Here is a 112,698-nt window from a genome sequence, read left to right as displayed (position 1 = left end):
TCCGACAAGGGCGACCGCACGGTCACCGTCGGCGTCCGCCCGGAGCACTTCGACGTGGTGGAGCTGAACGGCGGCGCCGCCAAGACCCTGTCGAAGGACGCCGAGGACGCCCCGGCGGGCATGGCGGTCTCCGTCAACGTCGTGGAGGAGACCGGCGCCGACGGCTACATCTACGGCACGGTCGAGGTCGGCGGCGAGAACAAGGACCTCGTGGTCCGCGTCAGCAGCCGCGCGGTGCCGGAGAAGGGCTCGACCGTGCACGTCGTGCCGCGCCCGGGCGAGGCCCACGTCTTCTCGTCCTCCACCGGCGAGCGCCTCACCGACTGAGCACCCGGGCGCCGGGAAACCGGGCGCCGGGAAACCACGCGCCCGGGTGAATTCACCCGCGTTGACGAAAAGAGCCCCGCGGCCTGCTGCGGGGCTCTTTTCGTTGTCGACGAATACCCCGACACAACGGACGTTTCGAGCAGTGCGCGTCAATGCTCTACCCATTTCCCACCCCTTCTTCATCCCCCGAACGGGTGACTCAATGTCGCCACATCATTACCGGGCGCTACCCTCACTCGCGTGAAGCACTCCGTGAAGCACTCCACCACCCGACAGACGCGACGCGGCCGGGGCCCCGCCCGCCGGATCGGCCGCTCTCTCGCCTTCGTCCTGCCCGTCGTCCTGGTGCTCTCCGGGACACTCGCCGTCACCCGGGTCAACTGGTCGGGCGATCCGGCGGACTCGGTGCTCGCCGCGTCGGAGGCATCCTCCTCCACGGCATCCTCCAAGGCCGCCGCCCGCGCGCCGCACGAGGTGCTGCGCGACCAACTGCTGACCGAGTTGCAGGAGGAGGACCCGGGGGTGGCCCTGACCCACCTCCAACAGGCCGTGAACGAGCGCCCGTCGCTGGCCGGGCACTGCGCGTCCATCGCCCGCGCACTCGGCCGCGCCGCGGTCAAGGTGTACGGCCCGACCCGCGCCCAGTCGTACGCGCGCCCCGTCTGCGACACCGCCTTCGCCTCGGGCGTGCTGGCCGCGCACGGCTGAGGATCCTGCTCAGGCCGGTGGGCCGCCGCGTACAGTTCGGGCATGACCGATCCGAACGCCGCGTCCCGCCGCCCCGTTCAAGCCGTCGTCCTGGCCGGCGGACAGGGTTCCCGGCTGCGTCCCTACACCGACGACCGGCCCAAGCCGATGGTCGAGATCCCGGGCACGGGAACTCCGATCATCGGCCATCAGCTCGCCTGGCTCGCCGAGGAGGGCGTGACGGACGTCGTGGTCTCCTGCGGTCATCTGGCCGAGGTGCTGCAGAAGTGGCTGGAGACCGCCGACCTGCCGCTCTCCGTCACCACCGTCGTCGAGACGGAGCCCCTCGGCCGCGGCGGCGGCCTCAAGTACGCCGCCGCCCACCTCCCGCACCCGGACCGGCCCTGGTACGCCACCAACGGCGACATCTGGACCCGCTTCTCGCTGCGCGACATGGCCGACTTCCACGCCGAGCGGGACGCCGTCGCGACCCTCGCCCTGGCCCGCCCGCGGCTGCCGTGGGGCGCCGTGCAGACGGACGGCTTCGGCCACATCACCGACTTCATCGAGGCACCGCCGTCGACCTTCGAGATCAACGCCGGTGTGTACGTCTTCTCGCCCGCCTTCGCCGCGATGCTCCCGGAGCGCGGCGACCACGAGCGGACGACGTTCCCGAGGCTGGCCCGTGAGCGCCGGCTGGCCGGTTTCCCGATCCCGCAGGGCTCCTACTGGCGTGCGATCGACACCGCGAAGGACCTGACGGAGGCGGCACGGGAACTGGCGGCCCTGGGCGGCCGCTGAGCCCCCTGGCACGCCAATATGCCGAAGGGGCCCCACCCATGCGGGGCCCCTTCGGCGTACCTACGGCCGCGTGGCCGCCGGGTGGCGGCTAGCCGAGCAGCCCGCCCACGAGGCGGCCGCCCGGCTCTCCGGTCGAGGAGGAGCCGCCGCCGTCGTCGCCGCTCCCGGTGCCGCCGGTCGAGCCGTTGCCGCCGGTCGCGGTGCCGCCGGAGGTGGGTCCCGCCGTGGTGCTCGGTGCCTGGCCGGCCGGGGAGGACCGCTGCGGCGGGGCCTGGCCCGTGGTGCCCTGGGTCTGGCTGGGGGCGCCGCCGGTGGCGGTGCCGCTGTCGCGGGTCGCGCCCGGGGTGGTCGCGGCGTCCTCGGAGGGGCTGGCCGCGCCGCTGGTGGCGCCCTGGGTGGGCGACGGGGAGGCCGAGGGGGTGTTCGGCTTCGAGCTGCCGGGCTCCTGCGGGAGCGGGGAGCCGGGCAGTTCGTTGCGCGGAGCCTCGCCGGGCCCGGGGACGACCACGCGGTCGGCGTCCCGGACGGCGCCGCCGAGCAGCGAGCCGACGAGCAGGGTGATGCCGGCGACGAGGAAGGTGACGAGGGCGCCGCGGCGCAGGACGTAGCGGCGCAGGTCCCAGATGTCGGCGCGGGGGCCGAGCCGCCGCCAGGCACTGCCGGCGAGCCTGCCGTCCACGGAGTAGACGGGGGCGCCGGCGATGATCAGCGGGGACCAGGCGGCGAGGTAGATGATGTCGGGCGCGTCGTAGACGGGGACGCTCTTCCAGCTCACGGTGACGAGGAGCGCGGCGGACAGACCCGCCCCGATGACGGCACCGACCCGCTGCCAGCAGCCCAGGACGGTCAGCACGCCCACGATCACCTGGAGGAAGGCGATGACGAGCCCGGAGCCGACGGGGTGGGCGAGGGCGAACTGACGCAGCGGCTCGGCGATGTCCCACGGGTGCAGGGTGTTGAGCCACTTGACCATGGAACCGCGTTCGCCGCCGTCGAAGTAGACGGGGTCGCAGAGCTTGCCCATGCCGGCGTAGACGGAGATGGAACCGAGGAAGACGCGCAGCGGGAGCAGCACGACGCCGAGGTTCATGCGGCGGCCGGGGAAGTAGGCGTGCCGCGCCGGGTCGTCGGCGTGGCGCCTGGTGCGCGGCTCGGCCGGCTCCGTGTCGTCGTCGTAGCCGTAGGGGCCGGCGCCGAAGTCCTCACCGGCGTGGGCCGGTTCGTCGTAGGCGCTGCCGACGGTGCGCATGGCGGGCAGCAGCCGGGCGCCGTCGGGGACGGGGCCGCGCTGCGCGCCGACGAGCGGGGTCTCGAGGGTCTGGGTGGCGGGCCCGTCGTCGTAGCCGTCGTAGCCCGGGGCACCCCCGTCGAAGCCGACGCGGGGGATGACCTGGGTGGCTCCGGCGTCGGCGAGGGCGTCCGCGGCCGGGTCCTCGGCGTGGCGGCCGGCTCCGGCCCGCACCGCCTGGAGCAGCCGGTGCGCGCCGGTGTCGTCCGGGTCGGACCGCCCGCTCCACACGAGGGCGCGGCGGCGGGCGGCGGCCGGGACGGCGGGGCCCTGGGCGCCTGCGACGGGCATGCGGGCGGTGTCCTGGGGGGCGCTCAAGTGCCGCGCGATCCGCGGGGACTGGGTCCGCCGCGCGGAGGCACCGAACTGCACGCGGAAGCTCGCGTGATTGACGATGACCTGGGCCGGATCGCTCGGCACCTTCACCATGCTCAGCGCGGGAGCGTCGTCGATGCCCGACGAGCGGTCCTCCGTGGGTGTGCGGGGTGTTCTGGTGTCCACACTCATCTAACCGAGTGACGTGTCGTTAGGACACTGCCTTGACCGCCCGGATCTGTCCGGACCGCGTCAAGCTTGTCCGGACCGCCCGGAACACCCCGTGTGGGGGACCGTGCCGAACACTCGCTCCCCTTCGCCCTCACACCCGCCGACGCGCCACCTCGTACAGCACGACCCCCGCCGCCGCACCGGCGGCCCCGTCTCTCTGCCGCACTCGCACGCCGCGCGGCTTCGCGCGGCCGCGCCGGCCTCCGGCCGGCGGGAACCGCGCCCCGCGCCCGCGTCAGCTCCTCCGGCGCGCCGCCTCGTACAGCACGATTCCCGCGGCCACGCCGGCGTTCAGGGACTCCGCACCGCCGGGCATCGGAATCCGTACCCGGAAGTCGCACGTCTCGCCGACCAGCCGCGACAGGCCCTTGCCCTCGCTGCCGACCACGACGACCACCGGGCCGTCGAGGGCCTCCAGGTCGCCGAGTTCGACCTCGCCGTCGGCGGCGAGGCCCACGACCGCGATCCCGGCCTTCTGGTACGACTCCAGCGCCCGCGTGAGGTTGGTGGCGCGGGCCACCGGCGTGCGGGCGGCCGTACCGGCGGACGTCTTCCACGCGCCCGCCGTCATGCCGGCCGCGCGCCGCTCGGGCACGACGACGCCGTGGCCGCCGAACGCGGAGACGGAGCGCACGACGGCACCGAGGTTGCGCGGGTCGGTCACGCCGTCGAGGGCGACGATCAGCGGGTCCGCGCCCTCGTCGTGGGCGGCGGCGACCAGGTCCTCGGGGTGCGCGTACTCGTAGGGCGGCACCTGGAGGACGAGCCCCTGGTGGTTCAGCCCGTTGGTCATCCGGTCCAGCTCGGGACGCGGCGCCTCCATCAGGTTGATGCCGCCGCGCTCGGCCGCGAGCTGGAGCGCCTCGCGCACCCGCTCGTCGTTGTCGATGAACTGCTGGACGTAGAGCGTCGAGGCGGGCACGCCCTCGCGCAGCGCCTCGTAGACGGGGTTGCGGCCCACGACGAGCTCGGACGTCGACCGTCCGCCGCCGCGCCGCTGCTGGGTGCGTCCCGTGGATCGGCGTGCCTTCGCGTTGGCGACACGCTGCTTGGCGTGCCCCTTGCGCATCTCGGCGGGAGGCGTCGGCCCCTTGCCTTCCAGGCCCCGGCGTCGCTTGCCGCCGCTGCCGACCTGCGCGCCCTTCTTGCCGGACATGCGGCGGTTGTTCGCGGCCATGAGTTACCTGTCTCCGCTCTCTACGGGAATGTGCGTGATGCTTGCGTCTCATGCAGTGTGCCGCCCGGAGGGCCGGGCGGCACAATCGATCTACGGGACCGGACTCCGCTGCCGGGCGGATCAGCGGGAGCCGAGGCTCCAGCGGGGCCCCTGCGGGCCGTCCTCGATGACCAGACCGGACTGTCCGAGCTGGTCGCGGATGGCGTCCGCGGTGGACCAGTCCTTACGGGCCCGCGCGGCCTCGCGCTGGTCGAGGACGAGGCGTACGAGGCTGTCGACGACGTGCCTGAGGTCCTCGCCCTGCTCCTGCTCCCCGGCCCAGTGCGGGGCCAGCGGGTCGAGGCCGAGCACCCCGAGCATGGCCCGCACCTCGGCGAGCCGCCCGACGGCCGCGTCCTTGTCGCCGGCGGCCAGCGCGCTGTTGCCCTGCCGGACGGTGGTGTGCACGATGGCCAGCGCCTGCGGCACGCCCAGGTCGTCGTCCATCGCCTCGGCGAAGGCGGGCGGCACCTCGGCGGCGGGCTCGACGCTCTGCCCGGCCAGCTCGGTGACGCGCTGCACGAAGCCCTCGATCCGCCCGAAGGCCGACTCGGCCTCGCGCAGGGACTCCTCGCTGTACTCGATGGTCGAGCGGTAGTGCGGGGTGCCCAGGTAGTACCGGAGCACGACCGGCCGCCACTGCTTGACCATCTCGCTCACGAGCACGCTGTTGCCGAGCGACTTCGACATCTTCTCGCCGCTCATGGTGACCCAGGCGTTGTGCACCCAGTACCGCGCGAAGGCGTCGCCGAACCCCTTGGCCTGGGCGATCTCGTTCTCGTGGTGGGGGAAGATCAGGTCGATCCCGCCCCCGTGGACGTCGAACTCCTCGCCCAGGTACTTGTGCGCCATGGCCGAGCACTCCAGGTGCCAGCCGGGCCGCCCCCGTCCCCACGGCGTCTCCCAGCTCGGCTCGCCGGGCTTGGCCGCCTTCCACATGGCGAAGTCCCGCGGGTCCCGCTTGCCGCTCTCGCCCTCGCCCGCGGGCTGGCGCAGCTCGTCGAGGTCCTGGTTGGACAGCGACAGGTACCCGGGCAGGGACCGCACGTCGAAGTAGACGTTGCCGTCCGCCTCGTAGGCGTGCCCGCGCTCGATGAGGCCGCGCATCATCTCGACCATCTCGGTGATGTGGCCGGTGGCGCGGGGCTCGTAGGTGGGCGGCAGGCAGCCGAGGGCGTCGTAGGCGTCGTTGAACGCCCGCTCGTTCTCGTACCCGATGGACCACCAGGGGCGGTTCTGGTCCGCCGCCTTTTTGATGATCTTGTCGTCGATGTCGGTGACGTTGCGGATGAACGTGACGTCGTAGCCGCGGTACGCGAACCAGCGGCGCATGATGTCGAAGTTCAGCCCCGACCGGATGTGCCCGATGTGCGGGGCGGCCTGCACGGTGGCACCGCACAGGTAGATCGAGACGCAGCCCGGCGTGAGGGGGGCGAAGTCACGGATCTGCCGGGCGCTGGTGTCGTACAGGCGAATAGTCACGACTCCAGGGTAGTAGGCGACGGAGAGTGCCACGGGCCCACGGCCCGCTTGTCGCCGCCCGCCACTCGCCCGGACCACGAGACGAGGCCGGCCTGTCGCCCGGCCGAGGCTGTGGGGTGGGGCCGGCCTCTTGTCCGACCGAGCCGGCCGGTGGGTGGGCATACGCCGGGGTCCAAGGCGGAGGCCGTGGCGGGGGTGCGGGGCGAAGCCCGCAGCGCGGGCACGGAGCGAAGCCCGTAGCGGGGGTGCGGGCGGAGCCCGTAGCGCAGGCACGGAGCGAAGCCCGTAGCGCGGGCACGGAGCGAAGCCCGTAGCGCGGGCACGGAGCGAAGCCCGTAGCGGGGGTGCTGGCGGAGCCCGTAGCGCGGGCACGGAGCGAAGCCCGTAGCGGGGGTGCTGGCGGAGCCCGTAGCGCGGGCACGGAGCGAAGCCCGTGGCGGGGGTGCTGGGCGGAGACCCGCGCGGCACGACCGGCGTCGCGCCGGCGCCACCACACCCCCGGTCCAGGACACACCCGCCCCGTCGTTCTCAGCGCACCCCGCTCACCCCACCCGCACCACCAACGCCGTGGCCACCGCCATCAGCCCTTCCCCCCGCCCGGGGAACCCCAGCCCGTCCGTCGTCGCCCCGGACACCGACACCGGCGCCCCCACCGCCTGTGACAGCACCTTCTGCGCCTCGTCCCGCCGCTTGCCGATCTTCGGCCTCGGCCCGACCACCTGCACCGCGACGTTCCCGATCCGGAACCCCGCCGCCCGCACGATCCGCGCCGCCTCCGTCAGCAGCGTCACCCCGGACGCCCCGGACCACTCCGGGCGCCCGGTGCCGAAGTGCTGCCCGAGGTCCCCGACCCCCGCCGCGGAGAACAACGCGTTGCACGCGGCGTGCGCGACGACATCCGCGTCGGAGTGCCCGGCCAGCCCGGCACCCTCGCCCTCCCACTTCAGCCCGGCACACCACAGCTCCCGCCCGTCCTCGAAGGCGTGGACGTCCGTACCGATCCCGACCTGCGGCAGCGCCGGCAGCCCCTCCGGCTCAGAAGCCATCGTTCAGCCTCCTGCGCGCCAGCACGGCCTCCGCCAGCACCAGGTCGAGCGGCCGCGTCACCTTGAACGCCTCCGCGTGCCCCGGCACGGCCACCACCGTCAGCCCGAGCTGCTCGACCATGCTCGCGTCGTCGGTGACGTCGCCGGTCACCGTCTCGTGGGCGCGCACCAGCGTTCCCCGGTCGAAACCCTGCGGCGTCTGCACCGCGCGCAGCCGCGCCCGCTCCGGCGTGGCCACCACCGGCTCCGGCTCACCCGGCACGCCGGCGGGCTCGACCTGCTTGACCGTGTCGGCGAGCGGCAGCGCCGGCACCACGGCGGAGGCGCCGTCCCGTACGGCCTCGATCACGGCGTCCACCGTGTCGACCGGCACCAGCGGCCGGGCCGCGTCGTGCACGAGGACGATGTCGTACTCGGGCGGCAGGGCCTCCAGACCGAGCCGTACGGACTCCTGCCGCGACTCGCCGCCCGGCACGACGAGGAAGTCCGTCCGCTCCGGCAGCGCGTGCGCGTCGAGCAGGCTCTTGACCTCGGCGGCCCCGTCGGGCGGCGCGACGACCACGACGAGCGAGACCCCCCGGGAGGCGGCCATCGCCCGGACCGCGTGGATGAGCATGGGTGTGCCGCCCAGCGCACGGAGGGCCTTCGGGGCGCCCGGTCCGAGCCGTACGCCCCGGCCGGCGGCCGGAATCACGGCGGCGGTCCGGGTGTTCACACGGGTGCCGGGGGGCATCTCGGCGGGCGAGGGACGCGATTCGTCAGACATCGGTTCCTGTCAGGTTTGTGTGCTCGACCTAGTTGGGTATGGCCTCACCGTGCCGGGCGCGACGCCTTGACCGGACCCTTCCGTGACCCTGGTCGAGCCAGCAGCCCGGGCCCGGCACGCCAGGACCGGGGGAGAGTCTCCCGGATGATCGTACGAGGACCCGGTCCGTGACGACCCGGCCCGGGTACGAACATGCCGCAGCGCCCGGCGACAGCAAGGATGTCATCGGGCACCGCGGCATTTCAGTGCGCTGAACCGAGCGGGCAGCGGGTCTGCGCCTCGCCTCAGGAGGCGAGCACCTCGTCGAGCAGGGCCTCCGCCTTGTCCTCGTTGGTGTTCTCCGCGAGAGCGAGCTCGCTCACCAGGATCTGGCGAGCCTTGGCGAGCATGCGCTTCTCACCGGCGGAGAGTCCGCGCTCGCGCTCACGCCGCCACAGATCGCGTACGACTTCCGCGACCTTGATGACGTCGCCGGAGGCGAGCTTCTCCAGGTTTGCCTTGTAACGACGCGACCAGTTCGTGGGCTCCTCGGCGTACGGCGCGCGCAGCACCTCGAAGACCCGGTCCAGTCCGTCCTGACCGACCACATCACGCACGCCGACGAACTCCGCATTGTCCGCTGGCACACGCACCGTCAGGTCGCCCTGGGCGACCTTCAGCACCAAGTAGGTCTTGTCCACGCCTTTGATCTGGCGAGTTTCGATAGCCTCGATCAGCGCGGCCCCGTGATGGGGATAGACCACGGTGTCGCCAACCTTGAACGTCATGTGACAGGTACCCCTTCCGTGGCTATCCAGGGTAACACGGATACGGCGTCTTCTGAATGGCGTTTTCGCAGGTCAGGGCATATCTCGGGGCTTGACAACAGCAACAGGAACGTGCTGCGCCGGGCGAGCGGAAGAAAGTATTCGCAGGTCGGAGCAGTTCTCCAGGCAGGTCCAAACAGGCACGTCGCACACATCCGGAAGCCCGTCGACCTGCCCGAATAGCCCTGTATGTCCGCTTCCAGGAGTGCGACTTCCGCTACTCCGTTCGGTGACCGGGGCAGGCTTCCGGACGATTCCGGAATTGATCACCCGGTGCCCCGACCGACCCACCGATGATCCATTTCCTGGCCGTCCGCGCATTCCTTCACCCACATTTCGCGCACCGGCCGACGGCCGGTATGACAACCGGCTTCTTATGGGAATGACGGACGAGTACAAGCCACAATGCGACGCCCCGGGGCGGTCCCGCGAGCGGGCCGGGAACGCGCGCCCCGCACCCCCCGTCCGCGCGCCGGTCCTGCCGCCTGCCGGGCGAAGCCTGGCGTCTTGGGGAGGGTCGGGTGCGGCGGCCCGTGAACGGCTCGGTAGCCTGAAGCCGCTGACAGACACTTAGGGCGGCTTTATCCGTTGCCGCCACCTCGCTCGAGTCCAAGGAGTTGCCGCCGCCGTGAGCAGCAGCCTTCGACGCGGTGCCCTCGCCGCCGCCGCCATCGCGTTCTCGATCGCCTCGCTCGCCGCGTGCGGTGCCGGTCACAACGCCCAGACTCTGGACATCAAGCCGGACAACGCCGCGACGACCGTCGGTGACCTGCAGATCCAGAACGCGATCGTCATCACGCAGCCCGATCTGGAGTCGACCGGCCCGGCCGTGGTCTCCGCCACCGTGTTCAACAACGGCAGGACGGACCAGACCCTGGAGTCCATCACCGTGGCCGGCACCGGCAAGTCCGCCGAGCTGAAGCCCGCCGAGGGCGAGGAGGGCGGCAACGGCGGCCTGACCGTCCCGGCCGGCGGTTCCCTGGTCCTCGGCGGCGAGGGCAACGCCTCCGCCGTCCTGCCCAGCAGCCGCGAGGCCATCCAGGACGGCAACGCGCAGAAGATCACCTTCACCTTCAGCAAGACCGGTGAGGTGAGCCTGCGCGCCTTCGTCGTCCCCGCCGAGAGCTACTTCTCCAAGTGGGGCCCGAGCGACGTTCCGGCGGCCCCCGGCGCGTCGGCCAAGCCGTCCGAGGAGGCCTCCGGCGAGCCGTCCGACGGCCAGACCTCCGGCACCCCGGCCGACGGCGCGTCGGCCCCCGGTGCCGACGAGTCCTCGCAGGCCGGAACCGAGGCCGAGAACGGGACCGAGGACGGGAGCGCCACCGGTACGGCGACGGACGGCACCTCGCAGGAGACCGGCACCGGCACCGGCACCGGCCACTGAGCGCCGTATGACGGCACGACGAGCCGTATGACGGTACGACGGTCATGACGAAGGGCGGGACCTCTCCGTGAGGTCCCGCCCTTCGCCGTACCGCCGTACCGCCTGCGGTCGGGGCGCGGCCGCTGTGCCTGGCGCGCCCGGTCGCTCTACGGCTCGAACTTGTACCCGAGCCCTCGAACCGTCACCAGGTACCGCGGCGCGCCCGGGTCGGGCTCGATCTTGGCGCGCAGCCGCTTGACGTGGACGTCGAGGGTCTTGGTGTCACCGACGTAGTCGGCGCCCCAGACCCGGTCGATGAGCTGCATGCGGGTCAGCACGCGGCCGGCGTTGCGCAGCAGCATCTCCAGCAGGTCGAACTCCTTCAGCGGCAGGTCGACCTTGGTGCCGCCCACGGTCACGACGTGCCGGTCGACGTCCATCCGGACGGGGCCGGCCTCCAGCGCTGCCGGGGCGACCTCCTCCGGCTCGCCGCGGCGGCGCAGTACGGCACGGATGCGGGCGACCAGCTCGCGGGAGGAGAAGGGCTTGGTGACGTAGTCGTCGGCCCCTATCTCCAGTCCGACGACCTTGTCGATCTCGCTGTCCTTGGCGGTGACCATGATCACGGGAACGTTGGAGCGGCCGCGCAACTGGCGGCAGACCTCGGTGCCCGGCAGGCCGGGCAGCATCAGGTCGAGGAGAACGAGGTCGGCGCCGTTGCGCTCGAACTCGTCGAGTCCGTCGGGGCCGGTGGTCGCCACGGCGACCTCGAAACCCTCCTTGCGGAGCATGTACGACAGGACGTCGGAGAAGGACTCCTCGTCCTCGACGACGAGCACACGGGTCACGGAAGGACCTCCGGGGCGGGAAGCGTTTCGTACGGGGAAGTATGGGGGGATGAGGGGGACCGCTCGGTCTCGGCGCTGAGTCCGGCGCGGTCGGACCGCTGCTGTGCGCGGCCGCGGGACTGGCCCGACTCCGGCAGTCGCAGCGTAAAGGTGGAGCCCTGGCCTTCGGCACTCCACACCGTGACCTCCCCGCCGTGCGAGGCGACCACGTGCTTGACGATCGCGAGACCCAGACCGGTGCCTCCGGTGGCCCGGGAACGGGCCGGGTCGACGCGGTAGAAGCGCTCGAACACGCGCTCCTTGTCCTTCTCGGAGATGCCGATGCCCTGGTCGGTCACGGCGATCTCGATCAGGTCGCCGCCGGGGGCGCTCACGCGGCGGGCGGCTATGCCGACGCGGGTGCGGGCGGGCGAGTAGTTGACCGCGTTCTCGACGAGGTTGCCGAGGGCGGCGGCGAGCTGGCCGCGGTTGCCGCGTACGTGCAGATCCGCCGTTCCTCCGGCGGCCATGGTGATCTGCTTGGTGCCGGCCGCGTGCCGGCAGCGGTCGATCGCCTCGGCGACCAGCTCGTCCACCCGGACGGGCTCGGCGTCGTCTAGGGGGTCGTCGTTCTGGACCCGGGACAGGTCGATGAGCTCCTGCACCAGGTTGGTCAGCCGGGTCGCCTCGATCTGCATCCGCCCGGCGAACCGCTCCACGGCCTCCGGATCGTCCGAGGCGTCCATCACGGCCTCGGACAGCAGCGAGAGCGCGCCCACCGGCGTCTTCAGCTCATGACTCACGTTGGCGACGAAGTCGCGCCGTACGGCCTCGATGCGGCGGGCCTCGGTGAGGTCCTCGACCAGCAGCAGCACCAGCCGTGACCCGAGCGGCGCGACCCGGGCGGAGACGGCGAGCGCCTCACCCCGCCCGTTGCCGCGCCTGGGCAGATCCAGCTCGACCTGCCGTATCTCCCCGTCCCTCCTGGTGTCCCGGGCCATCTGGAGCATCGGCTCCACGGCGAGCTTGCCGCCCCGGACCAGGCCGAGGGCGTACGCCGCCGAGCTGGCCTTGACGACCGCGTCCGCCTCGTCGAGGACGACCGCGGAGGACCGGAGCACCGACAGGACGGTGTCCACGCCGGGTGGAAGGACGGGGTCCATGTGGAGCGAGGTGCGCGTGGGGCGCTTCTGCTCGCGCTCGCTCCAGCGGAACGCCAGCATGGCGATGACGCCGGTGAGTACTCCGGCGATCGCTGCCGCTGCGGCGACCGCCGCGTTCACGTCCATGCGTCCAGGTTAGGCATGGCGAACCGCCCCGCCCCAGCCATCGGACTGCGACCTCGAACACTCGTCGCCCAGAGTTCACCTTGGAGCCAGGGATGGTTCATTTGTGGTGCCGGAAACGGACGCGTACAGGCCGGAACGTGTAAGCGTGGGGGCACGGCAAGGGGCGCGAGCCGGTGCAAGCAGGTGCGAGCCCCCTAAACGGACGTACGAGAGGGAACCCTGATGCGGGACGCGTACCACGAGGAACTGGATTCGATCGGCGACGGTCTGGTGGAGATGGCCCGGCTGGTCGGGTCGGCGATCGGACGCGCCACGACCGCGATCCTCGACTCCGACCTGAAGCTGGCCGAGAACGTGATCGAGGGCGACCAGAAGGTCGACGAGCTGCACCACGCGCTGGAGGCCCGGGCCATAGCCCTGCTGGCCCGGCAGCAGCCGGTGGCGACGGACCTGCGCATCGTCGTCACCTCGCTGCGGATGTCGGCCGACCTGGAGCGCTCGGGAGACCTGGCCCAGCACGTGGCCAAACTGGCCCGGCTGCGCTACCCGGAGCGCGCGGTGCCGCACGACCTGCACGCGACCATCCTGGAGATGGGCCAGCTCGCCCAGCGCCTGATGGCGAAGGCCGCCGAGGTGATCATCACCAAGGACGTCGACCTGGCCCTCCAGCTCGAGCAGGACGACGACGCGATGGACCTGCTCCACCGCACCCTCTTCCAGCACCTGATGGACGACCGCTGGAAGCACGGCATCGAGACGGCCGTCGACGTCACCCTCCTCGGCCGCTACTACGAGCGCTACGCCGACCACGCCGTCTCGGTCGCCAAGCGCGTGGTCTACCTGGTCACCGGCGAGCACGTGGGCGACCTCCAGGCGGACATCCAGCCGGCGACGCAGGTCGAGGGGGCCTGACGCGGACCTGGGCGGCCAGGGGCGGCCGGGGACGGGAGCGGGCCGGGGGCGCGCGCGGTCACCTCAATGCGCCGTTGCTGCGACGGCCACCGAGGGCGTGCAATGGGCCCAGGCACCAGCCTCTAGGAGGAACCATGGCCGATTCCCCCACCAGCCCCGACCCCACCCGGGAACACCGCACCGAGCAGCCCCCCGAGATCCGCAGCCTGCCCCTGATCGCCGCGTGCGGCTGCGGATCGGGCTGCGGCTGCGGCTGCCAGTCGGGCAACCCCTGCCAGTGCGGCTGACGCGGCACCGGCAGCGCGCGGTAGCAGTGGAAGTACCAGTAGCCAGCAGTACGGCGGCCGGTTGGTCCCGGCCGCCGTACGGGCACGGGGTCTCGCTGACCGTACGGCCGCCCTCCCCCGCCCTTCCCTGGGTACCGCGTCGTCCGACCTGAGTACGGGTACTCAAGCCCGGGACACCGCCCCCGGCCGACCCTGAGACACAGGACGACGACCAAGGGGAGACGCCACCCGATGAACACCGGCCGGACCAGCCCGATACGCACCCTCGCCCGCCTGACCCTCGCCAACCGCGCCTCGGCGGCGTACCTCGCCCTGGTGGGCGGCGCGATGGCGGTCGCCTCGCTGGAGCCCCTCTTCACGACCGCTCCGGACGCGTCCCTCATCTGGGTCTGGCCTGCCCTGTTCACCTTCCCGGCCTTCGGCTTCGTGGCCTGGCTCGGCGAGTCGGTCTGGGGCGGCGACGCCCCGGCATGGTTCCTCATCGGCGGCATCGTGCTGTCGGCCCTGGTCCAGTCACTGGCCCTGGGCACGGCCTGGCGAACCCTGCGGGGCCACCGGGAGCGCCGGGGGCGTCTGACGACGGCGAGCTGAGACGACGCCGGCCCGGGCAGGCCGGTTGTCGGTGCCCGCGGTTAGAGTCTCGAACGCGCGGCCGGCTTCCGGGGGTTCCAGCTCCGCAGGGAATGGTTGCATCCCCGTCCTGTCCGGGGGCGGCCCGGAGATCCCGTCCGGGACCCAACCGACGGTCGGGCTCAGTCGATGACCAGGGAGAGACCTGTCAGCGCCGGCCGCGCGGCCCTTAGAGGATGTCTCACGTGGTGAGCTCGGTAAGCTTCTCGATCACGAACGATGGCTGCCCTGGCACGACCAGCCGAGGCTGATCACGCCCAGGAAATGAGTATGCGGCTGCGCGGCATCAGCCGATCATGTGAGCATGACCGATCAGCTGACGATCAGCACGTTGACTTTGCGGCACAGGATCCCGGACGACTGGGCGGCGGACCCCTGGGCCGAGGTGCGGCCTCTGATCGACGGCGTGGACGCCCTGGGAGAAGTCCACCCGGAAGGGCTGGCACCCAGCTGCCGGCACTGGACAGGCCCGGCCGAAAACTGGCCGCTGGCGGTCACGCGGGAACCGCGCAGGATCATGATCACCGAACCGACCTGCACCGCCGGCTGCTGCGGCGCCCTGTATGTCACCATGCGCCGCGAGGGCGACCGGGTGATCTGGGACGCCTGGGAGAACACCAGCGACATCACCGCCCTGCCCGCGGACATCACCTTCGACGCCGACCAGTACGAAGCCGAACTCGCGCGGGCTGCGGCGGACCGCGGCTGGGAAGAGCCGGTAGACACCGTTGCCCGGCTACTCGGACAGACCCTTGCGGACAGCGGCTGGTTCGAGCGGTGGGGCTGCGTTCTCACGGGCGTCTGGCCACGACGCGAAGAGCCCGACGTCCCCAAAGAACTCACCAGTCCCGAGGGGGTCGATGTCGAGTTCCACCACGTCCAGGCACCGGGAGAGCGTGCATGTTCCTACGCGTACGAATTGTTCATCACCAGCGATCAGCCCCTGGAGGAGCAGGTACAGCAGCTTGCGGCCAGCATTCTGGCGGACGATCCGCGGAAGACCGCTGAGCTTCGAGAACGCTGAAGGACCTCAAGGTCACGCTGGTGTTCTGGCACGGGCGACTGACAGCCGCGTCCGCTTCCGGAGGGGCCGGTCCGCTTACTTCGGGTAAAGCAGTCCGCTTCGCCGCCGCCCACCCACGACAATGGTGGGGCGTAGACACTGCGGGAGGGGAGGACCCGATTCAATCGGTGCTTGAGAACATCGCCATCGGCCTGGTGACAAGCCTGCTCGGTGGCGGGCTCGTGTGGCTGTGGGAGCGGGCCAAGCGAACCCGGGAGGTGAACAAGAGGGCGGGGTTCTTCGGTGTTCGGCCTGGGCAGACGTGCCTGGTGGTGCTGGGAAACAAGTACAACTCCCCCGGGACCGCGACCTATCGGGACATCCGGGCCGCGATGGGCCTGGCCCTGCTCGCGGGCGAGCTCGGCTGTGATGTCCTCATCGAGTCAGGGGACTTCCGTGGCAGCAACGGCGATCGCACCGAGTTCTGCGTGGGCGGCCCGGCGGGAGGCTCCAACCTACGCACAGGCGGGCACCTGGCCGCTCATCTTCCCGGTGTCACGGTTCATCCGTACGACGCCACGAACCCGTACTCGGTCGCCATCGAAGTCGGGGGCGAGAAGTACCTGTTCGACCGGGGTAACCAGGAGTACGTGCTCGTCGCGAAGTTCGTCCCTGAGGAGTCGGGCAATCCGGTGTTCCTCGTCTGCGGGCAGAGCTCCACGGCGAATCTCGCCGCCATCCACTTCCTACGGCGTGAGTTCACGCGGGTGGCCGAACAGATATCCTCCGTCCAACGGTTCTGCATACTCATCAAGGTCTCCGGCATCGGCACCTACGACCACCATCGCGCGGCACTGGAACGGGACGTGTCCGCCGCCGCGTTCGCGCAGTGAGGCGACCTACTGCGGCGAGATCTCGCCGAGGACCGCGGCAGCGGCGTGCTCCCAGCGCACCCGCCGGGCGAGATCGTCGCGGAGCTGGGCCGCCTGCTGGAACGCACCGATCCGGTCGCGCAGCTTGCGTTCGATGTCACGGGCCCAGGTCTCCGCATCCGTCTCGGTGTCACCCGACACCTCGACGACGAACGAACTGGCCTGTTCGTCCCCCAGCTCCTCACGCAGCAACTCGCCCAACCCGCTCGTAGAGCTGACCAGCACTGGGATCCCGCGGATGATCGCTTCGAGGCCGGTCAGCCCGAATCCCTCCCTGCGGGACGGCATGATCACCAGCCACGCGGTGTTCAGGTCGTCCTCGATGCGATCTCGCTCTGAGGTGTAGACCCGTACCACGACGTCAAGTCGCGGATTCGCGGCCTGCTTCACCAGCTCGTCGCGGGCCGCGTTCACGTCGGTCACGGGCGCACCGCGCACCAGTAGCCGTACACCGCGCCGGATGCCGGCGTCACGCAACCGCGCCTCGACCTTGCCACAGGCCACGGCGGCGAGGTCGAGACCCTTGAGCTGGGCGTCTTCGACCCGGCCCAGCAGCAGTACCCGAGCAGGGCCTCCCTCAGGCGGCACACGGTCGCCATCGGGCACCGCGCTGTCGAACCCGGGATCCAGCCGCAGTGGTGGCAGCCCGTGCGCGGTCCTGAAGTCGCTGAGGAACTCCTGGTGCAGCCGAGGGCCCACCGCCACCACGCGATGAGCGGTCCTGCCCAGGGTCCGCTCGATTGCCGTGCGGTTCTCGGCCCGAAGCCCGGCGTCGTGAGACCGGTCGAGCTTGTACCACTCGATCTCGTCCGGAGACATGTGGAGGAAGTGCAGGCGCCGGGCTTCGGGGAAGAAGTCCTCGGCCAGTTTCTGTGCCGCGGGACCGGTGATCCGGCCGTGCCCCAGGACCAGGTCGGGCGCCACACCGTCGGGTAGCTCAGGCCGACTGGTCAGTCGCATGTCCTCGGAAGCCCCGGGCCGGTCAGGCGCCGGAAGCAGCGAAACGCCGTTCGCTCCGGCGGCTTCCGCCTCCGCGGTGCTCGCCTCCAGTACGACGCAGAAGACCCGGGCGCCGGCCGCGGCCAGCGCCTGGCACAGGTCACGGTTGAACGTACTCAGACCGCCCTGCGAAGACGCCCATTCGGTGGCCACGGAGAGGACGACCGGGCCTTCCTCCGAGTGCTCCGCCCCGTCACGATCGGCACGCTTCTGTGCGACCTCCTCCTCCGGCCCGGCCTTCCCCCGGCCGTCCTCGCCCGTGTCGGCCGCGCCGTCCTGTCGGCTCGACGACGCCTGAGCAGGGATGCGAAGTACGGCGCTCGCCCGCGCCACCGCGTCGACCAGGTCGACCTGAGTCTCCTCATGCAGGATCACCGCACCGTCGGGGTCGGGAAGCAGCAAGAAGTCGATCAGGTCGTTCTGCAGCGATATGGAAGCCAACTCGTCCCTGGCCACCGAGAGTTCCTCGGCGGCCTGCTCTCGGTCGCCGCCGATGAAGTGGGCCATGGCGGCGTTGTAGTGGCACAGCGCGCGACCATACGGATCCTCGGTGAGCCCGAGCGCGCGTCGCGACCAGGCGAGCGCGTCATCCTCACGGCCCGTGGCCAGGTTCAGGTACATGAGACAATTCGCTGCCGACCAGTCCGGGTCCAGCTCGAAGGACGACTGGAAGCGGGCACGTGCGCGGGCCATGTCGCCGGCCACGTACGCGGCGAACGCGGCCGTTCGATGGTTGGCCGCGAGTTTGCTGCGCAGTCGTCCTGTGGCCTTCGAAAACCAGTTCTCGGCCGGCCAGGTCCGCAGTGGTACGCGCACCCGCTCGGCGGTGAGCCGACCGCCGAGGGCCTCGATGCGCCCGGCGGCCGCCCTGAAGTCCGCGGAGTCGGACAGGCGCACGTCGTCCGTGTCCGCCGCGAACAACCACCGCTCGACTTCGTGATCGCGGTATGCGCAGGTGACAGTGGTGATATCGAGCGCTCGGGGTTCGCCCGCGTTGAGGACCGCGTAGTGGAGGTAGTCAACATGCAGAGCGGCGGCCGGGCCGGCCTCGGGCAGCTTGTCCATAGCGTCGAAGCTGGATTCCAAATGCTTCGCGTCCATGTGGTGGCAACACGTCGGATAGATCCGCAGCGGCCCATCCGCGAACTCGTGCAGCACACAGAAGAGCCGGTTGATCAGCATGGCCCGGACACTGGTCCGGCTGATGGCTTGCGCGTGGGGCATCGACCCGAGGGTGCGCGCAGACCACAGCCGGCAGTAGACCTCGTCGAAGAGGTCCGCGTCGCCGGCCAGACGCACGGGCACGTCGTCGGCGAGGAGGCCATCCGCTACGAGCGATTCCCTGCACCGGTCGTACTGCTCGCGTGTGATCTCCGGCTGCCCGCCCATGCAGTAGGCGAACCAGGTCTCATCCGGCGTCGCGTGGTCAAGTGCCGAGGTCAGGACGTTGAAGGCGATGAGCTCACTCCGGTTCATCGCACGTACGGCACGGATCAGTGGCCGGTCGAGGACATTGCGGTCGCCCATCTCCATGCGTGACCTGATGCCTTCGAGCACCTCGGGACTGAGGTCCATGTAGTCCGCGAGACCGTTCTTCACGCGGGCGAACATCTCGTGGCAGTAGAGCTGGATCGCGTAGGGGTTGCCGTCAGTGATCCGTCTCAGGGAGGGCACCAGGTTCTCGGAGATCAAGCCGCCGTAGATCCCGGCGCTGCCCAGCGGACGCGTCACGCAGTCTTCGATGTCGACGTCCTCGACGAAACTCCTGACCTCGATCTCCCTGAACTGCCGGAGGATCGGCGCCTGCACGTCCTTGATCCGCTCGATCAGCTCAGAGGTGCCGGCGAACACCAGCACGAGCCCGTCGACACGGGTGGTGAGGAAACGGAGGATCGCCAGTGCGCGCTCGTCGTCTGCGATCAACTGAGCCTCGTCGACGAACAGCGCGATGGGATGTCCGAGGAGCCGCACGAAGAAGGACAGATCCTCACGAAGGGCGGCTTCCGGCACGCGGGAATCGGCTCCGGTGAGGGCCAGCGCCTCCGGGAACTGCAGTGGGGCCACGGTCGAGGCCTCAGCGGCTCCGGCCATCACGCGGCGCACGGCCGCCGCGTCGAAGGCGATGTCCCTGCCGCTCTGGGCGACTGCCTTCAGGACCGCCGGTACCAACTCGTCGTAAACCTTGCGAAAGAAGGCGATCGGCTCGCCCTCACCCTTGATCAGTTCTACTCGGACCGTGGTCAGTCCGCGTTCGGCGGCCATCCGCTCGGCGGCGTAGAGCAGGCTCGTCTTCCCGCTGGCCCGCTGGCCGTGCAGCACGACACAGACCGATGGCTCACCGACGGCCGCCTGGTCCAGCTCGCCCTCGATGACCTTCGCTTCTCCGCCCCGTCCGGCGAAGAGTGCGGCATCGCGTACTGGGTGCCGATAGTCGTACGGATTGCGTACCTGCGAGATGTCCACGGGCCCCCTCACCTCGTGACAATCGTACGATCTCCGGCGTGCGCCAGGGCCTGTCCGCGGCATTTTCCAGGCACCGCGGGACCGGCCGGGGCAGCCCGCCGCGCCCACCGCACGCATGCGCCGCACACACGCGGGACCGGTGGAGCGGCAGGAGGCGGCGGCCGTGCGCCGCGCTGCACGGCACGGACCTCGCGAAGGAGGCCGCGCACAACTCGGATGACGGAGACCTCAGATCGGCGCTAGCGTGCGGCTGTGATCAACAGTGAGGGAACCCGCCTGGGTACGGAGGCCGCGCGTCGCCTGGCGCGGTCAGGTCTGTACGAGTTCGAACCGGGGCTGACGGACGCCGAGTTCACGCGCATCGAGCGCGAGTACGGCTTCGAGTTCGCGGACGATCACCGGGCGTTCCTCGCGGCCGGCCTACCGGTCAACACCCCTCCCGAGGACGGCCAGACCTGGTCGAGGCCGTGGCCGGAGTGGCGCGACGGTGACCGGGACAGTTGGCGGCGACAGCTCGACTGGCCGGTCGAGGGCGTCCTGCTCGACGTCGAGCACAACGGGTTCTGGTACGAGGGCTGGGGCGAGCGTCCGGCCGACGCGGCGACCGCGCTGGGCACGGCACGGCATCACCTTGCGGAGGCACCGGTACTCGTCCCCGTGTATGCCCACCGGTACCTGCCCGCCGGCCGGGGACACTTCGGGCATCCGGTGCTCTCGATGTGGCAGACCGACATCATCTATTACGGGCTGGACCTGGTCGACTACCTGCACAAGGAGTTCGACGAGGTGCGGGGCGAGGTCGACGCCCACTGGAAGCCGCGAGCGACGGCCCCTTTCTGGCGAGACCTCCTCTGACACACCCGCGTCCAGTGGAGCGGCTTCGGGCCGGAGCCGCTCCGGGGCGAGTGATCACGGCCCGCAACCATCCGGCGGGCCGGGGGCAGTCTGTGGACCTGCCCGTCGAAGCACGACCCTGGCGGCCATGGTCATACAGATTCGCTCCGAAGTGAACCGCATGAACCGCCCGTGGAGCCCATCGCCCCCCACGTGTTCTGGACTCACGCGTCGAAGTCGTACTCCAGGATGTACGAGGCGGCGTCCAGCGTCATCTCGTTGAACTCGACGGGGCGGCCTTCGTCCGTAAACGCGGTGCGGCAGATGAGGATGACCGGGGTGCCCGCGGAGATGCTCAACTGTGTGGCCTCGTCCTTCGACGGCATACGTGAGCGGATCTCTTCGCGGAAGTGCACCGGTTTGCAGCCGAGTTCGGCGAGCCTGGCGTACGTGCCACCCGGTCCGGTGTCCTCCCGGACGATCGGGGACCCGGCGACCAGTGACACGGGCAGGTAACTCGTCGCGAGCAGGACTGGCTTGCCGTCCAGTACGAAGCGTCGGCGCCGCACGCACACCGTCTCCTCGCCGGCCAGCTCCAGAACCCCGCTGACGTGGTCGGACGCGGCTTCCTCGGACACCGTGACGTGGTCCACCTCGAGTGAGCGGTCCTCGACGTCCGCCGCCCAGACGGAACGGCCGTTACCCCACTGCTGTCGGGCCAGGCGCTGGATGCCTCGGCGCCGTAGCGGACGGAACTCCCGGACGAACACGCCGGCGCCCTTGCGTGCTTCGACGACACCTTCGTCCCGCAGGACGCTCAAGGCCTGGCGTGCCGTCATGCGGGCCACGCCGTACGTGGCCATGAGGTCGTTCTCCCCCGGCAGCCGATCACCAGGACCGTACTCGCCCGACTGGATCGCCTCGCGCAGGGCTTCCGCGATCCGCTGGTACTTGGGCCGACGGTCGTCTTCGGTGTGGGCCATCCCGTAGCTCCCCTTCCTTCTCTAGACACCTTAGGCCACAGGTCGGGTGTTCGCTCGCTGCATGTAGTCGCGATGCCGGGGGTCCGCTCACCCACCTTGACATCTCTAGAGACAACCCGGGAACCTAGATGTCTAGAGAGGCTGAGTCGTGGCCTTCGGCCTGAGGGTGAGGGGTGCTGTATGGCGTCGTCCGGGATGGGGCCTTCTCCTGCTGTGGTTTCCGTGGTGAGACCGTCGAGGCCGGCGCTGGTCAGCGCAGACAAAGGCAAGTGCCGTGGTCGAATGCGGCGTTGTCTCCACTGCGACGACAGCGGCGGGGAGTGAGTTCAGGGTGGCCTACACCATCGACCGCTACCCCTGCGAGGACGCACCGCGCCTCGGCGCGATGACCTTGCACCCTGTCGCGGAGTCCGTTCCTCGGGCACGGCGCTGGTTCCGGAAGCTCATCACTCCCTACTATCCGGCCTGCTCGGTCGACGACTGCCTCCTGATGCTCTCGGAGTTGATCACGAACGCCGTCGTCCATGGCAAGTCGGACGAGCCCTGGGTCGTCCGGGTGGAGTGGTTCCGCGAGGGGACTTCCCTCCGGGTCGAAGTGCACAACCCGGGGCTCCCGGGGAGCGTCCGGCTGAGGCACCCCGACGCCGACGACGCGCACGGGCGCGGGCTGCTCCTGGTCGATTCCATCGCTCACTCGTGGCACGCCGGGCCCAGCCACCTCGGAGGAACGGCCGTCTCCTTCGAAATGGCCGATGCCTGGCCGTCCTGAGCACGGCCTGATCGTCCAGCCACCGGCCCAGGAGGCTGCCCGGGCCCACCAGTAAGCCCCCGCGCTGCGAGGTAGCCACGGCGCGGGGGCTCGATGCTGTGGGCTTACTTCTTCTTGCCCTGGGTGTTGTCGGGGATCTTGGGGAGCTGGGTTCTCGCTGGTCAGGACGGTGCTCGTGGGCGGCCCAGCGGTCGCATTGGTCGTTGTCGGCCACTGCTGAGTGACCTCGGACGACCCAGGGACGGCCCAGGCAATGGCCCGACGACTCGTTCGGTGACCTACGAGCTGATAGGCAACTCCCGCGCCCGTTGGCGCGCTTGGGCCCGTAACTCCTTCAGGCGACTGTGGAACGCATTGTGGCGGTTCTGGTCGAGGTTCAGCGGAAGGTCGAGTTGGGAGATGAGCTGTGACTCCAGGTCCCACGGTTCGCTCTGCTCGATCCAGCACGCCCGCGCATTGTCCGCCATCCACTGACTCAGGGTGGCTTCACCAGCCTTGCCGAAGGTCATCCGCTTGCCGCTGCCCACGCGGCGCAACTCAAGTCCGAGCAGACAGCCGAGGGTGAGCCGCAAGGTCGAGCCGGCCGCGTTGCCCCGGTAGTGGTAGCGCACCCGCTTGCGCAGGTTCTGGGTGCTGGTCCGGTTCGCCATGTACCGCGGAGCTATACCGACGTACAGCAGGCGCCCGGCCTTCAGGTCGGGGTGGGGCGGCTGCTCGAAGTGCCACCCGTAGACCCCTGCCGCCGCCGGGACAGGGCTCGAACGAACCAGGACCTCCTGCGCCGACCACAAGTGGTCGGGACTGACGAGAGCAGTAGCTTCCACGGCACCTCCAGGCGCGCGACGGCTGATCGTCGCAGGCTACTGGTCGCCGCGCTACGCCTGCGCCCACCGCTTCATCGTCAGTCCACACACCTCACGGTGATCACCGGTGGCCGCAGCCGTCTCCGCACCAGGTCCCACCCACTCGATCACAATCCGTGTTCGGACCGGGTCTCTTGCGAACCCCGCTGGTCGCCGAGATTTGCTGGCAATCTCCTGAGCGCGGCGGCGGCAACGTGTGATCATGCCGATATGGCATTTGGTCGGATCATCTTCCTCAACGGCACCTCCAGTTCAGGGAAGTCGAGCATCGCCAGTGAGCTTCTGGGCATCCTGGACGATGGTGTCTTCTTCCACATGGCGGTCGACGGCTTCAACGCGATGCGCAGCAAGCGGGAGCTCGGGGCGGAGGAGCTCGATGCCGCGCTGCGGCGGACCAGGCTGGGTTTCCACAGCTCGATCGCGGCCATGGCGGAGTCGGGCAACGACATCGTGGTTGACCATGTGCTGAGCGAGCCGTGGCGGCTGCTCGACTGCCTGGCCGTGCTGCGGCCCGAGGACGTGCTATTCGTCGGTGTTCACTGCCCGTTGGACGAGCTGGCCCGCCGCGAACTGGCCCGAGGCGATCGCCCGCCGGGCCTTGCGGCGCACCAGTACGACCTGGTCCACGGTCACGGTGACTACGACCTGGAGTGCGACACCAACACGGCTAGCCCACGTGAATGTGCGCAGCGGATCAAAAGGTTTCTCCCGCACCGCCCCAGACCCACCGCCTTCACCCGCCTCCGCCAACGCCACCTGACTCACGGCCGGGAAACCGCTGCCGGCGTGAGCCATGCCTACTCGGCCGTTGGTTCACTCGTAATGCGCCTGAGTACCTGGACTGATCCTTGGCAACGGCGCGAAAGGCCCGCGCGTCTACGACTGGGCCGCGGCCCAACTGCCCGCCATCGACGACTTCGACGGCGATCAGCCCACCCATCAGCGCTGGGTCCTGGCCCGCCGCAGCCTGGCCCGCCCGGGAGAGATCGCCTACTACCTCGCCTACGCGCCCAACGGCACCGCCGTTGCCGAACTCGTGCGCGTCGCCGGGACTCGCTGGGCGATCGAGGAAGCCTTCCAGGCCGCGAAGAACGAGTGCGGCCTCGACCAGTACGAGGTCCGCCGGTATCCGGGGTGGTACCGGCACATCACCCTGGCCATGCTCGCTCACGCCTTTCTCGCCGCCATAGCGTCAGCGGCGGCCGAAAAGGGGGGCTCAAGTCATACCGAGGCCGAAGGCCGGGAGCCTCCTTGCGAGGCCACGAAAACGGTAACGGGGCGGCAGAAACGGTTCCGGCGTTCTCGAACCGCTCACCGTGGCAGAAATCCGGCGACTCCTGGCAGTTGGCCGCTCATCGCCGACACACTGCTGGCGCACCGGCCACGCGATGAGCTGGTCCCACTGGCGCAGGCGCCACCAGGCCATCGCCAGACGCTGCCACTACCGCCGCCGCACCCGAGGTCACGAGCTCCCGCAAGCTGACGGAGCATCAGCCGAGTACACTCAGAAAATCGGCTCTGACCAGCGGCGATAGCGAACTGCGACTGGAGTACTAGGGCCTTCGTCGCGGACGTGAGCACTTGGCGGCCGAGTGTCCTCCGTACGCTCAGATGAGCGCCGCGAGGACACTTGGCGCCGGAATGCTCACGCTTTTCGGACCGGGTGTCCTCCCCGCGCCGGAACCGCCCGGCCCTCCGGCTAGGCCGGTACGCGGCGGTCGACCCACCTCCACAGAAGTTCCAGCACGGTCGCCGCCACCGCCGCGATGCCGACGGCGGTCCACGGCATCGTCACGCCCACCAGCTTCAGCGCGAAGAAGTCCTGGAGCCACGGCACCACCAGCACCACCAGGAAGGCCGCGCCCATCGCCGCCACCAGCACCACCCGCCACCAGGTGTAGGGGCGGGCGACGATCGCCAGCACCCACATCGAGATCAGGAACAGCGTCAGCGTCGCCGCGCTCGTCTCCGCGTCCAGCGCCCCCGGACCCACGTAGTGCTGCCGGGCGAGGAGGTACGTCGCGAAGGTCGCCACCCCGGCCACCGCCCCGCCCGGGACCGCGTACCGCATCACGCGCCGTACGAAGTGCGGCTTGGCCCGCTCCTTGTTCGGGGCGAGGGCGAGGAAGAAGGCCGGGACGCCGATGGTGAGCGTGGAGAGCAGCGTGAGGTGCCGGGGCAGGAACGGGTACTCGACCTGCGAGCAGACCACCAGGATCGCCAGCAGCACCGAGTACACGGTCTTCACCAGGAACAGGGTCGCGACCCGGGTGATGTTGCCGATGACCCGGCGGCCCTCGGCCACCACCGACGGCGGGTGCCGACCGACCAGGCGAGCGTGTGCCTCGCTGGACCCCCACCGGCCTTCACCACGCTGCCGGTTCCGTCGACCAGAGGTAAGCGGAAAGTCTGGTTGAGCCCGTACGGAAGCGTCCTTCCGTAGCGACTTGAATGAAGTGGCTCTGGGCTGCGGAACCTTGGGATTTGCCATAGTTGCGGACTGTATGACGGAGGAGGCACGCTGCTTTCCGGGCGCAATACCGCATACCACTCCACAGGGGGGTTCCGTGTCTGAGGTAGTCGCGGCTGTGATCGGCGCAGTGGGGGCCGTCATGGCCGCCTGGATCATGCGGCCGATCCGAGCAAAGCAGGTAGCCAGCGTCGACCACTCCAGCGGTCCAGATCAGGTTTCCGTCGGTCATCAATCAAGGAGGTGACATAGGAGGGCACCAAGGCGTCAGCCTGCTGTTTAGCGAGCGGACGTACCATCGACGGCCCCACGACGGCCCCGGTGCACCGAAAAGCCCCCTCCCGGCGGAGAAACCGCAGGTAGGGGGCTCATTCGTGGACGCCTACTTCTTCTTGCCCTGGTTTTTCACGGCCTCGATCGCCGCCGCGGCCGCGTCCGGGTCCAGGTAGGTTCCGCCCGGGTTCTGCGGCTTGAACTCGGCGTCCAGTTCGTAGGAGAGCGGGATGCCGGTCGGGATGTTCAGGCCCGCGATGTCGGCGTCGGAGACGCCGTCGAGGTGCTTGACCAGGGCGCGGAGCGAGTTGCCGTGCGCCGCGACCAGGACCGTGCGGCCGGTGAGGAGGTCGGGGACGATCGCGTCGAACCAGTACGGGAGCATCCGGACGACGACGTCCTTGAGGCACTCCGTCTGGGGGCGCAGCTCCGGCGGGAGCATCGCGTAACGCGGGTCGGAGAACTGGGAGTACTCGGCGTCGCGGTCCAGCGCGGGGGGCGGGGTGTCGTAGGAGCGGCGCCACAGCATGAACTGCTCCTCGCCGAACTCGGCGAGGGTCTGGGCCTTGTCCTTGCCCTGGAGGGCGCCGTAGTGGCGCTCGTTCAGCCGCCAGTGGCGGTGGACGGGGATCCAGTGGCGGTCGGCGGCCTCCAGCGCGAGCTGGGCCGTGCGGATCGCGCGCTTCTGGACGGACGTGTGGACCACGTCGGGCAGCAGGCCGGCGTCCTTGAGCAGCTCGCCGCCGCGCGTCGCCTCCTTCTCGCCCTTCGGGGTGAGGTTGACGTCCACCCAGCCGGTGAACAGGTTCTTCTCGTTCCACTCGCTCTCGCCGTGGCGGAGGAGGATCAGCTTGTACGGTGCGTCGGCCATGGCTCCGAGCGTAATCGAACCGCCCGACCGCCCGCGCGCCGCGCCCGCCGGTCGGACAGTTGACGAGAAGTGTTAATCGAGTGGCCTCCCGCAGCTCTCTGCTCGTAAGTTGTGCTCACCGCCAGAGCCACTTACAGCCGCATTTCGTCCACGGGGGTCCCATGACAGTCGCCGGAGTGAGACGTGCCGCGCGGGAGTCCGTCTCCGGGCTCCCCCGCGAGTTCTGGTGGCTGTGGACCAGCACCCTGGTCAACCGGCTCGGGGCCTTCGTCGCCACCTTCATGGCGCTGTACCTGACCATCGACCGCGGGTACTCCGCCTCGTACGCCGGACTGGTGGCGGCTCTGCACGGGCTGGGCGGGGTCGTGTCCTCGCTGGGCGCCGGGGTGATGACCGACCGGCTCGGGCGGCGGCCCACGCTGCTGGTCGCGCAGGCCTCCACCGCGCTGTCCGTCGCCCTGCTCGGCTTCATGCGGGACCCGGTCGCCATCGCGGCCGTCGCCTTCCTGGTCGGCATGGCGAGCAACGCCTCCCGGCCCGCCGTGCAGGCGATGATGGCGGACATCGTGCGGCCCGAGGACCGTATCCGGGCCTTCTCGCTCAACTACTGGGCCATCAACCTCGGCTTCGCGGTCTCCTCCATGGCGGCCGGGTTCATCGCCGAGGTCAGTTACCTCGCCGGGTTCCTGATCGAGGCGGGCATGACCATGGCCTGCGCCGTCCTGATCTTCGTGAAGCTGCCCGAGTCCCGGCCGCGGAAGGGCACCGAGGAGGAACGGGCCGCTGCCGAGAGCACGCCCGTCTCCCTCGTGACCGTCCTGCGCGACGGGCGCTACATGAGCGTCGTCGGGCTGTCCTTCCTCATCGCCCTGATCTTCCAGCAGGCCTACGTGGGGCTGCCGGTGGCCATGGGCGAGGCAGGGTTCACGCCGGCCGACTTCGGCATGGCGATCGCCGTCAACGGTGTCCTGATCGTCGTACTTCAGATTCCCGTCACCCGGTTCATCGAGCACCGGGATCCGCGGCTGCTGCTCGTCGCCTCGTCCCTGCTGGCCGGGTACGGGTTCGGGCTCACCGCCTTCGCCGGGTCGGTCGGCGTCTTCGCGCTCACCGTGTGCGTGTGGACGCTGGCCGAGATCGTCAACGCGCCGACCCAGACCGGGCTCGTCGTCCGTCTCTCCCCCGTGCACGGGCGCGGGCGCTACCAGGGGATGTACACCATGTCCTGGGCGGTCGCCGCCCTCGTCGCCCCGCTGATGTCCGGTTTCGTCATCGACCGCTGGGGCGCCGAGTGGCTGTGGGGCGTCTGCGCGGTCGTCGGCACGGTGGCGGCGGTGGGGTACTGGGCGCTCATGCGGGGGCTGCCGGAGGAGGAGACGTTCGCCTCCGAGGTTCCGGAAGCCACCGGGCCCACCGGTGCCGGGCCCACCGATGCCGGGCCCACCGGTGCCCCCGCGCCCGCCAAGACCGAGGTCGGTGCGGCCTGACGGCAGCCTGCGCACGCCCGCGTCCTCACGGGTGCATCCGTGCCCCCTTCAGCACCTTGTCCACCGCGTTCTTCGGCCCGTACACCGCGAGGCCCACCAGGTCCAGCTCCGCCGTGGGCACGGCCCGCACCGCCGCCCGGTTGTCGCGGTCGTTGCCCGTGCCGAAGAGGTCGGACGTGAACAGCGCGCGGGGCAGGGCGCGGGACAGCACGCGCGCGTGGGCGTTCGTCAGCGTCTCCTTGGTGCCCTCGAACACCAGGACCGGCTGGCGGAACATCGGCAGGTAGCCGACCGCGTCGGCGTCCTCGTACGGCTCCCCGATCACCTCGGGGAACTGGCTGCCCAGCCCGCTGACCAGGAAGGCGGTGACGTTGAGGCGCTGCCAGGTCTCCAGGTCCTCGCGGAGCAGGACGGCGATCTTGGTGTCGAAGCGGATGGGGTCGTCTGCGGCGTGCGTGCTCATGGGGTGAGACTGCCGGTCGGTGTACGGCCGGGTCTTGTACGTTTTTTGCATGGCCGACCAGGACCAGCGGAACGTCTCCGCCTGGCGACCCCGCGTCCCGGGTGTCGTGGAGGTCTTCCACGCCCACTACACCGAGTACGCCTATCCGATGCACGTCCACGACGCGTGGACGCTGCTCATCGTCGACGACGGGGCCGTACGGTACGACCTGGACCGGCACGAGCACGGCACCCCGCACGACACGGTGTCGCTGCTGCCGCCGCACGTGCCGCACAACGGCTCCCCCGCCACCCCGGACGGCTTCCGCAAGCGCGTCCTGTACCTGGACGCCTCCCGGCTGTGCGACGACCTGATCGGGCCGGCCGTGGACGGCCCCGACCTGCGTGACCCGGTACTGCGGCGACGGGTCGGGCAACTGCACTCCGTGCTCACCCTGCCCGGCGACGAACTGGAGGCGGAGAGCCGGCTGACCCTGATCGGCGAGCGGCTGCACGAGCATCTGCGGCTCCGCCACCGGGAGAGCCCGGAGCGCCGGGATCCGGTCCTCGCCCGCCACCTGCGCGAACTGCTCGACGAGCGGGTCGTCCTGGGGATCGGGCTGGAGGAGGCGGCCGCACTCGTGGCCGCCCATCCGGCCCATCTCGTACGGGCGTTCAGCGGCGCGTACGGCATCGCGCCGCACCAGTACCTGATGTCCCGGCGGGTCGACCGGGCCCGGCGGCTGCTGCTCGCGGGGCGGGCCCCGGCCGACGTGGCCGCCCTGACCGGTTTCTACGACCAGGCCCATCTGACCCGGCACTTCAAGCGGCTCGTGGGGGTCACGCCCGGCCGCTACCGCACCAGCGGCCGGGACGGGGGCGGAGGTGGGTCCTGAGGCCCGGCCCCGAAGCTCCTATAGATCGTCAAGCGGCTTGGGCGAGTTGTTCAGTGGTGATCTGAGGACGGGGCAGGTGACGGTAGACCTCGCGAGCGACGAACCGTTTCAGGCAGCGGACGATGTCCTTCTTCGTCATGCCTTCGGTGGTGCGTCTGGCGACGTAGTCGCGGGTGCGTTGGTCGTAGCGCATACGGACCAGCACGATGGTGTGGAGAGCCCGGTTGGCCTGCCGGTCGCCTCCGCGGTTGAGCCGGTGCCGGTGTGTCCGGCCCGATGATGCCGGGATTGGAGAGGCTGCGCATAGGTGCGCGAAGGAGGCTTCCGAGCGGAGGCGGTCGGGGTTGTCGCCCGCGGTGGTCAGCAACTGGCCCGCAGTCTCGGGGCCGACGCCAGGCAGGGCGACCAGCCGGGGTGCGGCCCGGGTGACCAGCGGGCCCAAATCGGCGTCGGCGTCGGCGATCTCCTCGCAGAGCCGCTGGTAGCGGCGGGCGAGCCTGCGCAGTGTGACCCTGGCCGCGTGCTCCGGATCGGAGAGGTCACCGACGGGACGGGACCGGGCGAGAGTGCCGATCAGCTCGCTGGTGGTCAGAGCCCGCAGCTTCTCCCGGACCACCGCGGGTGCCGTCACGATGAGATTGCGGATCTGATTGATGGTCTGGGTGCGGGCCTTGACCGCCGAGCTGCGGGCCACGCGCAGGGTACGGATGGCCTCCACGATCCCGTTGCGGGTCTTCGGCGTGCCCGAGGCCCGGCCGGACAGCACGGCGGTCGCAGCGGCGTAGGCGTCGACCGGGTCGGACTTGCCGTTGTCCCGACGGACCTTGCGGTCAGGGCGGTCGACCTCCACGACGGTGATGCCGTTGGCGGTCAGGAAACGGGCGATCTCGGCGCCGTAGGCGCCCGTGCCCTCCAGGCCCACCGCCAGCAGTTCGCCATGCGGGCGCAGCCAGTCCAGCAACTGCTGGTAGCCGTCCGGGGTGGTGGGAAACGCCTCGGTGGCCAGGTGCCGGCCGACCGTGTCGATCACTGCGGCCTGGTGGACGTCGGTGTGGGTATCGATGCCGCCGATGACCGCTATCTCGTCTGCTGCCATGCTGGAGCCTGGTGTCCTTCCGTACGACGCGTACACGAGGGCACGTGCCGGTCGGGCAGACGGACAAGACAGTGATGGGACCTTTGGCCGGGCTCCTATGAAGTCACAGATGCCTGACCGGCCACGCGCGCTGTGGTCCCGCCCGGACGGCCGACAAATCGAGAGAAGGACAGCCGTAGCGCCAGTCAGTCCTTGAGTCAGACCCCCGGGCGGAGCCACAGCAATCATCACTGTCAGTCCTCGCCGCGCTCGATCAGGTGCCGGAACGCCTCCAGGTTCCGCGTCGGCTCCCCGCGCTTGGTGCGCCACTCGTGCTCCTTGCGGATGGCGGACGCGAAGCCCAGCTCCAGCAGGGTGTTGAAGGCACCGTCGGCGGCCTCCAGGACCTGGCCGAGGAGCCGGTCGATCTCGTCGGGGGTGACGGCGGCGAGGGGCAGCTTCGCGGTGACGTAGATGTCGCCGAGGCGGTCGACGGCGTAGCCGACGCCGTACAGCTTGAGGTTGCGCTCCAGCAGCCAGCGGTGGACGGCCGGTTCGTTCTCGTCGGGGTGGCGGATGACGAACGCGTTGAGCGAGAGGGAATGCCGGCCCAGGAGGAGGGAGACGGTCGTCGACAGTTTGCGGGTGCCCGGGAGCTTGACGACGTAGTTGCCGGGCTCGGGGCTCTCCCACTCCAGCTCGGCGTCCCGCAGTGCTTCCTCGACGACCTGTGCCGTCTTCTGTGCTGCCTCAGCCATGGTGGGAGCGTACGCGACGGCGGTGGGAGTGGATCGCGGCCGTGTAGGCGTCGGCCGTCGCGGCGGCGGCGCTGTCCCAGCCGAAGGACTGGGCGTGCCGGGCGGCGGCGTCGCCCATCCGGGACGTCAGCTCGGGGTGGTCGGCGAAATCGCGCAGCACGCGCGCGTACGCCGCGGGGTCGTGGCCCTCGACGAGCCGGCCGGTGTGCCCGTCGCGCACGGCGACCGGGAGGCCGCCGACCGCGGCGGCGAGCACCGGCGTACCGGCCGCCTGGGCCTCTATGGCGACCAGGCCGAAGGACTCGCTGTAGGACGGCATCACCAGCACGGACGCGGCCCGGAACCAGTCGGCGAGCTGCTCCTGCCCGACCGGCGGGCGGAACCATACGACGTCGGCGATGCCGAGCCGCGCGGCGAGCTTCTGCAGGCCCTCCGGTTTGGCGAGGCCGCTGCCGCTGGGGCCGCCGACGACCGGGACGACGATACGGGAGCGCAGGTCCGGGCGCTCGTCGAGCAGTACGGCCACGGCGCGCAGCAGCACGTCCGGCGCCTTGAGGGGCTGTATGCGGCCGGCGAAGAGCGGGATCAGCGCGTCCTGCGGCAGGCCCAGGCGGGCACGGGCGGCGGCGCGGGCGTTCGCCGTCTCCCCCGGGGCGGGCTCGGAGCCCTTGGGGAAGGGGCGGAAGCGGTCGAGGTTCACGCCGGGGTGGACGACGGCGACCTTGGCCGGGTCGGCGGCGTAGTGCCGGACCAGCTCGTCGGCCTCCTCGGCGGTGTTGGCGATGAGGCGGTCGGAGGCGGAGACGATCTGCGTCTCGCCGATGACCCGGGCGGCCGGCTCGGGGGTGTCGCCGTCGGCCAGGTTGGCGTTCTTGACCTTGGCCATGGTGTGCATGGCGTGCACCAGGGGGGAGCCCCAGCGCTGGGCGGCGAGCCAGCCGACGTGGCCGGAGAGCCAGTAGTGGGAGTGGACCAGGTCGTAGTAGCCGGGGCGGTGGCCGGCCCAGGCCTGCATGACGCCGTGCGTGAAGGCGCAGAGCTGGGCCGGCAGCTCCTCCTTGGCCAGGCCCTCGTACGGTCCGGCGTCGACGTGGCGGACGAGGACGCCGGGGGCGAGCTGGACGGACGGCGGGAGTCCCCCGGCCGTCGCCCGCGTGAAGATCTCGACCTCGATGTTGATCGCGGCGAGGCGCTGCGCGAGCTCGACGATGTAGACGTTCATGCCGCCCGCGTCGCCGGTGCCGGGCTGGTGGAGCGGTGAGGTGTGCACGGAGAGCATGGCGACGCGACGGGGCCTGCGCAGCAGCCGGAGCCGCGGGGTGGCCGCCGGTGAGCGACGCCCGAGCCTGCTGACGTACTGGCTCACGAGCCGTTCCTCCTCGCTGCGGGCATGCCGGTCGGAGGACACGCACCGCCCTCCAAGAGGTGGGAACACCGGGTGGCTGTGCTCCATTTCCGGTTTCCCGGCCTTTGCCGAATCATTACCGCCTTTCGCTCAACCGTTCGAGGCGTGGCTGCGTCAACGCCATCACGGGGAGGACGCGCCGGACGTGCGGGCCCGGCCGCATACCCTCGTACGCATGCCCAGCCGCGCCACCGCCCGCACCGCCCCCGTGGGCGCGGTCACGCGCGGGACGACGAATCCGAACCGGCTGCGCCGCATGGACCGCTGGATCGCGGCCACGCACGGCGCCGAGCTGCGCCGCGCCACCGATCCCGTCGCCGTCGACCTCGGCTACGGCGCGGCCCCCTGGACGGCCGTCGAGCTGCTGCACCGCCTGCGCACGGTCGCGCCGCACGCGCGCGTGGTGGGCGTCGAGATCGACCCGGCGCGAGTGGCGGCGGCCGAGCCGTACGCGCGCGAGGGGCTCACCTTCCGGCACGGCGGCTTCGAGATCCCCCTCTCGCCCCACTCCCGCCGCCCCCTCCTCGTCCGCGCGGCGAACGTGCTGCGCCAGTACGGGGAGGACGAGGTGGCCGCCGTCTGGCAGCGGCTGTGCGCGCGGCTCGCGCCGGTGTCGGGGCGTTCACGCGGCGGGCTCCTGGTCGAGGGGACCTGCGACGAGATCGGGCGCCGGCACGTGTGGGTGGCGCTCGGACCCGAGGGGCCGCGCACGGTCACCTTCGCGACCCGGCTGGGCTCCCTCGACCGCCCCTCCGACCTGGCCGAACGGCTGCCCAAGGCGCTGATCCACCGCAACGTCCCCGGCGAGCCCGTGCACGCCTTCCTGCGCGACTTCGACCGCGCCTGGGCCGCCGCCGCTCCCTACGCCTCCTACGGCGCCCGCCAGCGCTGGTTGCGGGCCGTACGGGACCTGACGGCCGACTGGCCGGTGACGGACGGGCCGGTGCGGTGGCGCCAGGGCGAAGTGACGGTGCGGTGGGAGGCGTTGGCGCCGGCCGCCTGAACCGGCGGGCGGGACCGCACCTGGATTGGCGGGCGAGGAGCGCACCTGGACCGGCGGGCGAGGTGCGCGCCCGGACCAGCGGGCACGGCACGAGTGACCGGCGGGCAGGGCGCGCATGGTCGGCGGGCGGGAACGATCCCCGTGCGGCGTTCGTCACACAGCGGGGCCCCTCGCACCCGGAGGCGGATGTGAGGCAGAAGGGGCAAGGGACAGGTAAGGGAGGGGAAGCGGAAGGAAAGCACGACCTCTGTCGCTTTCCACGCCGGCATGGCACGATCCCCCAGGCGACCTATGTTACTGACGGTTAACCAGTTGGGGGGCGAGGTATGCGTACGGGGAAGCATGGCTGGATGACCGCTGCCGTGACCGTGGTCTGCGCGGTCACCGTGTTCGCGGCACCGGGCACGGCGTTCGCGGATCCCGGGCCCACACCCTCACCCGGCACGCCCAGCGCCTCCCCCGCCCCGTCCGCCACTCCCGGCAAGGACCTGGAAGCCGTACGCAAGAAGCTCGACAAGCTCTACCGCGCGGCGGCCTCCGCCACGGACGAGTACAACGCCGCCGAGGAGAAGGCGGACAAGCAGTCCGCCGAGCTCGTCGAACTGGCCAAGAAGATCGTCAAGGGCCAGGAGAAGCTGGACGGGCTCAAGGAGCGCGCCGGCGCCGCCGCCCGCGCCCAGTACCGCACCGGCGGCCTGCCCGACGAGGCCAGGCTGATGCTGAGCGACGACCCCGAGGACTTCCTCGACGGCACCGACCGGGTGGACCGCGGCCGGCGCGCGACCAAGGGCCTGCTCGGCGAGCTGACGCGCACCCAGGAGGACCTGAAAACCTACGCGGCCGACGCCTCCGCCCAGTTGAAAAAGCTGGAGGCGAACCGCAAGGCCAAGGCCACCGCCCAGAAGAAGATCGAGAAGCAGGTCGCGGCGGCCGAGAAGCTGGAGTCCGAGCTGGAGCAGGAGGAGAAGGAGCGCCTCGCCCGGCTGGAGCGGGAGGCGCAGGCCAAGGCGCAGACCGCCTGGCTCGACTCCGGCATCCTCGAGGACCTCGACACCGAGGCGACCGAGCGGGGCAGGAAGGCCGTCGAGTACGCCACCGCGCAGATCGGCAAGCCGTACCAGTGGGGCGCCGAGGGCCCGAAGGCCTACGACTGCTCCGGTCTGACCTCGCAGGCCTGGGTGTCGGCCGGGCAGTCGATACCGCGCACCTCGCAGCAGCAGTGGAAGCAGCTCGAGCGCGTCGACATCGAGGACATGCGCCCCGGCGACCTGATCATCTACTTCGACGACGCCAGCCACGTCGGCATGTACGTCGGCGACGGCTCCGTCGTGCACGCCCCGCGTCCGGGACGCTCGATCACGATCGCGGGCGCGGGCTCGATGCCGATCCTCGGGGTGGTACGACCGGACACGGGCACGGCACCGTCACAGTGACTCGGGCACGGCGTCCTCGGAGTGACTCGGGCACGGCACCCCCGCAGTGACACGGGCACGGCACCCCGCAGTGACACGGGGCGTGTCCGCCGCCGGGTAGCCGAGTGACACGGGCCACGGGCCACGGGCCGGGACGTGAAACGGGCCACGTGACCCAGTCCACGCCCGGTGTCCCGCCCCGCGTGACGTTCGTCATCCCCGACCCCGGGTCGACGTGTCCAACTGCGGTACGGAACGCGGCATATGACAGTGGCCGATGGCCGCCCGGCGTGTTCTGGACCATTCCGCAGCGGCGCCGTCACCCGCTATGGTCCCCGTCGGTGGGTCGAGGTCCCTCGCCCCGCCATGCCCTCGGGGGGAGGGAAGGAAACCAAGACGATGCCCGTACCCGTACCGCGGCAGAGGGCGATCCCGGCCGCGGAGTGTGGTCAGGCGCCCGCCGCGTCCCCGGATGGCGGCCCTTCCATGGAACAGGCCCCGCCCGGGACGAACCCGGCCGAGAACCCCGCCACCCGGCGGGAGAACCCCACGGAGAAGCGCGAGAAGACCACGGACGAGACCGAGGACCAGCGCGAGAGCGCCGCCCCCACCAACCTGACGCTGCTGCTGATCGAGGACGATCCGGGCGGCTCGCCGATCGTGCCCGACCTGCTCGACCAGTCCGGCAAGCCGGTCCGCGTGCGCAGGGCCCGCAACCTCACCGAGGCCGAGCGGCTGCTGACCGACGACGTCCACTGCATCCTGCTGGACCTCGCCCTGTCGGCCCCCGCCCCGGCCCGCGCGAACGCCGACGGCTACGGCGGCAACGGCGGCAACGGAGAATCCGACGGGAGCGGGGACGACGAGCTGGCGGTGCTCCGGCACGTGCTGGAGCTCGCGCCCCGGCACGCCGTACTCGCGCTGACGTCCTCCAGCGACGCCGAGCGCGGCGCGGAGGCCGTGGCGGTCGGCGCCCAGGACTACCTGTTCCGCGACGAGCTCGACGGCCGGCTGCTGAGCCGGGCGATCCGCTACGCCGTCGAGCGCAAGCGGTCCGACTCGGCGGAGCGGCGCCTGGCCGAGGGCCGGCTGCGAGCGCAGGAGAACGCGCGTCTGGAGCGCGGCCTGCTGCCGACCCCGCTGCTGGAGGGCTCCCCGCTGCGCTTCGCCGCCCGCTACCGGCCGGGGCGCTCGCGTGCCCTGCTCGGCGGCGACTTCTACGACGTCGTGCGCACTCCGGACGGCACCGTGCACGCCATGATCGGCGACGTCTGCGGGCACGGTCCGGACGAGGCGGCGCTCGGCGTGGAGCTGCGGATCGCCTGGCGCGCACTGACCCTGGCCGGTCTCTGCGGCGACGAGCTGCTCGGCACGTTGCAGCAGGTGCTGGAGCACGAGCGCTCGGACGACGAGATCTTCGCGACCCTGTGCGCCGTGGACATAGCCCCGGACGGCCGCCGCGCCGGCCTGTGCCTGGCCGGGCACCCGGCCCCCCTGGTCGCCGGCCCGGGCACGCCCGCACGGCTGCTGCCCTACGACAACAACGGGCCGGCGCTGGGGCTGCTGCCGGGCGCCCGCTGGCCGCGGACGCAGGTGGAGCTGGGCGCCGAGTGGAGCCTGATGCTCTACACCGACGGCCTGATCGAGGGCCACGTCGGCGAGGGCCGGGAGCGGCTCGGCCAGGACGGCATGGTGGAGATGGTCCGCCGCCAGTTCGCCGAGGGTCTGCAGGGCGAGCAGTTGCTGCGGGCGACCGTCAACGAGGTCCGCGAGCTCAACGGCGGCGAACTGGCGGACGACCTGGCGGTGGTTCTGCTGGACCGGACGGCCTGAGCGGCCCTATCGCCGCGGCCCCCGGGATGGCCGGGACCACCGGGAGACCACCGGACCGCCAGGACCTCGGAAGACGGCCGGACCGCCAGGACCGCCGGAAGACAGCCGGACCGCCAGGACCGCCGGAAGACAGCCGGACCGCCAGGACCTCGGAAGACGGCCGGACCCTCAAGGCCCCGGAAGACGGTGGGACCTCAGGACCCCGGAAGACGGCCGAACCTCAGGACCCCGGAAGACGGCCGGACCGCCAGGACCGCTGGGCGGCCCGACCGCCGCAACCACCGGGACGCCGCAACCACCCGACCGCCGCAACCACCGGGACGCCAGAGGCCCGGCCCCGTGAGGCCGGAGCCCCGGCCCCCGAGACGCCAGAGCCCCGCCCCCGAGAGGCACAGCCGTGCGTACCTCAGCGGCCGCCGTTGTACGGGCCGTAGGGGCCGTCGCTGCTGGAGCCGCGGCGGGTGCTGCGGCCGCCGCCCGGCAGGCCGCGCAGCGCGGGCCGTACGTCGACCATGTACACGATCGTCGCGATGAGCCCGATGATCGGCAGGAACGACAGGATGTTGAAGACCAGGTTCACCACGAAGGCGAGCCCGAGGATGACCAGCCAGAACGGCTTGGTCTTCTTGTCCGCCGCGCGGTAGGCGTCCTCACGGCGCGTGGCGGCGTCGATCAAAGCGAAGCCGCTGAAAAGGATCAGGGCGATGCTCAGCAGCCACATGAAGCCTGCGAACCCCTGCATCAGCACAACGTCCACCACCAGACTCGGATCGTTTCCACGCGGTCACCGTACCCGGAGAACGGGCCGGACACCCCAAGGGTGCCCGGCCCGTTCTCCGTACGCGCGGTACCCGTCGCCGGTTACTTGGCGGGCGGCGTCGTCTTCTTCGCGGTGCCGTTGGTGCTCTTCCTGGCCGGGGCCTTGCGCGGGGCGGGGGCCTTCTTCGCCGCGGGCTTCTCGCCGGTGACCTCGACCGGCTCGGACTTGGCCGGCTTGCCCGGCTCGACCGCCACGGCGAGCTCCTCCACCTCCTCGGCGATGTCCTCGATGCCGTCGGCGGCCTCGCCGCGCCAGGTGCGCACCGCCTGCTCGCCGCGCTCGGCGACCTTCTCGTAGGTCTCCCGGGCCTTGACGGCGTACTCGGCGGCGACGCCGACCGAGCGCAGCGCGAGGTCCTGGGCGGTCTCGCCGAGCTTCTTGAAGTCGGCGTCGAGGGAGCCGAAGAGCTCGTTGGCCCTGGCCTGGAGCGTGCCCTGGGTCTCCCTGACGCGGGCCGTCGCCTTCTCCTGGACGGCCTTCGGGTCGGTGTTGCGCACGGCCTCGATGCGGGAGGGCGCCTCGGCGCGGAGCTGCTCCACCAGCACCGGCACCTTCTTGGCCTGCTGGAAGGCCAGGTCGGCGGTGCCCGCGGCGAAGTAGAGCGGGGTGGGGTCGCTGAGGGTCTTGCGCAGGTCGTCGGTGATGGCCATGGTGATGGTCCTCCGGTATTGCGTTCGGCTGAGGGTTTCGTGGTGGTCCCGCACCCGGTCGGCCGGTCGGTCGTTCCCGCTCATCCGGCCGTCTGCTGCGGGCCGGCGTCACTGCCGCCGGTCGTACGGGGGCGGTGCCCGGGTATGGAGGCACCGCCGTCCGGCAGCACGTCGTCCGGCAGCACGTCGTCCGGCACGGTGTCCGCCGGTCTGTCCCGGGCCGTCGCCCCGTCCGCGTCGGCCGCGTCGGCCCCGAACCCGTTCTCCTTGCGGAACGACTCGTAGATCTGGAGCAGCACCTGCTTCTGCCGCTCGTTGAGCGAGGGATCGGCGAGGACGACCGCACGCGTCTCCACGTCGTCCCGGTCCCGCTCGGCGTCGAGGATCCCGGCGCGCACGTACAACGTCTCGGCGGAGATCCGCAGTGCCTTGGCGACCTGCTGGAGCACCTCCGCGCTCGGCTTGCGCAGCCCGCGCTCGATCTGGCTCAGGTACGGATTGGACACGCCCGCGGCGTCGGCGAGCTGCCGCAGCGAAAGCTGCGCACTGCGCCGCTGCTCGCGCAGGTACTCACCGAGATTGCCGACGTTGAGCGATGCCATGCCTCCACGATGCCCCACCGCGCTAACTATTGCAAGCATCCGCTTGCAATAGTGCGCCGTCCGGTCACCTACCCACTTTTTTGTGCGTACTTGGCAGCACCCGCTCCCCGGCCGAAGCTGAAGGGGCAGGCGGGCGTCAGGAGGCCGCGCGGGTGGCGGACTTCGGACCGGCCAGCCGGTCCAGGCGGCGGTGGCCCCAGTCGGAGAGGGGGGAGAGGGCCTCGGCGAGGTCGCGGCCGAACGCGGTCAGGGAGTACTCGGTCTTCAGCGGAAGCACGTCGTACACCCGCCGGTCCACCAGCCCGTCTGCCTCCATCTCGCGCAACGCCTGGGTCAGCACCTTCTCGGTGAGGCCGGGCACCCGCCGGCGCAGTTCGGCCGGCCGGTGCGGGCCGGACTCCAGCAGCCACAGCAGCGTGGTCTTCCACTTGCCCTCGATCACGGCGATCGCGGCGGTCACCCCACAGACGTCCGGATCCTGGCGTCGGTGTGCCATGCCGTGCCCCTCTCATCAGCGATCGCCCCACAACCATTCAGTAAGTTACGGGAGTTGAAGCATGTCCGTGCACACCGACCAGTCTGCCGCCGCCGTCACCGTCCTCGGGCTCGGTCCCATGGGCCGGGCGCTGGCCACCGCGTTCCTGGACGCCGGGCTGCGCACCGCCGTCTGGAACCGCACCCCGGGCCGGGACGGCGACCTCGTCGCCCGGGGCGCCATCGCGGCGGCGTCGGCCGAGGAGGCGGTCGCCGCCGCGCCGCTGACCGTCGTCTGCGTCGTGAACTACGACGCCTCGGACGCCGTACTGCGCCAGGACGCCGTCACCGCCGCGCTCAAGGGCCGTACGGTCGTGAACCTGAGCGCCGACACCCCCGCGCGCGCCCGGGACACCGCCGGGTGGGCCGAGCGCCACGGCGTCCGCTACCTGGACGGCGCCATCATGACCCCGACCCCGACCATCGGCACGGACGACGCGGTGTTCCTGTACAGCGGCCCCGGGGGGCTGTACCGGGAGCACCAGGGCGTGCTGGCGGCGCTCGGCGGCAGCCACACCCACCTGGGTGAGGACGCCGGCCGGGCCGCGGCCTACGACATCGCGCTGCTCGACATCTTCTGGACGTCGATGGCGGGTTACGCGCACGCCCTGGCCGTGGCCCGCGCGGAGGGTGTCACCGGCGCGGAACTGGCCCCCTTCGCCCAGGGCATCGCCGCGATCCTGCCGCCGCTGTTCACCGAGTTCGCCGCCGACACCGACGCCGGCACGTACTCGGGCGAGCTGAACCCGATCACCTCGGCCGCCTCGACCATGGCCCACGTCGTCCACGCCTCCGAGGCGCACGGCATCGACGCGAGCGTGATGCGCGTGATCGAGGGGCAGGCCCGGCGGGTCATCGCGCGCGGGCACGGCACCGACGGGTTCACCCGCGTCGCCGAGGTGATCACCGTGCGCTGACCCGGCCCGGGCGGGTCAGAACGGCAGGGGCCGCCCGTGCACCACGTCCAGCCGGGACACCGCGCGGGTGAGCACCACGTACAGCCGGTGCAGGCCCCGGCCCCCGGGGCCCTCCGCCTCCGCGATCGCCGCCGGTTCGACGGCGACGACGTGGTCGTACTCCAGCCCCTTGACGACGCTCGCGGGCACCACGGCCACCCGGGCGCCCGGCACCTGCGGCCCCGCCGCCTCGATCCCGGCCGCGCCGAGGGCGCCCCGCAGCCGGGGCACGTCCGCGTCGGCGGCGATCACCGCGACGGAGCCCTCCCCGGCGAGAGCGCCGCGTACGGCGTCGACGACCGCGTCCCCGACCTTCCCGGGAGCGGCGGGGCGCATCGTCAACTCGCCGTCCCCGCGCAGGGAACGGGCCGGCGGCACGTCCACGTCCAGCCGTTCCAGCAGCCGGTTGGCGAGGCCGACGACCGCTCGCGGCACCCGGAACCCGGTGGTCAGCGACGTCACGGCCGCGTCCGGCCGGCCCAGGTGCGTGAGGGCCGTCCGCCACGACCGCGCCGCCCACGGGGTGGTCCCCTGGGCCAGGTCGCCGAGGACGGTGAGCGAACCGAAGGCGGCCCGGCGGGCGATGGCCCGGCACTCCATCGGGGAGAGGTCCTGCGCCTCGTCGACGACGATGTGCCCGTAGCCCCGGGGGTGTTCGAGGAGCCCGGCGATCTCGTCGAGGAGGACCAGGTCGGCGGCGGACCAGCGAGCCGACCTCCACGACCGCGGGGTGCGGGCCGTCCACGGCAACGCCTTCCGCTCGTCGTCGTCCAGCAGCCCGTCGGCCGCCCGCGCCAGCACGTCGGGGTCGCCGAGCAGTTGCGCGAGGACCTCCTCGGGCCGCACCCGGGGCCAGACGGAGTCGAGGTACGCGCCGACCGGCCGTGCCCGCTCCATCCGGCGCACCCAGGCGCCCGTCCGCGGCCCGCTCCGTCGCTCGGCCTGGTCCTGGAGGTGCCGCACGATCCGGGCCCGTACCCGCTCGCGCCCCACGGTGTACGGCGCCTCCTCGTCCCGCACGTCCGCCACGATCCGGGCCAGCTCGTCGGCCGGGACCCGCCAGCGGTAGGAGCCGTCCGGCACGGCGAGGCAGTCCGCGGCGTCGGCGGCCACGCGCGCGTACAGGGCGCGGCGCAGCACCTCGGCCATCCGGGCGTCGTGCTTGACGGCGGCGGCCCGCTCGTCGTCGGCGCCGGTGACGGGGTGCCGGGCGATCTCCTGGGGGAGCGTGGACTGCCGTACGCCGGTCTCGCCGAGGGAGGGCAGTACTTCGGCGATGTAGGAGAGGAAGGTGGGGTTGGGTCCGAGGATCAGCAGTCCGCCGCGCCGGATGCGCTGCGGGTGGGTGTAGAGGAGGTACGCGGCCCGGTGCAGGCCGACGGCGGTCTTGCCGGTGCCCGGGGCGCCCTGGACGCAGACCGTGGCGGTGAGGCCGGCGCGCACGAGGTCGTCCTGCTCGGGCTGGATGGTGGCGGCGATGTCCCGCATGGGTCCGACGCGGGGCCGTTCGATCTCGCGGGCGACGATGTCGCTCGTGCGGGACTCGCCCCGGCCGAGGTGCTCGTCCTCCAGGCCGGTGAGGTCGGCCGAGTCCCCGCGGCTGCCGGGCGCCCACCCGAAGCGGCGGCGGACGGCCACGCCGCGCGGGTCGGCGGCGGTGGCCTGGTAGAAGGCGCGGGAGACGGGGGCGCGCCAGTCGACGACGAGGGGCGGGGCGGCGGGGTCCTCGGTGATCCGCAGCCGCCCGATGCACAGTGCCTGTCCGGCGGCCGCCGGGCGCGGTCCCCGCCCCGGACGGTCACCGGCGGTGTCCGGGCCGGCGAAGTCCAGCCGCCCGAAGAACAGCGGCCCCTCGGGCAGTTCGCGCAGTTCCTTGGCCCGGCTGCGCAGCCGGTGTCCGAGCACCTCGGCGTCGGCACCGGAGGCGGAGACGTCCTCGCCGGTGCCGACGTGTTCCCGGGCGCCGTCGACCATGGCGGCGAGGGCGGTACGGCAGTGGTCGTGGTGGGCCCGTTCCCGGGCCAGGGCGTGCTGCAGGGCGGAGTCGGGTGACGTCATTCCAGCGAGCGTACCCGAAAAGCATTACCGAGTTACATTTTTTACTTTGCCTCAAGAGCCGTTTCCGGCCGGGCCGGCCCCGGCAGCCCCTGTGCCAACACCGCGAACGCCCGCTCCGCCGCCGCCACGGCATCCCGCCGGACGACCGCCAAACGCTCCCCGGCCGCGATCCGCCGCCAGTTCTCCTGCGCGAGGATCCGCTGCACGGCGATGATCTGTCCGGCGGCCAGCCTGGCCTCGAGGTCACCGCCGAGGGCCTCGGCGAGCGCGGCCTCCGACCGCTCCAGGTGCCGGTGCAGCCGGGCGACGAGGGCGGGAGTGCCGTAGAGCAGCGCGTGGAAGGCCAGTACCTCGGGACGGTCGTTGAGCCCGGTCACCGGGTCGGACCGCTCCAGCCCCGCCAGGAAGTGCCGGCGCAGCGCCTCGAGCGGCGCCGGCCCCTCCCCCGCGACCCGGGCCGCCTCGCCCTCGTGGTCGGCGATGCGGTGCAGGACGAGGTCCTCCTTCGCCGGGAAGTACCGGAAGAGCGTCGGCTTGGACACCTCGGCCGCGGCGGCCACCTCCGCGACGGACACCGCGTCGAACCCCTTCTCCACGAAGAGCCCGATGGCGATGTCCGAGAGCGACTGGATCGTCCGCTGCTTCTTGCGCTCACGCAGGCCGGTCTCCACCATGCGACGACCCTACGCCGGGTCCGCCGGCCGACGGCTCACGCGGCGGGCGCCGTACGCCAGGGAGGCGTCGGCGCCAGCCCCCACAAGCTGTCGAAGTGCCTGTTCCAGGTGGCCAGGACGGCCTTGGCGCTGTCGTCCCCCTCCCGGGACCAGACCGTGAGGTCGGTGCGGTAGCCCTTGGGGTCGTAGAACTCCGGGTCGGAGCTGCGCAGGACGGTGCGGGCGGTGACGTCGTAGAGCCCGTGCAGGACGAGTTCACGGTTGAAGACGCAGACCTTGTCCGTCGGTATGCCGGGATACAGGCGGTACTCGCACCGGGCCGTCACCCTGCCGAGCCGGGTCAGCCGCTCGGCGAGGCCGGAAAGCGTCTGGTCGTACTCCCGGCACTTCTCCTCCAGCCGCTTGCGGAAGTCGGGATCGTCCTGTGGCCTGCCGTCCTCGCCCACCCTCGACGGCACGGTCATGGGCCGGCCGAAGTCGGGGATGAGGAAGCGCACGTTCACGTGACGGGTGGGTCCGGGGTCCTCCTGCAGGCCTTCCAGCCTGTGGTGCAGTTCGTTGTACAGCGTCTCGCCGGTGTAGCCGAGGAAACTGATCTCCACCGTGCGGGCACGGAACGCCTCGCTCACGAACGTCCCGAGTTCCCTGGACTCGACCTGCGCCCGGGCGGGCAGACGCAACGACGCCGCCAGGTCCTTCACCGACTCGTACAGTACGTAGCCCACGAGGCTGAGCAGCGCGCCGCCGAGGAACGCCTTGTCCTCGAGGGCGTCACCGATCGGCTTCACCAGTTGGGCGCTGACTCCGACGACGAAGAGGCCCAGGAGCAGGGTGCGGGTCACCACCGGTTCGTATCGGGCCTGCAGCCGCCGGAAACGCTGCGCCATTCCATCGCTGCCCGGACTACCCGACATGCCCAGCCCCCCGCCCGCTGCCGCCCGGCGGTGCCTCAGGCGTCCGCCGCCGCCCGAGCCCCCCGTGGCCCCCCATGGTCCCCCTGCGGCAGCGCGCGGGCAAGGTAGGGATTGGCCATGGACTTGTCCGGCAGCCCCAGCGCCGCCGTGGCCTCGGCCAGGGTCATCGCGTAGGTCTGGACGGCGCGCTTGACGTTGGGTGCGTCCAGGCCGGCGCCGCTCACCAGGCGGTCGAGGTCGACGTAGGCGGAGCGGACGGTCTCGATCCACCGGTACACACGCCAGTCGTCGCGCCAGTCGTGGGTGCACTCGGGCGGCAACCGGCGCTCCCACCGCCGGAACATGCGGTCGCGGATCTCCGGCCGCGTCGGTGTCAGGTGCATGTGCCGGACCAGGTCGTACAGGGGGTCGCCCACCATGGCCATCTCCCAGTCGATCAGTGTCAGGCCTCCGTCCGGTCGGCGCACCAGGTTCCACGGGTTCAGATCGCCGTGCAGCAGGACGGGACGGCGCCGGCTCAGCGTGTGCCGGGTGAGGATCTCGGCCAGCCGCACGTTGTCCGGCAACCCCAGTTCGCGGGCGAGTGCCATCGTGGCCTTGGGCAGCTCGCTCACCAGGCGGACCAGCTCGCCCCGCAGCCAGGGGTAGAAGGCGGCCCCGTTCAGCGGGTCCAGCTCCCCGCACTCGACCTCGGTCAGTTCGCCCAACTGGTCCACGAGGTCGTCCGCCTCGGGCGGGCGCAGCCCGTGTTCGGGATGTTCCGGGGGACGGAAGCCGTCGGCCGGCCCTTCGTAGGAGTGGATGGTGAACTGCTCGCGCAGTCCGCTGGTGCCCAGGGCCAGCACCCGCGGGGCCCGTACGCGTGCCCCGGAGCGTTCGATCGCCGTCAGCACGGCGTGCTCGCTGAGGAACCGTCGCTCCCGGGACTCGGCGGTGCCCACCTTCCGGCGGACCATGACGGGGAAGCCGACACCCTCGACGTGCACGGCCGTGTTCAAGTGCGCGGTCCCCTTGAACACCCGGTCGGCGGCGGCCGCGCCCTCCTCCAGCAGGGCCCGGCTGACCGCCCAGGCGGGGAAGTCACCTCGGATGCGGACCCTGCGGTCCCGCTCCCACACGATCTGGAAGAGGGTCCGCTCCCGGCTGGGCCGGACTCCGTGCGACTCGTTCCACCGGAAGAGGATCCGCTCGATGGCCGGCTCGTCCGGCACGCTCTTCAGCCGCAACGGTTCCTCGGCGGCCACCAGCGCCCGGCGCACCGCCCGGGTCGCGGCGTCCAGGTCCCGCTGCTCGAAGGAGTCGCCCAGCGACTTCGCGGCCCGCATGACGTCCGGATACACCGACTGTGCCCGCTCGAAGGCGACGTAGTGCTTCAGGTCGCGGTCCAGGCCGTTGACGGCCTTGCTGCGCCGCTCCCCCATCACCTTGCGCCACGCCTCGATGACCTCCGGCCACTGGTAGTCGGGGTAGCGCATGCGCACCAGATGGGTGGCGAGGTCGTGCAGCGGGTCGCCGTAACTGGCCAGTTCCCAGTCGACGCAGATCAGCGGGGGGCTCCCGCCGTAGGACACGATGACGTTGTCGCGGTGCAGGTCCGTGTGCAGCAGGCTGAACGGGCGGCTGATGAGCGTGGGCACCCGTTCGGCGAACCGGACCATGGCGTTCTCCGGAATGCCCAGCATGGCGAAGAGGCCCCCGAACTCCGTCCGGTTGCGCTGCCGGATCTGTTCGTCCGCCGCGAAGGCCAGCGCTCTGAGGAACGCGCTGCCGTCCCGGCTGGACCGGGGCCAGGAAACCGGCAGCGGGGGCAGGTGGTGCCGGCGCACCTGGGTCATGTCGGCGAGCAGCCCCGTGAGCGCGACGATCAGGTCGTAGTCGACGGGCGTGTCGTTGGGACAGATGGTCGACAGGGGCACGCCCTCGACGTAACTGAGGACGACGACGTCGCGGTGCTTGGCCAGGCACCGCGGCACGTTGTGCAGCACGCCCCAGATCCGGTTCAGCAGGTCGGACTCGTCCTGCCAGGTCCGGATGACCACCGGCAGCGCGGAGGGGATGCGCTTGCGGACGGTGACCGGCGCGCCGTACTCGGCGGCGACCAGCCTCGAGTCCTCGGCGGACAGGGGCCGCACCATGTAGTTCAGGTTGTGGTGCCCCCGGCCGAACTGTCCCAGCGCCGTCGCGTAGGCCAGGAACCGGTCGAACGCCTCGTCCGCCGCCCGCTCCAGCGCGGGTTTGCCAAGCGGGGAGGGACGACTCACTGAGTGCTCCAGAAGGGACGTGCGACGCGCCAGTTCTTCGTGCTGTGACCGCTGTGACGAAGAAAGTGGGCACACAGTACAGCCACGGCCCGTGGCCCGCTGGAAGTACTCCAGTATCCGGAAGGCGCGGGAGCAACTCGGGTGACCGGTTCGGGCGAATCGATACCGCCGCCCCGCCGGCCCCTGGTCACCCGGGGTCGGCCAGCAGCCCCCAGCAGGAGTCGAACCAGCCCTGCATGCTCTGCACGAAGACGGAGCCCGCCGAGCTGGGGTCGCCCTCGTCGTTGACGTGCCGGGTCAGTGTCGAGCCCAGCCCCAGCACGTCCAGCGCCTCGACCTCCGTGCCGTCGTCCAGCAGGATCGTCCGCTCGACCACTTCGTACGGCCCGAAGAGTGCCTCGGCCTCCGGCCGCAGATACAGCTTGAACGCCGGCACCAACGGCACGTGCCGCACCTGCACGCTCACGGACGGCACGAGCCCCTCGGTCCGCAGATCACGCACGGCCGTGCGCAGCGAGGTCGTGTGCCGCCGGGTGATGCCACGCAGCCGCTCCTGCAACTGCGCGCCCACCGGGTCCCCCTTCGCGTCGCGGCGCGCGGTGTCCCGTCCGCCCGGCCGCGGATACGGCAGCTCGCTCTCCTCGGAGGGCAGCAGCATCCGGATCTCGATACCGGCGGGCGCGATCTCCCCCATCCGGATGCGCTCAGCCTGCAGCCGGATGTGCGCGTCCAGGCTCTCGGAGGTCAAGGTGAACACGTCCAGCCGGACGTCCGACTGCCCGAAGGCGCGGGCGATGAAGGGCCCCAGGGCGGCCCGCACCGGCACCGGCTCCGTCCTGGGGCGGGTGGCGGCCTGCAGGGGGAGTTTGATCACCCGTGTCCCGCTGCCCTGCCGGGACTCGACCCAGCCCTCCGACTTCAGCTCGTGCAGCACCCGCTGGACGGTGTCGCGCGAGACCCCGAACTCCGCGGCGAGCTCCCGCTGCGCCGGGAGGGACGCGTGCAATCCGTAGGTGCCGTCGGCCAGTTGCTCACGCAGCGCCTCCAGAACGCGCTCGAACTCCTTGCCGCCCCCCTCACCACGTTCCCCGCTCATGCAGCGACCGTACCGCCGGTCGCCGGGGCGCAAACCACTTTCCGTCACATCGGACAACGACCGACCGACTACCGGCCACCCGCCGGTCAAGTACCGGCCAGTTATGGGCCAGTTGGACTGGCCGACTGTTCGGTTCCGTTAGTCGATCAGCCAACAAGGGGACAACCTGGGGGAGCTTCGCCGTCCAATTGGGCGGCACCGCAGGCGAGTTGACCGTCTGCGCCGAACGACGGGGGTGGCGCACATGCTGTTCAACCAACTGACCTCGGCCGCGGTGCAATGGGCGGTGGCCGAGGTCGTCCGCACGCGGCTCGGAGCCTTCGGTACCGTCGGTACCCTGCTCCTGGTCCTGGTCATGGCGGGGGTGCGGGCCCGCAGTCTGTCGCTGGCGGGGCCGGCGGCGGTCCTCTTCGTCCTGCTGATGACTCAGGCGTGACCGCGCCCCCCGCCGCCCTCCCACAGCAGCCTCAGCACCGGCTCCAGTGAGTGCACGACGGTTTCCGCACCGGCCCGCCTCAGCAGCTTCGCCTTCTCCTCGTTGCGCGCGTACCCCAGGAACGGCACACCGGCCCGCCGGGCGGCGGTCAGGTCGGAGGTGGTGTCACCGACCATCAGGGCCTGACCGGGGGCGGCGCCCAGCGCGCTCAGGGCCCGGTTCAGGCAGTACGGGTCGGGTTTGAGCAGGCGCAGGTCCCGGGTGCGGCCGTAGACGTGCGGGGCGAAGCAGTCCAGCAGGCCCCGCGTGCCGAGGTACTCGTCCACCACGCGCGGCGAGTTGTTGGTCGTGATCGCCAGCCCGACGCCCAGCGCGCTCCAGGTGCGGATCAGGGGGTCCGCGTACGCCGTCGGCCGCGCGGTGGGCACGGCACGCAGTTCCTCGCGGGTCAGCCGCTCCTCGAATTCCGCCACGAGGTCACTGCGGTGACGCCTGCGGTCGACCGCTCCCAGCAGGACGTGCGGATCCGGGTGGACCTGCTCCTCCTCGGTCAGCAGCTCCTTGAGGCCCAGCCGTTCCAGCCAGTCCACCAGTTCACCCGCGACCCGGTCCGCGGTGTAGCCCGCGAACAGCCTGCAGATGGGGCCGTCGAAGTCCCAGAGGACGAATCGGGCGCCCGCGAGCAGGTCCCTGAGGCCGTCGGCCCGCTCGGCCACCGGTTCCGTCTGATCCGTATCGGAAGTCACTAGGAGAGTGTCATGTCCGAGGTGATGGTTTCCCAGAGGGCGTCGAACCACTTCTGTGATTCCTCCACGAACACCGCGTCCCGGTGACCCGCGCGCTTCAGGAAGGAGAACAGCAGCGACTGGGAGCCGAGGGCGTCGTACATCTCCAGCGTCCGGCTCTCGTACTCCTCCTCGCGCCGGGTGAGCAGGTAGTAGCCGAGGAGCGCCTCGTCGCCGTTGAGCAGGTAGAGCTTCATCGGCGGGGTGAAGGGCAGTGCGCGGAAGGCGATGTGCACGTCGACGCGGTGGGTGGAGCGCACGGCGTGCAGGTTGTGCTGGAGCACCCGGGCCTGGGCGTTGCGCATCTGGAGCCAGCGCTGGTGGACCGGGTCGTCGTCCTCGTCCTCGACCAGGACGGGGAAGGCCAGCTCGATGTCCCGGGACGGCATCAGGACGCGGAAGTCGATGGACTCCGGGTGGATGCGGCCCTCGTGGATCTGGCGGAGCGGCTCGCTGAGGGCCAGCATCAGCGTCTCCGAGGTGTGGCACACGACGTCGACCCGCACCCGCGGTGCCGAGAACGCCTCCGACAGCCGCGGCCCGAGCGCCACCATGGTGGGCTGCGGCTCGCCCCGGGGCGTGGCGGGCTCGGCGATGCGGGGCGGGCTGCCCTTGCTGACGTTGGTGAGCAGGCCGTCCTCCTGGAGGGCCCGCAGGGCCTGGCGGACGGTGCCGCGCTCCACCTGGAACTCGTCGGCCAGCTCGGCCTGGGTGGGCAGGCGGTCGCCCGCCTTCAGGTCTCCCCCGCGGATCCGCTCCCGCAGGATGTCGGCGATCTCCTGGGCCGAAAGCCTTCTGCTGCCGTTCACGGACGCGTTCTCCTGAGTCACGACCAAACGCTACAACTTCGACCTACCTACAGGGAGTTGTTTGAAACTTGTTTATAGGTAGCAGCCAAGTGGGGACAACATAGGTAAAGTTGGTTGCCAACTTGGTCTAGTTGGCGGAAGTTCCTTCCCAGACTTCCGAAGGGGGAAAGACCATGCCCGTCCTGGCCCTCGTCTCCGCGGTCCTCGTCATCGCCTTCGAGCAGATCGTCCAGTGGAAGTACGGCGCCTCCGGCATCGTGGGCCTGCTCCTGCTCACCATAGGCGTCAAGACCAGGAGTCCGTCCGTCAGTTCCGCCGGTGCGGTGGTGCTGGCCCTGCTGGTCGCGGGTCCGGCGCTGTGACCGGGGGATGATCAGGTGGTGAGCAGCAGCTCCGAACTGATCGTCTCCCACAGCGCGTCGAACCACAGCCGCGACTGCTTCACGAACACCCCGTCGCGCAGGCCACCGCCCTGCCCGAAGGCGAACAGCGTGGTACGGATACCCTCCGCGTCGTACATCTGCATCGGCTCGTGGTCGATCTCCTGCTCACGCAGGCTGAGGGTGTAGTACGCGAAGAGGGCCTCCGTGCCGTTGAGCACGTACAGCTTCACCGGCGGCGTGAAGGGCAGCGCGCGGAAGGTGACCCGCACGTCGATCCCGTGCGTGGCCCGCAGGCCCAGCAGGTTGTGCCGGAGCACCTGGCCCTGGGCGTTGCGCATCGCCAGCCACCGGTCGTGCACCGGGCCGCCGCCGGCCCCGCCGCCGGACACCGCCACCGGGAAGGCCAGGTCGATGTTCCGGCTCGGCAGCAGGATCCGTACGTCGATCTTGGCCGGTTTCAGCCGCCCCGCGTGGATCTGGCGCAGTGGTTCGCCGAGGGCGAGGGTGAGGGAGACCGAGGTCAGGCACAGGGCCTCGATCTCGACGTGCGGGGCGGCGAAGGCCTCCGCGATCCGGGGCGCGAGGGCGACCGTGGTGGGCATCGGCGGCGCCGCGGGCCCGGTGAGGGCGCCGTGCAGGTCGGGCGCGACGGTCGCGGGGCTCCCTTTGGACACGTTGGTGAGCAGGCGCTCCGACTGCAGGATGCGCAGGGCCTGGCGGACGGCGCCGCGTTCCACGCCGAACTCGTCGGCCAACTGGGCCTGGGTGGGCATGCGCTGGCCCGGCTGCAACCGACCGGACCTGATCCGGGCGCGCAGTTCGTCGGCCACGTCGCGGTGCGTTCTCTGTGGCGGCTGCGGTCTCTTCCGCCCGTTGACGGGGGCATGTTCCGGCTCCACGACCAAACACTACAACTTCTCGCCATCTTTCGGCAGTTCGCGGAAAGGTGGTTATGAGACGCACCCAAGCGGAGATAAGTACAGTGAAGTTGGCAGCCAACTTGGGCAACGTGGTCGGACCTTACGGGGGTTGGCCACCACGGTGACAGGGGGTCCACCATGCCGCTCATCGCCATCGTCCTCGCCGCTCTGGCCATCGGGTTCGAGCAGCTCGTGCAATGGAAGTACGGGCCCATGGGCATCATCGCGTTCGTCGCGCTGTCCATCGGCATCAAGGCGAAGAACACCATGATCGGCGGTGTGGGCGCGGTGATCCTCGTGATGCTGCTCGCCCAGTCCGGCTGAACCGACGTACTGCTGACCGGGCCCCCTTCCGGAGGGGAGCCGGGAGCCCGGACAGTCAGTCGGCACCACGCACGACAACCACAACTGAACAACGGCACAACGGCACAACGGCACAACGGCACAACAACCACAACCGAAGAGCACGCGCTACGGATGCGCACACCCACCCGTCACCGGCAGAAGGGAGCCGTCTCAGAACATGTCCGGGCACCAAGGCCGCCTGGACGTACGCAGCAGGGCGTCGGCCACACGGGCGGCGCCCGCTCGTTCTTCCCGGACCCGGCCGAGCGCGGCCAGCCGCACCGCCGACTCGTCACCCAGCCACAGCGCCGCCAGCTCGCCCACGTCGAGCACGAGGTGGGCGCTCTCGGTGGTCGGCGCGCAGGACGCCCCGTCCGCTCCCGCCTCCAGCCGCCACCGCCCGCCGGTCAGCCCTCCCCGGTCCGCGACCTCCAGCACCAGCGAGCCCTGCCCCTCGTACGTCCGCGCCTCCAGCGCCCGTACGACGTCCAGGATCCGCACCCACAGCCAGTCCGCCTGCGTGGTGATTCTGGCCGCGCGCGGGTCCGGCAGGAGGTGCGGGAGCAGGTCGTCGGGGGCCCGCCAGCCGCTCTTCACCGTCGTGATCCAGTCGATCGAGCACAGGTAGTGCCACAGGTCGCGCTCGGCGTCCGGCGTCACGGCCAGCAGCCAGTCGACGGTCGCCGTGTTCAGCGGCTGCTTGGCGTCGCCCCAGTGGTCGTCGGACCGGTACGCGGCCATGCCCTCGACCTCGCCGTCCGCCGAGCGGTACACGGCGTAGTAGGGCTCGGTCCACGGGGAGCCGTTCGCGTTCACGACCCCGGTCCGGATCTGCCACCACAGCTCGGTCCGGCTGACCGCGCCCGGCTGGGCCCGGCGCAGCCGCTCGTGCAGTTCGGGACCGAGCTTGCGGACGTCCTCGCCGTCCACGAGGTCGATCCGGCCGCCGTCCTCCGGGGCCGCCCGGCGCGCGTCGAGACCGGCGCGCGGCACGTCGACCGTCCACTCGGTCATCGTGGTGGCGGGGCCGAAGCCGTACCGGCCGTAGATCGGGTACTCGGCCGCGATCAGCGTCGCGACGACGTCCCCGCGCTCCTTCGCCGCCGCCAGGTCCTGCGCCATCATGCGGGTGAGCAGGCCGCGGCGGCGGTGGGTCGCGGTGACGGTGACGCTGGAGACCGCGTCGGCCTGGACGAGGGCGCCGCCCACGGCGGTGACCTGCTGGTCGAAGGACCGGAAGGTCGCCACACAGCGGTCGCCGTCGAAGGCGCCGAGCAGCCGGCCGGGCCCGAACTGTTTGCGCCGGGCCTCCAACTGCTCCGCGCCGACGGCGGGCGGCTGCAGGAACCCGGTGTTCAGGGCACGGTTCCAGTCGGGGAACTCGGCCTCGGTGATGGGGCGTACGTCGGTGTCGGTGCGGCTGGTCATGCGCTCACGGTAGGTCGACGACCGCGCCGACGTCGCGCGGATTTGCCCCGGCTCGAGCCCGGGCGACCGCCCGCCCCCGGCGGCGGGTGACCGCCCGCCCCCGGCGGCCGGGAACGCCGCGGAGGAGCTCCGGGGGAGCCCCGGAGCGCCGCCCCGGTGGCTCAGAAGGCCGCCCGGATCTCCCCCACCTCGCGCCCGCCGCCCAGCAGCGGCGCACGGCCGATGCGGTCGACGACCGGCCCCTCCACGCCGAGCAGCGTCAGCGCGCGGGCCAGTACGGGGCCCAGGGCCCGCGTCGCGCCGTCCTCGGCCTTGAAGGCGAGGGCGCGGCCGTCCGGCAGGGCCACCGCCTGCACGGCCTCCGCGCCCATCTTGGAGAGCGTGCCGGGCACCTCGCGCATCAGCCAGGTGTCGGCGCGGCGGCTGCCGGCGACGTACTCGGGGTGGGCGCGCATCGCGTCGGCGACCCGGCGCTCCGCCGTCCCGGGCTCGGCGCGGACGAAGGCGCGGAAGGCGCGGGCCAGCCCGACCAGGGTGATCGCCATCAGCGGCGCCCCGCACCCGTCCGTGCCGACCGCGGCGACCGGCTCGCCCGCCGCGTCCTCCACAACCCTGTGGATGATCCGCTGCAGCGGGTGCTCCGGTTCGAGGTACGACTCCAGTGGCCACCCCCGCTGCGCGCAGACGGCCAGCATCGCGGTGTGCTTGCCGGAGCAGTTCATGGTGAGCCGGTCGGGCACGGCGCCCGACGCGAGGTACGTCTCCCGCTCCTCGGTGTCCAGCGGCAGGTCGGGCGGGCACTGGAGCAGGGCCGGGTCCAGGCCGTGCTCGTCCAGCATCTTGCGGACCAGGTCGCGGTGGAAGGGCTCCCCGGAGTGGCTCGCGGCGGCCAGCGCCAGCCGCTCCCCCGCGAGGTCGAGGCCGGCCCGCAGGGCCCCCGCCGCCTGCATCGGCTTGTTCGAGGAGCGCGGGAAGACCGGCGCCGTCACCTCCCCCAGCGCCAGCTCCACGGCCCCGTCGGCGCCCAGCACGACCAGACTGCCCCGGTGCCGCCCCTCGACGAAGCCGGACCGGACGACCTCGGCGAGGACGGGCGGTGCGACGGGCGAGAGGGCGGACGTGGGCGCGGGCCTGGACGGCTGGGACGACCCGGACGGCTGGGGCGCGGACATCGGCGGTGGCCTTCCGGACGGGGCGACCCGCCGCCGCGACGGCCCGGGATCGCCGGGCCCGGGAGAGCGGCCGGGAAGCCGCCTTCGTGTCACACGAGCAGGTCGTCGACTTGTGCTTCCCCCTCACGGTACCGGCGTGCGATCTCCGCGCTGCTGTCGTCGGCGGTGCGCTGGAGCCGCTGCCGCCGACGGGAGATCTGCTGCTCGTAGCGCACGAGCCGGCCCATCCCGGCGGTCAGCTCGGCGTCGGTGCGGGCCGTCAGGTCGGACAGCTCGACCTCGCCGAGCATCTCCGCGGCCAGCCGCCGGCACTCCTCGCTCCGCGGAGTGCCGAGCGTCACGTGCCGGGCGGAGGAACGCTGCCGGGCCGGTGCGTCGGTCAGGATCTCCGACAGCCGCTCGACCACGGACCCCTTCGCCGCGGTGGTCACCACGGACGCCGGCCGGCGGCGCGCCAGCTCCGCGCGCAGGATGTCGATACGGCCCTGCAGCAGCCGCCGTACGTAACTCAGGTCGGCCTCCTCGCGCTGCGCGTCCCGGCGCATGGTGCGCAGCTCCGGCAGGCTGAGCGCGGTCAGGTCGTGCCCCGGGGGGTCCGCGGGCAGCTCCGGACTGTCCGTGCGCTGCACGGGCGGCCGGGGCGCCTCCAGGCCACCCGGATATGTCAACGCGACAGTCCCAAGCGGCTGCCCCGTACTCGGTGTGCTCATGTGCCTCTACCGTCCCCTCGACCGGCCTCTGGAAGCATCGTGCCACCCCAGGTGGCCGCTATGTGACCGAGTGCCCACGATCAGCCCCGATCAGCCCCAGATGGGGGGTTAGGGAGAGAAAAAACCCCGGTACGGACCCGTGTGCCCACACCCTAGGGGCGCACGGCATCATGACGGGATGCGTGCGGTAGTGCAGAGGGTGGACGGCGCGAACGTCGTCGTGAACGGCGAGACCGTGGGAGCGATCGACGGCGAGGGCCTGTGCGTCCTGGTCGGCGTCACCCACGACGACACCAAGGAGAAGGCGGCGCAGTTGGCCCGCAAGCTCTGGTCGGTGCGGATCCTGCCCGACGAGAAGTCGTGCAGCGACGTCGACGCACCGCTGCTGGTGATCAGTCAGTTCACCCTTTACGGGGACGCGCGCAAGGGCCGCCGCCCCACCTGGAACGCCGCCGCGCCCGGCGACGTGGCCGGACCCCTCGTCGACGAGGTCGTCGCGCGACTGCGCTCGCTGGGAGCGACCGTGGCGACGGGCCGCTTCGGCGCCCAGATGCGGGTGACGCTGACGAACGACGGCCCGTTCACGGTGATCGTCGAGGTCTGAGACCCCGGGCTCCCCGAGGTCCGAGACCCCCGGGCTGCCCTCAGGGCCTGTCAGGGCTCTACGACCGTCTCCTGGGCCGCCGCCGTCTCCTCGGCCAGCAGCCGGGCGTCCACCGGAACGTTCCGCTTCACCAGGGCGAGGGCGACCGGGCCCAGCTCGTGGTGGCGTACGGACGTGGTGACGAAACCGACCCTGCGGCCGTCGGGGCCGTCGTCCGCGAGGCGGATCTCCGTGCCGGGCCCCGGCAGGTGGACCTCGCTGCCGTCCAGGTGCAGGAAGACCAGGCGGCGCGGCGGCTTGCCGAGGTTCTGCACGCGGGCGACGGTCTCCTGCCCCCGGTAGCAGCCCTTCTGGAGGTGGACCGCCGTCCCGATCCAGCCCAGCTCGTGCGGGATGGTCCGGTGGTCGGTCTCGAAGCCGATGCGGGGACGGTGCTGCTCGACCCGCAGCGCCTCGTGGGCGAGGATCCCGGCGGGCGGACCGGTCCGCCCGGCGAACGCCTCCAGCTCGTCGCGCGGCAGGAAGAGATCACGGCCGTACGGCGTCTCCCGGACGGCGACGCCCTCGGGGATCTCGGTGATCGACCCTGCCGGCAGGTGCACGACCGCGATGTCGGCGGTGCGGTCGGCGACCTCGACCCGGTAGAAGAACTTCATCGACTCCAGGTAGGCGATCAGCGCCTCCTGGCTGCCGGGTTCCACGTGGGCCCAGACGGTCGCGCCGTCGTCGACGAGGTAGAGGGCGTGTTCGATGTGGCCGTTCGCGGAGAGGATCAGGGCCTCGGTGGCCTGGCCGGTCGGCAGATCGCTGACGTGCTGGGTGAGCAGCAGGTGCAGCCAGCTCAGCCGGTCGTCGCCGGTGACGGTGACGACGCCGCGGTGGGAGAGGTCGACGAAACCGGTGCCGTCGGCGAGGGCACGCTGCTCGCGGAACAGGTCGCCGTAGTGGGCGGCGACGCCTTCGTCCACGCCCTCGGCTGGGACGGCGCCGGGCAGGGACAGCAGGGGGCTCTTCATACGCCCTAGCCTACGACTCGGCAGTTGAGCCCTTCAGGGAGCAGTCCTCGCACCGGCCGAAGATCGCGAAGTGCTTCATGTCGGTGTCGAAGCCGAACTGCTCCCGCAGCTTGGCGGTGAACTCGGCGGCCACCGACAGGTCGGCCTCGATCACGTTGGTGCAGTCCCGGCACACCAGGTGGATGTGGTGGTGCCGGTCGGCCAGGTGGTAGGTGGGCGCCCCGTGCCCGAGGTGGGCGTGCGAGACGAGGCCCAGCTCCTCCAGCAGCTCCAGCGTGCGGTACACGGTGGAAATGTTGACCCCCGACGCCGTCTTCCTCACTTCGCCGAGGATGTCGTCGGGGGTCGCGTGCTCAAGGGTGTCCACGGCTTCGAGCACAAGCTGCCGCTGCGGGGTCAGCCGGTACCCGCGCTGCCTGAGGTCGCTCTTCCAGTCGGTGCTCACCACACCACGAGTCTAGGACCTCCCGGGCGGGGGCCTACTTGAAGAAGGCGATCCCGTCGTCGGGCATGTCGTCGGGCAGGGCCTTGGCCCAGCGCTCGACGTCCTCGGGGGTGACGACCTTCTTCAGGTGCGCCGACATGTAGGGGCGCAGCTCGACCTCGGGGGTCTGCTTCTCGCCGACCCACATCAGGTCGCTCTTGACGTAGCCGTAGAGCCGCTTGCCGCCGGTGTAGGGCTGAGAAGCCGCCGTGCGGGCCACCGCGTCCGTCACCAGGTCGATCTGGGGCTTCTGGTCGGCCATCTCGCCGTACCAGATCTCGATGACGCCGTCGTCGCGGACCATCGTCACCTCGACCTTGCGGTTCGCGTCGATGCGCCAGAAGCCGTGCTCGGACTCCAGCGGACGGACCTTGTCGCCGTCGTTGTCCAGCACCCAGGTGTGCGACTGGTACTCCAGGAAGTCCCGGCCGTCGTGGGTGAAGGAGACCTCCTGGCCGAAGTTGCACTTCTCGGCACCGGGGAAGTCGTGCACGCCCGCGCCCGCCCAGTTCCCGAGGAGGAAGGCGAGGGGGACGAGGTCCTTGTGGAGGTCGGACGGGATCTCGATCATGAGGGGTACTTCCTGGCGTCGGTGATCAGCGCTGGCCCTGGTACAGCTTCTTCACGGTCAGACCGGCGAAGGCGAGGACGCCGACGCAGACCAGGACCAGCAGGGCTTCGAAGAAGATCTCCACGGGGTGCTCCTTGAGCGGGGGGCATACGACAGGGCCGCCCCCAGCTTACGCGGCCCCTCCCGCCGCTTCCCGTCGGACTCCGTCCACGAAGGCGGCCCACGCGGGCGCGGCGAACAGGAGTGCTCCGCGAGCGGGGTCCTTGCTGTCCCGGACGGGGACGAGGGAGGGGAGGTTGTGGGCGACCTCGACGCACTGGCCGCCGTCCTGGTTGCTGTAGCTGCTCCGGTGCCATTCGGCGGCGCGGAGGAGGTCGTCGGAGACCTCGACGCACTCGCCGCCGCTCGTGTTGCTGTAGCTGCTCTTACGCCAAGAGACGGCGCTCAGATCGATGGCTCGCACGGCGCTTCCTCCAACGTCCGCAGAATGAAATCGCGCGACTCGGCCGGTGACAGTGCCGAGTCCCGCATCGCATCGTACCTACGTTGCAGCAGCTCAACTGAGGCGTTTTCCTCCACGAGTTCACCGCGCAGGTCGTTCTCTGTGTAAGCGACGACTCGGCCATTCGGCAGCCGCAGAAACATCACCGCGGTGTTCATCAGGCCGTGCGGGCCCACACGGAACGGCAGTACCTGGAGGGTGATGCTGGGGCGCTCGGCCATCTCGACCAAGTGGGCCAGCTGCTCCCGCCACGCCCCCACGTCACGGAGCGACGTGCGCAGCACCGCCTCGGAGAGAATGACGCGAAACGGCGGTGGAGCCCCACCGTCCAGCAGTTGCCGACGGCCGAGACGTGCCTCGACCTGCTGCTCCAGTTCAGGTCCCTTGAGCCAGCCCACGGCAAGCGCCTCGCGCGCGTACCCGGCGGTCTGCAACAGGCCCGGCGGTGCACTCACCGCGTAGTGCCACAGGCTGATCGCCTCGGCCTCCAGGATCATGTACCGCCGGTATTGCTCCCGGAACTGCGTCGGGTCCGCCACCGCCAGCTCCCACAGCGTGAGGAGCATTCCGGTCGTGCCGTAGTACTGGTCCAGCGCCTCGACGATCTCCGGGCCGCCCAGCGTGTGGCCGTTCTCCATCTTCCCGAACTGGGACGCGTCCCACCCCACCGCCTCCGCCACGCCCCGCAGGGACACGCCCCGCCCCTGCCGGAGCAGCCGCAGTTCCTCCGCGAACCGTGCCCTCGGTTCCTGACTGCGACCCGTGATCGCCCTCCGCTGCGGCACCGCACCCCTCCCGGCTGTGGAATTTGTGGAATTTGGAGCGCCCGTTGTGGCACTAGCGGCCGTTTTGGGCTTGGCGACCCCCGGCGTGGGTCATGCTCGTACTGCCCAGCACTACGCAGAGTAGGGCAACTGTCGCATTCCGTAAAGAAGTTGACGTAAGGGAGCGGAACCGTGAGAACAGAACCGGCCACCTTCGAGCCCGGCACCGTGCTCTACGACCCCGCCACCGCCAAGGTCGGTGAGTACCGGGGCCGCAGCGGGCCCCGCGCGATGCTCCGGCCCCTCGGCGGCGGCCGGGAGTGGGAGGCGGAGCCGGCCGGGCTGCGCCGGGCGACCGACCGCGAGCGCATCGGGGCGGGCCTCCGCGCCGCGAACGAGCGCACCCTCGCCACGCCCCCGGCCCCCGGCGACCCGGGCAGGCCGCCCGCGCCGGTCCCCGACTGCGACGCCTGCGCCCGCCTGGCCGACCGGCGGGAAGTCGCGCGGGCGGCGTTCGACCACAGCGCGGTGACGGACGCGAACGTCCTGCTGCGCCAGCACCAGCGCAAGGAGCACGAGGGATGACGTACGACGGCGGACTGCCCTACGAGGAGTGCAAGCGGGCGCAGCGGCTCGCCCCCCGGCACGACCGGGCGCCCCTCTCCCCCGGCTTCGGGATGCCGGCGTTCCACCCGGCCCACCCGCCGAAGCCGGTACCGGCGCCATCGCCCGTGCCCTCGCCCGCGCCCTCACCCTCGCCCTCACCCTCGCCCGAACCCTCGCCCTCGCCCTCGCCCTCGCCCGAACCCTCGCCCTCGCCCTCACTCTCGCCCTCACTCGCACCCGCGCCCGCACCCCGGCGGAAGTCGCGGCCACGGCCGTACGTCACGCCGGACGGCGCGGCCGTCAGCGGCCTGCTCACCGTCGTCTGCGTCGCGACGCTGCTGGTGACGGTTACCGTCGCCGCCTGGCCCCGCCCGTGAGGGCTACGCTTCGGCCATGGCGAAGAAGCTCGTGATCAAGGTGACGGCGGGGGCGGACGCGCCCGAGCGGTGTTCTCAGGCGTTCACGGTGGCGGCGGTGGCCGTGGCCAGCGGCGTCGACGTGTCGCTGTGGCTGACCGGGGAGTCCGCCTGGTTCGCGGTGCCGGGACGCGCCGCCGAGTTCGAGCTGCCGCACGCCGCGCCGCTGCCCGACCTGCTCGACTCCCTGCTGGCCGGCGGCCGGGTGACGCTGTGCACGCAGTGCGCGGCCCGCCGCGACCTCACCGAGAAGGACGTCATCGAGGGCGTACGGATCGCGGGCGCGCAGGTCTTCGTGCAGGAGGCGCTGGCCGACGACACGCAGGCCCTCGTCTACTGAGTGCTACTGAAAAGCGTGAGCAGATGACGGAGAAGTGTCCTCGGGTCGCTCAATTGAGCGCCCCGAGGACAATGAAGGGCGAAGTGCTCACGCTTTTGAGGTGGAGGGGCCCCGCCCCGGCCTCGCCGGGAGGCCCGCCCGGGGGCGGTCAGAGGAGCAGCCGCGTTTGCAGGGCCACGGTCTGCTGGAAGGGCACCGCCGCTGCACCGCCCGAGCGGCTCTGCAGCACCACCGCCAGAACGTCGCCGGCACCGAGGTACGCCTCGCGGACCTGTTCGCCGCCGTAGGGCTCGGACTCGGTGTAGACGGAGGTGAGCACGTCGTCGGACTCGGCGGCCTCCGGGAAGTCCTCGTCGGGTTCCACCGTCTCCGTGCCCCGCACGGCGTAGGCCGGCCTGTCGTACGGCGCGAGCTGCATGGTGTGCAGATCGTCCACGACGGCCGCCGTCCCGAACTGGAGCAGGTAGATCCGCGTGTGCGTCCCGTCGTGAGTGGTCCAGCCACGGGCGGCGATGTGGCGCAGTCCCGCATCGACGACCTTCTGCCGCAGCTCGTCACGGTCGGCCTCCGCGCCGTACTCCGCGAGAAAGGTCTCCGTCGCCAGCCAACCGTCCGTACCACGCAGCGCCCGGTCCGCCGTCGCTCCCTCGGGCGCCGGCAGGAGCAGGGCCCGCAGATCGGCGTAGTGTGCACCGGCCGCGTTCTCCTCGGCGAACGGCCCCGGGCTGCCGGCAGGCAGCGGCGCCGCGGTCAACGTCGGGTACGCCCAGCGCCCGTCCGACGCGGTCGCGAGCCCGGGCACGTCCGTCCGGTCCATACGCGTGATGCCGTACGCCGCGGCCGACCCGACCACCGCGAAGACGGCGACGGCCGCGGTCCAGCGCAGCACGGCGCGCAGGACGCGGCGGTCCTTGCCCGACGGGGCCGGGGCGCCGGGCGGCGGGGCGTCCGGCATGGGCGGCAGAACGGAAGTGTGCGGGAGGGATGCCGACGGGGCGATCTGCTCGGTCACACGGACTCCCCGGGTTCGACGATGCGGTCTAGCTGGTCCTTCAACAGCGCGGCGACGCCCTCGGCGTCGAATGGCTGCAGTCCCTCGGCTGTGGCGGTGACCGCGATGTCCGCCACGGAGGCGTAGCAGTACATCGAGTCGAGCTTCCGGTCACCGCCGGAACCGGAGGGCGTGCGGAAACACTCGGCGTCCTCGAAGCCCTCGATCTCGGGGCCGTCGCGGAAGAGGCCCAGGGCGCCCAGGAACGCGTTCTGGCCTTTCGTCACGGCGCGGGCGGCGGCCGGGTCCTCCAGTCGGGACAGAACGAGGGTCATGGTGGCGGCGCCCGCCGCGCGGTCGGCGTTGTCTCCCGTGGTGAAGGCATAGCTGCGCATCGCCATCTCCTTGACCGGTCTGCGGTCGATCTCCTTCTCCATTTGCTTGCGCTCGGATCGAGGCAGTCCAGCCAGCGACTCCTTGAACAGGGCGGTCGTCCGGTCGCCGTTCAGCACGGCGTCCGAGCCGAACTTCCCCAGATCGGGGCCGCGCGACCAGTTGTCGGGCCGGTACGGCACGAGGGTCCAGGCCAGGCTGCCCGGCTTCGCCTCCGCCGCCGGCCGGCCGGCGGCGGGCTCGGCGCGCGCCCAGGAAGAGGCGCCCGGATCCCGGTCGGCGTCCGCGACGGCCACGGCGGTGCACGCAACGGCTCCGACCACGGCGACGGCCGGCAGGAGTGCCCCGGTGACGGCGGCGATCCGGCGACCGCCGCGCCGTCCGGGGGCGGAGGAGAGCGGTTCGGTGGTGGGTTCGTTGGCCTGCACGTCCACCGCATCCGCTGGCTCCTCCACTACGCCCGCGGGGTCCACTACGTCCACGGTGTCAATTGCGCCCACGGGGGCGGATGCGGCCACCGGCGCAGACGCCTCCACCGGCGCAGATGCAGCCACCGGCGCGGACGCGGTCACGGGGGCGGATGCGGCCACAAGGGCTGACGCGGCCACCGGCGCAGATGCGGCCACAGGGGCTGACGCGGCCACCGGCGCGGACGCCTCCACGGGGACGGATGCGGCCACAAGGGCTGACGCGGCCACCGGCGCAGATGCGGCCACAGGGGCTGACGCGGCCACCGGCGCGGACGCCTCCACGGGGACGGATGCGGCCACCGGCGCGGACGCGGCCACCGGCGCAGATGCGGCCACAGGGGCTGACGCGGCCACCGGCGCGGACGCCTCCACGGGGACGGATGCGGCCACCGGCGCGGACGCCTCCACGGGGACGGATGCGGCCACCGGCGCGGACGCCTCCACGGGGGCGGATGGGGCAGCGTCCGTGTCGGGGACGACCGCGGTCGTCGGCGGGGCGTCGTCGCGGTTCTCGTTCACAGCCGCTCCATCTGCCGCTCGGCCACATCCGTGATCATCTTCTTGTCGACCCGCTCGGCCCCGCTCACCCAGATCTCCACGGCGATGTCACCCCGCCGGGCGTGCGCTTGTGCCCGGTAGGGGAACGCCGAGGCGTCGAGGCCGGGGAGGGGGGTGCCGGGCGACGTACACCCGGCCGTCCCCCGTGCCCGGGATTCCCCAGTCGTCGACGCCTTCCCGGCCCGCGAAGTACTGGCCGCTCTCATTGGCCGCGGCTGCGCCGAGAACCTCCTCCTGCCGGTACTGGATCAGCCGGATCTCCACGGAGTACGCGCCGTCGACCTCCCAGCCCGTGACGGCGGCCCGGCGGAACTCCCTTCGGAGCAGGTTCTCGAACCCATACTCCGGGTTCCCGAAGGTCCCGGCGTAGCCCGCCAGGTCCATCCAGCCGTCGGAGCCCTTCAGCCAGTCGACCTCCTCCACCCCGCGCGGCTTCTTCAGCAGCAGGTCACGCAGGTCGCCCTCGGTGCGCACCTGGCGGTCCTGGGCGGCGGGCAGTGGCTTCGGCGGCTTCCCCTCGCCGTGCGCGAGCGCGGCCTGCGACAGGGGCGGCAGCTTCGTCGGTTCCCGGCCCGCCTGCACGAGGACTCCGGCGCAGACGCCGGCGACCAGGCCCAACACGGCGGCGGCAGCGATGAGCAGGGCCGGACGCCCGCGCCGCCGGGGCCGTCCGGCCCCCTCGGTGAGCCCGGACGCATCGCCGGACGACGACGCGGGTCTGGCTGGTTCCTCTTGAATGACGTCTCCCACAGAACGTGAAGCGCGCGTTCCGTAAGCGCGCACCCAGGAGACCCACAGCCGACGCCCGGGGTTGCGGCGGCCTTGATCACGATTCGGTCATGGCGGCGAAACTCGTGATCGAGGTGACGGCCCTAGCGGCGTCCCTTCCTGCCGTCCAGCTCGTCCCACCACTCGTCGGACTTCGGGTCGCCGGAGGGGTCGTCCCACCAGCGGTCGTCGGGGCCACGGCGGTTGGCGACCATCGCGGCGACCGGGGGGATGACCATGGCGACCAGGCACATGCCGACGGCCGCGGGGACCGACCAGAGGCGGACGACTCCCCAGGCCAGGACGAACAGCGCGATGCAGATACCCATCATCACGAAGTAGCGATGCCGCCGCCGCGCGTACATACGTCCAGGGTAGGTCCGGATGTGCGTCCGGACCTGACGGGTATGCCGGAGGGCCGCACCCCGGGCGTCCAACCCGTGGGGTGCGGCCCTCCGGCCGTCGCCTGCCGCTACCGTGCCGCTCGCCGTCAGACGGCGATCGCGACCTCCGCCAGCCCGCCCTGCTGGGCGACGACCCTGCGGTCGGCGCTGGCGCCCGGGACGAGCGCCCGCACGGTCCAGGTGCCCTCGGCCGCGTAGAAGCGGAACTGGCCCGTCGCGGAGGTCGGGACCTCCGCCGTGAACTCTCCGGTGGAGTCCAGCAGCCGGACGTAGCCCGTCACCGGCTCGCCGTCGCGGGTCACCTGACCCTGGATCGTGGTCTCACCGGGCTTGATCGTCGAGGCGTCGGGGCCACCGGCCTTCGCACCGCACATGTCGTACTCCTGAGGGGTTCGGAAGAGGTCGGTCGGGTTGCTTACTTCGCGGCGCCGAGCTCGATCGGCACGCCGACGAGGGAGCCGTACTCGGTCCAGGAGCCGTCGTAGTTCTTGACGTTCTCCACGCCCAGCAGCTCGTGCAGGACGAACCAGGTCAGGGCCGAGCGCTCACCGATGCGGCAGTAGGCGATGGTGTCCTTGGCCAGGTCGACCTGCTCGTCGGTGTAGAGCTGCTTGAGCTCGTCGTCCGACTTGAAGGTGCCGTCGTCGTTGGCGTTCTTCGACCACGGGATGTTGCGGGCGGACGGGACGTGGCCCGGGCGCTGCGACTGCTCCTGCGGGAGGTGGGCCGGGGCGAGCAGCTTGCCGGAGAACTCGTCGGGCGAGCGGACGTCGACCAGGTTCTGCGCGCCGATGGCGGCGACCACGTCGTCGCGGAACGCGCGGATCGCGGTGTTCTGCGGCTTCGCCTTGTAGTCGGTGGCGGCGCGCTGGGGCACCTCGTCACCGGCGACCAGCTCGCGGGCGTCCAGCTCCCACTTCTTGCGGCCGCCGTCGAGGAGCTTGACGTTCTCGTGGCCGTACAGCTTGAAGTACCAGTAGGCGTAGGACGCGAACCAGTTGTTGTTGCCGCCGTAGAGGACCACGGTGTGGTCGTTGGAGATGCCCTTCTCCGACAGGAGCTTCTCGAAGCCCTCCTGGTCGACGAAGTCGCGGCGGACCGGGTCCTGGAGGTCCTGGGTCCAGTCGATCCGGATCGCGTTCTTGATGTGGTTCTTGTCGTACGCGGACGTGTCCTCGTCCACCTCGACGATCGCGATGGACGGGTCGTCCAGGTGGTCCTGCAGCCAGTCGGCGTCGACCAGTACGTCGCTGCGGCTCATGTTTCTCCTCCGGGGCAGTTGGCGGCGGGGCGTGCGGTGAGAGGGTGTGCGCGCTCATGCCGGGGCGGCGCGCGGGTGCCCTGGGCAGGGCGGTGAGGGGGGCACGGACGGCGGCGTCGCCGGCCGGCTCAGAAGGTGCGACAGAGCATGGCGGCAACGCGGCACAGGTCCACTGCCCGCCGCTTGGTGAGATCCGCCTGTCGCTTCATGGGTCCGATCGTAGGGACGGACAGCGGGGCGTGTCACCGCCGTGTCGCATCCTGAGACGGGATCGTCCGCGATACGGGATCGATGCTCTTCCCGGCGCATGACGGAGCGCGACCCGGACCGGGCCGCCGACCACCGTATCTACGGTACGGACGACGCCGTCTCGCCTGTCGGACGCCGGAGGTCGGGGGTCGGGTCCGAGGGTCGGGGGCCGGGGGCGGAGGCCAGAGCTCGGGGACCGGGAGGGCGGAGGTCGGGGGCCGAGGGGCGAAGGCCGGGCGCCGGGGGTCGGAGATCGGGGGCCGAGGGGCGGAGATCGGGGGCCGAGGGGCGGAGATCGGGGGCCGAGGGGCGGAGGCCAGAGGTCGGGGCCGAGTGCTTGGGGGCCGGGCGCCGGGGGCCTGCCGTCGGCACCGGTTCGCCGGTCACCGGGACACCGGTCGCCGGTTCACCGATCGCTGGGTCGTCGGTCGCCGGTCGTCGTCGATCGCCGGGGCACCGGTCACCGCCTTTCCGGTGGCCGACCGTCGTCCTACCCGGCCAGCTCGACGTTCGAACCCTTCACCGTGATCTCGACGCCGTCCTTCGCCGCCTCGACCCTGTCCAGCTCGATGCCGCCCGGCAGCTCGTCGATGGTCTGCTGGAAGTCGGTGATGGCCCGGATCCGGGACTCGGCGAACTGCTTGCCGCCGATCTCCGGCAGTCCGTCCGCGACGACCTCGACGTCGTTGTCCTTGACCGTGACGGAGCTCAGCACCTCGACCGGCTCGGGCACCTCGACGCCGAACACCGTGGCCTGGAGCGACACCTTGATCTTGCCGTTGCCGCCGTCGGAGAGGCCGACGACCTTGGCGGTGATGCCGGGTGCGATGTCCGTGGGCTCGGACTTGGCGGCCTTCATCAGCTCGTCGTAACCGACGGTCGCGGTGCCGGTGGCGGTGGCCGCGGTGGCGGAGCTGAAGTCGCCCGCGAACTCGACGCCCTTCATGTTCGCGCTCAGGTGGTCGATACGGATTTTCTCGCCGCCGTTGCCGGTGGCGGCCTCGTAGTCGTCGATGCCGATCTCGACGTCGTCCAGCTTGCCGCCGGCGACCTGGGTGAGGAAGGGGAAGCCGTTGATGGAGACGTCCGGTGTCGAGGACAGGTTCTCCGTACTCCGCAGCTTGCCCGCCGCCTCGTCCTCCGCGAAGTTGACCGCCACGCGGTCCGCGATCACGAAGAGTCCGCCCAGGATCACGACGACGATCAGCAGTATTCGCAGTGCTCGCATGCGGTGTTCCCCAACCCTGGGCGTTCGACGACGGAGGTCCCCGACGACCGGCGGCCGTCCAGCGCGAGGGTAACGCGGCCGGGAAGGGCCCCCGGGGTTTTGTCGATCACCTGTGACAGGGGTGCGGTGGCCAAAAGGGCCACGGCCTGCCCGGCCGGTCGCCGCCGAGCGGAGGCGTCCGGCCCGGGCGGCGGATCAGGCGAGGGCCCTGCCGAGCACGTACACCGCCGGTGCCGCCGCCGCGAGGGGCAGGGCCACGCCCGCCGTGAAGTGGACGAACCGGGAGGGGTAGTCGTACGCGGCCACCCGGTGGCCGATCAGCGCACACACCGCCGTGCCCGCGCCGAGCAGCGCCCCCGACGTCCCCAGGTCCGTCATCGAGCCGACCGCGATTCCCGCGCCGGCCGCCGCGAGCAGCGCGACGACCACGGACGCCGGCGTCGGCAGCGGCAGGGCGCGGGTCACCACGGCGACGCCCACCGCGATCGCGCCGACCGTCACCGCGTCCGCGTCGGCCGCGAGGTACCCGCCGGCCACCACGGCCAGGGCCGCCGCGGCGACGGTCCCCATCAGGCCGTACATCCGCTCGTCGGGGTCGGCGTGCGAGCGCAGTTGCAGTACGAGGGAGAGCAGCACCCACACCCCGAGCGTGCCGAGGATCGCCGCCGGGGAGCGGTCCGACACCAGCATCGCCGCGTCGGCGGCGAGCGCGCCCGCGAAGCTCAGCGCGATGCCCTGCCGGGCGGGCCACATGCCGTTCAGGCGGAACCAGCCCGCAGCGGTGACGGCCTGGAGGGCGACGAGCGGAACGAGGAGGGCGTACGTGCCGAGCGCCGCCCCACCGGCCAGCAGCAGCCCGAGCAGCGCGGTGAGCCCGGCCGGCTGCATCCCCGGGTCGATGATCGGCGAGCGCCCCTCCGCGCGGGCGCGCTGCGCGTCGGTGACCCGCGTGTTCCCGGCGAGGGTCGCCGGGCCGTAGCCGGGCCCGTCGGAGGACTCGGGGGCGGCGGGCGAGGACACGGGCGCGAGGCCGGGACCGGGACCGGGCGCAGGCGCGGCGGGCACCGGGGGCTGGTACGGCTCGGGCTGGGGAGCATAGGCCTGCGGCTGCGGCTGCGGCTGCTGGTACGGCTGCTGGTACGGCTGCGGCTGCGCCGCGTAGCCCCCGTTCGCCCCGTACGGCGTACTGGCCGGCTCCTGATGACCCTGCGGCGGCTGCGGCGGCAGATACGCCGTCTCCTCCGCGGAGACCGGCGGCTGCACGCTGGTCTCCCAGGTCTGCCCCTGCCACTGCTGCGTGTACTGGGCGGCGTCCGGGTCCTCGTAGCCCTGCCCGGCCTGGTGGGCCTGCCGGCCCTGGTACGGCTGCTGCCCTTGGGGCTCCTGATGCGTCGGCCACGCCTGGGCGTCGTGCGCCCCGGGCTGCGCGTGCCCCTCGTATCCGTCGTATCCGTATCCCTCGTACGGCTGCTTCTGCCCGTACTGCCCGTACTGCCCGTACTGCTGATGCGGCTGATTCGGCTGATTCGGCTGATGCGGCTGGTTGGTCATGCTCACCCTCCTGCGAACGGCGGGAGCACCTCGACCGTGCCGCCGTCGGCCAGCCGTACCGTCTCATGCCCGCGCGTGCCCACGGGGTCGCCGTCGACGAGGAACGAGCAGCGCAGCAGCACGCGCGTGAGTTCGCCGGGGTGCCGCTCGCGCACCGCCCCGAGCGCGTCGGCGAGCGTGGCCGCCTCGTACGGCTCCTCGGCCACCCCTGCCGCGGCCTTCGCGGCGGCCCAGTAGCGCACCGTGACCTTTGCCATCTGGATCCTTCGTCGCCGGTGCCGATCGGCGTCCGTGTCGACCGGCGTTGAACACCTCAGGCTAGCCCGCCCGGGACACCGCCCAGTCGCCGATCCGGCGCAGCAGGTCCTCGTCCGACGCGTGCTCGGCGTGGCCCATGCCGGGCTCCAGCCACAGTTCGCCGTGGTCACCGGCCGCCTCGGCCAGCATCCGGGGGTGGTCGAGGGGAAAGTAGCCGTCCCGGTCGCCGTGCACGACGAGGAGCGGCGTCGGCGCGATCCGCCCCGCCGCCTCCACCGGGGACAGCGGCACCGGGTCCCAGTCCCGGTGATGGATACGGGTCCGCAGTCCGTAACGGCCGACCACGCGGCCCGCGGGCCGCATCACCAGCCAGTGCAGCCGGCGCATGGGTGCCGTGCCCCGGTAGTACCAGCGGGCGGGTGAACTCACCGACACGACGGCGTCCGCGCGGGCGCCTGCGTCGTCACCTTCACCTTCGCCTCCGCCCTCGGCCTCGGCCTCGCCGTACAGCGCGGCATGACGCAGCACCACCGACCCGCCCATGGAGAAACCGACGGTCACCACGCGCGTGTGGCCGAAGCCGCGCGCCCAGGCGACCGCCGCCGCCAGGTCGAGGACCTCGCGGTCGCCGACGGTGGACCGTCCCCCGGACGCGCCGTGGCCCCGGAAGGAGAACGTGACCACGGCGCCGTAGCGCGCGAACGCCGCCGCGATCCGCCGTACGTGCGGCCGGTCGGCGTCCCCCGTGAAGCCGTGCGCGACGACGAACACCAGGTCACAGGCGTCGCGACCGCTCACGCCCGGCTCGTACACGGCGTCGATCCGCACCCCGTCGGACGTGCGGAGGAAGGTGCGTGAAGGGGTGCGGCGCGGCGCCCCCCGGGGCGTCTCGGGATGTGGACGAATGGTGGAACGCGCCACATGACCTGCCGGTCGGTTGCTCATGTCGGCTATTCTGCTGGGCAGAGGACTCGGGCAACGTAGCCCCCGGGTCCTTTTGTGCTTTCGGGAGCGTCGCTGCGCGGTGGCCGAGCGGTCGCCGGGCATTCACCTCCCGGACTCGCAGCGGGCCCCACGGGCACGGGATCCGCACCTGTACGAAGCAGTGCCGTAAACGTCCTCGCAGGGACCGAGGAGGAACCAGACGTTATGGGCGAGCGATCCGTGCACGACCGTAGGACGACCCAGGCAGGTGGGGCGCGATGAGTTCTCTGCTGCTCCTGACCAATGCCCTCCAGCCGTCGACGGAGGTGCTCCCCGCCCTCGGCCTGCTGCTGCACAACGTCCGTGTCGCGCCGGCGGAGGGCCCCGCCCTCGTCGACACCCCCGGCGCCGACGTCATCCTCGTCGACGGGCGCCGTGACCTCCCGCAGGTCCGCAGCCTGTGCCAGCTCCTGCGGTCCACCGGACTGAGCTGTCCGCTCGTCCTCGTCGTCACCGAGGGCGGCCTGGCCGCCGTCACCGCCGACTGGGGCATCGACGACGTACTGCTGGACACCGCCGGTCCGGCGGAGGTCGAGGCCCGGCTGCGGCTGGCCATGGGCCGCCAGTCGATCGTCGGCGACGACTCCCCCATGGAGATCCGCAACGGCGACCTGTCGGTGGACGAGGCGACGTACTCCGCCAAGCTCAAGGGCCGGGTCCTGGACCTGACCTTCAAGGAGTTCGAGCTGCTGAAGTACCTCGCCCAGCACCCGGGCCGGGTCTTCACCCGCGCCCAGTTGCTCCAGGAGGTCTGGGGCTACGACTACTTCGGCGGCACCCGCACGGTCGACGTGCACGTGCGGCGGCTGCGCGCCAAGCTCGGCCCCGAACACGAGTCGCTGATCGGCACCGTCCGCAACGTCGGCTACCGCTTCGTCACGCCGGAGAAGCCCGAGAAGGGTGAGCGCGGGACCGAGGACGCCAAGGCGAAGGCCGCTGGCAAGGCCCGACCGGAGGCACGACCGGAGGCACGGGCGGACACGGCCGTGGGAGGAAGGTCAACCAAGGTGTGATACGCCCTGCCCAGGGCGGATCCATCCGCGTAGACTCCGCGCGTGGCCAAGGTGACTCGGGATGATGTGGCGCGGCTGGCGGGGACTTCCACCGCCGTCGTCAGCTATGTCATCAACAACGGACCCCGGCCGGTCGCCCCGGCCACGCGCGAGCGTGTACTCGCCGCGATCAAGGAACTGGGGTACCGGCCGGACCGGGTCGCCCAGGCGATGGCGTCGCGGCGCACGGACCTCATAGGCCTGATCGTGCCGGACGCGCGCCAGCCCTTCTTCGCGGAGATGGCGCACGCGGTCGAGTGGGCCGCCTCCGAGCGCGGAAAGATGGTCCTCGTCGGCAACTCCGACTACGTCGGCGAGCGCGAGGTCCACTACCTGCGCGCCTTCCTCGGCATGCGCGTCTCCGGCCTGATCCTGGTCAGCCACGCCCTGAACGACATGGCCGCCGCCGAGATCGAGGCCTGGGACGCACGGGTCGTCCTGCTGCACGAGCGCCCCGAGGCCATCGACGACGTCGCCGTCGTCACCGACGACCTGGGAGGCGCCCAGCTCGCCGTACGCCATCTGCTGGAACACGGGTACGAGTACGTCGCCTGTATGGGCGGCACCGCCGAGACCCCGTCCGTCGGCGACCCGGTCTCCGACCACGTCGAGGGCTGGAAGCGCGCGATGAAGGAGGCCGGGATCTCCACCGAGGGCCGGCTCTTCGAGGCGCCCTACAACCGCTACGACGCCTACCGCGTGGGGCTGGAGCTCCTCTCCGGCCCGCAGCGCCCGCCCGCGATCTTCTGCTCCACCGACGACCAGGCGATCGGCCTGCTGCGCGCGGCCCGCGAGCTGCGCATCGACGTGCCCGGCGAGCTGGCGGTGGCCGGCTTCGACGACATCAAGGAGGCCGACCTGGCGGACCCGCCGCTGACGACGGTCGCCTCCGACCGGTCGGCGATGGCCCGGGAGGCCGTGGACCTGGTCCTGGACGACGGTCTGCGGGTGGCGGGCTCACGGCGGGAGCGGCTGAAGGTCTTCCCGTCGCGCCTGGTGGTCCGGCAGTCCTGCGGCTGCGAGTAGCGCCCCCAGCCCCCTCTTCGCATCGGCCACCTCTTTATATCGGGCATACGAGGTTCTGCCGGGCTTCTCAGACAGCACTCAGGCCGCTCTCATACGCGGGCGGGAAGCTCATGAACATGACCGAGAGCCTCCGCCGCAACGGCGAGTACGAGCACGCGCAAGAGAACCCGTACGAGACTTCGCACCGGAATCCGTACCAGGGCGCCCAGCAGCACGCCTCCTCTCCCGTCAACCCCGAGTGGCCGCCCCCGCCGGCACAGCCGCCCGCGGGACCCTTCCCGGACGGACAGCCCGAGCAGCCGCGCAAGAAGCGTGCGGCCCGGCGTGGCCCCGGCGCTCTGCTCGCGGCCGTGGCGATCGTCGCGGCGGCCGTCGGCGGCGGCACCGCGTACGGCATCCAGGAGCTGACCGGCAGCGACACCGTCGCCTCCAGCACCACCAGCACCAGCGTGGTGCCCACCGGCCAGAAGGGCACGGTCGCCGGGGTGGCCCAGTCGGTCAGCCCGAGCATCGTCGAGATCAGCGCCACCTCGAACGCCGGTTCCGCCACCGGTTCCGGCGTGATCATCACCAGTGACGGCGAGATCATCACCAACAACCACGTCGTCTCCGGCGCCACCTCCGTCAAGGTCACGACCAGCGACGGCAAGCAGTACACCGCCCAGGTCGTCGGCACCGACAGCAGCAAGGACCTGGCGCTGATCAAGCTGGAGAACGCGTCCGGCCTGAAGGCCGCCACCCTCGGCGACTCCGACGGCCTGAAGGTCGGCCAGCAGGTCGTGGCGATCGGCTCCCCCGAGGGCCTGACCGGCACCGTGACCAGCGGCATCGTCTCGGCCCTCGACCGTGACGTGACCGTCTCGACCGACGAGGGCCAGCAGCAACAGCAGCAGCGGCAGGGCGGCGACTGGCCGTTCGAGTTCGGCGGGCAGGAGTTCAACGGCGACACCGGCTCCTCCACGACGACGTACAAGGCGATCCAGACCGACGCGTCCCTCAACCCGGGCAACTCCGGCGGCGCGCTGATCGACATGAACGGCAACATCATCGGCATCAACTCCGCGATGTACTCGTCGGCCGAGTCCTCCGCCAGTGCGGGCAGCGTCGGCCTCGGCTTCGCCATCCCGGTCAACACGGTCAAGGCCGACCTGCCCGGCCTGCGAGCGGGCGCCGAGAGCTGAGCGGGCGGCCGCCCGAGGCGATGCGAACATGCGACGCTGAAGACGCCCGCAGCCGTACCCGACACCGCATCCGAGGAACCCGAGCCCATGAGCCCCGCAGAAGGCGACCGCGACCGTGACACCCAGCGCATCCTGATCGTCGACGACGAGCCGGCCGTCCGCGAGGCCCTCCAGCGCAGCCTCGCCTTCGAGGGGTACGGCACCGAGGTCGCCGTCGACGGCGCGGACGCCCTGGAGAAGGCGGCGGCCTACCGGCCCGACCTGGTCGTCCTCGACATCCAGATGCCCCGCATGGACGGCCTGACCGCCGCCCGCCGGATCCGCGGCGCGGGCGACCTGACCCCGATCCTGATGCTGACGGCCCGCGACACGGTCGGCGACCGGGTGACCGGCCTGGACGCCGGCGCGGACGACTACCTGGTCAAGCCCTTCGAGCTGGACGAACTCTTCGCCCGTATCCGCGCGCTGCTGCGGCGCAGCTCCTACGCGGCGGCGGTGGAGGCCACCGCCGCCGACGAGGACACCCTCACCTTCGCCGACCTGACCATGGACCTGGCGACGCGGGAGGTCACACGGGCCGGGCGGCCGGTGGAGCTGACCCGCACCGAGTTCACCCTCCTCGAGATGTTCATGGCACACCCGCGCCAGGTCCTCACCCGGGAGCAGATCCTGAAGGCCGTCTGGGGCTTCGACTTCGAGCCCTCCTCCAACTCCCTCGACGTGTACGTCATGTACCTGCGCCGCAAGACCGAGGCGGCCGGCGAACCGCGCCTCGTCCACACGGTCCGCGGCGTGGGCTACGTCCTGCGGCAGGGCGGCGCGGAGTGAGAAGGCTGTTCCGCCGCGTCCGGGCGCTGCCGCTGCGTTCGCGCCTGGCGCTGCTGGTGGCCGCGGCGGTGGCGTTCGCCGTGACGGCGGCGGCGGTGGCGTGCTGGTTCGTGGTGAAGAGCGTGCTGGTGAGCTCGCTGGACGAGGCACTGAAGGCGAACCGCATGAGCAAGGACCAGGTGAGCCAGTACGTCAACCTGCGCAGCGGCCAGTGCGCCCACGACCCCGTCACGCACGAGAAGAACCCCCTCGGCTCGTCCGTACAGCTCGTCGACGGCACGGGCGGAAGCTGCCTGATCATCGGCACGGAGGAGGTCCCCCTCACCGACGCCGACCACGCCGTGGCCGAGGGCAGGGCCACCGACGCGCTGCACGATGCCAAGGGGGCCGACGGCGCCCAGTACCGCGTCTACACCTACAGCGTGCTGCCCGAGCTGGGCGTGGCCGCCTCCGCCGCACGACCACTGAACGAGGTGAACAGGAGCCTCAGCGACCTCGCGCTGGTGCTCGTCTTCGTCGCGGGCGCGGGCGTCGTCGGCGCCGGTGCCGCCGGTCTCTGGGTGGCCCGGACCGGCCTGCGCCCCGTCGACGAACTCACCCGGGCCGTCGAGCACGTGGCCCGCACCGAGGACCTGGCCATCCGCATCCCCGTCGAGGACGACAGCGAGGACGAGATCGCCCGCCTCTCCCGCTCCTTCAACAGCATGACCTCGTCCCTGGCCAGCTCCCGCGACCTGCAACAGCAGCTCATCGCCGACGCCGGCCACGAACTGCGCACCCCCCTCACCTCCCTGCGCACCAACATCGAACTCCTCACCCGCAGCGAGGAGACCGGCCGCCCGATCCCGGAGGCCGACCGCAAGGCGCTCCTCGCCTCGGTGAAGGCCCAGATGACGGAACTGGCCGCCCTGATCGGCGACCTCCAGGAACTCTCCCGCCCCGACACCGGCCAGCACGAGGGCCGCACCCGGATCCTCGCCTGGCACGAAGTCGTCCAGTCCGCCCTGCGCCGCGCCCGCCTGCGCGGCCCGGAGCTGACCATCACGGCGGACGTCGAACCCTGGTACGTACGGGCGGAACCGGCCGCCCTGGAACGCGCGGTCGTCAACATCCTGGACAACGCGGTGAAGTTCAGCCCGGAGTCCGGCACCGTCGACGTACGCCTCGCCGACGGCGTCCTCACCGTCCGCGACCACGGCCCCGGCATCCCCGCCGAGGAACTCCCCCACGTCTTCGACCGCTTCTGGCGCTCCCCGAGCGCACGCGCGCTGCCCGGTTCGGGCCTCGGCCTGTCGATCGTGGCGCGGACGGTGCAGCAGGCGGGCGGCGTCGTGAGCCTGACTCCGGCCGAGGACGGTGGCGGCGGGACGGTGGCGACCGTACGGCTGCCGGGGGCGCCGGTGCCGCCGCCGGAGACGACCGCGACCGGCGGGGGTCAGCGGTAGCCGAGCATGCCGGGAGCGTCGATGTCGACGGTGAGGAAGCCCGGTGGGTCGTCGACGGTGAGGAAGCCCGGTGGGTGAAGATCCTCCCGTCCGTTCCGGCCGTCTCACTCCGGGCTCCTGACCCGGATCACCGGGACGAGGACCCGATCCGGACCTCCACAGGCCAGAGCTCCGTACCCCGCGGCAACCGGTTTGTCAGATCCCGCGCTTAGGCTTCCACGTGAAGCCGATCAAGGAGCGGGGCAGTGCGAATAGAGCGTCACCAGGTGGGCGGGGCAGCCGTGTCGGCGGCACGCGAGGACTTCACGAACCGCATCGGGGGCCTGGTCCGGTCCATGTCGAGGGCCGGCCGGATGGCCACCCGGGAATGGCGGTCGATCGCCGACGAGTTCCTCGACTACCTGGGCGCCCTCTCCGTCGAGACACCCGACCTCGACACCCCGGAGGCCAAGGCCGCCCTCAAGGACGCCTCCGAGGCCGCGGTCGGGGCCGTCGCCTACGCCGCTTACCACCCGCACTGCGGCTTCCAGGTCTTCCTGGAGTACGTGAACTTCGGCATGAGTTACGATCCGGGTGAGGACGCTCCCGGCGAGAGCGTCACACCCGGGGAGTGGATCGACGCGCTCTGCCTGTCGGTCCTCAGGGACAAGGCCAAGCGGCACGGCGAGGCGTTCTACTTCGCCCGGGAGAAGTTCGCCGCGCAGGCGCCGGGCACGCCCGTCGCCGAACTCGCCACGGGACTGACGGCCGTCGTCCTGGACGACACCGGCGACGAAGGGGAGTACCCGCCCAGCGCGCAGGCCAAGCTCGCCGCCGTCGACGCGGCTCTGGACCGCATCCGTACCCGCGCCGTGGAGACGGGCGAGTCTCTCCTGGACCGGCCGGACGGCGTAGCGCTGCGAACGCTGCGCGCGCTGGCCGCCGAGGACCGGGACGCCTTCGATGCCGCGCTGGCCGACCTCCTGGTCAGGCACACGGCCCTGCACGGCCCCGCGGCCTCCCCGAGCACCCTGCTCCCGCTTGTCCCCATGGCCCTCGCCGCGCTCGCGTACCGGTCCCTGGGCTGGTCGCCCGCCGTCCGAACCGGCTACCTCCCGCACGCGCTGATCACCGGCTTCGAATCCCAGGGCCCGCGGGTCGCGGGGTTCGGCCGGGACCGGCGGCCGGACGCGGTGGCCGCTCTCGCCGCAGGCCCGCTGGTGGTGGAGCGGCCGGCCTTCGACTGGACGGTGAGCCCCCGGATCGAGGCCAGGTACGAGGAACACGCTCGGGAGGCGATCACCCCCGACGACGGAGGATCCCTCGCCGTCCGGCGGCTCGCCGACGTCATGGGCGATCAGGAGCGGCTCTTCAAGTGGCGCGCGGGGGCCTGTGACGGTGACACGGACGCCCAGCTCGCGAACCTCCGGCTGGCCTCGCAGGCGGGAGCCGCCCTGTTCCGCGTCGCACTGGCCGAGCCGGGCACCGAGGTCGAGGTGACCATCGACGGCCGCACGCTGCGCTACCCGGCCGAGCGGGACGAGGAAGCCGGCGCCGGCGACTGGCAGAAGGCCACCGCCCTCGCCCTCGTCACCGGCGCACGCGAGGACCTCGCCCCGCTGGTCCTCACCGGTCCTGCCTTCGCCTGCCCGGACAGCTCCGCCTTCGCCGCGTACGGCGAAGCCCTCCACGCCTATCTGAAGGGCACCGATCCCGAGCCGGCCGCGCGACGGGCCCTGCAGCAGGCCGAGCAGGCCAGGGACTGGGGCTTCGCCATGCCGCCGGCCGTACTGCTGTCGCAGCTCGTGGAAGGAGACGAGGAGAGCTTCAACCTGGCCCTGGCCGACGCGCTCGAAACCCACCGCGCCTACTATCAGGTCGCCGACCGTGCCGACGATCCGGATGCTTCCGTCAACCTCGACATCCTCGCACTGGCCTGCCACGCTCGCCGCCGAGGCTGGGACATCCGCGTCGAATCCCCCTACCTTCCGCGGGGTCTCCTCCAGGCCGCCGAGCCCTTCTGACCTGGGCGCGGCCGCTCACTCCGCCGCTGGGACGCGGTCGCGGTCGCGGTCAGTCGCGGTCGCGGTCAGTCGCGGTGGCGGTCGGCAGCCCAGGCCGATGACGCCCCGGCCGCCCATGTACAGGGACAGTCATAGGCCGACTGTTCACACGCCGCTCAAAAGAGCGCGCTGGGGACAGCGAACGCCATCCGTACTCGCTTCGAAGGAAGAGCACCGCCGCCACGGCACGGTCACCGTGCACACCGCATCCCCCAAGGGCCCGGCACCCGCATGGCTGGTACGGCCTGCCGAGTGTGCCGGGCCCCTTCCCGATGCTGTCGGTCGGCTACTGGACGACCGTGATCCGGTCGGCCGCCGGCGGCTCGATCGGGTCGGTCGCCGACGAGTTGGCCGTCAGGTACTGCTCCAGGGCCGTCAGGTCGTCCGTGCCGACGAGTTCGTTCGCGCCCTCGCCCAGCGTCGGGAAGCCGTCGCCGCCGCCCGCGAGGAAGCTGTTCGACGCGACGCGGTAGGTGGCCGCCGGGTCGATGGAGTCGCCGTTGAGACGGATGGAGTCCGTCACCACCCGATCGGCACCGGTCCTGGTCAGGTCCAGGGTGTAGGTGAGGCCGGACGAGATCTGGAGAATCTTCGGGGCCGCCTCGTTCGGGCCGCTCACCTGCTCCTTGAGGACCTGGACGAGCTGGGCGCCCGTGTAGTCCTTCAGGTTCACCGTGTTGGCGAAGGGCTGGACGGTGAAGCCCTCGGCGTACGTGACGACGCCGTCGCCCTCACTGCCCGTGGAGGTGTGGGTGAGGGGCGCGCGGATGCCGCCGGGGTTCATCAGGGCCAGGTCGGTCTCCGGGTCCTGGGTCCTGCCGTAGGCGAGCTGCGCGTCGGCGATGAGGTCGCCGAGCGGGGACTCCGTGCCGTCGCGGTTGATGTCGCCGGAGATGTAGCCGATGGGGCGGTTGCCGATCGGGGCGGCCAGGGTGCTCCACTTGTCGATCAGGCGGGTCATGTCCGGCGCCTTCGGGACGTCCCGCGTCACCACGTGGTTCGCCGACTTCACGGCCGTACGGGCGATGTCGCCGGTCGCGCGGTCGTACGTCAGCGTCGTGTCCGTGTACAGGCGGCCGAAGGACGCGGCCGACGTGACCATGCGGGGCTTGCCCGCCGGGTCGGGGATCGTGCAGACGTACGCCGCGTGGGTGTGCCCGGTGACCAGCGCGTCGACCTGGGGCGTGACGTTCTTGGCGATGTCGGCGATCGGGCCGGAGATGCCGTCGCCGGTGCCCGGGGAGTCGCAGTCGTAGTTGTAGGAGGACGAAGCCGGGAAGCCGCCCTCGTGGACCAGGGCGACGATCGACTTCACGCCCTGGCGCTGGAGCACCTTGGCGTACTTGTTGATCGTCTCGGCCTCGTCCTTGAAGGAGAGGCCCTTGACGCCCTCCGCCGAGACGATGTCCGGGGTGCCCTCCAGGGTCACGCCGATGAAGCCGACCTTGACGCCCTTCTGCTTCCACACCCAGTAGGGCTTGAGGATGGGCTTCCTGGTCTTCTCGTCGAGGACGTTGGCCGCCAGGTACGGGAAGTCGGCGCCCTCGAACTCCTTGTCCGCGTAGCAGCCCTCGGTGGGGTGGCAGCCGCCGTTCTGGAGGCGCGCCAGTTCCCGGGCGCCCTCGTCGAACTCGTGGTTGCCGACGCTCGTCACGTCCAGGTCGAGCTTGTTCAGCGCCTCGATGGTCGGCTCGTCGTGGAACAGACCGGAGAGGAGGGGGGACGCGCCCACCATGTCGCCGCCGGCCGCGGTGATGGAGTAGCGGTTGCCCTCGCGGGCCTCGCGGAGGTGGGTGGCGAGGTACTCGATCCCGCCCGCGTCGACCGTCTTCGTCGTGCCGTCCGGCTGGAGCTCGGTGACGCGGCCGGAGGAGCCGGCCGGCGGTTCCAGGTTGCCGTGCAGGTCGTTGAAGGAGAGGAGCTGGACGTCCTGGTAACGGCCCGGCCGGTGGTCGGGCTTGTGGCCGCGGTGGCTCTCGTCCGCGTTCGCCGACGCCGGAAGCGCCGCGGCGGCGAGTGCGCCGGCGGTGACGACCGTGGCCGCGACGGCGAGAAGACGGTTCGTACGGCGTCTGCGGCGCGGTTGGTGCGACTGTGCTGTGGCTGGCATGCGCCCCCCTGTGGGTGTGCGTGAGCGCGAGCCGCTGAGGAGACGGCTCGTCGGCGCAGCAGCCTAGAGTCAACGCGCGTAGCGCGACAGGGGGTGACGGGTTACATCCTGGTGTACCTCCGCGTCGGCCCAACTCCCCCGAGTGCCGCCGCTTTGCCGCACCCGCCCCTTACCCTCGTACGCATGACCAGCGACGACACCGTGCAGCCCGGCCGCCCCCGCTCGATCGAGACCCTCGCCGAACTCACCCCCGAGCAGACCGACGCCGTCCTCGCCCTCCTCGCCGAGGCCGCCCGGAACGACGGGCAGCAGGCCGTGTCCGAGCAGGGACGGCTGCACCTGCGCGGTCCCGCGCGCGAGGGCATCGCGCATCTCCTGCTCAGCGTGGACGGCGAACTCGTCGGCTACGCCCAACTGGAGGGCACCGACCCGATCGAGCCGCCGGCCGCCGAGCTGGTCGTCCACCCCTCGCACCGGGGCCAGGGCCACGGGCGTGCGCTGGGGTCCGCGCTGCTCGCCGCCTCCGGCAAGCGGCTGCGGGTCTGGGCGCACGGCGGCCACTCCGCCGCCCGGCACCTCGCCCAGGTGCTCGGTCTGACCCTGTTTCGTGAACTGCGCCAGATGCGGCGCCCGTTGGCCGACCTGGAGCTGCCGGACCCGCGCCTGCCCGAGGGCGTGACCGTGCGGACCTTCGTGCCGGGGCACGATGACGCCGCCTGGCTCGCGGTGAACGCCGCCGCTTTCGCCCACCACCCCGAGCAGGGCTCCCTCACCCAGCGGGACCTCGAGGACCGCGAGGCCGAGGCGTGGTTCGACCCGGCGGGGTTCTTCCTGGCCGAACGGGACGGCGAGCTGATCGGCTTCCACTGGACCAAGGTGCACGCCGAGGAGCGGCTCGGCGAGGTGTACGTCCTCGGTATCCGCCCCGACACCCAGGGCGGCGGCCTCGGCAAGGCCCTGACCACCATCGGCCTGCGGCACCTGGCGGAGCAGGGACTGCCCACCGCCATGCTGTACGTCGACGCCGACAACAAGGCGGCGGTGTCCGTCTACGAGCGCCTGGGCTTCGTCACCCACGAGACGGACCTGATGTACCGCACGGAGACGTGAGGGCCCTGAGCCCGCGAGCCCGGGGCCCGCGAGCCCGGGGCCCGCGAACCCGCGAACCCGCGAACCCGCGAACCCGCGAACCCGCGAACCCGCGAACCAGGAGGCCAGAAGCTCCGGAGTCCCGGAAGCCCAAGGCCCGAAGGCCAGGAACCCGGAGACCAGGAACCCCGAAGGCCAGGAATCCGAAGGCCAGGAACCTCAGAGGCCAGGGATCCCAGAGGCCGGGGACCCCAGAGGCCAGGGATCCCAGAGGCCCGGAACCCCAGAGGCCAGGGATCCCAGAGGCCCGGAACCCCAGAGGCCAGGGATCCCAGAGGCCCGGAACCCCAGAGGCCAGGGATCCCAGAGGCCCGGAACCCCAGAGGCCCGAAGCGCGCCTGAGCCGGCCCCCGAGGCCAGGGCCTAGGCCGGTCCGCCGGCCGCGTGTGCCCGCCTCCCCCGCCGCCGTCCCAGCGGCTCCGGCCCGCACACCCCCCACACCACGGCCGCCGCCCCCAGCACCACCGCCCACCGGTCGTGCGCGGCCGGCCACCGCGGGTCGTCGGGCGTCACGAACAACGCCCAGCTCTCCGGCGCCAGCAGCGGCGCGAGGACCGCCGTCAGCAGCAGGGCCGCCGCGATGGACGGCCCCGGGCGCGCCTCGTCCGTCAGCCGTACCGCCGTCGCGGCACCGGCGAGGGCCAGCACGACCAGTACCGCCGCCTCCAAGGTGATGTCACCGGCCGGGGGCCGGGACGCCGAGGGGACCAGCAGCAGTACGGCCGTCCACCACAGCGCGGCGAGCGGCGCGACCAGGGCCACCCGCAGCGCCTGCCGCAGCGGGCGCCGGGTCGGGACGGGGGCGGTGAGGTGCCGGGCCGGGTCGTCCAGCAGGAAGGCCAGGCCGAGCGCCCCGGTCAGGGCGACGCCCCGCAGGAGGGTGAGCGTCTGCCAGCGATCCGGCTCCGCGCCGACGGCGGCCGGCGCGGCGGCGAGCAGCAGCCCGAGGAGCCCGGCGGCGGACAGGGCCCGCCACGGCAGCGTGCGCCACACCGGGCGGACCAGGTCCGGTATCACTACTCGCACGAGTCCGCCTTCTCCGGCCCGGCCACGCCCAGCAGTTCGGCGGCGCGGGCGGTGGTGACGCCCGGCGAGGCCAGCTCGTCCCAGTGTGCCTTCACCCGCTCGCCGACACCGGCGGGCGGATCCTCCAGCAGCCGCCGTACGACGTCCGTCTGGCCTTCCGTCATGGACAGCGGATCCGTTGGCGACAGGACCACCGCGGAGCCCTTCACACTGTCGTCGACGCGGACCCGGCGCAGGGCGTTCACCGGGTCGTCCTGCCAGCTCAGGGACAGCCACATGACGGTGACCATCCGCCCGTCGCAGATCTCGCCCGCCGCCGCCTCGGTGCCCGCGACGAGGACGGCGGCGACGGCACTGGAGAACTCCGGGACCCGGTTGCCGCCCCAGGCGGTGCCCACGGTCACCTGGTGGGCGTCGGTCAGCGCGGGGATCGCGGCGTCGCCCTCCAGCCCGTACCGGGCGTCGATCCGCTGCCGTACGACGAGCCTTCGGCCGTGCGCGGCTCCGCCCGCCAGGGACTGGACCCGGTCCACGACGGCGGCCCAGGTGCCGGTACGGGGACCCCACTCGGGGAAGGCGCAGTAGGACGACCGGCCGTGCTCGGCACAGGTCAGCTCGGGGCGCACCGAGGCGCGCTCACGGGCCGCGGTCAGCTCCGGCGACGGCGCCGCGCCCCCGGCCTGCGCGACCCCGCCCGTCACCGCCAGCGCGAGGGTCAGGACGACACCCGCCCGCACGGCCAGGTTCCGCGCGCCGGCGACGAGTACCGCCAGGAAGGCAGCGCACAGGCCGGCGCCCGCCAGATACAGGGCGTGCCCGGCGGCGGGCCGTCCCAGCAGGTCGGAGGGCAGGGTGTCGGAGCTGGTCCCGGCGACGACCGGTGCCAGCCAGGACAGCCCGCTCGAGCCGCCCGGCGCGGTACCGAGGACGAGCGTGAACAGCAGCAGGACCAACGTCAGGGGCGCGGCGAGCGCCGACGGCGCCACCCGGGCCAGCAGCACCCCGAGCGCCCCGGACAGCAGCACCGTCAGCGGCCCGACGAGCAGCTCGGCCGGCGAACCGTGTCCGATCGCACCCGGCTTGGAGGCCTCCCAGGCGAACTGTCCGGCCACGCACACCGCGGTGAGCAGGACGGCCGGTACGACGGACAGCGCGTGGGCCACCGTACGGTGCCAGGGCGCGAGGACCAGCACCGCGAAGTGGTCCTCGGTGCCGTGCCGTGCGGAGCGCAGGACGGCGAAGTTGGCGGACAGCAGGACGGCGAGGCCGACGAGCATCGGCATGCTCTGGGTGGCGCGGTCGACGTCCTGCAGCGCCGGGTAGCCGTCCTGGGAACTCCGCGCACGCCAGACGATCCACGCGACGTACATCGCGAAGGCGATGACGACGGGGACGCTCAGCAGCAGCCTGCGCGCCTCGAACCGGGCCAGGGCGAGCACGGCCCGGCCACCGCCGCGCGGCCCGCTCTCCACGGCGGGCGGGGCCGCCGCCAGTACGGCGCTCACGCGGCCGCTCCCGCGTCGGCACCGTCGAGGGCGAGGAGGTAGCCGTCCTCCAGGGTGGGGTCGGCCAGCTCCGCCCCGGCGGGCGGGTCGCCGACGTTGCGGAAGGTCCCCGCCCCCGTACGCCACCCGGCCTTCGCGCCCGCGTCACGCTCCGCGCTGCTCCACACCCGCCCGGCGGCCCGCGCGGTCAGTTCGGCCGGACTCCCGTCGAACCGCACCGCCCCGCCGGCCATGACGACCACCCGGTGGCAGAGCATCGCCACGTCCTCCGTCTGGTGGGTGGACAGCAGCACGGTCCGCCCTTCGCCCGCCCCCGCGATCAGCTCCCGGAAGCGCATCCGCTGTTCGGGGTCCAGCCCGACGGTCGGCTCGTCGAGCACCAGGAACCCCGGGTCACCCACCAACGCGGCCGCGAGCGCGACCCGCTGCCGCATCCCCCCGGACAGTTTCTTGATCCTCCGTCCGCGCACGTCTTGCAGATCCACCTCCTCCAACACCCGCCGCACCTCGCGATGCCGGGCGGGACGGTCCGCCAGTTCCTTCAGGATCGCGACGTAGTCGACGAACTCGAAAGCGGTGAAGTCCGGATGGAAGCCGGGCGTCTGCGGCAGGTACCCGAGCCGCCGCCGCACCTCCTGCCGCCCGCTCGCGGTCCCCGGGTCGTGCCCGAGCACGGTGAAGGCCCCCCGGTCGGCGGGCACGGCGGTGGCGAGCACGCGCAACAGCGTCGTCTTGCCGGCTCCGTTGGGCCCGAGCAGCCCGGTGACGCCCGGAGTCAGCCGCAGCGACACGTCGTCGAGGGCACGGGTGCGGCCGTAATGAAGGCTGAGCCCGGAGGCGGAAACGGTGGGGTGGTTCATACGGCACTCCCGTACAAGAAGGGGACGAGGAAGAACGCAGGACTCACGCGGCACCCCGCGCGAAGACGTCGAACCGGTCGCGGAACAGGAACAGCAGCCCGGCGCCCAGCACGGCGACCACCCCGGACACGCCCTGCCCGACCGCCGTGAACGGTGCCAGCGGACCGTCCTCGGCCGCGCGCGCCGCGTCCGCGGCCAGCAGCACGGCCAACCACGCCCCCGCGACCACGGACGGCGCGAGCACCGGACCCAGCCGGGGCGTCAGCGCGAGCCCGGTCGCGGTCAGGGCGAGCCCGGGCAACAGCCAGGCCAGCGCGCGCAGCCCGTACCCCGGCAGGGCGAGGGTCGCCAGCCCGTTCACCCCGAGCGCGACGGTCAGCACGGCGACCGTACGGATCATCAGCAGCCGGAAGCCGTGCGTCGGCGAGACGACCGCCATCTCGTACGTCGGGTCCAGCGCGGGCCCGTAGGCGAGCGCCACCCCGGCCAGCGGCAGCAGCGGGGCGAGGGCGAGGAACAGTGTGGGCGTGCGCGCGGCGCCGGCCGTGAAGGCGACGGCGAAGGTCATCAGCAGCACGGCGACGACCGCGCCGAGCCAGGAGCGGCGCAGCACGGGGGTGGCCGCGAGCAGCCGCGCGGTGCCGTCGCCGACCCCGCACCGCTCCAGCAGCCCCTCGAACCACCCCGGCCGGGGCGCGTCCAGTTCGGCGTCGAGCCGCTCCCACCCGGCCTCCACGGCGGTGGTGTCACTCACCTCGGCGAGGACTCCGCGGCAGTGCGCACAGGTGGTCAGGTGGGCGTCGGCGGACCACAGCAGGGGCGCCGCCAGCCCGCCTCGGGCGTAGGCCCGCAGGTCGTCCTCGTCCACGTGCCAGGTCCCCCGGCGACGGCCGTCATCCATGTGCCGGGCCTCCCGGCGACGGCCGTCCTCATCCACGTGCCGGGCCTCCCGGCGACGGCCGTCCTCATCCACGTGCCAGGCCTCCCGGCGACGGCCGTCCTCATCCACGTGCCAGGCCTCCCGGCGACGGCCGTCCTCATCCACGTGCCAGGCCTCCCGGCGACGGCCGTCCTCATCCACGTGCCAGGCCTCCCGGCGACGGCCGTCCTCATCCACGTGCCAGGCCTCCCGGCGACGGCCGTCCTCATCCACGTGCCAGGCCTCCCGGCGACGGCTGTCCTCGTCGCTCATGCCAGCGCCTCCCTGAGCTGCCGGCGGGCGCGCATCGCCCGCGTCTTGACCGTGCCCGGCGGAATGCCGAGCAGGACGGCCGCCTCGCGGGTGGTCAGCCCGTCGATGACGGTGGCCTGGAGCACCGCGCGCAGCTCCGGCGAGAGCCGGACGAGGGCGCCGGCGAGGTCGCCGTGCTCGACACCGGCGAGCACGCGCTCCTCCGCCGAGGCCTCCTCCCGGTGCCGCAACCGGGCCAGTGCCTGCCGCAGCCGCCCCCGTGCCCCGTCGCCGCGCAGCACGTCGACCAGCCGCCGCGACCCGATCCGCCACAGCCACCCGGCCGCGTCCCCCTCCTCGCGGTACCGCGCACTGCCGCGCCACACCGCGAGGAAGGTTTCCTGTACGACGTCGTCGACGACACCGGCGTCCGCGCAGCGGCTGCGCAGCCGGGCGGTCAGCCAGGGGGCGTACCGGCGGTACAGCTCCTCGAAGGCGCGCCGGTCGGCATCCGCGGCGACGGCCCGCAGCAGCTCACCGTCGCTTCTCGTTTCGCTCACGTCTCCTCATCGGACGAGGTGGGCCCAGCGGTTCACACGATCGCAGGCGGGATTTTCCACGCTTACGGACGCCCGGCGCTGCGGGGTGCGGGGGCGGGGTGCGCGGGCGGGGCGGGCCGACGCGCACGGGGCTCCCGGCGTAAGCGTGGGCCGGGGCGGGTGAGCCGGGGGTGAAGAAGCCGGGGGTGAGGAAGCCGGGGGAGCCGGGGGGAGCCGGGGGGGCGCCGGAGGCCCGCCGCTATCCCACACGTCATGTCCTCGTAACCATCGATTCAACCAGCCTTGCGACGCTCACCGAATGCAGCCGACCGTGCCAGAGCCACCAGGAGCGGAGCATCCCGCGCCTTCCGACGCGCCTGTCCTGCGCGCGGCGCGGAAGAATGGGTTCATGAGGCAGCCGAACACCCAGGCAGAGGTCCAGCACACGCAGCCCTCCGTGGGCTCCATCGCCGCGCACCGCCCGCACACGGTGGCCGCCACGGTCTCCGACCTGGAACCCGACATCGACGCGGACCTCGACGCGTACGAGGAGTCGGAGGAGTCCCAGGCCGGCGGTGCCCAGCTCCCGCAGGGCCGCTTCCTGGACCGGGAACGGAGCTGGCTCGCGTTCAACGAGCGCGTCCTCGAACTGGCCGAGGACCCGGACACGCCCCTCCTCGAGCGTGCCAACTTCCTCGCGATCTTCGCCGGCAACCTGGACGAGTTCTTCATGGTCCGCGTCGCCGGTCTCAAACGCCGCATCGCGACCGGCGTCGCCACCCGCTCCGCCTCCGGTCTCCAGCCCCGCGAGGTGCTGGAGATGATCTGGGCCCGCTCCCGCGAGCTGATGGCCCGGCACGCCGCCTGCTTCCACGAGGACGTCGCCCCCGCCCTCGCCGAGGAGGGCATCCACCTGGTCCGCTGGAACGAACTCGCGGAGAAGGAGCAGGCCCGCCTCTTCACCCTCTTCCGGCACCAGATCTTCCCGGTCCTCACCCCCCTCGCGGTCGATCCGGCCCACCCGTTCCCGTACATCTCGGGCCTCTCCCTCAACCTCGCGGTCGTCGTCCGCAACCCCGTCACGGGCCACCGCCACTTCGCCCGCGTCAAGGTCCCCCCGCTGCTCTCCCGCTTCCTGGAGGCCTCGCCGGGCCGCTACGTCCCCATCGAGGACGTCATCGCCGCGCACCTCGAAGAGCTGTTCCCCGGCATGGAGGTCCTGGAGCACCACGCCTTCCGCCTCACCCGCAACGAGGACCTCGAGGTGGAGGAGGACGACACGGAGAACCTCCTCCAGGCCCTCGAGAAGGAACTCATGCGGCGCCGCTTCGGCCCGCCCGTCCGCCTCGAGGTCGAGGAGTCCGTCGACCGCGAGGTCCTGGACCTCCTCGTCCGCGAGCTGAAGATCGGCGAGGCGGAGGTCTACCCGCTGCCCGGCCCCCTCGACCTCACCGGCCTCTTCCGCATCGCCGGCATCGACCGGCCCGAGCTGAAGTACCCGAAGTTCGTCGCCGGCACCCACCGCGACCTGGCCGAGGTCGAATCGGCCTCCGCGCCGGACGTCTTCGCCGCGCTCCGCAGCAGGGACGTCCTGCTCCACCACCCGTACGACTCCTTCTCCACCTCCGTCCAGGCCTTCCTGGAGCAGGCGGCGGCCGACCCGGACGTCCTCGCGATCAAGCAGACGCTGTACCGGACGTCCGGCGACTCACCGATAGTCGACGCGCTCATCGACGCGGCCGAGTCCGGCAAGCAGGTCCTCGTCCTGGTCGAGATCAAGGCCCGCTTCGACGAGCACGCCAACATCAAGTGGGCCCGCAAGCTGGAGGAGGCCGGCTGCCACGTCGTCTACGGACTGGTCGGCCTGAAGACCCACTGCAAGCTGTCCCTGGTGGTCCGCCAGGAGGGCGAGACGCTACGCCGCTACTGCCACGTCGGCACCGGCAACTACCACCCGAAGACGGCCCGCCTCTACGAGGACCTCGGCCTGCTCACCGCGGACCCGCAGGTCGGCGCGGACCTCTCCGACCTGTTCAACCGTCTCTCCGGCTACTCCCGGCGCGAGACCTACCGCCGCCTCCTCGTCGCCCCCAAGTCGCTGCGCGACGGCCTGGTCTCCCGTATCCACAAGGAGATGCAGCACCACCGCGCCGGCCGCCCCGCCTCCATCCGCATCAAGGTCAACTCGATGGTCGACGAGGCCGTGGTCGACGCGTGCTACCGCGCGTCCCAGGCCGGCGTCCCCGTCGACGTGTGGGTGCGCGGCATCTGCGCGCTGCGCCCCGGCGTGGCGGGCCTGTCGGAGAACATCCGGGTCCGCTCCGTCCTCGGCCGCTTCCTCGAGCACTCGCGCGTCTTCGCCTTCGGCAACGGCGGCGAACCCGAGGTCTGGTTCGGCAGCGCCGACATGATGCACCGCAATCTCGACCGTCGTATAGAGGCCCTGGTCCGGGTCACCGACCCGGCTCACCGGGCGGCCCTCAACCGGCTGCTGGAGACCGGTATGTCCGACGGCACCGCCTCCTGGCACCTCGGCTCGGACGGCGAGTGGACCCGGCACGCGACCGACTCGGACGGTCAGCCCCTGCGCAACATCCAGGAGATGCTCATAGACGCCCGGAGGCGCCGGCGTGGCACAGCGACACCTTGACCCGACGGACCCCGCGGCCACGGCCACGGTCACGGCCCCCGCCGGCCCGCCGGCACCCGCGGACGCGGACGCCCTCGCGGCCTACCTGCGCGCCCAGGCGACGGAGTTCCTCCGCGCCCTGCGCCTGCACCGCGAATCGGGAACAGGCACACACGGCGGGAACGGCCCACACGGCACGGCCGGCTCACACGGCACACCCAGCTCACACGGCACGCCCGGCGCGACCGGCGCGCAGAGCACGCGCGGTCCGGACGGAGCGCACCGCCCGGACAGGGCGCGCCGCCCGGTCAAAGCGCCCCCGCCCGCGGGGCCGGTGGACGCGGTCCGCGCCCTGCGCCGCGCCGCCCGCCGCCTGAGCGGCACGCTGCACACCTTCCAGCCCCTGCTGGACGCCGACTGGGCGGAGGGCATGCGCCCCGAGCTGGCCTGGCTGTCCGGCACGCTGGCGATGGAGCACGCGTACGCGTCCCGCCTGGAGCGCCTGCTCCAGGCCCTGCACCGGCTGTCCGGTTCGTCGGCGTTCCCGGCACAGCAGACGGCGGGCCGGGCCACCACCGCCGAACCCGCCTCCGCATCCGCCTCCTCGCCCGCCTCCGCGTCCGTCGGCGTGCCCGCCGCCCACCCGGCGTCCCCGGACCGGGGCAATCTCACCGTGGGCGCGGCCAAGGCGGGCGCGCTGCTCGACCGCCAGCTCACCCTGGCCCGCACCCGGGCGCACTCCACCGCCCTCCAGGCGCTGGGCAGCAGCCGGTTCCACGCCGTCGCCGACAAGGTGGCCTTACTGGCGAGCGAGGTCCCGCTGAGGAGCACCACCGCCGCCACCACCGACCTGCGCCCCCTGGCCGCCACCGCCCAGGACCGCCTCGCCGACGCCGTGGCCGCCCTGCCCCTGGTCACCGCGGGGAATCCGTACAACGCCCAGGCCCTGGTCCACGGCCTCTCCCCGGACCCGGCGCCCCACCCCCAGGACGCCCAGTGGCACCAGGTCCGCCTGCTGCTGCGCCTGCACCGCTACGCCCTCGAGGTACTGGCCGGCGCGGAAGCCGGCGAGGCCGAGGACAGCGTGGACGTGCGCCTCCTGGCCGCGGGCGAGGCCCTCAACCGCCACCGCGACGCCGCGGAGGCCGCCGCGGCCGCGGCCCAGGCCGCCCGTACGCCACGCATCGCCCCGGCGACGGCGTACGCGCTCGGCGTGCTCCACGCCGACCAGCGGCATGAGGTGGAGGCGGCGAGGTACGCGTTCCAGCACAGTTGGCGCAAGGAACCCGTCAGGCTGCCGTAGGGCCGCCCGGGACAGCCCGGGAGGGTCCCGGGGGCCGCCGCGGGACAGGAGGCGTGAGCACACCGTGAGCCCCGCCGAGGACACCATCACCGTCCGCGCGGCAGGCTGCGTCCTGTGGCGCCCCGTCCCCGGGCGCCCCTCCCCGCGCCTGGAGCTCTGCCTCGTCCACCGCCCGAAGTACGACGACTGGTCGCACCCGAAGGGCAAGCTCAAGCGCGGCGAGGACCCGCTCGCGGGCGCCCTGCGCGAAGTCGCCGAGGAGACGGGGTACGCCGCCGCACCGGGCGCCGAGCTGCCCACCGTGCGCTACCTCGCGGACGGCCGCCCCAAGGAGGTCCGGTACTGGTCGGCGGCGGCCACCACCGGCGCCTTCACCCCGTCCGACGAGGTAGACCGCATCCTGTGGCTGGAGCCCGCGGCGGCCCGCGCCCGCCTCACTCAGCCGCACGACCGGACCCTCGTCGACGCCCTGCTGGCGACGCGCCCGCCCGGGACCACTCCGTGTCCTTGACGTGAGCGTTCCGTGACCTCACCGCACCGTCCACAGGGGTTCACCCCGCGTTCATTTACGCCCTTCGGCGGCTTCACCTGTTCTGCCTAGTTTCGGCCTTACCCGATACGGGGCGCATCCCGAAAGCGCGTCCGCATCACCCGGTCTTGATCGTCTCGATCGTCTTGATCGTCCTCAACGCCACTCCTCGCACGCCGCCGGATTCAGGACGGCGGCTCCTGGAAGGAACTCCCTCAAGTGAAGCTTCAGCGCATGAACCGGCGGGCCCTCGCTCTCGGTGCTCTCGCCGTCTCCGGCGCCCTGGCCCTCACGGCGTGCGGCTCCGACGACACCGGCGGCAACGGCACCGGCGGTGACGCCGGCGCCACCGCCAACAGCAACATCAAGTGCGACGACGCCAAGGGCCAGCTCCAGGCCTCCGGCTCCTCCGCCCAGAAGAACGCCATCGACGCCTGGGTCAAGCAGTACGTCTCCGCCTGCCGGGACGTACAGCTCAACTACAACCCGACCGGCTCCGGTGCGGGCATCACCGCGTTCCTCCAGGGCCAGACCGCCTTCGCCGGCTCGGACTCGGCGCTGAAGCCCGACGAGATCGAGAAGTCCAAGGAAGTCTGCAAGGACGGCCAGGCCATCGACCTGCCGATGGTCGGCGGCCCGATCGCCGTGGGCTTCAACGTCCCCGGCGTCGACTCGCTCGTCCTGGACGCTCCGACGCTCGCCAAGATCTTCGACAGCAAGATCACCAACTGGAACGACGCGGCGATCGCCAAGCTCAACCCCGAGGCCAAGCTGCCCGACCTGAAGATCCAGGCCTTCCACCGCTCGGACGAGTCCGGCACCACGGACAACTTCACCAAGTACCTGAAGGAAGCCGCGCCGAGCGACTGGAAGTACGAGGGCGGCAAGTCCTGGGAGGCCGACGGCGGCCAGTCCGCGCAGGGCTCCTCCGGCCTCGCCCAGCAGGTGAAGCAGACGTCGGGCGCCATCTCGTACTTCGAGCTGTCGTACGCCAAGGACGGCATGAAGACCGTCGACATCAAGACCGAGGCCGCCGAGCCGGTCAAGGCCACCGTCGAGAACGCCACCGCGGCCATCGGCGCCGCCAAGGTCGTCGGCACCGGCAAGGACCTCGCGCTGGAGCTGGACTACACGCCGACCGCCGACGGTGCCTACCCGCTGGTCCTCGTCACCTACGAGATCGTCTGCGACAAGGGCAACAAGGCCGAGAGCCTGCCCGCCGCCAAGTCCTTCCTGAACTACATCGCCTCGGAGGACGGCCAGGGCCTGCTGAAGGAAGCCGGCTACGCCCCGATGCCCACCGAGATCATCACCAAGGTCCGCGAGACCATCTCGGGCCTGAGCTGACCCGAGTGCGGTCCGGTCTCCCCGCGGAGGCCGGGCCGCACCGTCCGGTGCACCGCCGCCAGGAGCCCCCGACACGGAGCGGCTCCGCCCGAGCCGCCGCTTACGACGGCTCCGCAGACCGGAGAACCCGATGGACATAACCACTGATCCCCAAAAGCCCGCACCAGCCCCCGTACCGCACCAGCCCCCCGGAACCGGGACCAGCCGCGCCGCACGCGGCGCCACCCGCCCCGGCGACCGGATCTTCCTCGGGCTCTCCCGCGGTTCCGGCATCTTCGTGCTGGTCATCATGGCCGCCATCGCGGCCTTCCTGACCTACCGCGCCTCGATCGCGATCAGCAAGAACGAGGCCAACTTCTTCACCACCCTCGAGTGGAACCCCACCGGCATGCCGCCGGAGTTCGGCATCGCGGTCCTGGCCTTCGGCACCGTCGTGTCGTCGGTCATCGCCATGGCCGTCGCGGTCCCGATCGCAGTCGGCATCGCCCTGTTCATCACGCACTACGCGCCGCGCAAGCTGGGCGGAGCGATCGGGTACGTGATCGACCTGCTCGCCGCCGTGCCCTCGATCGTCTACGGCCTGTGGGGCGCGCTCGTCCTCGTGCCGCACATGGAGGGGCTCTTCGGCTGGCTGGACGAGTACCTCGGCTGGACCGGCGTCTTCGAGTGGAACCAGGGCGCGCCGCGCTCGCTGTTCACCGTGGGCATCCTGCTCGCGATCATGATCCTGCCGATCATCACCAACGTCAGCCGTGAGGTCTTCCGGCAGGTCCCGCGCATGCACGAGGAAGCCGCCCTGGCCCTCGGCGCCACGCGCTGGGAGGTCATCCGGATCTCGGTGCTGCCCTTCGGCCGCTCCGGCGTCATCTCCGCCTCGATGCTCGGACTCGGCCGCGCGCTCGGCGAGACGATGGCCGTGGCGATGGTGCTCTCCTCGAGCTTCGAGATCAACCTCAGCCTGCTCGACACGGGCGGCGGCACCTTCGCCCAGAACATCGCCAGCAAGTTCAACGAGGCGACCGTGATGGGCCGTGACGCGCTGATCGCCTCCGGTCTCGTCCTCTTCGTCATCACCCTGCTGGTCAACGGTGCGGCCCGGATGATCATCGGTCGCCGCAAGGAGTACTCGGGGGCCAACGCATGAGCAACGCAACCCTTACCCCCAAGAGCGGCAGCTCCCTGCGCGGCGCCACGCTGCCCAAGTGGTTCCTCTGGGCGGTCGCCGCCGGCTCCGTCGCGGCCGGCCTGGGCATCAGCGCCGCGGCCGGCCTGAGCAGCAGTATCCAGTGGGCCCTGATCGCCGCGGTCCTCTTCGTCCTGGGCACCTACGCCATCTCGGCGCGCGTCGAGGGCGGGCGGCAGGCCAAGGACCGGGTGGCGACCAGCATGGTGTGGGTCGCGTTCATCGTGGCCGTCATCCCGCTGGCGTCCCTGATCTGGGCGACGGTCAAGCGCGGTGTGAAGGTCCTCGACGGTTACTTCCTCACCCACTCGATGGGCGTGGTCGCCGACGCCGAGCCCGGCGGCGGCATCTACCACGCCATCCTCGGCACCCTGGAGCAGGTCGGCATCGCCGCGGTGATCTCCGTGCCGGTCGGTGTGCTGACCGCGATCTACCTGGTCGAGTACGGCCGCGGCAAGCTCGCCAAGGCGGTCACCTTCTTCGTCGACGTCATGACGGGCATCCCGTCGATCGTCGCCGGTCTGTTCATCCTCAGTACCTGGATCCTGATGCTGGACATGGGCCCGTCCGGCTTCGCCGGCTCGCTCGCCCTGGCGATCCTGATGATCCCGGTGGTCGTCCGCTCCACCGAGGAGATGCTCAAGCTCGTCCCCAACGAGCTGCGTGAGGCGTCCCTGGCGCTCGGCGTGCCGAAGTGGCGCACGATCCTGAAGGTGGTCCTGCCGACGTCGATCGGCGGCATCACCACCGGCGTCATGCTGGCCGTCGCCCGCATCACCGGCGAGACGGCCCCCGTGCTGCTGCTGGTCTGGGGCACGGACTTCATCAACGCCAACCCGTTCCAGGACGCCCAGGAATCGCTGCCGATGTACATCTATCTGCAGTACTCCAACAGCGGCGGCTACGGCGCGGCCTACGACCGCGCGTGGGCGGCGGCCCTGACGCTCATCGCCTTCATCATGATCCTCAACCTGGTGGCCCGCGGCATCGCCCGCTGGAAGGCCCCGAAGACGGGTCGCTGACGCGACCGACGCAAGAACAGTCAGCGACTCGGACCGAAAGAAGCAGTGATACCCATGGCCAAGCGCATAGATGTCAGCGGCCTCAACGCCTACTACAGCTCCTTCCTGGCCATCGAGGACATCTCGATGACCGTCGAGCCCCGCTCCGTGACGGCCTTCATCGGCCCCTCCGGCTGCGGCAAGTCCACGTTCCTGCGCACGCTCAACCGCATGCACGAGGTCACGCCGGGCGGCCGGGTCGAGGGCAAGGTCATGCTCGACGACGAGAACCTCTACGGCGCGGGCATCGACCCGGTGGCCGTGCGGCGCGAGGTCGGCATGGTCTTCCAGCGGCCGAACCCGTTCCCGACCATGTCGGTGTACGACAACGTCGCGGCCGGTCTGAAGCTCAACGGCAAGTTCAAGAAGTCGGAGCTGGACGACGTCGTCGAGAAGTCCCTGCGCGGCGCCAACCTCTGGAACGAGGTGAAGGACCGCCTGAACAAGCCGGGCTCCGGCCTCTCCGGCGGCCAGCAGCAGCGCCTGTGCATCGCCCGTGCGATCGCGGTCGAGCCGAACGTCCTGCTCATGGACGAGCCCTGCTCCGCCCTGGACCCGATCTCCACCCTCGCGATCGAGGACCTGATCGGCGAGCTGAAGGAGCGCTTCACGATCGTCATCGTGACGCACAACATGCAGCAGGCGGCGCGGGTCTCGGACCGTACGGCGTTCTTCAACCTGGCGGCGGTCGGCCAGCCCGGCAAGCTGATCGAGATCGACGAGACGGAGCGCATCTTCTCCAACCCGTCGGTCCAGGCCACGGAGGACTACATCTCGGGCCGCTTCGGCTAGGCCCGGACCCGATCCCCTCGCGGTGCTGCATGGCGGTGCCACCGCGAGGAGCACAAGGGCCCGCCCCCGGCAACCGGGGGCGGGCCCATCGCTTTGCCCGCACAACCGCAGGCAGTCGCCCGCACAACCGCAGGCAGTCGCCCGCACAACCGCAGGCAGTCGCCCGCACATCCGCGGGCGGTCGCGCGGCGTCCGCGGGCGGTCGCGCCCCGGGCACCCCACCGGCGCCGGGCCGCGCACCACGTCACCGCACCCACCCCGCACCCGCGCCGGGTCCCGCTACAGGAACGCCAGATTCACGACCCAGAACGAACACGCGGCCACCACCGCGGCCGCCGGCATCGTGATGAACCACCCCATGATGATGTTCCGGGCGACCCCCCAGCGCACGGCGTTCACCCGCTTCGTCGCGCCCACACCCATGATCGACGACGTGATGACGTGCGTCGTCGAGATCGGCGCGTGGAACAGGAACGCCGAGCCGAACATGATCGAGGCGCCGGTCGTCTCCGCGGCGAACCCCTGCGGCGGATCCAGCTCGATGATCTTCCGTCCCAGCGTCCGCATGATCCGCCAGCCACCCGCGTACGTCCCCGCGGACAGCATCAGCGCACAGGCGACCTTCACCCACACCGGGATGGGGTCGCCGTAATCCTCGACATCGGCGATGACCAGCGCCATCACCACGATGCCCATCGTCTTCTGCGCGTCCTGCAGGCCGTGCCCCAGCGCCATGCCCGCCGCCGACACCGTCTGCGCGATCCGGAAACCGCGCTTCGCCTTGTGCGGGTTGGCCCGGCGGAAGATCCACATGATCGCCGTCATGACCAGGTAGCCGGCCAGCAGACCGACCACCGGCGACACGAACATCGGAATGACGATCTTGTCGACGACCCCGTCCCAGTACACGGTCGTACTCCCGGCCAGAGCCGCACCCACCATGCCGCCGAACAACGCGTGCGAGGACGACGAGGGCAGGCCGAAGTACCAGGTGATGAGGTTCCAGACGATGGCACCCACGAGCGCCGCGAAGAGGATCCCCATCCCCTTCGAACCCTCGGGGGTCTGGATCACCCCCTCACTGACGGTCTTGGCGACCCCGGAGCCCATGAACGCGCCGGCGAGGTTCATGACGGCGGCCATCGCGAGCGCCGCCCGAGGCGTCAGCGCACGCGTCGACACCGACGTCGCGATCGCGTTCGCCGAGTCGTGGAAGCCGTTGGTGTACGTGAAGAAGAGCGCGACCCCGATGGTCACGACCAGAGCGAAGGTGTCCATGAAGGGGTCAGGACTCCTTGACCGCGATGGTCTCCACCGTGTTCGCCACGTGCTCGAAGGCGTCGGCCGCCTCTTCCAGAACGTCCACGATCTGCTTCAGCTTCAGCACCTCGATGGCCTCGTACGTGCCGTTGAAGAGGTGGGCGAGCAGCTTGCGGTGGATCTGGTCGGCCTGGTTCTCGAGCCGGTTGACCTCGATCCAGTACTCGGTGAGGTTGTCCATGGTGCGCAGGTTCGGCATGGCCTCGGCGGTCAGTTCCGCGGCCCGTGCCAGCACCTCGATCTGCTGCTCGACGCCCTTGGGCAGATCCTCGACGTTGTAGAGGACGACCAGGTCGACGGCCTCCTCCATGAAGTCCATGATGTCGTCGAGGGACGAGGCGAGGTTGTAGATGTCCTCGCGGTCGAAGGGCGTGATGAACGAGGAGTTCAACTGGTGAAAGATCGCGTGCGTGGCGTCGTCACCTGCGTGTTCGGCGGCCCGCATACGCTCTGCGATCTCGGCCCGGGCGGATGCGTCCGCCCCGAGCAGTTCCATCAGGAGCTTGGAGCCCGTGACGATGTTGTCCGCGGAAGCGGCGAACATGTCGTAGAAGCTCGTCTCCCTGGGGGTCAGACGAAAGCGCACGTGGGGTCCTCGGGGTGCATCGGTTTCGGTCAGGCTGATGCTAGGCGCATCATCCGGCCACGGCTAACGGGCCGTCCCCCAGTGTCGCCCATCAGGCAGAGTGATGAGCAGGGGGGCGGCACCAGGTGCTCTGTCAAGGGCCCCCTACCCCGCGGAGTCCGTTACGATATACCCGCCAGGGGTATATGTCCGCTATCTGCCCAATCTCTTCCCACTTTCCCACCCCGCCCAACAACAGGAGGACGCGATGACGACCACTGAGGCCGGCGCAGGTGCGCCCTCCCCCGCCGTGGACGCGGTCGAGACGGACGGGACGGACGTCGTGACCGACCACGACCGCGGTGTGCACGGCTACCACAAACAGAAGGACGAGCACCTCAAGCGGCTGCGCCGCATCGAGGGCCAGATCCGGGGCCTGCAGCGGATGGTCGACGAGGACGTCTACTGCATCGACATACTCACCCAGGTCTCCGCCTCCACGAAGGCCCTGCAGTCCTTCGCGCTGCAACTCCTGGAGGAGCATCTGCGCCACTGCGTCGCCGACGCGGCCGTCAAGGGCGGCACCGAGATCGACGCGAAGGTGGCGGAGGCGACGAAGGCGATCGGCCGCCTGCTGCGCACCTGACCCCCGGGGGCCGGCAGGGGCCGGCCCCTACCGGTCGGCCCCGGCCTGCCGCTCCTCGGCCACCCGCAGCACCTCGTCGATGCTCTCGAGGCTGAGCCGCTCACGGGCGGCGGACGCCGCGATGATCAGCTCGCCGCACAGCTCGATCTCGGCGAGGGCTACGTGGTCCTGTACCGCCGTACCACCGACCGGAGCCACGCGCGTCACCTCGTCTCTGCCGTCACCGGCTTCCTAGAGTAGGGAGCGGCCTACACACCGCGCATGGCACGGAAGGGCTAGTTCTTGCCGCCCGAGCCCGCACCGGACGGCTCCACCGACTCCCCCGCTTCCGCCGGTTCCGCCGGTTCCGCCGGTTCCGCCGGTTCCGCCGGTTCCGCCGGTTCCGCCGGTTCCGCCGGTTCCGCCGGTTCCGCCGGTTCCGCCGCGATCTTGCCGGCGTAGATGTCCCGCTCCTCGGGCAGCCGTACGCGGACGGCGGCGCCGAAGTCGTAGAGCAGCGTCGTCGAGGCGACGGCCACGATGCCCTCGTCCCGCCCGTTGGCGAAACTGAAGCGGTGCCGGACCTTGCGGATACGGCCCTCGTCGTCGAGGTAGGCGTCGAACGGCACCTCGGCGGTGGCGAACCCCTCGGCCGCCGCGGCCAGCGCCCGCCTGTTCCCGTCCGACGCGCTCCGCGCCGCCCGCGCGAGGTCGGCGGTCCCCCGGTAGTGCCGCACCGCGGTCCCCGCGACCTCCGTCCGCCCCACGTACGTCGCCGTCCGCGTCCCGCGCAGCACCTCCGCGGCGACGAAGGGGTCCGTCACCCCGCCGGTCACCAGGTTCCCGTCGGACAGCGAGGCGGTCTCCACCCGCACCCACTTGTCGTCGGGCACGCCGGCCCCCCGGTTCTTCATGAACAGGGCGCCTGGTGCGAGCAGTTCGGTGATCGGCCGGTGCTCACTCGATCCCGCCGGGTCCTGCGGCAGCCGTACCTTCAGCCGCCCGAGCCGCTCCTCGAAGTCGTACACGCCCTCACCCCGGATGGTCACCCGCGTTCCGCCGCTGGCCATCTCCATCGCGGTCCGCGCCTGGGCGCTCCCGGCGGCCACCAGCCGGTCGGCGGCCCGGTGCAGCACGGCGACCGGATCGCCGCCGCCCGCCCCCTGGACAGCGGCTCCCTCCCCGGAGCACCCGCTCCCGGCCAGACACGCGCAGCCCAGGCCCCCGGCGAGGAGGAGGCCCCTGCCCACCCTCCTACTCCGCCGCTCCCGCTCCCACCCGACCATCGCCACCTACCCAGCCGTCACGCACGTTCCGAACCCCCTGCCGTCCCGGTTAACGAGGGGCAGGTGACCCCGGTAACGTTGTGGGCGTGGCGCAGCAGGAAGGTCTGGAAGCTCCCCAGGAAGTCCCGGAACATCTCACGACGACGGTCGAACAGGGCCCGTTCTGTCTGGCCCGCTGCACCTGCGGCTGGCGAGGCCCGGCCCGCAGAGCGAGGAGCCAGGCCCGCACGGACGCGAAGACCCACGCGCCGGCCTGACTCCCACGACGTGCCCGAAGGCGGCGGCAGCCTCAGGCGGCGAGGTCCCGCTCGCCCGCCTCGGCGCTCCTCTTGCGCGCCCCCGGGATCACGGCGCCCCTCCCGGCGGCACCGCCTCGCCCCCGCGCGCTGACCAGCCACCCCGCCCGGGGCGACCGCTCGACGGCGCGGGTCAGCGGCGTCAGCAGTGCCATGGCGACCGGCGACAGCAGCAGCGCGACCGCCGTGCCGAGGGCGAAGCCGCCCACGACGTCCGTCGGGTAGTGCACGCCCATGTAGACCCGGATGAAGCCGCCGAACACCGCCAGCACGATCGCGGCGATGCCGAACCTCCGGCTGGCGACGAACAAGGCGACGGCCAGGGCCATGCAGAGCGTGGCGTGATCGCTCACGAAGGAGAAGTCGTCCTTCCCGGCGACCAGAACTTCCAGCCCCTCATGGGACTTGAACGGCCGCGGCCGCTCGACGAAGCCCCGTATCGGCACGTTGACCAGCACCGCGACGCCGGCCGCGAGCGGCGCCCACACCAGTGCCGCCACGGTCGAGGCCGCGTCCTCGCCGCCCCGCCGCCGCACGGACCACCAGCACCACAGCACCAGCAGCACGATCGCGAACAGCAGTCCGTACTCACCCACGAACTCCATGACCCGGTCGAACCAGTGCGGTGCGTCCTTGGCCAGGCCGTTGATGTCGTAGAGCAGCTCGACGTCGGGGTTCGACCCGGATTCGGCGAGTCCAGCCATGGTGCTGCGGCCCCTTCGTCATGTCCTCCGGCGCACCGAGCGCACGCCTCTTCTGCCACCCCCGTGGTCGTAGATCCGCCGGTTCCTCTTGCCCCGCACACCTACACGTCAACAGGAACGCACGGCCCCCGTTGATACGTTCCACACTCCACGGAATGATCACGCAGACGTTATCGAAGAGAAACACGTCCTCGCAGCTCAGGGCATGGGTTCACGCTGGGTTCAAACCCTCCCATTCACACCGTCGTGGGCAGCGCTTTCGCGCCATCCTCGGTGACCCGGGTGGCCCCGAAGTAGTCGGGGGTGTCGACCGGGTCGAAGCGGATGACGGCACCCGTCCGCGGCGCGTCGATCATGTAGCCGCCGCCGACGTAGATCCCCACGTGCCGGATGGCGCGGGAGTTGGTGAGATCGTCCGAGAAGAACACCAGGTCACCCGGGAGCAGCTCGTCCCGGCTCGGATGCGGCCCCGCGTTGTACTGGTCGTTGGCGACCCGCGGCAACTCGATCCCCACGCTCTCGTACGCCGCCTTGGTCAGCCCCGAACAGTCGAACCGCCCACCCTGCTCGGCCGTCCCGTTCCCGCCCCACAGATAGAGCGTGCCGAGCTTCTTCTGCGCGTAGGCGATGGCCCCGGCGGCCTGCTCGGACGGATCGACCCGGGTGGTGGGCGCGGCGAAGCTCTCCTCCAGGGTCGTGATCACCTTGACGTAGTTCTGGGTCTCCTTGTACGGCGGCACGCCCTGGTACTTGATCACCGCGTAGGCCCCCGCGTTGTAGGAGGCGAGCATGTTCTTCGTCGGGTCCCCGGGCACGTCCTTCACGTACGACGCGAGGGAGCAGTCGTAGGACGCCGCCGACGGAATGGCGTCCTTCGGATCCCACACGTCCCGGTCGCCGTCCCCGTCCCCGTCGATCCCGTGGGTGGCCCACGTCCCGGGGATGAACTGCGCTATGCCCTGCGCCGCCGCGTGGCTCTGCGCCTTCGGGTTGAAGCCGCTCTCCTGGTAGAGCTGGGCGGCGAGCAGCGCCGGGTTGATCGCGGGGCAGAGATTGCCCCACTTCTGCACGAGCGGCTGGTACGCCGCGGGCACCGACCCCTTGGCCAGCTTCTTGGCACCGCCCCCCGCGCCGCCGGCCAGGTTCCCGGCGACGACGTAGACACCCACGACGAGCAGCATCACGAAGCCCATCCCGAGAGCGACCGCGACACCGGCACCGACCCACATCTTGCGCATGGCCCAACCCTGCCCCACGTCCAGGCCGTTCAATAACACTTTCCGGCCATGTCGCGCCCATGCACCGGCGCTCGGCCCACAAAAGCTTCCCACCCTCGTGAGGGAAGGTCAGATACACGTCACCCACCGGCGGAAGCCCTCGCACCACGGAGCGGGCGGGCGAGTCCGCTCACTTCGCAGAAGGGCCCAACGACGCAACCACACGACAGGTTGCGCTCCAGCCTCATTGCCCGGCGTAACGGGACGTGATACACAGAGTGACCATACGACTCTTCGCATACCGGTCCGCGCCACCCCGTTAGGGCCCGGCGCGGACCGGTGGCAAGCTATTCGTACGAAACCCGCCAATCAATGACGCCAAGTCGACATACGACGGCGCCATCGTCGGCGACAATGAGGCCTGACCTCTGCACGTCCGCAGAGGGTGCGGAACTACCCAACAGGGGCGGTGACTTACATGCTCTTTGCGGCCGACGAGGGAGACATCAACACCATCATCGGGGGGATCGCTCCGGACTGGGGCCCCTTCGGCAGCCTGGGCAACGAGGCCAAGATCATGATCGAGGTGGTGATGGCCGTCGCGATCCTGCTCTGCCTCGGAATCGCCATCTGGGGCGCCGCCAAGCAGCGCATCGGTGCCACCGCGCTCCGCGACACCTTCAGCGCGGAGCAGGGCAAGGGCCTCATCATCGCGGGTCTGACGGGCGTGTTCATCATCGGCTCGCTCGGCACGCTCTTCACCATCGTGTACGGGATGGCCGTGTAGCCCGACCCATCTTCACTCACCTCCATCCCACCCGCCCGTCGTGCCAACCGGCTGAGGTTGCGTTTCCCTGATGTCAAGTCACCACACCGCGCCCGCGCGGGAACCAGCACGGCTACCGTCGTACTTCTACGGCAGGCATGACGTCGAGGGGGCGTACGCGGCATGAGTCTCGGAGACGACCACCAGTCCTCCGGCGGTTACGGCGGTAGCGGTCAGACACGGACCCGGCTGCCCGACGGGGACGGCGACGGCTACGGCGGCCCCGGTCGCGGCGGCCGCTCGTCGTCCCGCAGCCTGGTCACCGTGGTCGGCGTCGTCGTCCTCCTGATCGCCGCGATCGCCTTCGCGAACCGTGGAGGAGACGATTCCGCATCCTCGGACGGCACGGCCGCCGACAAGCCGAAGACGTCGGCGACGGCCCCGTCCGGAAAACAGCCGGTGCGGGCGGGCTTCGCCCGGGATGAGCAGGGGGCGCAGAGCGCGGCGGCGAACTATGCGGTGGCGCTGGGCTCGGCCGACATGTTCGACAAGGCCAGACGGCACGCGATCGTCGACACCGTCTACGCGCCCGAAGTCGCGGCCACCCGGCAGACAGAGCTGGACGGCGCGTACTCGCGCCGGGAGTTCCTGGCGAACATCGGCCTCGACAAGAACGGCAAGGCGCCCGCCGGCCAGACCTTTGTCTCGCGGGTCATCCCGGTAGGCACCAAAGTCACAGCATCCAGCACCGACAAGGCCACTGTCGAGGTTTGGTACACGTCCCTCTTCGGGCTGTCCGGTGGCGACTCGACCAACCCGGTGACCGAGAGTTGGTACACCGCCACATACCAACTGACCTGGACCAACAACGACTGGAAAGTCACCGACTTCCGGCAGAAGGACGGACCAGTGCCCGTCGGTCGCGATCAGAGGGCCTCCACCGCCGACGACATGACAAAGGCCGTCGAGGAGTACGGAGGGTTCACGTATGCGCGCTAACCACCGCTTCCTCAAGGTCACAGCCGCCGTTGCCGCCGTTGAGGCCGCTACGGTGCTGCTGGCTACCCGCGCTTTTGCCGCCCCCACGCCCACGCCGACGGACACCAACGACCCCTGTGATCTCATCCGCGGCCCCGCCAAGGACTACTGCGAACGCGGCGAAGGCGGTGGTGGTTCCTCCGGAGGCGGTGGGGGTGGGACCCTCAGCGACCCCAGGTCCGCCCTCGACCCCCTGTCCGCCCTCGCCAAGGGCTGTGCCGACGCCGCCGCGTGGACCGTCGACACCCTCAGTAACGCCGTGAAGAACACCGCCGACGTCGACTTCACGAACGGCACGTTCCTCAAGCAGTACGCCATCGTCTTCGGGGCGTCGGCGATCCTGACACTGATCCTCTGGCTGCTGGCGGTCACCAAGCGCGCCGTCCGCGGCGTGCCCTTCACCACCGCCCTCTCCGAAGCCGTCGGGTTCCTCTGGCTCACCGTCCTGGCGTCGGCCTTCACACCGCTGATCCTCTACACGGTCGTCTCCGCCACCGACGCCGTGACCGACGTCCTGGCGAAGGGCACCGGGGACCAGACGGACGCCTTCTTCGGCACCTTCTCCCAGGCGCTGAAGCAGGGCGACGACATCGGTGGCGGCCCCATCATGCTGATCCTGGTGTCGTTCGTGTCGATCATCGCAGCGGGCGTGCTCTACCTGGAGCTGTACCTGCGGGCCGTCCTGCTCTACGTCGGCGCGCTGCTCGGTGTCGTCGTCTACGCCGGCCTGGTCGACAAGAACCTGTGGGGTCACGTCCGCCGCTGGGCCGGCATCATGATCGCGGTGATCATGGTCAAGCCGGTGATCGTCATCGTGCTGGGCCTCGCGGGCGCGCTGACCGCGGACGACGGGCCCGACTCCGTCGCCGCCATCGTCTCCGGCCTCGCCATCATCCTGCTCGCCATCTTCGCGTCCGCGATGATCTACCGCTTCGTCCCCGGCTTCGGCGACGAGATCGCGAACAGCCGCAACAACCGCATCATGCAGGGCGCCGAGGGCAAGGCCGCCGCCGTGATCAGTTCCCCGGCCAACCTGGTCGCCCAGGGCATCAGAACCCACAGCACCCGCCACAACGGCGACGGCGGAGGCGGCGGCCAGGCCGGCTCCTCCGCCACCCCCCGCCCCGCCAACCCCGCCTCCGGCGGAGTCGCCGCGCACAGCTCGCGCCACTCGAACGGCGGCGGAGCCGTCCCCTCCGCCGCACCGGCACCGCGCGCCGGCAGCCCGGTGAACACGCCCCACGCAAGCAACACCCGCAACAGCGGCACTAGCAAGAGCACAGGAGGTGACGGGCGTTGACGACCGAGTCCCACGTGTCCCATCCGGTCACGCCCCGCCGTACGTATCTGATCGGCCGCGCCCGGCCGAACGCGATCGTCGGCCGCAACCGCGAGACCGGTGAGATCGCGCTGATCGTCGTGGGCGCGTTCCTCGGCATGATGTGCGGGCTCCTCGTCCCCGTCCTGACCCTGCGTATCGTCCTGCTCTGCGGCTTCCCCATGCTCGCGCTGGCGGCCGTCTACGTGCCGTACAAGCACCGGACGTTCTACAAGTGGTTCGAGATCAACCGCAGCTACAAGCGGACGCTCCGCCGCGGCACCGCCTACCGTTCCGGCGCCATCGAGGCCGGCACCAGGATCGACGGGCGGGAGGTCGAGGTCGGCCCGCCGCCCGGCATCGGCCGCATCAGTTGGCTGGCGGCGCCCTTCGGGCCGGACGAGATCGCCGTACTGCTGCACGCCGACCGCAGAACCGTCACCGCCGCGATCGAGATCGAGGGCCCCGGCGTCGGCCTGCGCGACTCGGAGGACCAGGAAGCCCTCGTCGACCGCTTCGGCACCCTGCTCAAGCACGTGGCCAACGGCGACGGCTTCGTCACCCGCATCCAGATGCTCGCCCGCACCCTCCCGGCCGACCCGGACGCGCACGCCAAGGACGTCGCCCAGCGCGGCGACGACAAGGCGCCGCCGTGGCTGCGGCAGTCGTACGACCAGCTCCAGTCCATGGTGTCCACCAGCAGCGAGCAGCACCGCGCCTACCTCATCGCCTGCATGCACTACACCCGGGAACTCGCCGCCGAGGCCAACGCGATGGCCCGCGCCGCCCGGCCGCAGAACGGGCGCAAGCTGGACCGGGACGCGGGCCTCGCGGTCGTCATGGCGCGCGAGCTGACCGACATCTGCTCCCGTCTCCAGGAAGCCGACATCCGCGTCCGCCAGCCGCTGGGGCAGGGCCGGCTCGCCTCCCTCATCCACGCCATGTACGACCCGGACCACCCCATCGACCACATCCAGGCGATGACCAAGCGCAACGCCTGGCCGGCCGAACTGGACGCCATGGAGCCCACCTACCTCCAGGCCAAGACCCGGGAGTCCTCCACCCGCGCCCCCTGGTGCCACGCCACCGCCTGGGTCAAGGAGTGGCCGATGACCCCGGTCGGCGTGAACTTCCTCGCGCCGCTCCTCGTGCACACCCCGGACGTCATCCGGACGGTCGCCGTGACGATGGACCTCGAACCCACCGAGGTCGCCATCGAGCGCATGCTGACCGAGAAGACGAACGACGAGGCCGAGGCCTCCCGCGCCGCCAAGATGAACCGCACCGTCGACCCCCGCGACATCGCCGCCCACGGCCGCCTGGACCAGCGGGGCGAGGACCTGGCCAGCGGCGCGGCCGGCGTCAACCTGGTCGGCTACATCACCGTCTCCTCCCGCTCCCCCGAGGCACTCGCCCGCGACAAGCGGACGATAAGGGCCTCGGCGGGAAAGTCGTACCTGAAACTGGAGTGGTGCGACCGTGAGCACCATCGCGCCTTCGTGAACACACTTCCGTTCGCCACCGGCATCCGAAGGTAGGGGCTGAGCCTGATGCGGGACCCGATGTCCGTCCTCACCGACGCCTTCACGTCCTTCCTCTTCGGGAAGGTGGAGACGACCCGCCTGCCGGTCCGCACCTCCACGGGCCAGGCGCAGGCCGTCTACCTGCCGACCGCCGCACCCGGCCTCGGTGACTCCGGCGTGATCATCGGCCGCGAGGTCTACTCCGGAAAGGGCTACATCTACGACCCCTTCCAGCTCTACGGCCAGCAGCTCCCCGCCCCGCACTGGCTGGTGCTCGGCGAGTCCGGCAACGGCAAGTCGGCGCTGGAGAAGACGTACGTCCTGCGCCAGCTCCGTTTCCGCGACCGCCAGGTCGTCGTGCTGGACGCCCAGGGCGAGGACGGCGTCGGCGAGTGGAACCTCATCGCCGAGGAGCTGGGCATAACTCCCATCCGCCTGGACCCGATGGCCGCGCTGGACCACGGCATCCGGCTCAACCCCCTGGACCCGGCGATCACCACGACCGGGCAACTGGCCCTGCTCCGCACGATCATCGAGGTCGCGATGGGGCATGGCCTGGACGAGCGCTCCGGCTTCGCGCTCAAGGTCGCGCACGCCTACGTCAACGAGACCATCGTCGAACGCCAGCCCGTCCTCACCGACATCGTCGAGCAGCTCCGCCACCCCGAGCCGGAGTCGGCCGAGGCGATGAACGTCGCCATAGACGACGTACGGGCGTGGGGCCTGGACGTGGCCCTCGTCCTCGACCGGCTCGTCGACGGTGACCTGCGCGGCATGTTCGACGGCCCGACGACGGTCGGCATCGACCTCGACGCGCCCCTCATCGTCTTCGACCTCTCCCACATCGACCGCAACTCCATCGCCATGCCGATCCTGATGGCCATCGTGGGGGTGTGGCTGGAGCACACCTGGATCCGGCCCGACCGGAAGAAGCGGATCTTCCTGGTCGAGGAGGCCTGGCACATCATCAACAGCCCGTTCGTGGCGCAGTTGTTCCAGCGGCTGCTGAAGTTCGGGCGCCGGCTGGGTCTGTCGTTCGTGGCGGTGGTGCACCATCTGTCGGACGTCGTCGACGGGGCGGCGGCCAGAGAGGCCGCGGCCATCCTGAAAATGGCCTCCACCCGGACCATCTACGCCCAGAAGGCCGACGAGGCGCGGGCCACGGGACGCGTACTGGGCCTGCCACGCTGGGCGGTGGAGATCATCCCGTCCCTCACGCCCGGCATCGCGGTGTGGGACGTCAACGGCAACGTCCAGGTGGTCAAGCACCTGATCACCGAGACCGAACGCCCCCTGGTCTTCACCGACCGCGCGATGACCGAGTCCTCCGCCGACTTCGACGACGACGCCCTGCGCGCCGCCGAACTGGAGGCGGAGGAGAGGGCGGCGGCGTTCATGGAACAGCACATCGGCGACCCGTCCGAATCGACGGTGGCGTAGGAAGACGGGGAGGGACCGGAGGCATGAGACCGGACGACCGCCGCGACCAGCGGCCGGCCCAGCAGGGCGGCATCCCCGACGGCCTGCTGGTCGGCCTACTCGGCTTCCTCCTCGGCATGACCCTGCTGGTGTGGACGGCGACCGGCCTGTCCGCCCTCTTCGCCCACGGCTCCTGGCCCTCCGGCGTCACCTTCACCGGCACGCCCCTGGCCATGCGCCACCTGATCTCCGAACCCCACGACATTCCCGGCGCCTGGCCGGACACCCCCGAGACGGCACTCTCCGGGTACGGGCTGTTCTGGGGGCTGTTCATCGGCCAGATGATGGTGCTGACGGTCCTGACCGTGTTCGTGATGGGCACGGTGGCCCGGTGGCGGGCGGTTCGGCAGGGGCGACGGGTACGGCGGCCGTCGGCCGACGGCCGTGGCCCACAAGCACCCCAGGAGACCGACGGCCCGTATCCCGGCCCCCTGCGGCAGCCCGGACCGGCCCCGCGGCCCGAGCCCGGCCAGAAGCCCGGGCGGGAGCCCGGTCAGGGGCCCGGTCGGGAGCCCGGCCAGGACCCCGGCCAGGAGTCCGGACCGGCCCCGCAGCCCCAACCGGCCCCGGCGCACGTCCACGAGGTGCCGACCCCGAGGGCCCCGCAGCAGGACACGCCGCCGGAGGAAGTGCCGTTGGCCGCCGCGGCCGACGACGTCCGGACGGCCGGGTGGGCGGCGGACCGGGCCGAGGGCGCGGTGCACTACGGCCCGCCGGACACCCGTCACTCGACCGCCGTACACGCGGTACGCGACGCGGCGGGCCCCGCCCTCGTCATCACCTCGAACCCGGCCCTCTGGGCGGACACCAAGGACGCCCGCGCGAAACTCGGCCCCGTCCACCTCTACGATCCGAACCATCTGTGCGACACCCCGGCCCGCACGCACTGGTCCCCCACCGCCGGCTGCGAGGACAGACAGACGGCCACGACCAGAGCGGCCGCCCTCCTCACCCCGGTCCGCCCCACCGCCCGGCTCGACCAGGCGGTCGGCGACACCGCCGAACTCCTGCTGCGCAGCTACCTCCACGCCGCCGCCGTCGACGGCCGCACCGTCCGCCACGTCCACCGCTGGTCCCAGGGCCTCCAGATCCAGGACGCCGTACGCATCCTCCGTACCAACCCCAAAGCCGCCGCCGGCTCCGCGGGCGAACTCGAGGGTGCCCTCACCGCCCACCCCGAACGCCGGGACATGGCCCAGCAGCTCACCACCCGGGCTCTGGCCACCCTCTCGAGGGTGAACATCCGTGAGGCGTGCACTCCCAATCGAACTGATGCCCTCGCCTTGGATTCCTTCATCGCCGAACAGGGAACCCTTTATGTGGTGGGTGAATCCATCGAGGACCCCCGCACGAGCCCGGGCGCGATGCCGCTGCTGACGGCGCTCGTCTCCAGCGTGGTCGAGCGCGGCCGGCGCATGGCCGAACGGTCATCCTCCGGTCGCCTCGACCCACCAATGACGCTCGTCCTGGACGACGTCGCGGCCGTGGCCCCGCTTCCCCAGCTCCCCGAGCTGCTGGCCACCGGGGCGGACCGGGGCATGCCGGCCCTGGCGCTGCTCCGGTCCCGCGAACAAGGCCGGTCCCGCTGGCCCCACGACGAACTGCCGGTCTAGCGGCGGCCCGGCACCGCGTCAGCGCTCGAGCACGAACTCCAGCTCGTGGTCGCCGGGCCCGCCCACCAGCGGCACCGTCCGCCCGCTCGGCGCGAACCCCGCCTTCCGGTACGAGCCCTGCGCCCGTCCGTTGTCCGGGTGCACGATGAGCCGCACCCGCTCCAGGCCGCTCGCCCAGGCCCACTCCAGCCCGGCGCCGAACAGCGCCTTGGTCAGCCCGCTCCCCCGCCACTCGGGCCGTACGTACACACCGACCACGTGCCCCTGTCGCCGCTCCACCGGGAAGCCGGCCCAGTCCGTGGTCCCGGCCTCCTCCACCAGCACGGTCAGCGTCCCGAGCCACCGCCCGCCCGGTCCCTCGGCGACGAACTGCCGCGCCCCGGACGCGCCCTCGGCGCCCCCTGCCGCCCGCTCCCGCCAGTAGGAGTCCGGCCGGGCCGCGGCGTCGTCGTACGTCTCCAGGTACGCGAGATGCGCGACCGGGTCCCGCAGCGCGCGCAACCGCAGCTCCTTCACGGCGGGCCACTCGTCGGCGCGTATGGAGCGGATCACGTAGTCACCGGGTACCGGGGCACTCATGCGGGCCACCGTAGTACCCGGGTACTACGCCCCTCACCTGATATACGGCCCCCGGACGGACGCCCGTCCCGCCCGGACGCCCGACCATGGTCGGATGGAGCCCGTGAAGGAGCCCGTGAGGACCGAGCCCGTGCCGGAAGAACGCGCGGCGGAGCCTCTCACCGAGCACGTGCAGCGCGTCACCCAGCGGGTCCGCGCCTTCGACCGCCGCCGGCCGCTCGTGTGGGACCTGCTCTTCACCGGCTTCTGGGTCACGGCGGCACTGATCGACTACACCAGCGGCGGCTGGCGCCACATCGCCCACAACCTCGACGTGCCGGGCCGGCTCCTCCTGGCCATGAGCCTCGGGTTCTCGGTCACCCTGCTCTGGCGGCGCACCCGTCCCCGGACCGCCCTCCTCGTCGTCGCGCCGTTCCTCGTCGTGAACGCCTGGACGGGCGCCGCCCTGCAGGCGTCGATGCTGTACCTGTTCCTCCTCTACCACATCGTCCTGCGCCTGCCGTTGCGCAACCTGTGGTGGGTGGCGGCGCTGGTGACGGCCACGACCTGCGTCTCCCTCGCCCGCTACGGCGAGGGAGGGAGTTCATGGCACCAGCAGGTCGGCTCCCAGCTCCTGTCCATCGGCGTCGTCGCCCTCATCGCCGTCACGGTCCGCACCCGGCGCAACTACACCGAGGTCCGGGAGGACCGCGCCCGCCGCCTGGAGACCGAACGCGACCAGCAGGTCCGGATCGCCGCCGCCGCCGAACGCGCCCGCATAGCCCGGGAGATGCACGACATCATCGGCCACAACCTCTCCGTCATCACCGGCCTCGCCGACGGCGGCCGCTACGCCGCCGCCAAGTCCCCCGAACGCGCCGCCCAGGCGCTGGACGCCATCGCCACCACCAGCCGCCAGGCCCTGGGCGAACTGCGCCGCCTGCTCGACGTCCTGCGCGACGAGGAGCAGGACGGCACCCAGGCGGCCGAACTGACCCCGCAGCCCGCCCTCACCGACCTCGACCGCCTCATCGACGGCGTCCGCAAGGCCGGCCTGCCCGTCCGTACGACCGTCAAGGGCCGCCCCACGCTCCCGGAGGGCCGCCAGCTCACGGTGTACCGCGTCATCCAGGAGTCCCTCACCAACACCCTCAAGCACGCCGGCCCCGACGCCACCGCCCACATCGACCTCTCCTACGAGCCCCGCGGCGCCGTCACCCTCACCGTCACCGACACCGGCCACGGCGGCCCGGCCCCCGCCCCCTCCGACGGCCGCGGCCTGCCCGGAATGCGGGAGAGAACGTCCCTGTACGGCGGCACACTCGAGGCCGGTCCACGGCCACGCCCCGCCCGGGGCTGGCGCGTCCACCTGCACCTACCGGAGGAAACCCCGCAGTGACCACCGTCCTCATCGCCGACGACCAGCCGCTCCAGCGCTTCGGCTTCCGGATGCTCCTGGAGAGCCAGGACGACATGACGGTCGTGGGTGAGGCGGCCAACGGCGCCGAAGCAGCCCGTATGACGGCCGGACTCCACCCCGACGTCGTCCTCATGGACGTCCGCATGCCCGGCCTCGACGGCATCGAGGCGACCCGGCGCATCGTCGCGGCCGGCGGCCGCACCCGGGTCCTCATCCTCACGACCTTCGACCTCGACGAGTACGCCTATGCGGGCCTGCGCGCCGGAGCCTCCGGCTTCCTCGTCAAGGACGCCCAGCCGGAGGAGCTGCTCTCCGGCGTGCGCGCGGTGGCCACGGGCGACGCGGTGGTCGCCCCGGGCCTGAGCCGCCGCCTGCTCGACGCGTACGTGCACCATCTGCCGGCGGCGGCCACCGGGCCGGAAGACGACGCCCCGGATCCGCGCCTCGCCTCTCTCACCGACCGCGAGACCGAGATCCTCCGGGTCCTTGGCCAGGGCTGGACCAATACGGAGATAGCGGAGCGCCTCCACCTCGCCGAGTCGACGGTGAAGACCCACGTGGGCCGCATTCTGGCCAAGACGGGCTCACGAGACCGTGTCCAGGCGGTCATCCTGGCGTACGACACGAAGCTGGTGAAGCCGGTCTGAAACGCAGAAAACCCCGCACCGTTTCCGGTGCGGGGTTTCCTCGCAATAATTGTTCGGCGGCGTCCTACTCTCCCACAGGGTCCCCCCTGCAGTACCATCGGCGCTGTAAGGCTTAGCTTCCGGGTTCGAAATGTAACCGGGCGTTTCCCCTACGCTATGACCACCGAAACACTATGAAACAGACAACCAACCCGGTGACCAACACAGGTCTGATTGTTCGTGGTTTCAGAACCAACACAGTGGACGCGAGCAACTGAGGACAAGCCCTCGGCCTATTAGTACCGGTCACCTCCACACCTTGCGGTGCTTCCAGATCCGGCCTATCAACCCAGTCGTCTACTGGGAGCCTTAACCCCTCAAGGGGGTGGGAGTCCTCATCTCGAAGCAGGCTTCCCGCTTAGATGCTTTCAGCGGTTATCCCTCCCGAACGTAGCCAACCAGCCATGCCCTTGGCAGGACAACTGGCACACCAGAGGTTCGTCCGTCCCGGTCCTCTCGTACTAGGGACAGCCCTTCTCAAGACTCCTACGCGCACAGCGGATAGGGACCGAACTGTCTCACGACGTTCTAAACCCAGCTCGCGTACCGCTTTAATGGGCGAACAGCCCAACCCTTGGGACCGACTCCAGCCCCAGGATGCGACGAGCCGACATCGAGGTGCCAAACCATCCCGTCGATATGGACTCTTGGGGAAGATCAGCCTGTTATCCCCGGGGTACCTTTTATCCGTTGAGCGACGGCGCTTCCACAAGCCACCGCCGGATCACTAGTCCCGACTTTCGTCCCTGCTCGACCCGTCGGTCTCACAGTCAAGCTCCCTTGTGCACTTACACTCAACACCTGATTGCCAACCAGGCTGAGGGAACCTTTGGGCGCCTCCGTTACTCTTTAGGAGGCAACCGCCCCAGTTAAACTACCCATCAGACACTGTCCCTGATCCGGATCACGGACCCAGGTTAGACATCCAGCACGACCAGACTGGTATTTCAACGACGACTCCCCCTGAACTGGCGTCCAGAGTTCACAGTCTCCCAGCTATCCTACACAAGCCGAACCGAACACCAATATCAAACTGTAGTAAAGGTCCCGGGGTCTTTCCGTCCTGCTGCGCGAAACGAGCATCTTTACTCGTAGTGCAATTTCACCGGGCCTATGGTTGAGACAGTCGAGAAGTCGTTACGCCATTCGTGCAGGTCGGAACTTACCCGACAAGGAATTTCGCTACCTTAGGATGGTTATAGTTACCACCGCCGTTTACTGGCGCTTAAGTTCTCAGCTTCGCCCCACCGAAATGGAGCTAACCGGTCCCCTTAACGTTCCAGCACCGGGCAGGCGTCAGTCCGTATACATCGCCTTACGGCTTCGCACGGACCTGTGTTTTTAGTAAACAGTCGCTTCTCGCTGGTCTCTGCGGCCACCCCCAGCTCAGAGAGAAAATCTCATCACCAGGAATGGCCCCCCTTCTCCCGAAGTTACGGGGGCATTTTGCCGAGTTCCTTAACCATAGTTCACCCGAACGCCTCGGTATTCTCTACCTGACCACCTGAGTCGGTTTAGGGTACGGGCCGCCATGAAACTCGCTAGAGGCTTTTCTCGACAGCATAGGATCATCCACTTCACCACAATCGGCTCGGCATCAGGTCTCAGCCACATGTGCGACGGATTTACCTACCGCACGGCCTACACCCTTACCCCGGGACAACCACCGCCCGGGATGGACTACCTTCCTGCGTCACCCCATCACTCACCTACTAACCGCTTGGTCCGGCGGCTCCACCACTTTCCTTTCCCCGAAGGGTCCGGAACGGCTTCACGGCCTTAGCATCACGATGCTCGATGTTTGACGCTTCACAGCGGGTACCGGAATATCAACCGGTTATCCATCGACTACGCCTGTCGGCCTCGCCTTAGGTCCCGACTTACCCTGGGCAGATCAGCTTGACCCAGGAACCCTTAGTCAATCGGCGCAAACGTTTCTCACGTTTGTATCGCTACTCATGCCTGCATTCTCACTCGTGAACCGTCCACAACTCGCTTCCGCGGCTGCTTCACCCGGCACACGACGCTCCCCTACCCATCACAGCCGGCGTTGGCCGTATTGCTGCAATGACACGACTTCGGCGGTACGCTTGAGCCCCGCTACATTGTCGGCGCGGAATCACTAGACCAGTGAGCTATTACGCACTCTTTCAAGGGTGGCTGCTTCTAAGCCAACCTCCTGGTTGTCTGTGCGACTCCACATCCTTTCCCACTTAGCGTACGCTTAGGGGCCTTAGTCGATGCTCTGGGCTGTTTCCCTCTCGACCATGGAGCTTATCCCCCACAGTCTCACTGCCGCGCTCTCACTTACCGGCATTCGGAGTTTGGCTAAGGTCAGTAACCCGGTAGGGCCCATCGCCTATCCAGTGCTCTACCTCCGGCAAGAAACACACGACGCTGCACCTAAATGCATTTCGGGGAGAACCAGCTATCACGGAGTTTGATTGGCCTTTCACCCCTAACCACAGGTCATCCCCCAGGTTTTCAACCCT

At 71.2% G+C, this 112,698-nt stretch carries 107 protein-coding genes, 2 rRNA genes and 4 pseudogenes (2 of these 113 only partly in view); 50 read left to right on the top strand and 63 right to left on the bottom strand.

Annotated elements, in window-relative coordinates; all coding sequences use genetic code 11:
- The 3 genes from msiK to B1H29_RS20335 all read left to right on the top strand — a co-directional run.
- Nucleotides 1-327, top strand: partial view of a diacetylchitobiose ABC transporter ATP-binding protein MsiK gene (gene msiK, locus B1H29_RS20345; protein WP_055417565.1) — the end only. The gene continues 810 nt to the left of window position 1, outside the view; the window shows 327 of its 1,137 coding nt (coding positions 811-1,137); its start codon lies off the left edge, out of view; it ends in the stop codon at nt 325-327.
- 252 nt (nt 328-579) lie between these two features.
- The gene (locus B1H29_RS20340; protein WP_055417817.1) at nt 580-1,035 is read left to right on the top strand and encodes a hypothetical protein; all 456 of its coding nucleotides are present in this window, start codon (nt 580-582) and stop codon (nt 1,033-1,035) included.
- 42 nt (nt 1,036-1,077) lie between these two features.
- The gene (locus B1H29_RS20335; protein WP_055417566.1) at nt 1,078-1,815 is read left to right on the top strand and encodes a nucleotidyltransferase family protein; all 738 of its coding nucleotides are present in this window, start codon (nt 1,078-1,080) and stop codon (nt 1,813-1,815) included.
- An 88-nt stretch (nt 1,816-1,903) separates the two neighbouring features.
- On the opposite strand, the gene B1H29_RS20330 is transcribed toward B1H29_RS20335, so the two are convergent.
- From B1H29_RS20330 to B1H29_RS20300, 6 genes are all read right to left on the bottom strand, one after another.
- Entirely contained in the window at nt 1,904-3,610 is a 1,707-nt protein-coding gene (locus B1H29_RS20330; protein ID WP_055417567.1) for a DoxX family protein, read from the bottom strand.
- Between the two features lie 274 nt (nt 3,611-3,884).
- Nucleotides 3,885-4,826: a 23S rRNA (guanosine(2251)-2'-O)-methyltransferase RlmB gene (gene rlmB / locus B1H29_RS20325; RefSeq protein WP_055417568.1), complete on the bottom strand. Its 942-nt coding sequence runs from the start codon at nt 4,824-4,826 to the stop codon at nt 3,885-3,887.
- Nucleotides 4,827-4,946: 120 nt separating this feature from the next.
- A complete protein-coding gene (cysS, locus tag B1H29_RS20320) occupies nt 4,947-6,347 on the bottom strand; it encodes a cysteine--tRNA ligase (protein WP_055417569.1) in 1,401 nt (466 codons plus the stop codon).
- 542 nt (nt 6,348-6,889) lie between these two features.
- Nucleotides 6,890-7,393: a 2-C-methyl-D-erythritol 2,4-cyclodiphosphate synthase gene (gene ispF, locus B1H29_RS20315; protein ID WP_055417570.1), complete on the bottom strand. Its 504-nt coding sequence runs from the start codon at nt 7,391-7,393 to the stop codon at nt 6,890-6,892.
- Nucleotides 7,383-8,159 (bottom strand): 2-C-methyl-D-erythritol 4-phosphate cytidylyltransferase, encoded by a 777-nt coding sequence (ispD, locus tag B1H29_RS20310; protein WP_055417571.1) that lies wholly within the window; start codon nt 8,157-8,159, stop codon nt 7,383-7,385. The genes ispF and ispD overlap by 11 nt, the downstream gene beginning before the upstream one ends.
- 284 nt (nt 8,160-8,443) lie before the next feature.
- On the bottom strand, nt 8,444-8,926 hold the full coding sequence (locus B1H29_RS20300) for a CarD family transcriptional regulator (protein WP_003953493.1): 483 nt from the start codon (nt 8,924-8,926) through the stop codon (nt 8,444-8,446).
- A 667-nt stretch (nt 8,927-9,593) separates the two neighbouring features.
- Here B1H29_RS20300 and B1H29_RS20290 point away from each other — a divergent pair.
- Entirely contained in the window at nt 9,594-10,349 is a 756-nt protein-coding gene (locus B1H29_RS20290) for a copper chaperone PCu(A)C (RefSeq protein ID WP_055417572.1), read from the top strand.
- 146 nt (nt 10,350-10,495) lie between these two features.
- Here B1H29_RS20290 and B1H29_RS20285 read toward each other — a convergent pair whose 3' ends face one another.
- Together B1H29_RS20285 and B1H29_RS20280 are read right to left on the bottom strand one after the other, a co-directional pair.
- Nucleotides 10,496-11,176, bottom strand: a complete 681-nt coding sequence (locus B1H29_RS20285; protein ID WP_043381903.1) for a response regulator transcription factor — start codon at nt 11,174-11,176, stop codon at nt 10,496-10,498.
- Nucleotides 11,173-12,444: a sensor histidine kinase gene (locus B1H29_RS20280; protein WP_055417573.1), complete on the bottom strand. Its 1,272-nt coding sequence runs from the start codon at nt 12,442-12,444 to the stop codon at nt 11,173-11,175. Before B1H29_RS20280 ends, B1H29_RS20285 begins: the two co-directional genes overlap by 4 nt.
- Before the next feature lie 222 nt (nt 12,445-12,666).
- Here B1H29_RS20280 and phoU point away from each other — a divergent pair, with 222 nt between their 5' ends.
- The 5 genes from phoU (at nt 12,667) to B1H29_RS20260 (ending at nt 16,169) form a co-directional block, all read left to right on the top strand.
- Nucleotides 12,667-13,356 carry a phosphate signaling complex protein PhoU gene (gene phoU, locus B1H29_RS20275; protein WP_055417574.1) on the top strand — a complete coding sequence of 230 codons (690 nt, stop codon included), beginning with the start codon at nt 12,667-12,669 and terminating at the stop codon, nt 13,354-13,356.
- A gap of 134 nt (nt 13,357-13,490) precedes the next feature.
- Nucleotides 13,491-13,643, top strand: a complete 153-nt coding sequence (locus tag B1H29_RS37490) for a hypothetical protein (protein ID WP_167392549.1) — start codon at nt 13,491-13,493, stop codon at nt 13,641-13,643.
- Between the two features lie 231 nt (nt 13,644-13,874).
- The gene (locus B1H29_RS20270) at nt 13,875-14,234 is read left to right on the top strand and encodes an SCO4225 family membrane protein (RefSeq protein WP_055417575.1); all 360 of its coding nucleotides are present in this window, start codon (nt 13,875-13,877) and stop codon (nt 14,232-14,234) included.
- A gap of 343 nt (nt 14,235-14,577) precedes the next feature.
- Nucleotides 14,578-15,297 (top strand): hypothetical protein, encoded by a 720-nt coding sequence (locus B1H29_RS20265; RefSeq protein WP_055417818.1) that lies wholly within the window; start codon nt 14,578-14,580, stop codon nt 15,295-15,297.
- A 167-nt stretch (nt 15,298-15,464) separates the two neighbouring features.
- Entirely contained in the window at nt 15,465-16,169 is a 705-nt protein-coding gene (locus B1H29_RS20260; protein ID WP_055417576.1) for a hypothetical protein, read from the top strand.
- A gap of 6 nt (nt 16,170-16,175) precedes the next feature.
- On the opposite strand, the gene B1H29_RS20255 is transcribed toward B1H29_RS20260, so the two are convergent.
- Nucleotides 16,176-19,670 carry a glycosyltransferase gene (locus B1H29_RS20255; RefSeq protein ID WP_055417577.1) on the bottom strand — a complete coding sequence of 1,165 codons (3,495 nt, stop codon included), beginning with the start codon at nt 19,668-19,670 and terminating at the stop codon, nt 16,176-16,178.
- A 252-nt stretch (nt 19,671-19,922) separates the two neighbouring features.
- Here B1H29_RS20255 and B1H29_RS20250 point away from each other — a divergent pair, with 252 nt between their 5' ends.
- Nucleotides 19,923-20,525, top strand: a complete 603-nt coding sequence (locus B1H29_RS20250) for a hypothetical protein (RefSeq protein ID WP_055417578.1) — start codon at nt 19,923-19,925, stop codon at nt 20,523-20,525.
- A 203-nt stretch (nt 20,526-20,728) separates the two neighbouring features.
- Here B1H29_RS20250 and B1H29_RS20245 read toward each other — a convergent pair whose 3' ends face one another.
- On the bottom strand, nt 20,729-21,487 hold the full coding sequence (locus B1H29_RS20245) for a GntR family transcriptional regulator (protein WP_055417579.1): 759 nt from the start codon (nt 21,485-21,487) through the stop codon (nt 20,729-20,731).
- 331 nt (nt 21,488-21,818) lie between these two features.
- On the opposite strand from B1H29_RS20245, the gene B1H29_RS20240 reads away from it, so the two are divergent.
- Nucleotides 21,819-22,256, top strand: coding sequence for an ATP-binding protein (locus B1H29_RS20240; RefSeq protein WP_055417580.1), 438 nt, complete (start codon nt 21,819-21,821; stop codon nt 22,254-22,256).
- A gap of 278 nt (nt 22,257-22,534) precedes the next feature.
- Here B1H29_RS20240 and B1H29_RS20235 read toward each other — a convergent pair whose 3' ends face one another.
- Nucleotides 22,535-22,906, bottom strand: a complete 372-nt coding sequence (locus tag B1H29_RS20235) for a GIY-YIG nuclease family protein (RefSeq protein WP_234392974.1) — start codon at nt 22,904-22,906, stop codon at nt 22,535-22,537.
- A 423-nt stretch (nt 22,907-23,329) separates the two neighbouring features.
- On the opposite strand from B1H29_RS20235, the pseudogene B1H29_RS20230 reads away from it, so the two are divergent.
- Both B1H29_RS20230 and B1H29_RS40210 read left to right on the top strand, forming a co-directional pair.
- A pseudogene (locus B1H29_RS20230) lies at nt 23,330-23,893 on the top strand (chloramphenicol phosphotransferase CPT family protein); the annotation flags it as partial.
- A 76-nt stretch (nt 23,894-23,969) separates the two neighbouring features.
- Nucleotides 23,970-24,511: pseudogene (locus tag B1H29_RS40210) on the top strand (hypothetical protein); the annotation flags it as partial.
- A gap of 307 nt (nt 24,512-24,818) precedes the next feature.
- On the opposite strand, the pseudogene B1H29_RS20220 reads toward B1H29_RS40210, so the two are convergent.
- A pseudogene (locus B1H29_RS20220) lies at nt 24,819-25,433 on the bottom strand (cation transporting ATPase C-terminal domain-containing protein); the annotation flags it as partial.
- 538 nt (nt 25,434-25,971) lie between these two features.
- Complete coding sequence (locus B1H29_RS20215) at nt 25,972-26,733, bottom strand: phosphoglyceromutase (RefSeq protein ID WP_055417584.1); 762 nt, start codon at nt 26,731-26,733, stop codon at nt 25,972-25,974.
- 161 nt (nt 26,734-26,894) lie between these two features.
- Here B1H29_RS20215 and B1H29_RS20210 point away from each other — a divergent pair, with 161 nt between their 5' ends.
- Nucleotides 26,895-28,220, top strand: a complete 1,326-nt coding sequence (locus tag B1H29_RS20210) for an MDR family MFS transporter (protein WP_055417585.1) — start codon at nt 26,895-26,897, stop codon at nt 28,218-28,220.
- 25 nt (nt 28,221-28,245) lie between these two features.
- Here B1H29_RS20210 and B1H29_RS20205 read toward each other — a convergent pair whose 3' ends face one another.
- On the bottom strand, nt 28,246-28,683 hold the full coding sequence (locus tag B1H29_RS20205) for a DUF2000 domain-containing protein (protein WP_055417819.1): 438 nt from the start codon (nt 28,681-28,683) through the stop codon (nt 28,246-28,248).
- A 49-nt stretch (nt 28,684-28,732) separates the two neighbouring features.
- Here B1H29_RS20205 and B1H29_RS20200 point away from each other — a divergent pair, with 49 nt between their 5' ends.
- A complete protein-coding gene (locus B1H29_RS20200) occupies nt 28,733-29,557 on the top strand; it encodes an AraC family transcriptional regulator (RefSeq protein WP_055417586.1) in 825 nt (274 codons plus the stop codon).
- 28 nt (nt 29,558-29,585) lie between these two features.
- Here B1H29_RS20200 and B1H29_RS20195 read toward each other — a convergent pair whose 3' ends face one another.
- The 3 genes from B1H29_RS20195 to mshA form a co-directional block, all read right to left on the bottom strand.
- On the bottom strand, nt 29,586-30,653 hold the full coding sequence (locus B1H29_RS20195; protein WP_055417183.1) for an IS110 family transposase: 1,068 nt from the start codon (nt 30,651-30,653) through the stop codon (nt 29,586-29,588).
- A gap of 233 nt (nt 30,654-30,886) precedes the next feature.
- Nucleotides 30,887-31,390, bottom strand: coding sequence for a YbjN domain-containing protein (locus B1H29_RS20190; protein ID WP_055417184.1), 504 nt, complete (start codon nt 31,388-31,390; stop codon nt 30,887-30,889).
- The gene (mshA, locus tag B1H29_RS20185; protein WP_055417820.1) at nt 31,383-32,756 is read right to left on the bottom strand and encodes a D-inositol-3-phosphate glycosyltransferase; all 1,374 of its coding nucleotides are present in this window, start codon (nt 32,754-32,756) and stop codon (nt 31,383-31,385) included. The genes B1H29_RS20190 and mshA overlap by 8 nt, the downstream gene beginning before the upstream one ends.
- 214 nt (nt 32,757-32,970) lie before the next feature.
- Between mshA and B1H29_RS20180 the strand changes: the two genes are divergently transcribed.
- The 3 genes from B1H29_RS20180 (at nt 32,971) to B1H29_RS20170 (ending at nt 37,043) form a co-directional block, all read left to right on the top strand.
- Nucleotides 32,971-33,798 carry an SAM-dependent methyltransferase gene (locus B1H29_RS20180; RefSeq protein ID WP_079160337.1) on the top strand — a complete coding sequence of 276 codons (828 nt, stop codon included), beginning with the start codon at nt 32,971-32,973 and terminating at the stop codon, nt 33,796-33,798.
- 326 nt (nt 33,799-34,124) lie between these two features.
- Complete coding sequence (locus tag B1H29_RS20175; RefSeq protein WP_079160336.1) at nt 34,125-35,231, top strand: C40 family peptidase; 1,107 nt, start codon at nt 34,125-34,127, stop codon at nt 35,229-35,231.
- Between the two features lie 378 nt (nt 35,232-35,609).
- On the top strand, nt 35,610-37,043 hold the full coding sequence (locus B1H29_RS20170) for a PP2C family protein-serine/threonine phosphatase (protein ID WP_055417587.1): 1,434 nt from the start codon (nt 35,610-35,612) through the stop codon (nt 37,041-37,043).
- A gap of 406 nt (nt 37,044-37,449) precedes the next feature.
- Here the strand turns inward: B1H29_RS20170 and B1H29_RS20165 are convergent, their stop codons facing one another.
- From B1H29_RS20165 to B1H29_RS20150, 4 genes are all read right to left on the bottom strand, one after another.
- Entirely contained in the window at nt 37,450-37,785 is a 336-nt protein-coding gene (locus tag B1H29_RS20165; protein WP_199832302.1) for a DUF2516 family protein, read from the bottom strand.
- Between the two features lie 119 nt (nt 37,786-37,904).
- Nucleotides 37,905-38,513 (bottom strand): hypothetical protein, encoded by a 609-nt coding sequence (locus tag B1H29_RS20160; protein WP_055417588.1) that lies wholly within the window; start codon nt 38,511-38,513, stop codon nt 37,905-37,907.
- Between the two features lie 80 nt (nt 38,514-38,593).
- A complete protein-coding gene (locus B1H29_RS20155; RefSeq protein ID WP_055417589.1) occupies nt 38,594-39,115 on the bottom strand; it encodes a helix-turn-helix domain-containing protein in 522 nt (173 codons plus the stop codon).
- A gap of 136 nt (nt 39,116-39,251) precedes the next feature.
- Nucleotides 39,252-39,611 carry a winged helix-turn-helix transcriptional regulator gene (locus B1H29_RS20150; RefSeq protein ID WP_055417590.1) on the bottom strand — a complete coding sequence of 120 codons (360 nt, stop codon included), beginning with the start codon at nt 39,609-39,611 and terminating at the stop codon, nt 39,252-39,254.
- A 61-nt stretch (nt 39,612-39,672) separates the two neighbouring features.
- Here B1H29_RS20150 and B1H29_RS20145 point away from each other — a divergent pair, with 61 nt between their 5' ends.
- Complete coding sequence (locus B1H29_RS20145) at nt 39,673-40,566, top strand: NAD(P)-dependent oxidoreductase (protein ID WP_055417591.1); 894 nt, start codon at nt 39,673-39,675, stop codon at nt 40,564-40,566.
- Between the two features lie 15 nt (nt 40,567-40,581).
- Here B1H29_RS20145 and B1H29_RS20140 read toward each other — a convergent pair whose 3' ends face one another.
- The 5 genes from B1H29_RS20140 to B1H29_RS20120 form a co-directional block, all read right to left on the bottom strand.
- Complete coding sequence (locus B1H29_RS20140; protein WP_055417592.1) at nt 40,582-42,663, bottom strand: HelD family protein; 2,082 nt, start codon at nt 42,661-42,663, stop codon at nt 40,582-40,584.
- Nucleotides 42,664-42,704: 41 nt separating this feature from the next.
- On the bottom strand, nt 42,705-43,337 hold the full coding sequence (locus tag B1H29_RS20135) for a TetR/AcrR family transcriptional regulator (RefSeq protein ID WP_055417593.1): 633 nt from the start codon (nt 43,335-43,337) through the stop codon (nt 42,705-42,707).
- 35 nt (nt 43,338-43,372) lie between these two features.
- Nucleotides 43,373-44,179 (bottom strand): hypothetical protein, encoded by an 807-nt coding sequence (locus B1H29_RS20130; protein WP_234392975.1) that lies wholly within the window; start codon nt 44,177-44,179, stop codon nt 43,373-43,375.
- A gap of 107 nt (nt 44,180-44,286) precedes the next feature.
- A complete protein-coding gene (locus tag B1H29_RS20125; protein WP_107095258.1) occupies nt 44,287-46,386 on the bottom strand; it encodes an aminoglycoside phosphotransferase family protein in 2,100 nt (699 codons plus the stop codon).
- 313 nt (nt 46,387-46,699) lie between these two features.
- Nucleotides 46,700-47,608: a GntR family transcriptional regulator gene (locus tag B1H29_RS20120; RefSeq protein WP_055417826.1), complete on the bottom strand. Its 909-nt coding sequence runs from the start codon at nt 47,606-47,608 to the stop codon at nt 46,700-46,702.
- Nucleotides 47,609-47,852: 244 nt separating this feature from the next.
- Here B1H29_RS20120 and B1H29_RS20115 point away from each other — a divergent pair, with 244 nt between their 5' ends.
- On the top strand, nt 47,853-48,044 hold the full coding sequence (locus tag B1H29_RS20115) for a hypothetical protein (RefSeq protein WP_107095259.1): 192 nt from the start codon (nt 47,853-47,855) through the stop codon (nt 48,042-48,044).
- On the opposite strand, the gene B1H29_RS20110 is transcribed toward B1H29_RS20115, so the two are convergent.
- Both B1H29_RS20110 and B1H29_RS20105 read right to left on the bottom strand, forming a co-directional pair.
- Nucleotides 48,035-48,790 (bottom strand): HAD family hydrolase, encoded by a 756-nt coding sequence (locus B1H29_RS20110; protein WP_234392976.1) that lies wholly within the window; start codon nt 48,788-48,790, stop codon nt 48,035-48,037. The two genes, B1H29_RS20115 and B1H29_RS20110, sit on opposite strands and share 10 nt — an antisense overlap.
- Nucleotides 48,790-49,665, bottom strand: a complete 876-nt coding sequence (locus tag B1H29_RS20105) for a winged helix-turn-helix domain-containing protein (RefSeq protein ID WP_079160333.1) — start codon at nt 49,663-49,665, stop codon at nt 48,790-48,792. Before B1H29_RS20105 ends, B1H29_RS20110 begins: the two co-directional genes overlap by 1 nt.
- A gap of 146 nt (nt 49,666-49,811) precedes the next feature.
- On the opposite strand from B1H29_RS20105, the gene B1H29_RS20100 reads away from it, so the two are divergent.
- Entirely contained in the window at nt 49,812-50,000 is a 189-nt protein-coding gene (locus B1H29_RS20100) for a hypothetical protein (protein ID WP_055417597.1), read from the top strand.
- 11 nt (nt 50,001-50,011) lie between these two features.
- Here the strand turns inward: B1H29_RS20100 and B1H29_RS20095 are convergent, their stop codons facing one another.
- Nucleotides 50,012-50,926 (bottom strand): FadR/GntR family transcriptional regulator, encoded by a 915-nt coding sequence (locus B1H29_RS20095; RefSeq protein ID WP_079160332.1) that lies wholly within the window; start codon nt 50,924-50,926, stop codon nt 50,012-50,014.
- Nucleotides 50,927-51,079: 153 nt separating this feature from the next.
- Between B1H29_RS20095 and B1H29_RS20090 the strand changes: the two genes are divergently transcribed.
- Nucleotides 51,080-51,265 (top strand): hypothetical protein, encoded by a 186-nt coding sequence (locus B1H29_RS20090; RefSeq protein WP_055417599.1) that lies wholly within the window; start codon nt 51,080-51,082, stop codon nt 51,263-51,265.
- A gap of 192 nt (nt 51,266-51,457) precedes the next feature.
- Here B1H29_RS20090 and B1H29_RS20085 read toward each other — a convergent pair whose 3' ends face one another.
- The 3 genes from B1H29_RS20085 to B1H29_RS20075 form a co-directional block, all read right to left on the bottom strand.
- The gene (locus B1H29_RS20085) at nt 51,458-52,714 is read right to left on the bottom strand and encodes a GNAT family N-acetyltransferase (RefSeq protein WP_055417600.1); all 1,257 of its coding nucleotides are present in this window, start codon (nt 52,712-52,714) and stop codon (nt 51,458-51,460) included.
- A gap of 161 nt (nt 52,715-52,875) precedes the next feature.
- Nucleotides 52,876-53,886, bottom strand: a complete 1,011-nt coding sequence (locus B1H29_RS20080; protein ID WP_055417601.1) for an asparaginase — start codon at nt 53,884-53,886, stop codon at nt 52,876-52,878.
- Nucleotides 53,887-53,975: 89 nt separating this feature from the next.
- Nucleotides 53,976-54,596: a hypothetical protein gene (locus B1H29_RS20075; RefSeq protein WP_055417602.1), complete on the bottom strand. Its 621-nt coding sequence runs from the start codon at nt 54,594-54,596 to the stop codon at nt 53,976-53,978.
- 178 nt (nt 54,597-54,774) lie between these two features.
- Here B1H29_RS20075 and dtd point away from each other — a divergent pair, with 178 nt between their 5' ends.
- Nucleotides 54,775-55,200, top strand: a complete 426-nt coding sequence (dtd, locus tag B1H29_RS20070; protein WP_055417603.1) for a D-aminoacyl-tRNA deacylase — start codon at nt 54,775-54,777, stop codon at nt 55,198-55,200.
- Between the two features lie 50 nt (nt 55,201-55,250).
- On the opposite strand, the gene B1H29_RS20065 is transcribed toward dtd, so the two are convergent.
- From B1H29_RS20065 to B1H29_RS20040, 5 genes are all read right to left on the bottom strand, one after another.
- Complete coding sequence (locus B1H29_RS20065) at nt 55,251-56,216, bottom strand: YgfZ/GcvT domain-containing protein (RefSeq protein WP_055417604.1); 966 nt, start codon at nt 56,214-56,216, stop codon at nt 55,251-55,253.
- A gap of 10 nt (nt 56,217-56,226) precedes the next feature.
- Nucleotides 56,227-56,664: a Fur family transcriptional regulator gene (locus B1H29_RS20060; protein WP_055417605.1), complete on the bottom strand. Its 438-nt coding sequence runs from the start codon at nt 56,662-56,664 to the stop codon at nt 56,227-56,229.
- Nucleotides 56,665-56,695: 31 nt separating this feature from the next.
- On the bottom strand, nt 56,696-57,271 hold the full coding sequence (locus B1H29_RS20055) for an FABP family protein (RefSeq protein WP_055417606.1): 576 nt from the start codon (nt 57,269-57,271) through the stop codon (nt 56,696-56,698).
- A 169-nt stretch (nt 57,272-57,440) separates the two neighbouring features.
- Nucleotides 57,441-57,734, bottom strand: a complete 294-nt coding sequence (locus B1H29_RS20045) for a DUF397 domain-containing protein (RefSeq protein ID WP_055417607.1) — start codon at nt 57,732-57,734, stop codon at nt 57,441-57,443.
- Nucleotides 57,716-58,558 carry a helix-turn-helix domain-containing protein gene (locus B1H29_RS20040; protein ID WP_055417608.1) on the bottom strand — a complete coding sequence of 281 codons (843 nt, stop codon included), beginning with the start codon at nt 58,556-58,558 and terminating at the stop codon, nt 57,716-57,718. The genes B1H29_RS20045 and B1H29_RS20040 overlap by 19 nt, the downstream gene beginning before the upstream one ends.
- Nucleotides 58,559-58,729: 171 nt before the next feature.
- Between B1H29_RS20040 and B1H29_RS20035 the strand changes: the two genes are divergently transcribed.
- From B1H29_RS20035 to B1H29_RS20025, 3 genes are read left to right on the top strand one after another with little or no spacing between them, the layout of a single operon-like run.
- On the top strand, nt 58,730-59,122 hold the full coding sequence (locus B1H29_RS20035; protein ID WP_055417609.1) for a hypothetical protein: 393 nt from the start codon (nt 58,730-58,732) through the stop codon (nt 59,120-59,122).
- Nucleotides 59,119-59,520 carry a hypothetical protein gene (locus B1H29_RS38860; protein ID WP_159027840.1) on the top strand — a complete coding sequence of 134 codons (402 nt, stop codon included), beginning with the start codon at nt 59,119-59,121 and terminating at the stop codon, nt 59,518-59,520. The genes B1H29_RS20035 and B1H29_RS38860 overlap by 4 nt, the downstream gene beginning before the upstream one ends.
- A 16-nt stretch (nt 59,521-59,536) precedes the next feature.
- Complete coding sequence (locus B1H29_RS20025) at nt 59,537-59,899, top strand: DsrE family protein (protein WP_003974797.1); 363 nt, start codon at nt 59,537-59,539, stop codon at nt 59,897-59,899.
- Nucleotides 59,900-60,047: 148 nt separating this feature from the next.
- Here B1H29_RS20025 and B1H29_RS20020 read toward each other — a convergent pair whose 3' ends face one another.
- From B1H29_RS20020 to B1H29_RS19970, 11 genes are all read right to left on the bottom strand, one after another.
- A complete protein-coding gene (locus B1H29_RS20020) occupies nt 60,048-60,854 on the bottom strand; it encodes a hypothetical protein (RefSeq protein WP_055417827.1) in 807 nt (268 codons plus the stop codon).
- Nucleotides 60,855-60,907: 53 nt separating this feature from the next.
- Complete coding sequence (locus B1H29_RS39405) at nt 60,908-61,717, bottom strand: hypothetical protein (protein WP_234392977.1); 810 nt, start codon at nt 61,715-61,717, stop codon at nt 60,908-60,910.
- Between the two features lie 642 nt (nt 61,718-62,359).
- Nucleotides 62,360-62,932 (bottom strand): hypothetical protein, encoded by a 573-nt coding sequence (locus tag B1H29_RS20010; RefSeq protein ID WP_234392978.1) that lies wholly within the window; start codon nt 62,930-62,932, stop codon nt 62,360-62,362.
- Nucleotides 62,933-63,183: 251 nt separating this feature from the next.
- A complete protein-coding gene (locus B1H29_RS20005) occupies nt 63,184-63,444 on the bottom strand; it encodes a DUF3099 domain-containing protein (RefSeq protein WP_055417612.1) in 261 nt (86 codons plus the stop codon).
- A gap of 125 nt (nt 63,445-63,569) precedes the next feature.
- Nucleotides 63,570-63,857, bottom strand: coding sequence for a DUF1416 domain-containing protein (locus tag B1H29_RS20000; protein WP_055417613.1), 288 nt, complete (start codon nt 63,855-63,857; stop codon nt 63,570-63,572).
- A 41-nt stretch (nt 63,858-63,898) separates the two neighbouring features.
- Nucleotides 63,899-64,744: a sulfurtransferase gene (locus B1H29_RS19995; RefSeq protein ID WP_055417614.1), complete on the bottom strand. Its 846-nt coding sequence runs from the start codon at nt 64,742-64,744 to the stop codon at nt 63,899-63,901.
- A 128-nt stretch (nt 64,745-64,872) separates the two neighbouring features.
- Nucleotides 64,873-64,953 carry a putative leader peptide gene (locus B1H29_RS40205; RefSeq protein ID WP_350310325.1) on the bottom strand — a complete coding sequence of 27 codons (81 nt, stop codon included), beginning with the start codon at nt 64,951-64,953 and terminating at the stop codon, nt 64,873-64,875.
- Nucleotides 64,954-65,483: 530 nt separating this feature from the next.
- Nucleotides 65,484-66,221: an LmeA family phospholipid-binding protein gene (locus B1H29_RS19985; protein ID WP_055417615.1), complete on the bottom strand. Its 738-nt coding sequence runs from the start codon at nt 66,219-66,221 to the stop codon at nt 65,484-65,486.
- 195 nt (nt 66,222-66,416) lie between these two features.
- Nucleotides 66,417-67,772 (bottom strand): hypothetical protein, encoded by a 1,356-nt coding sequence (locus tag B1H29_RS19980; protein ID WP_055417616.1) that lies wholly within the window; start codon nt 67,770-67,772, stop codon nt 66,417-66,419.
- A 2-nt stretch (nt 67,773-67,774) separates the two neighbouring features.
- Entirely contained in the window at nt 67,775-68,029 is a 255-nt protein-coding gene (locus B1H29_RS19975; RefSeq protein WP_053133327.1) for a MoaD/ThiS family protein, read from the bottom strand.
- A 61-nt stretch (nt 68,030-68,090) separates the two neighbouring features.
- A complete protein-coding gene (locus B1H29_RS19970; protein WP_199832303.1) occupies nt 68,091-68,975 on the bottom strand; it encodes an alpha/beta hydrolase in 885 nt (294 codons plus the stop codon).
- 257 nt (nt 68,976-69,232) lie between these two features.
- Between B1H29_RS19970 and B1H29_RS19965 the strand changes: the two genes are divergently transcribed.
- From B1H29_RS19965 to B1H29_RS19940, 6 genes are all read left to right on the top strand, one after another.
- The gene (locus tag B1H29_RS19965) at nt 69,233-70,027 is read left to right on the top strand and encodes a winged helix-turn-helix transcriptional regulator (protein WP_055417618.1); all 795 of its coding nucleotides are present in this window, start codon (nt 69,233-69,235) and stop codon (nt 70,025-70,027) included.
- Between the two features lie 42 nt (nt 70,028-70,069).
- Nucleotides 70,070-71,092 carry a LacI family DNA-binding transcriptional regulator gene (locus B1H29_RS19960; RefSeq protein WP_079160330.1) on the top strand — a complete coding sequence of 341 codons (1,023 nt, stop codon included), beginning with the start codon at nt 70,070-70,072 and terminating at the stop codon, nt 71,090-71,092.
- 116 nt (nt 71,093-71,208) lie between these two features.
- Nucleotides 71,209-72,273, top strand: coding sequence for a S1C family serine protease (locus B1H29_RS19955; RefSeq protein ID WP_234392979.1), 1,065 nt, complete (start codon nt 71,209-71,211; stop codon nt 72,271-72,273).
- Between the two features lie 87 nt (nt 72,274-72,360).
- Nucleotides 72,361-73,101: a response regulator transcription factor gene (locus B1H29_RS19950; RefSeq protein ID WP_055417621.1), complete on the top strand. Its 741-nt coding sequence runs from the start codon at nt 72,361-72,363 to the stop codon at nt 73,099-73,101.
- Nucleotides 73,098-74,546: a sensor histidine kinase gene (locus tag B1H29_RS19945; protein ID WP_055417622.1), complete on the top strand. Its 1,449-nt coding sequence runs from the start codon at nt 73,098-73,100 to the stop codon at nt 74,544-74,546. Before B1H29_RS19950 ends, B1H29_RS19945 begins: the two co-directional genes overlap by 4 nt.
- A 266-nt stretch (nt 74,547-74,812) precedes the next feature.
- Nucleotides 74,813-76,549, top strand: a complete 1,737-nt coding sequence (locus B1H29_RS19940; RefSeq protein WP_055417623.1) for an immunity 49 family protein — start codon at nt 74,813-74,815, stop codon at nt 76,547-76,549.
- A 325-nt stretch (nt 76,550-76,874) separates the two neighbouring features.
- On the opposite strand, the gene B1H29_RS19935 is transcribed toward B1H29_RS19940, so the two are convergent.
- A complete protein-coding gene (locus B1H29_RS19935; protein WP_055417624.1) occupies nt 76,875-78,698 on the bottom strand; it encodes a bifunctional metallophosphatase/5'-nucleotidase in 1,824 nt (607 codons plus the stop codon).
- 183 nt (nt 78,699-78,881) lie between these two features.
- On the opposite strand from B1H29_RS19935, the gene mshD reads away from it, so the two are divergent.
- Nucleotides 78,882-79,808 carry a mycothiol synthase gene (gene mshD, locus B1H29_RS19930; protein WP_055417625.1) on the top strand — a complete coding sequence of 309 codons (927 nt, stop codon included), beginning with the start codon at nt 78,882-78,884 and terminating at the stop codon, nt 79,806-79,808.
- Nucleotides 79,809-80,210: 402 nt separating this feature from the next.
- Here the strand turns inward: mshD and B1H29_RS19925 are convergent, their stop codons facing one another.
- The 5 genes from B1H29_RS19925 to B1H29_RS19905 form a co-directional block, all read right to left on the bottom strand.
- Nucleotides 80,211-80,873, bottom strand: coding sequence for an ABC transporter (locus B1H29_RS19925; protein WP_234392980.1), 663 nt, complete (start codon nt 80,871-80,873; stop codon nt 80,211-80,213).
- Complete coding sequence (locus B1H29_RS19920; RefSeq protein WP_055417627.1) at nt 80,864-82,378, bottom strand: hypothetical protein; 1,515 nt, start codon at nt 82,376-82,378, stop codon at nt 80,864-80,866. Before B1H29_RS19920 ends, B1H29_RS19925 begins: the two co-directional genes overlap by 10 nt.
- Nucleotides 82,375-83,238: an ABC transporter ATP-binding protein gene (locus tag B1H29_RS19915; RefSeq protein ID WP_055417628.1), complete on the bottom strand. Its 864-nt coding sequence runs from the start codon at nt 83,236-83,238 to the stop codon at nt 82,375-82,377. The genes B1H29_RS19920 and B1H29_RS19915 overlap by 4 nt, the downstream gene beginning before the upstream one ends.
- Nucleotides 83,239-83,281: 43 nt before the next feature.
- Nucleotides 83,282-84,139, bottom strand: coding sequence for a hypothetical protein (locus B1H29_RS19910; RefSeq protein ID WP_055417829.1), 858 nt, complete (start codon nt 84,137-84,139; stop codon nt 83,282-83,284).
- 287 nt (nt 84,140-84,426) lie between these two features.
- Complete coding sequence (locus tag B1H29_RS19905; RefSeq protein ID WP_055417629.1) at nt 84,427-84,969, bottom strand: RNA polymerase sigma factor; 543 nt, start codon at nt 84,967-84,969, stop codon at nt 84,427-84,429.
- Nucleotides 84,970-85,357: 388 nt separating this feature from the next.
- On the opposite strand from B1H29_RS19905, the gene B1H29_RS19900 reads away from it, so the two are divergent.
- The 7 genes from B1H29_RS19900 to pstB all read left to right on the top strand — a co-directional run bounded on the left by B1H29_RS19900 (nt 85,358) and on the right by pstB (nt 93,792).
- Nucleotides 85,358-87,598 carry an RNA degradosome polyphosphate kinase gene (locus tag B1H29_RS19900; protein ID WP_055417630.1) on the top strand — a complete coding sequence of 747 codons (2,241 nt, stop codon included), beginning with the start codon at nt 85,358-85,360 and terminating at the stop codon, nt 87,596-87,598.
- Nucleotides 87,579-88,880, top strand: coding sequence for a CHAD domain-containing protein (locus B1H29_RS19895; RefSeq protein WP_055417631.1), 1,302 nt, complete (start codon nt 87,579-87,581; stop codon nt 88,878-88,880). Before B1H29_RS19900 ends, B1H29_RS19895 begins: the two co-directional genes overlap by 20 nt.
- 64 nt (nt 88,881-88,944) lie before the next feature.
- Entirely contained in the window at nt 88,945-89,391 is a 447-nt protein-coding gene (locus B1H29_RS19890; RefSeq protein WP_055417632.1) for an NUDIX hydrolase, read from the top strand.
- A gap of 237 nt (nt 89,392-89,628) precedes the next feature.
- Nucleotides 89,629-90,756, top strand: coding sequence for a phosphate ABC transporter substrate-binding protein PstS (gene pstS, locus B1H29_RS19885; protein ID WP_199832304.1), 1,128 nt, complete (start codon nt 89,629-89,631; stop codon nt 90,754-90,756).
- 130 nt (nt 90,757-90,886) lie between these two features.
- Nucleotides 90,887-91,900 carry a phosphate ABC transporter permease subunit PstC gene (gene pstC / locus B1H29_RS19880; RefSeq protein WP_055417633.1) on the top strand — a complete coding sequence of 338 codons (1,014 nt, stop codon included), beginning with the start codon at nt 90,887-90,889 and terminating at the stop codon, nt 91,898-91,900.
- Complete coding sequence (pstA, locus tag B1H29_RS19875; RefSeq protein ID WP_055417634.1) at nt 91,897-92,961, top strand: phosphate ABC transporter permease PstA; 1,065 nt, start codon at nt 91,897-91,899, stop codon at nt 92,959-92,961. Before pstC ends, pstA begins: the two co-directional genes overlap by 4 nt.
- A 54-nt stretch (nt 92,962-93,015) precedes the next feature.
- Nucleotides 93,016-93,792 (top strand): phosphate ABC transporter ATP-binding protein PstB, encoded by a 777-nt coding sequence (pstB, locus tag B1H29_RS19870; protein ID WP_055417635.1) that lies wholly within the window; start codon nt 93,016-93,018, stop codon nt 93,790-93,792.
- A 279-nt stretch (nt 93,793-94,071) separates the two neighbouring features.
- Here pstB and pitH read toward each other — a convergent pair whose 3' ends face one another.
- Nucleotides 94,072-95,070, bottom strand: a complete 999-nt coding sequence (gene pitH / locus B1H29_RS19865; protein WP_055417636.1) for a low-affinity phosphate transporter PitH — start codon at nt 95,068-95,070, stop codon at nt 94,072-94,074.
- A 7-nt stretch (nt 95,071-95,077) separates the two neighbouring features.
- On the bottom strand, nt 95,078-95,698 hold the full coding sequence (locus tag B1H29_RS19860) for a DUF47 domain-containing protein (protein ID WP_055417637.1): 621 nt from the start codon (nt 95,696-95,698) through the stop codon (nt 95,078-95,080).
- A 247-nt stretch (nt 95,699-95,945) separates the two neighbouring features.
- Here B1H29_RS19860 and B1H29_RS19855 point away from each other — a divergent pair, with 247 nt between their 5' ends.
- Nucleotides 95,946-96,323 (top strand): metal-sensitive transcriptional regulator, encoded by a 378-nt coding sequence (locus B1H29_RS19855; protein WP_055417638.1) that lies wholly within the window; start codon nt 95,946-95,948, stop codon nt 96,321-96,323.
- Nucleotides 96,324-96,350: 27 nt separating this feature from the next.
- Here the strand turns inward: B1H29_RS19855 and B1H29_RS38615 are convergent, their stop codons facing one another.
- Complete coding sequence (locus B1H29_RS38615) at nt 96,351-96,530, bottom strand: hypothetical protein (RefSeq protein WP_055417639.1); 180 nt, start codon at nt 96,528-96,530, stop codon at nt 96,351-96,353.
- Nucleotides 96,531-96,739: 209 nt separating this feature from the next.
- A pseudogene (locus B1H29_RS19845) lies at nt 96,740-97,588 on the bottom strand (hypothetical protein); the annotation flags it as partial.
- A gap of 86 nt (nt 97,589-97,674) precedes the next feature.
- Between B1H29_RS19845 and B1H29_RS38605 the strand changes: the two are divergent.
- On the top strand, nt 97,675-97,845 hold the full coding sequence (locus tag B1H29_RS38605) for a hypothetical protein (RefSeq protein WP_167392504.1): 171 nt from the start codon (nt 97,675-97,677) through the stop codon (nt 97,843-97,845).
- Nucleotides 97,846-97,877: 32 nt separating this feature from the next.
- Here B1H29_RS38605 and B1H29_RS19840 read toward each other — a convergent pair whose 3' ends face one another.
- Nucleotides 97,878-98,588 (bottom strand): phosphatase PAP2 family protein, encoded by a 711-nt coding sequence (locus tag B1H29_RS19840; RefSeq protein ID WP_055417640.1) that lies wholly within the window; start codon nt 98,586-98,588, stop codon nt 97,878-97,880.
- A gap of 236 nt (nt 98,589-98,824) precedes the next feature.
- Complete coding sequence (locus B1H29_RS19835) at nt 98,825-99,844, bottom strand: NlpC/P60 family protein (protein WP_159027885.1); 1,020 nt, start codon at nt 99,842-99,844, stop codon at nt 98,825-98,827.
- A 439-nt stretch (nt 99,845-100,283) separates the two neighbouring features.
- Here B1H29_RS19835 and B1H29_RS19830 point away from each other — a divergent pair, with 439 nt between their 5' ends.
- The 6 genes from B1H29_RS19830 to B1H29_RS19805 all read left to right on the top strand — a co-directional run bounded on the left by B1H29_RS19830 (nt 100,284) and on the right by B1H29_RS19805 (nt 107,542).
- The gene (locus B1H29_RS19830) at nt 100,284-100,592 is read left to right on the top strand and encodes a hypothetical protein (RefSeq protein WP_055417641.1); all 309 of its coding nucleotides are present in this window, start codon (nt 100,284-100,286) and stop codon (nt 100,590-100,592) included.
- Between the two features lie 162 nt (nt 100,593-100,754).
- Entirely contained in the window at nt 100,755-101,570 is an 816-nt protein-coding gene (locus B1H29_RS19825; RefSeq protein ID WP_055417642.1) for a hypothetical protein, read from the top strand.
- Entirely contained in the window at nt 101,560-102,909 is a 1,350-nt protein-coding gene (locus B1H29_RS19820) for a hypothetical protein (protein WP_199832305.1), read from the top strand. Before B1H29_RS19825 ends, B1H29_RS19820 begins: the two co-directional genes overlap by 11 nt.
- Complete coding sequence (locus B1H29_RS19815) at nt 102,906-104,465, top strand: SCO6880 family protein (protein ID WP_055417643.1); 1,560 nt, start codon at nt 102,906-102,908, stop codon at nt 104,463-104,465. Before B1H29_RS19820 ends, B1H29_RS19815 begins: the two co-directional genes overlap by 4 nt.
- 12 nt (nt 104,466-104,477) lie before the next feature.
- Nucleotides 104,478-105,890 (top strand): ATP-binding protein, encoded by a 1,413-nt coding sequence (locus B1H29_RS19810; protein WP_055417644.1) that lies wholly within the window; start codon nt 104,478-104,480, stop codon nt 105,888-105,890.
- A gap of 23 nt (nt 105,891-105,913) precedes the next feature.
- A complete protein-coding gene (locus tag B1H29_RS19805) occupies nt 105,914-107,542 on the top strand; it encodes a type IV secretory system conjugative DNA transfer family protein (protein ID WP_055417645.1) in 1,629 nt (542 codons plus the stop codon).
- An 18-nt stretch (nt 107,543-107,560) separates the two neighbouring features.
- Here B1H29_RS19805 and B1H29_RS19800 read toward each other — a convergent pair whose 3' ends face one another.
- Nucleotides 107,561-108,121, bottom strand: coding sequence for a GNAT family N-acetyltransferase (locus B1H29_RS19800; RefSeq protein ID WP_199832306.1), 561 nt, complete (start codon nt 108,119-108,121; stop codon nt 107,561-107,563).
- 94 nt (nt 108,122-108,215) lie between these two features.
- Here B1H29_RS19800 and B1H29_RS19795 point away from each other — a divergent pair, with 94 nt between their 5' ends.
- Together B1H29_RS19795 and B1H29_RS19790 are read left to right on the top strand one after the other, a co-directional pair.
- Nucleotides 108,216-109,499, top strand: coding sequence for a sensor histidine kinase (locus tag B1H29_RS19795; RefSeq protein ID WP_055417646.1), 1,284 nt, complete (start codon nt 108,216-108,218; stop codon nt 109,497-109,499).
- Nucleotides 109,496-110,167 (top strand): response regulator, encoded by a 672-nt coding sequence (locus B1H29_RS19790; RefSeq protein ID WP_055417647.1) that lies wholly within the window; start codon nt 109,496-109,498, stop codon nt 110,165-110,167. Before B1H29_RS19795 ends, B1H29_RS19790 begins: the two co-directional genes overlap by 4 nt.
- 51 nt (nt 110,168-110,218) lie before the next feature.
- On the opposite strand, the gene rrf is transcribed toward B1H29_RS19790, so the two are convergent.
- Both rrf and B1H29_RS19780 read right to left on the bottom strand, forming a co-directional pair.
- A 5S ribosomal RNA gene (gene rrf / locus B1H29_RS19785) occupies nt 110,219-110,335 on the bottom strand.
- Between the two features lie 87 nt (nt 110,336-110,422).
- Nucleotides 110,423-112,698, bottom strand: a 23S ribosomal RNA gene (locus B1H29_RS19780) (it continues 844 nt past the right edge of the window).

The organism is Streptomyces pactum (assembly GCF_002005225.1).
In the GTDB taxonomy this organism is placed as follows: Bacteria; Actinomycetota; Actinomycetes; order Streptomycetales; family Streptomycetaceae; genus Streptomyces; species Streptomyces pactum_A.
The sequence above is the reverse complement of the archived record's forward strand: the minus strand, read 5'-3'. Positions and strand labels throughout refer to the sequence as shown.

Bases quoted from the DNA above. Each gene is read 5' to 3' on its own strand.
- B1H29_RS19935 (WP_055417624.1), bottom strand. From the start codon at position 78,698: ATGCCAGCCACAGCACAGTCGCACCAACCGCGCCGCAGACGCCGTACG.
- B1H29_RS20245 (WP_055417579.1), bottom strand. From the start codon at position 21,487: ATGGCCCACACCGAAGACGACCGTCGGCCCAAGTACCAGCGGATCGCG.
- B1H29_RS19980 (WP_055417616.1), bottom strand. From the start codon at position 67,772: ATGACCAACCAGCCGCATCAGCCGAATCAGCCGAATCAGCCGCATCAG.
- B1H29_RS20330 (WP_055417567.1), bottom strand. From the start codon at position 3,610: ATGAGTGTGGACACCAGAACACCCCGCACACCCACGGAGGACCGCTCG.
- B1H29_RS19810 (WP_055417644.1), top strand. From the start codon at position 104,478: ATGCGGGACCCGATGTCCGTCCTCACCGACGCCTTCACGTCCTTCCTC.
- B1H29_RS19900 (WP_055417630.1), top strand. From the start codon at position 85,358: ATGAGGCAGCCGAACACCCAGGCAGAGGTCCAGCACACGCAGCCCTCC.
- B1H29_RS19805 (WP_055417645.1), top strand. From the start codon at position 105,914: ATGAGACCGGACGACCGCCGCGACCAGCGGCCGGCCCAGCAGGGCGGC.
- pstB (WP_055417635.1), top strand. From the start codon at position 93,016: ATGGCCAAGCGCATAGATGTCAGCGGCCTCAACGCCTACTACAGCTCC.
- B1H29_RS20175 (WP_079160336.1), top strand. From the start codon at position 34,125: ATGCGTACGGGGAAGCATGGCTGGATGACCGCTGCCGTGACCGTGGTC.
- B1H29_RS19995 (WP_055417614.1), bottom strand. From the start codon at position 64,744: ATGAGCCGCAGCGACGTACTGGTCGACGCCGACTGGCTGCAGGACCAC.
- B1H29_RS20005 (WP_055417612.1), bottom strand. From the start codon at position 63,444: ATGTACGCGCGGCGGCGGCATCGCTACTTCGTGATGATGGGTATCTGC.
- pstA (WP_055417634.1), top strand. From the start codon at position 91,897: ATGAGCAACGCAACCCTTACCCCCAAGAGCGGCAGCTCCCTGCGCGGC.
- B1H29_RS19955 (WP_234392979.1), top strand. From the start codon at position 71,209: ATGACCGAGAGCCTCCGCCGCAACGGCGAGTACGAGCACGCGCAAGAG.
- B1H29_RS40205 (WP_350310325.1), bottom strand. From the start codon at position 64,953: ATGAAGCGACAGGCGGATCTCACCAAGCGGCGGGCAGTGGACCTGTGC.
- B1H29_RS20085 (WP_055417600.1), bottom strand. From the start codon at position 52,714: ATGACCAGCCGCACCGACACCGACGTACGCCCCATCACCGAGGCCGAG.
- ispF (WP_055417570.1), bottom strand. From the start codon at position 7,393: ATGGCTTCTGAGCCGGAGGGGCTGCCGGCGCTGCCGCAGGTCGGGATC.
- ispD (WP_055417571.1), bottom strand. From the start codon at position 8,159: ATGTCTGACGAATCGCGTCCCTCGCCCGCCGAGATGCCCCCCGGCACC.
- B1H29_RS20065 (WP_055417604.1), bottom strand. From the start codon at position 56,216: ATGAAGAGCCCCCTGCTGTCCCTGCCCGGCGCCGTCCCAGCCGAGGGC.
- B1H29_RS20180 (WP_079160337.1), top strand. From the start codon at position 32,971: ATGCCCAGCCGCGCCACCGCCCGCACCGCCCCCGTGGGCGCGGTCACG.
- B1H29_RS19825 (WP_055417642.1), top strand. From the start codon at position 100,755: ATGAGTCTCGGAGACGACCACCAGTCCTCCGGCGGTTACGGCGGTAGC.
- B1H29_RS20135 (WP_055417593.1), bottom strand. From the start codon at position 43,337: ATGGTGGAGACCGGCCTGCGTGAGCGCAAGAAGCAGCGGACGATCCAG.
- B1H29_RS20020 (WP_055417827.1), bottom strand. From the start codon at position 60,854: ATGCCGGACGCCCCGCCGCCCGGCGCCCCGGCCCCGTCGGGCAAGGAC.
- B1H29_RS19970 (WP_199832303.1), bottom strand. From the start codon at position 68,975: ATGAGCAACCGACCGGCAGGTCATGTGGCGCGTTCCACCATTCGTCCA.
- B1H29_RS20150 (WP_055417590.1), bottom strand. From the start codon at position 39,611: ATGGCACACCGACGCCAGGATCCGGACGTCTGTGGGGTGACCGCCGCG.
- B1H29_RS20140 (WP_055417592.1), bottom strand. From the start codon at position 42,663: ATGACGTCACCCGACTCCGCCCTGCAGCACGCCCTGGCCCGGGAACGG.
- dtd (WP_055417603.1), top strand. From the start codon at position 54,775: ATGCGTGCGGTAGTGCAGAGGGTGGACGGCGCGAACGTCGTCGTGAAC.
- B1H29_RS20195 (WP_055417183.1), bottom strand. From the start codon at position 30,653: ATGGCAGCAGACGAGATAGCGGTCATCGGCGGCATCGATACCCACACC.
- B1H29_RS20235 (WP_234392974.1), bottom strand. From the start codon at position 22,906: ATGGCGAACCGGACCAGCACCCAGAACCTGCGCAAGCGGGTGCGCTAC.
- B1H29_RS38860 (WP_159027840.1), top strand. From the start codon at position 59,119: ATGACGTACGACGGCGGACTGCCCTACGAGGAGTGCAAGCGGGCGCAG.
- B1H29_RS19800 (WP_199832306.1), bottom strand. From the start codon at position 108,121: ATGAGTGCCCCGGTACCCGGTGACTACGTGATCCGCTCCATACGCGCC.
- B1H29_RS20145 (WP_055417591.1), top strand. From the start codon at position 39,673: ATGTCCGTGCACACCGACCAGTCTGCCGCCGCCGTCACCGTCCTCGGG.
- B1H29_RS20280 (WP_055417573.1), bottom strand. From the start codon at position 12,444: ATGGACGTGAACGCGGCGGTCGCCGCAGCGGCAGCGATCGCCGGAGTA.
- B1H29_RS20160 (WP_055417588.1), bottom strand. From the start codon at position 38,513: ATGGCCATCACCGACGACCTGCGCAAGACCCTCAGCGACCCCACCCCG.
- B1H29_RS19915 (WP_055417628.1), bottom strand. From the start codon at position 83,238: ATGAACCACCCCACCGTTTCCGCCTCCGGGCTCAGCCTTCATTACGGC.
- B1H29_RS20190 (WP_055417184.1), bottom strand. From the start codon at position 31,390: ATGGCTGAGGCAGCACAGAAGACGGCACAGGTCGTCGAGGAAGCACTG.
- B1H29_RS20075 (WP_055417602.1), bottom strand. From the start codon at position 54,596: ATGAGCACACCGAGTACGGGGCAGCCGCTTGGGACTGTCGCGTTGACA.
- B1H29_RS20200 (WP_055417586.1), top strand. From the start codon at position 28,733: ATGGCCGACCAGGACCAGCGGAACGTCTCCGCCTGGCGACCCCGCGTC.
- B1H29_RS19795 (WP_055417646.1), top strand. From the start codon at position 108,216: ATGGAGCCCGTGAAGGAGCCCGTGAGGACCGAGCCCGTGCCGGAAGAA.
- B1H29_RS19985 (WP_055417615.1), bottom strand. From the start codon at position 66,221: ATGCGAGCACTGCGAATACTGCTGATCGTCGTCGTGATCCTGGGCGGA.
- B1H29_RS20100 (WP_055417597.1), top strand. From the start codon at position 49,812: ATGCCCGTCCTGGCCCTCGTCTCCGCGGTCCTCGTCATCGCCTTCGAG.
- pitH (WP_055417636.1), bottom strand. From the start codon at position 95,070: ATGGACACCTTCGCTCTGGTCGTGACCATCGGGGTCGCGCTCTTCTTC.
- B1H29_RS20025 (WP_003974797.1), top strand. From the start codon at position 59,537: ATGGCGAAGAAGCTCGTGATCAAGGTGACGGCGGGGGCGGACGCGCCC.
- B1H29_RS20125 (WP_107095258.1), bottom strand. From the start codon at position 46,386: ATGGTGCGGCCCCTGTCCGCCGAGGACTCGAGGCTGGTCGCCGCCGAG.
- B1H29_RS20120 (WP_055417826.1), bottom strand. From the start codon at position 47,608: ATGAGCGGGGAACGTGGTGAGGGGGGCGGCAAGGAGTTCGAGCGCGTT.
- B1H29_RS20205 (WP_055417819.1), bottom strand. From the start codon at position 28,683: ATGAGCACGCACGCCGCAGACGACCCCATCCGCTTCGACACCAAGATC.
- B1H29_RS19965 (WP_055417618.1), top strand. From the start codon at position 69,233: ATGAGTTCTCTGCTGCTCCTGACCAATGCCCTCCAGCCGTCGACGGAG.
- pstC (WP_055417633.1), top strand. From the start codon at position 90,887: ATGGACATAACCACTGATCCCCAAAAGCCCGCACCAGCCCCCGTACCG.
- B1H29_RS20270 (WP_055417575.1), top strand. From the start codon at position 13,875: ATGAACACCGGCCGGACCAGCCCGATACGCACCCTCGCCCGCCTGACC.
- rlmB (WP_055417568.1), bottom strand. From the start codon at position 4,826: ATGGCCGCGAACAACCGCCGCATGTCCGGCAAGAAGGGCGCGCAGGTC.
- B1H29_RS19820 (WP_199832305.1), top strand. From the start codon at position 101,560: ATGCGCGCTAACCACCGCTTCCTCAAGGTCACAGCCGCCGTTGCCGCC.
- B1H29_RS20165 (WP_199832302.1), bottom strand. From the start codon at position 37,785: ATGCAGGGGTTCGCAGGCTTCATGTGGCTGCTGAGCATCGCCCTGATC.
- B1H29_RS20000 (WP_055417613.1), bottom strand. From the start codon at position 63,857: ATGTGCGGTGCGAAGGCCGGTGGCCCCGACGCCTCGACGATCAAGCCC.
- B1H29_RS19855 (WP_055417638.1), top strand. From the start codon at position 95,946: ATGACGACCACTGAGGCCGGCGCAGGTGCGCCCTCCCCCGCCGTGGAC.
- B1H29_RS20055 (WP_055417606.1), bottom strand. From the start codon at position 57,271: ATGATCGAGATCCCGTCCGACCTCCACAAGGACCTCGTCCCCCTCGCC.
- B1H29_RS19975 (WP_053133327.1), bottom strand. From the start codon at position 68,029: ATGGCAAAGGTCACGGTGCGCTACTGGGCCGCCGCGAAGGCCGCGGCA.
- B1H29_RS20155 (WP_055417589.1), bottom strand. From the start codon at position 39,115: ATGGCATCGCTCAACGTCGGCAATCTCGGTGAGTACCTGCGCGAGCAG.
- B1H29_RS37490 (WP_167392549.1), top strand. From the start codon at position 13,491: ATGGCCGATTCCCCCACCAGCCCCGACCCCACCCGGGAACACCGCACC.
- B1H29_RS19840 (WP_055417640.1), bottom strand. From the start codon at position 98,588: ATGGCTGGACTCGCCGAATCCGGGTCGAACCCCGACGTCGAGCTGCTC.
- B1H29_RS20215 (WP_055417584.1), bottom strand. From the start codon at position 26,733: ATGGCCGACGCACCGTACAAGCTGATCCTCCTCCGCCACGGCGAGAGC.
- B1H29_RS20210 (WP_055417585.1), top strand. From the start codon at position 26,895: ATGACAGTCGCCGGAGTGAGACGTGCCGCGCGGGAGTCCGTCTCCGGG.
- B1H29_RS20115 (WP_107095259.1), top strand. From the start codon at position 47,853: ATGCTGTTCAACCAACTGACCTCGGCCGCGGTGCAATGGGCGGTGGCC.
- B1H29_RS20300 (WP_003953493.1), bottom strand. From the start codon at position 8,926: ATGACGTTCAAGGTTGGCGACACCGTGGTCTATCCCCATCACGGGGCC.
- B1H29_RS20080 (WP_055417601.1), bottom strand. From the start codon at position 53,886: ATGTCCGCGCCCCAGCCGTCCGGGTCGTCCCAGCCGTCCAGGCCCGCG.
- B1H29_RS19950 (WP_055417621.1), top strand. From the start codon at position 72,361: ATGAGCCCCGCAGAAGGCGACCGCGACCGTGACACCCAGCGCATCCTG.
- B1H29_RS20090 (WP_055417599.1), top strand. From the start codon at position 51,080: ATGCCGCTCATCGCCATCGTCCTCGCCGCTCTGGCCATCGGGTTCGAG.
- B1H29_RS19830 (WP_055417641.1), top strand. From the start codon at position 100,284: ATGCTCTTTGCGGCCGACGAGGGAGACATCAACACCATCATCGGGGGG.
- B1H29_RS20335 (WP_055417566.1), top strand. From the start codon at position 1,078: ATGACCGATCCGAACGCCGCGTCCCGCCGCCCCGTTCAAGCCGTCGTC.
- mshD (WP_055417625.1), top strand. From the start codon at position 78,882: ATGACCAGCGACGACACCGTGCAGCCCGGCCGCCCCCGCTCGATCGAG.
- B1H29_RS19910 (WP_055417829.1), bottom strand. From the start codon at position 84,139: ATGGATGACGGCCGTCGCCGGGGGACCTGGCACGTGGACGAGGACGAC.
- B1H29_RS20170 (WP_055417587.1), top strand. From the start codon at position 35,610: ATGCCCGTACCCGTACCGCGGCAGAGGGCGATCCCGGCCGCGGAGTGT.
- B1H29_RS20265 (WP_055417818.1), top strand. From the start codon at position 14,578: ATGACCGATCAGCTGACGATCAGCACGTTGACTTTGCGGCACAGGATC.
- phoU (WP_055417574.1), top strand. From the start codon at position 12,667: ATGCGGGACGCGTACCACGAGGAACTGGATTCGATCGGCGACGGTCTG.